A 105,248-nucleotide genomic window follows, 5' to 3' on the forward strand; every position below is an offset into this window, starting at 1 on the left:
GGGTGTTTTTTATTCTAAAAGGCGAGTTTTCACTACTATTCTACCTCCATGTCCCCTGTAATCGCCCCTAATAAGGAGAAAAGATGAGCTCAATTAGAAGCTACAAAGGTATAAAGCCTCAACTTGGTGAGCGTGCTTACGTTGACTCAACCTCAGTGTTAGTCGGAGATATCCGTATTGGGGACGATTCTAGCATTTGGCCATTAGTAGCGGCACGAGGCGATGTGAACCACATTCACATTGGTGATCGAACGAATATTCAAGATGGCAGTGTTTTGCATGTCACCCATAAGAACGCCGAAAACCCAAACGGCTACCCACTTATAATTGGCAATGACGTTACGATTGGCCACAAAGTGATGCTGCACGGTTGTGAGATCCACGATCGTGTTTTGGTTGGTATGGGGGCGATTGTTTTAGATGCTGTCGTTATTGAATCAGAGGTGATGATTGGAGCGGGCAGTTTAGTACCGCCAGGAAAGAGATTAGAAAGCGGCTATCTTTATGTCGGTAGCCCAGTAAAACAAGCTCGCCCTCTATCAGAGACAGAACGAGCTTTTTTGCAAAAGTCTGCCAATAACTATGTTCAAAACAAAAACGACTACTTACATGAAGTAGAAGACTTGAACTAAAGGTCTGTTAGCCGATGATAATGTGGCCTTCTTCATTGAAGGCTTCATCTTCTATTAACTCTTCTGCTATTTCTTCCAGATCAAATCGGTAGTCAATAAAAGCAGAGATCACGGCCTGCTCCGTATCTAACTCTGAGCCAGATAACTTTTCTAACTTTTGTTTCGTCACAAAGCATTCTATTAGCGCACCAGATTGTTGCGCCGCAAAGTTTACTGATTGTGATACTTCATCCCATGATTGCATGTCTGGGAATAAGATGGATTGATTCATCGCTTATTGACCTTCAAGGTTCTTTCTTAATTCACGCAAAATCTGTTTGGCTCCAGGACGAAGACCGCGCCATAACATAAAACTCTCAGCAGCTTGGCCAACTAACATACCTAAACCATCATAAGCATGTGCCGCACCGTGTTGCTTAGCCCATTGGTTAAATGATGTATCACCTTTGCCATACATCATGTCGTAGCTTGTACTATTGGCGGCGAACACCGATGAAGAGATCGCAGGTAACTCACCACTCAATGATGCAGACGTAGAGTTGATTATGATATCGAACTCTTCAGCAATGGTATTCATCTCTTTTGCTGTAACAGGGCCATACGCAGAAAACAATTCTGCCAATGCTTCGGCTTTGGAAAACGTACGATTAGTTATCGTTAGAGATGTTGGTTTTTGATCGAGCAATGGTTTAATCACTCCTCGAGCGGCACCACCAGCTCCTATGATCAGGATGCGTGCGCCTTCTAAAACGACTTGGTGTTGCAACAAGTCCTGCACTAAGCCTGCACCATCAGTGTTATCACCTATGATTTCACCATCATCAAGCTTCTTAAGTGTATTCACTGCTCCAGCAAGCTGAGCACGCTCGGTCAAACGGCTGGCAAATTGATAGGCGTCTTCTTTAAAAGGCAAGGTCACGTTACAGCCTTTGCCGCCGTCAGCAAAAAATGCTTTCGCCGCCTCGATAAATCCACCCACAGGCGCACACTCTGCGGTGTATGTAAGGGACTGATTCGTTTGACGAGCAAAGAGTGTATGGATAAATGGCGACTTGCTGTGCCCGATAGGGTTACCAAACACGGCGTAACGATCGATTTGCGGGGTCATGTCCTTACCTTTATTCCTTACTTAGATATAGAGAAAACAGGGCCATCTGATTACAGATGACCCTATCACTATCTATCTATATAGAAAAGGAGATTCCGTGCTTACCATTCGCGTGGTTTCAGGTATCGCTCGTAAAGTTCGGCTTCAGGCGTTCCTGCTTCTGGTTTGTAGCGGTACTCCCAGCGAGCTAACGGCGGCATCGACATCAGAATCGACTCGGTACGCCCACCACTTTGTAAACCGAATAAAGTGCCACGGTCGTACACTAAGTTGAACTCAACATAACGACCACGACGGTAAAGTTGGAATTCACGTTCGCGCTCGCCATATTCGATGTCTTTACGACGAGACACGATCGGCAAATAAGCTTGGCAATAGCCTTCACCCACCGCTTTGATGTAATTAAAACACTTATCAAACTCCCAGTGATTCAAATCATCAAAGAACAAACCACCAACACCACGAGTTTCATTTCGATGTGGCAAGAAGAAGTACTTATCACACCACGCTTTGTGTTCAGCATATACTTCTTCACCAAATAGGGCACAGATTGCCTTAGCTGTATCGTGCCATGACTGACAATCTTCTTCGAAAGGATAGAAAGGAGTCAGGTCGAAACCACCACCAAACCACCAAATTGGTTCTTCGCCCTCTTTCTCGGCGATAAAGAAACGCACATTCGCATGAGAAGTTGGGACGTAAGGGTTTTTGGGATGGATAACCAAAGAAACCCCCATCGCTTCAAAACGGCGACCCGCTAGCTCCGGACGATGTGCCGTCGCAGATGCTGGCATTTCTTTCCCTTCTACATGCGAGAAGTTCACCCCACCTTGCTCGAAAACAAGGCCATCACGCATAACACGTGAGCGCCCACCGCCTCCAAGACGTTCGCCCGGTTCACGATGCCATGCATCCTCGACAAAGACGGCCTCTCCATCTTCTTGTTCTAACTGCTGACAAATGGAGTCCTGAAGTGACATCAGGAACTGCTTTACGGCGTGCTTATCGATTGCTGACATACGTTATTACCTATTACGTGATACCGGTTGATGACTGGCAAGCAGGGTTAGCCCTGTCTTAATATTTGTGAAGTTTTGGCGTCACGAATCTCGCTGGGTTTATCACGGCCGCTGGTTTCACCACGAAGAATGGCCACCAGCTTGTCACCCAATTGCTGCTCTACCTCTTCCGTGGTCATACACGGTGGCAAGCCGGAAAGATTCGCGCTGGTAGAGGTTAACGGCTTTCCGAATGCATTACACATCTTTTGAACCAAAGGATGATCAGTCACACGAACTGCAATTGAATCAAACTGTCCTGAAACCCAGTTGGAGACTTTATCGCTCGCTGGCATGATCCAAGTGTATGGGCCAGGCCAAGTTGCATGAACGGTCGCTAATTGTTCTGGAGTCAGTTGAGATTCATCAATATACGGCAAGAGCTGCTCATAACTTGCGGCGATCAGAATCAGCCCTTTTTCCACCGGACGCTGCTTGAGATCCAGTAGTTTTTGAATTGCTTCTGGGTTATCTGGATCGCATCCGACACCAAAAACCCCTTCTGTTGGGTAGGCAATCACTTCGCCTTGTTGTAGTGCGTTGAGCACTTGTTCAAAGTTATCCACCGATTACTTCCTGATTGTCTGACTGTATTATTTTCACTAAGTGTACAAATATTCATTCTCAGACACTAAAGCAATTTTTTTATAAAATGTATCAATAGCGTCAACAACAAGACGCAAACGTTTGCTTGAGATAAAAATCCCCGTATAATGCGCACAAATTTATCAGCTCACCTAATTTTGCAGCTTGAAGGAGTTTGAGATGAAAGTCGGTATCATCATGGGTTCTAAATCCGATTGGCCAACCATGAAACTAGCAGCAGACATGCTGGATCAATTTGGCGTGTCTTACGAAACAAAGGTGGTGTCAGCTCACCGTACTCCTCAACTATTAGCCGATTACGCTAGCAGCGCGAAAGAACGCGGCATCAAAGTGATCATCGCAGGTGCCGGTGGTGCAGCTCACCTACCGGGAATGGCGGCAGCCTTCACCAGTTTGCCTGTACTTGGCGTTCCGGTTCAATCTCGCGCTCTAAAAGGCATGGACTCTTTGCTATCTATTGTACAAATGCCAAAAGGCATTGCAGTCGGCACGTTAGCGATTGGCGAAGCGGGCGCTGCAAACGCGGGCATCTTAGCGGCACAAATCCTAGGCACTCATGACGAAAGCATCATGGCGAAGGTAGAAGCGTTCCGCAATGAACAGACGGAAACCGTACTGGCTAACCCAAATCCAGCTGAGGATTAATCAGATGCATGTACTGGTTCTCGGATCAGGTCAGTTGGCTCGCATGATGTCTCTGGCTGGTGCACCACTAAACATCCAAATCTCGGCTTACGATGTCGGCAGCGGTAACGTTGTCCATCCTCTTACCCAACAGGTGCTTGGTCATGGTTTGGAAAATGCCATTGAACAAGTGGATGCGATCACCGCAGAATTCGAACATATTCCTCACGATGTACTCGACATCTGTGAATTAAGTGGCAAGTTCCTCCCTAGTACCGCAGCCATCAAAGCAGGCGGTGACCGCCGTGTTGAAAAAGCGCTACTCGATAATGCTGGCGTGCGTAATGCAAAGTACTACGTGATTGAGACACGTGAAGATTTTGAACGCGCAATTGAACATGTTGGCATGCCTATGGTGCTGAAAAGTGCATTGGGTGGTTACGATGGTAAAGGCCAATGGCGCTTGAAAGAAGCGGCTCAGATCGAGACGATCTGGGCAGAAATGGCGGAGTGCATTGCAGCAACACCAACTCAAGCGATTGTGGCTGAGGAGTTTGTGCCATTTAATCGTGAAGTCTCTTTAGTTGGTGCGCGTGGCAAAGACGGCAGTGTTGAAGTTTACCCTCTAGCAGAAAACGTTCATACCAATGGCGTATTGAGCTTATCCACCGCGATTGATGCGCCAGAGCTGCAAGCCCAAGCCAAGCAGATGTTCACGGCCGTCGCAGATAGCCTGGATTACGTTGGCGCATTGGCACTCGAGTTCTTTGATGTCGAGGGCACACTGTTAGTCAATGAGATTGCCCCACGCGTGCACAACTCCGGTCACTGGACACAGCAAGGTGCGGAAACTTGTCAGTTTGAAAACCATCTGCGCGCCGTGTGCGGCTTGCCGTTAGGCTGCACCAAACTGATTCGCGAAACCTCAATGGTGAATATTCTTGGTGAAGATACGTTGCCAGAAGCGCTGCTCGCCATGGATGGTTGTCACATCCATTGGTACGGCAAAGAGAAGCGCGAAGGGCGCAAAATGGGTCACATCAACGTATGCGGTGACTACCCAGGAGAATTGCACCGTAGGTTGTGCGCTCTCGCGGAGGTCTTAGATCCAATGACATTCCCAGCCGTGCACGAGTTTGCGAAACAAGCACAACGCTAAAATCTAGCCCAAAAACCACAAAGGGTCGCACGATGCGACCCTTTTTAATTCCTTTGATGTATTTACCCTTGTTGAGTGTGCTGGCACTTACGGTTGGCACATTGCAATTTCACACCACTGGCGAGTTTCTTCTCCACCAACAACGTAAAACCACATTCTTCGCACCTCCCCTTTGCAGGAGGGAGATTCACGGCAAATTTACATTTAGGGTAGTTATCACATGCGTAGAAAGTTTTACCAAAACGCGTCTTACGTTCGACTAAATGACCTTTACCGCATTCAGGACACGCATAGTGCTCTTGCGACTGCTTTTCTGGCTCAGGTTGATTAATCGACTCAATATGATGGCACGCCGGATAGTTACTGCAACCAACAAACATCCCATAACGCCCTTGGCGTAATACCAACTCGTTACCACAATCTGGACAAGGAACGCCAAGCTCTTTGACGATGTGTCCATCATTGTTGTGCAGGGCTTTGATGTAATCACAGCTTGGGTAGTGGCTACAGCCAAGAAAGGGGCCGTGTTTGCCATGTTTGAGGGTCAACTCGCTGCCACATTTAGGACACGGCTCGTGTTCCAATGCGTGTTCATGGGCAGAGAAAAGGGTATTGTCGATTTTACTACTCATACTTACCGTTTCGTGAAAAACACACCAAAAGACAAGCTCGCGTTCTTGCTAGCTAAACTCGAACTTGCCTAGATTGGGTTAGTGAAGAATCCCTTGTTCCTTGGTGTACAACAGCTCTTCCATTAGCGTATAAGCGTTTTCATTACCAGGCACATTAAACAGCACCATCAAAATGATCCATTTGAGGTCTTCAAGCTCAAACTCGCTCGTTTCTAGACCCATCACTCGGTCAATCACCATTTCACGAGTTTCTGTCGTCAACACATTGATTTGCTCAAGGAACAATAAAAAGCCTCGGCACTCCAAATCCAAACGCTGCATCTCTTTCGCAGTATAGATACGAGTCGATGATGACGCGATACAAGCCGAAATCGCAGAAGATGTATCACTTTGCTGCAGCGCTGCGAGCTCTTCTAACCAGACAAGGGCTTTGTAGATATCTTTTTGTTGGAAGCCTGCGCGAAGCAATTCTTCTTCCAACTCGTCTTGTTCGACCTGTAACTCTGCATCGCTATGGATGTAGGTTTCGAATAGATACATCAGTATATCCATCATCATAGCTAGCCCCTCCCCTTTCGAATATAGCCACCTGAAACCGCAACAACATGCCCAGAGAGCTCAAGCTCTAAGAGCTGCATCATGACTTCTTGGACAGGTATATTGGTCCTGTTTGCAAGAATATCAACCGGTGTAGCTTCACTTCCTACGTTAGCTAACAGCTGAGGAAATGGCAATTCTTCTTCATCATTTAGCGTAGAAAATAAATCGATACTTTGATTAACAGACCAATCGAGTAAAGACTGTATTTCATCGAGGATATCTTGGGTTTTCTCTACGAGGCAGGCACCGTTGCGAATCAATTGGTTACCACCACTAGCATTGCGAGCATTAATTGAGGCCGGCAGCGCAAACACTTCTCGCCCTTGCTCAAGGGCATAACGCGCGGTAATAAGCGAGCCACTTTTCTCGGCCGCTTCCACCACTAACACACCTAACGATAAGCCGCTAATGATACGATTTCGACGCGGAAAGTTTTCTGCGCGAGGCTTGGCATTGGGGCGAAACTCAGAAACCAGTGCGCCATTTTCTGTTACTCGCTGCGCTAAACCACGATGACGAGCAGGATAAACATGTTCTAAACCAGACCCGAGCACAGCTATCGTCTTACCACCCGCTTGTAGCGCACCGTCATGAGCATGGCCATCAATCCCAAGCGCTAAACCGCTAGTGACAATCAATTCTTGCTGAGCCAACTCTGCCGCAAATTGACGTGCATGGTGTAAACCATCAAAACTGGCGTTACGGCTGCCCACCATGGCAATTTGTGGTTGCGATAAAAAGGTAGGATTCCCCTCGACAAACAACAACGGAGGCGGAGCGACAACTTGCTTGAGTAAAGGGGGATATAAAGGATCGGCCAGCGTCAGAATGTGATGATTTGTAGAAGTGGCTAGCCACGTTAAACAAGCATCGACCTCTTTATCGACCGAAGCCCAAGCTTGCAGCTGTTTGTTCGTCAAACCCAATTGATAGAGCTGATCAGAAGAGGAACTGATGATATTGCGAGGCGTATCTTTGGCGAGCAGCTTATTCATTTTGACCCCACCGATGCCTGGCAAGCAACTCAGCTTAAGCCAGGCAGCAAGGTCACTGTCGTTATTGCGTGGTTTCATTGGTGGTCGACTCTTGCGTCAGAGGCGAAACCACAGAGACCTCTTTATTGATGGGTTTAGTGCTGGTTGTGATCAACGCTAAGCTAAAGTACTCATAAGGACGAATGACCAGCAACTCGCCAACTTTACTTTGAGGTAAGGTTATTTTCTTATCGAGGACACCAAACTCTTTCTTGAATTCATCGCCATCTTTGTAAACCGGATGCGCGTCTTCTTTTAAATCAAACACACTGCCTTGTTTCACACTGTCAGACGTACCTTTATCAATCACCACAACTTGGTTGGTTGAGCTAAAGCGAATACCTTCGATATTGCCTAGCAACTTTGCAGAACTGCCTTGTGGCGACGGCATAGGGTAGAACGTTGTTGTGAAGTCAGTGTTCTCAACCGATTGATTTGGCAACGCGATATCGTTGCGCAGGATTTCTTGCAATTGAGACGTGATCTTCAAACCAGAATAATCGCTCGAAGCCTCAACGAGTTCGCCTTTTGCAATCAAACGCAGCGCAGTGATCTCTTTAGACACATCGTCACGCGAAAAGGTTTCTACCGGTCGGTAAATAGCCCAGCCTGTAGCGGTCTGCTTGCCATCGATGTACAGCACATCTTCTGCCGTCAGATATTTACTGCCTTTGCTGCTGCCCATCACTTTTGCAGCATTGTTCAACGCATCTTGATCCAGCAACCGATCCGATTTGAGATACGGCATCACCAAACCTTCCGCTACCGTTGGTACGGCTTTCTTTTCTGTGATGCGTGCTTTCGGGCTCAGCTTCTTAACCGGTTTTAGGCTCAACACGGGCTGACCGTTAATCCACACCAAAGACAGCTTATCTCCGGGATAAATTAAATGAGGGTTATCGATGTCTGGATTGACTTGCCACAAACGAGGCCACAACCACGGGCTATCTAAGTACATGGCCGAAATATCCCATAGCGTATCGCCCTTCACGACTACATACGTTTGTGGCGCATCATCTTTAACAGTCAGTGGTTTAGCATCCACATTTGCTACAGCGTTGAAAGAGAAAAGTAACGGCAACGTAACACTGGCAACGTTGCGGAAAATTCGATTCATGACCCTCGTCCTTGGTCTGTTAAGCAGGAACCAGAATGGAAATTGGTGCAAGGATGCTGTCATTTAGGCTATAAAATGTCTAGAATTGAGCCAACAAGGTTTGTGCTGTTTCGGCACAGTTCAATATTTCGAGTGAATATGTCTGTATTACAAGTATTAACATTCCCAGATGATCGCCTGCGCACGGTCGCGAAGCCTGTTGACGCGGTGACTCCTGAGATTCAAAAAATCGTCGATGACATGATTGAAACCATGTACGACGAAGAAGGTATTGGCCTTGCTGCAACGCAGGTTGATATCCACAAACGTATCGTAGTGATTGATATTTCAGAAACTCGCGATGAGCCGATGGTGCTAATCAACCCTGAGATTCTGGAAAAGCGTGGCGAAGATGGCATCGAAGAAGGCTGTCTGTCGGTACCTGGTGCACGCGCACTTGTGCCTCGCGCTGCAGAAGTTACCGTTAAAGCACTGGATCGTGATGGCAAAGAGTTCACCTTTGAAGCCGACGACCTGCTAGCGATTTGTGTTCAACACGAGCTTGATCACCTACAAGGAAAGCTATTCGTGGATTACCTATCGCCACTGAAACGCAAACGCATTCAGGACAAGCTAGCAAAAATCAAACGCTTTAACGAGAAGCAGCAAAACGCTTAATCTCGAACCATACCAATTAGAAGGAAGTCTACCTTGAGTCAGTCTTTACGTATTGTCTTTGCAGGTACTCCGGATTTCGCCGCCCGTCACTTGGCGGCGTTGTTGTCTTCGGAGCATGAAGTAATCGCGGTTTACACAAACCCAGATCGTCCAGCGGGTCGTGGCAAGAAATTGGCTGCGCCACCGGTAAAACAACTGGCGCTGGAACACAACATCCCGGTTTACCAACCTGAAAGCTTTAAGTCCGACGAAGCGAAACAAGAACTTGCCGATCTGAACGCCGATCTCATGGTTGTCGTGGCGTACGGTATGCTCCTGCCACAAGCGGTTCTTGATACCCCTAAACTGGGCTGTATCAACGTACATGGTTCTATCCTACCTCGTTGGCGTGGTGCGGCTCCAATCCAACGCTCTATTTGGGCGGGCGATGCAGAAACTGGCGTGACCATCATGCAGATGGACATCGGTCTCGACACTGGTGATATGCTGAAGATTGCAACTCTGCCAATCGAAGCGACAGATACCAGCGCTTCAATGTACGAAAAATTGGCTGAGCTTGGTCCAGAATCCCTGATTGACTGCCTAGCAGACATTGCTGCGGGTAAAGCAGTGCCAGTGAAGCAAGACGATGAGCTAGCGAACTATGCGAAAAAACTCAGCAAAGAAGAAGCACGCATCAACTGGAACGACGATGCGGCGCACATTGAGCGCTGCGTTCGTGCATTTAACCCATGGCCAATGAGCCACTTTGAGGCGGCAGAAAATAGCATCAAAGTATGGCAAAGCCGTGTGGCAGAGCAAACCAGTGACAAGCCAGCCGGCACCATAGTGCAAGCAGATAAAACTGGTATTTATGTTGCGACAGGCAACGGCGTACTGGTGCTAGAGCAACTGCAAGTTCCTGGCAAAAAAGCCATGTCAGTTCAGGATATTCTGAACTCACGTGCTGCTTGGTTTGAAGTCGGCACTCTGCTGGTTTAAGCCATACTAGGGGTTATTATCCCCAATAATACGAACTTTTAGAGGGCAGAGATGCCCTCCTTTACTTTAAGGTACTCATCATGAATGTTCGCGCTGCGGCTGCTAACGTCCTGTATCTTGTCGTCGACAAGGGCCACTCACTTTCAAGCGCTCTTCCAGCGGCTCAACAAACGGTACGACCTCGTGACCACGCTCTGCTACAAGAGATCTGTTACGGTGCGCTACGTTACCTACCTCGCCTAGAAATGATCGCAAACCAGTTGATGGATAAGCCGCTCAAAGGCAAACAACGTGTATTCCATCACCTAATTCTGGTTGGCATTTACCAACTGAGCTTCATGCGTATTCCTGCGCACGCAGCAGTCGGTGAAACGGTTGAAGGCACTAAAGAGCTGAAAGGTCCTCGTCTGCGTGGTTTGATTAACGCTGTATTGCGTAACTACCAACGCAACCAAGAAGAACTCGACCAAATGGCTGTCAGCAACAACGCTGGCAAGTACGGTCACCCAAGCTGGTTACTAAAACTGCTGCAAGAGGCCTACCCACAGCAATGGGAAAGCATTGTTGAAGCGAATAACCAAAAAGCACCAATGTGGCTGCGTGTGAACCATCAACACCACACTCGTGATGAATACCTTGCGCTACTCAAAAATGAAAACATTGATAGCACGCCACACACAGAAGCAAAGGACGCCATAAAATTGGCCGCACCATGTGACGTGATGAAGCTACCTGGTTTTGATAAAGGTTGGGTTTCGGTCCAAGATGCGGCAGCTCAGCTTTCGATCAACTACCTAAAACCACAAGACGGCGAACTGATTTTGGATTGCTGTGCTGCGCCAGGTGGCAAGACTGCGCACATTCTAGAGCGCACGTCGGGCAGTGAAGTGGTCGCGATTGACTGCGACGACACACGGCTGAAACGTGTGCATGAAAACCTGAAGCGTCTCAACCTTCAGGCAAAAGTGGTTTGCGGTGATGCGCGTAATCCACAAGAATGGTGGCAAGGCGAGCAATTTGATCGCATTTTGCTAGATGCCCCATGTTCTGCGACTGGCGTGATTCGTCGTCACCCAGACATCAAATGGCTACGTCGTGCAGACGACATCGCCGCATTAGCAGAGCTACAAAGTGAAATTTTTGATGCCATGTGGACGCAACTGAAACCCGGCGGCACAATGGTTTACGCGACTTGTTCAATCACACCGCAAGAAAACGTGGAGCAAGTAAAAGCGTTTTTAGCACGTACCGCGGATGCGCAACTGCTGGATTCTGATCCCGACCAGCCTGGTCGTCAAATTCTACCAGGCGAAGAAGATATGGATGGTTTCTACTACGCAGTGCTAACAAAAACACGCGCGTAACAGCATGCTAAATAGGGCGATTGGAGTGATTTCAATCGCCTTTTTCAGATAACGAGAAAAGAGTATGAAGATCATTATTCTTGGTGCAGGTCAGGTTGGCGGCACACTGGCAGAAAACCTAGTGGGTGAAAACAACGACATCACCATCGTCGACAACAATGCCGACCGACTGCGTGAATTGCAGGACAAATACGACCTGCGTGTGGTCAATGGCCATGCGAGCCACCCAGACGTGCTGCACGAAGCTGGCGCGCAAGACGCCGATATGCTCGTCGCAGTAACCAACACTGATGAAACCAATATGGCTGCCTGTCAGGTCGCGTTCACTCTATTCAACACCCCAAACCGCGTTGCACGTATTCGCTCTCCAGAATACTTGGCAGAAAAAGAAGCCCTGTTTAAATCTGGCGCCATTCCTGTCGATCACCTTATCGCCCCAGAAGAACTCGTTACGAGCTACATCGAACGTCTGATCCAATACCCAGGCGCGCTGCAAGTGGTGAGCTTTGCTGAACAGAAAGTCAGCCTAGTGGCGGTAAAAGCCTACTACGGTGGCCCGTTGGTGGGTAACGCGCTGTCTGCTTTGCGTGAGCACATGCCGCACATCGATACCCGTGTGGCAGCGATTTTCCGTCAAGGCCGTCCGATTCGCCCGCAAGGCACCACCATTATTGAAGCCGATGATGAAGTGTTCTTCGTCGCCGCAAGCAACCACATTCGCTCTGTAATGAGTGAACTACAGCGCCTAGAAAAACCTTACCGCCGCATCATGATTGTTGGCGGGGGTAACATCGGCGCAAGCTTGGCAAAACGCCTAGAGCAAACTTACAGCGTGAAGCTGATTGAGCGCGACTATCAGCGTGCAGAAAAGCTGTCTGAGCAATTAGAGAACACCATCGTGTTCTGTGGCGATGCCGCAGACCAAGAGCTACTGACTGAAGAAAACATCGACCAAGTTGACGTATTCATCGCTCTCACCAACGAAGATGAAACCAACATCATGTCCGCTATGCTGGCAAAACGCATGGGCGCGAAGAAGGTGATGGTACTGATCCAACGCGGCGCGTACGTTGACTTAGTCCAAGGCGGCGTGATTGATGTGGCCATCTCACCACAGCAAGCAACCATTTCCGCCTTGCTGACGCACGTTCGCCGTGCAGACATCGTAAACGTATCGTCTCTGCGTCGCGGTGCGGCGGAAGCTATCGAGGCCGTAGCGCACGGTGACGAAACCACATCCAAAGTGGTTGGCCGAGCGATTGGTGACATTAAACTGCCACCGGGAACCACCATTGGTGCTGTCGTTCGTGGCGAAGAAGTTCTTATCGCACACGATCGTACCGTCATCGAGCAAGATGACCACGTCGTGATGTTCTTGGTCGACAAAAAGTACGTACCAGACGTCGAAGCGCTGTTCCAGCCGAGCCCATTCTTCCTCTAGGATTTTCCTATGGTCAACTTACGTCCCGTACTGTTTGTTATCGGGCTGGTTTTATCCAAACTGGCCCTTTTTATGTACGTGCCGACTTTGGTCGCTTTCTTCACAGGTACGGGCGGTTTCCTCGATTTCGCCCAAGCCGTTGTGATCACGCACCTTGCCGCCTTCATCTGTTTGACGATTGGCCGAACCGCCAAGTTCAAACTCAGTGTGCGCGACATGTTCCTCATCACTAGTTTGGTCTGGACCATCGCCAGCGCGTTCGCCGCGTTGCCATTTGTGTTCATTAACCACATCAGCTTCACCGATGCCTACTTCGAAACCATGTCGGGGATCACCACCACGGGCTCCACAGTGCTCAGTGGCTTGGACAACATGGCGCCGAGCATTTTGTTATGGCGCTCCATCTTGCAATGGCTGGGTGGCATTGGCTTTATCGTAATGGCGGTGGCAATCCTACCCATGTTGAACGTCGGTGGTATGAAGCTGTTCCAAACGGAATCGTCCGACTGGTCAGATAAAAGCAGCCCAAGAGCCAAAACCGTAGCGAAGAACATCGTGTTGGTGTATCTGATCTTAACGGGCATGTGCATTGGTGGTTATGTTCTGACGGGCATGAACCTGTTTGAAGCGATCAACCACGCCTTTACCACCCTATCTACCGGCGGTTACTCGACCTCCGATAGCTCGATGAACAACTTCTCCAACGGTGCGCACTGGGTCGCGACCACTTTCATGTTCTTAGGCGGTCTGCCATTTCTATTGTTTGTTGCCGCGCTACGTAAACGCAGCATCGATATTCTGGTCAAAGATGCACAGGTACGAGGCTTTGCATACTTGTTCTTGTTCTCAAGCTTAGTGGTTGCCGCTTGGCTAGTGATTCGCGATGGTTACACCATTTTGGATGCCCTGCGAGTGTCGATGTTCAACATCGTTTCTGTGGTGACAACCACCGGGTTCGGCTTGGAAGATTTCACCGCTTGGGGCGCTCTGCCAACCACGCTCTTTGCCTTCTTAATGATGGCAGGGGCATGTTCTGGCTCAACCGCGGGCGGGATTAAAATCTTCCGTTTCCAAATTGCTATGACGCTGTTAAACAAACAGATCATGAAACTGATTCATCCATCCGGCGTTTTCGTGCAACGTTACAACCAACGTCCTGTGAACGACGACATCGTGCGCTCTGTGGTGGCGTTTGGGTTGATGTTCTTTATCACCATCATCTTTATCGCTGGCTGTTTAAGTGCCCTTGGTCTTGATCCCGTGACCAGCATTTCTGGCTCAATCACCGCCGTTGCCAACGTGGGTCCTGGCATGGGTAGCGTGATCGGCCCAACCGGTAACTTCGCGCCACTACCAGATGCCGCTAAATGGCTTCTAAGCTTTGGTATGTTGATGGGCCGCTTGGAGATTCTGACTATTCTTGTACTGTTCTTCCCTGCGTTTTGGCGCCGTTAAGCAGACACAAATAAAAGGTATGACAATGAAAACATGGATCACTCTGGCGACCCTACTCGCCACCTCATCCGCCTACGCCGCTGAAGTCGTCACTTTAGCCGACGGTCGAGAAGTGAAGTTGAACGATGACTTTACTTGGGAATACGTGATGACAAGTTCTGCGCCAAAAGAGGCCGTAGCCCAAACCACAACCAGCGCGGTTGAAACTGTCGCAGCTCCTGCGATTGCGACAATTCCGGTCGTAACAAAAACCGTCGGTACCACCGTGGTTGTGAACGCGAAAAAACCAACCTTGCAGTTGTCAGACTCAGGGGTTGACGTACTGATTGGCTCTGCGAGCTACGAAGGTGGAGAACTGGTACTGCCAACGTCTATCACCAACCAAAGCTCTCAATCTGTCATTCAGGTGGAGGTTGAGGTACAAGTGTTTGATATGTCTGGCAAGCAACTGGCGAAAGAAAAGGTCACGGTTTGGCAATCCATCAAACGAATGGCGGATACCTACCTGAGACCACAGCAAGCAGAACAAGGTAAGAGCATTAAACTGGCCGTGCCGCAATCTCAGCAATACCAGTTTTCTGCCAAAGTGTTAGAAGTGAAAACTCGCTAATACGGGTCTGATATTCTTTGTCGAGCGTATCTTGCCACGCTGACGCGTGAGGCTTAGGTCGCTAAGTTTAGATAGGCTCGACAAAGTAATAAATCGCGAAGAAGTGACACACACAACCCGCTAAAACGAAGCCATGCCAAATCGCATGGTTAAAGGGGATACGCTTCGCAACGTAGAAAATCACCCCTAGCGAGTACACCAAACCGCCCACCGCAAGCAGCGTAAGTCCACCGATATCCAGATTGATCGCCAACTGATAAATCACAATCAACGACAACCATCCCATCACCAAATAAGTCATCAGCGACAACTTCTTAAAGCGATAAACAAACGCGACCTTCATGATGATGCCGAGCAAAGCAATGCTCCAGATAACGATCATCAAGCCAAACGCAAGTGGCGTGCGTAAACTCACCAACAAAAATGGCGTGTAACTGCCAGCAATAAGCAGATAAATAGCGCAATGGTCGAAGGTTTTCAGCCAGCGTTTCGCTTTAGGGTGAGGGATCGCGTGGTACAGCGTTGAGGCTAGAAACAGCACAATAATACTGGAGCCGTAGATCGCCATGCTTGTCACGGTCAATGTGTCAGCTTGGTGGTTTGTCGCTTTGATTAACAACAGGATTAACCCGACAATGCCGAAAATCATCCCAATACCGTGCGTGATGGTGTTGGCGAGCTCTTCACTTTGACTGTATTGAGGTTTCTGCGGTGAGGACATCAATGCGCCTATACTAGAGTTTTGAATATTCGCTCTAGTATGGCACATTAAGCGTACACGTGTAAGCTAAAATTAAGACTCGTGAATCGCGGTCGTTTGGTCGAGGTAATTAAGGACAAGCTCACCCACTTCTTCCAGGTTTGTTGTCACCGGAATACACAGTTCGCGCTTGAGTTTGCCACTGCCGAGCAAGCTGGCAAGCATACCGCGAGAGCCACTGCGAGTGCGGTCAATCTCAAACCAAAGCTTGAGGTTTTGCTCATCGCGATGCGCGACAAACTCTAACTCGCGCCATACGCCATGATACGGGCCATCAGTGGGCACCATTTCAAACTCTTGTACAAATGGCAGTTCGAAACCTTTTACCTCTTCGCATTCGACTTGGCGAATACGCAAGCCTTGGGCTTCAAACGCTGACAATATGGCATCCATAAGTGGGTCGGGTCTAACGGTGAGAATGTCTTTGTCGGTAGGGTCAAGCGCCATCGCCACATCTAAGCCAGTTTCTAGCCAGACTTTTGCATCGCCGATGGTCACTGGTGTGTTCCAAGGCACGTCGAGTTTGACGTCGAAGGTGCGCTCTTCACCAGGATGAATCGTAAAGGCGTACGGGAGATTCCATTTCGCCAAGACATGCGTTTGCGGTACTCGACGCATGCTGTGCCCTTCTCGCGCACCACGGTCGTCCGGAGCCTCTGCGATGTAGCGGCAACAAAGCTTCATATCGATGTTATCGATCGCTTGTTCTGTCGCGCCACCATAAACGTGAATAGAAACATCCACACTTTGACCGGGATAAAGCACATCCTGATTTAGAATCGAATCTACCTTAGCGCTGCCGATCCCAAAGCTCGCAAGTGTCTTCTTCAAAAATGACATATGCACCTCCTTTGTCGAGATCTCATACTACTACTGCTGATCATGGGATCAAAACAAATTTTTGCGTCGATCCGAGCGACAAAATAACAAAATCGAGAGAATTCAATTGCTCAACTATCGACCAATTATAACAAGGGTGCTAACCTATACATGATATGCATGCATATCGGTATTCCTGACTCATTTATTGGACTGGCGAAAGCCAAAAGAGCCACCCTTCAAGCAGTTGAAGCTCAACTCATAATGAGTCAGGCCATTACATCGGCAATGGATATGCCTGGCAGTTAGGTAATCGAATGCGCCCAACTACAGTCAGGTTCGCACACACCAATACAAGTGCAATGCGCCGCCGCAGTGGCTTCACTACTGCATCTAAGGCAAAACAAGTTGCGCCAGCTATGACACTGGTTGAGAAGACAGCAATAGTGTCGAGTGTTACAACCAAAGTTATCAAAGCAGCTTAACCAAAAGCGCGGCGCCAGCTGCGCTTTTTCTTTTCCTTCCTTTTCTATTTGTCTTCGCGATGCAATTTGATACCTTAAGCGCAAATACTTATAAATATTGTGGAGAAAGAAATGAAGTGTCATCGCATAGAAGAGCTACTTGAGCTATTAGAGCCAGAGTGGCAAAAAGACCAAGAAATGAACCTGCTGCAATTCATCGTCAAACTGGCGCAAGAGGCGGGCTACGACGGCAAGTTGGAAGATCTCTCCGACGACGTACTGATCTACCATCTTAAAATGCGCAACAGCAGCAAAGACGAAATGATCCCGGGCCTGAAGAAAGACCAAGAAGATGACTTCAAAACCGCCATCTTACGTGCTCGCGGCATCATCAAATAAACACGCCTCACGACTTTCGAAGCGACTCCTCAGAGTCGCTTTTTTTATAACTAAATCAAATAGATTTTTAATACAGTTATAACTGTTCAGCCGTTTATTAGGTTAACTGTACTGACTTTTGTTGTTAAACGTAGACTGCGTTAAAGAAAAGGAATTGTTATTGCTTGTATAATCGCCGTTTATCAGTATTAACTAAAATAATTAATAGCAATGTCACAGAGCGACATCACCAGAAATGCCGCCGTACATTATAAAAAAGCCTAAGAAGGATGAGTGCATGAGTCAGGATAAGATCGATATCAAAGATGTGACTCCCAAAACTTTCAACCCGAAAACCCATAAAGGAAACGGGGATCGTTTTAACCCAAGCAATCGCATCTACGTTCGAGAAAGTAAAGGGACTTACCAAAAACTGCGTCGCTACGGTGGTTGGTTCTTACTGCTACTGTTTGCTTTGGTACCGTGGATCCCATACGGCGAGCGACAAGCGATCTTGCTTGATATCGGCAACCAGCAGTTCAACTTTTTCGGCACCACGCTTTATCCGCAAGATCTGACACTACTCGCTCTGCTCTTTGTGATCGCCGCGTTTGGCCTGTTCTTCATTACCACCTTTTTAGGCCGAGTCTGGTGTGGCTATCTCTGCCCGCAAACCGTGTGGACCTTCATGTACATCTGGTTTGAAGAAAAACTCGAAGGCAGCGCGAATAAACGTCGCAAACAAGACGCCAATAAACTCACCGCCAACTTAGCCATGCGTAAAACACTCAAGCACACCGCTTGGTTTGCTATCGCGCTCGCCACAGGCTTCACCTTTGTTGGTTACTTTGTACCGATGAAACAGCTGGTGATTGATTTCTTCACCTTCAACGCTAACTTCTGGCCAGTATTCTGGGTGATGTTCTTTGCCATCTGTACTTACGGCAACGCAGGTTGGATGCGCTCAATCATGTGTATTCACATGTGTCCTTACGCGCGTTTTCAATCAGCGATGTTCGACAAAGACACGTTCATCGTCGGTTACGATACCAAACGTGGTGAAAAGCGCGGTCCGCGTTCACGTAAAGCCGATCCAAAACAACTGGGCTTAGGTGACTGTATTGATTGTGACCTGTGTGTGCAGGTGTGTCCAACTGGCATCGATATCCGTGACGGCTTGCAGTATGAATGTATCAACTGTGGCGCTTGTATTGATGCGTGTGACAACACCATGGACCGCATGGGCTACGAAAAAGGCTTAATCAGCTACACCACTGAACACCGTCTATCGGGCAAACACACCAAAGTGATGCGACCTAAGCTACTGGGCTACGGCGCGGTACTCTTGGTGATGATTGGTCTGTTCTTCGCTCAAATCGCCGCCGTCGATCCTGCAGGCATGAGCGTGATTCGCGACCGTAACCAACTGTTCCGCGTGAACAGCGCTGGCGAAGTAGAAAACACCTACACCCTAAAAGTGATCAACAAAACTCAACAAGTCCAAGAATATAATCTGGATGTAAAAGGATTGAACGATGTGAGTTGGTACGGCAAACAAACAATTCAAGTTGAGCCAGGGGAAGTGTTGAACTTGCCAATGAGCCTTGGTGCCGATCCTGACAAGCTAAACTCTGCGATCACCACAATTCAGTTTATACTCACCGATAAGAGCAACGAATTCACTATCGAAGTTGAAAGTCGGTTTATCAAAAAGCTGTAACAACGTCGACAATTAATGGAAAAAGGCTCAGTAATGAGCCTTTTTATTTATATGTCCCAAAGTATGTTTAACTTTGACGCCCTCACCCCTGATTTCATGTGGTACGCGTTAGAAAGCATTGGCATTCGTGCTGAATCGGGCTTTCTGCCTCTCAACAGCTACGAAAACCGTGTGTATCAATTTACCGATGAAGAGCGTCGTCGCTACGTCGTGAAGTTCTATCGTCCAGAACGTTGGAACAACGAGCAGATTCAAGAAGAGCACGATTTCACGCTTGAGCTGATTGATAGCGAAATCCCCGTCGCCCCACCCGTACGCATCAATGGCAACACCCTACACCACTATCAAGGCTATGGGTTCGCTCTCTTCGAAAGCGTAGGCGGTCGTCAGTTTGAAGTCGATAACTTAGAGCAGCTTGAAGGAGTTGGTCGCTTTTTAGGACGCATCCATAAAGTCGGCAGCCGACAAGCTTTTCAACATCGCCCTACCATTGGTTTGCAAGAGTATCTCTACCAACCACGTGAGATTTTGCAAAACGCCAATATGATCCCGATGCATTTAGAAAACAGCTTTTTCAATGACTTGGATATGCTCATCAAAGCCATCGAAAACCACTGGCAAGACAGCTTCACAACGATTCGTCTGCATGGCGATTGCCATCCGGGTAACATCTTGTGGCGCGACGGCCCAATGTTTGTCGATCTAGATGACTCGCGCAACGGCCCTGCCGTACAAGATTTGTGGATGCTACTTAACGGCGAACGCCAAGATAAGCTGATGCAACTGGACATCATTTTAGAGGCGTATCAAGAGTTTTGCGATTTTAACGCCGCGGAATTGAAACTAATCGAGCCGCTTCGCGGTCTACGAATGGTGCACTATATGGCATGGCTAGCAAAACGTTGGCATGACCCGGCATTTCCACTCGCTTTTCCATGGTTTAATGAGCCAAAATACTGGGAAGGTCAGGTCCTTGCATTTAAAGAGCAGATTGCCAGCTTAGAAGAAGCACCACTGTCTTTAATGCCTCAATGGTAAGTCAGGCCGAACAATTCAAAATGGAGATATTTAGATGAAAAAACTGTTCGCACTGTTTTCTATGCTGATGCTAAGCCTGTCGGCACATGCAGCGCAATTCAAAGAAGGTGAACATTACAAAGTATTGGATCTTGAGGTATCAAAGAAGCCTTTAGTGACTGAGTTCTTCTCATTCTACTGCCCACACTGTAATACCTTTGAACCAGTTATCCAGCAGCTTAAAAAGCAGCTACCTGAAGGCACCAAACTGCAAAAGAACCACGTGTCTTTCATGGGTGGCAACATGGGTCCTTCAATGAGCAAAGCATTCGCCACGATGGTCGCAATGAAGGTTGAAGATCAAATGGTGCCAGTGATGTTTAACCGCATCCACAACATGCGCAAACCACCTCGTGACGACGCTGAACTTCGCCAAATCTTCCTAGATGAAGGCATAGACGCGAAGAAATTTGATGCGGCTTACAACGGCTTCGCGGTTGATTCCATGGTTCGTCGTATGGACAAGCAGTTCGAAAATAGCGGTTTGACAGGCGTTCCTGCGGTTATCGTGAATAACAAATACCTAGTTCAAGCACAAAGCATTAAATCAATGGATGAGTACTTTGCACTGGTGAACTACTTGCTAACGCTAAAATAAGCGCAACGCACAGAAAACAGGGGAGCACATGGCTCCCCTTTTTATTTGTGAATCTCTTGTAGCAGTTGGTCTTTCTCTTGCCACACATCCCCTAACCATTGCTGGAATTGGCGCTTGTACGGCTTGTCGTTGAAGTAATCCCCTAACACCTGCTCATCAACTGGCAACACTTTCACATGGACCACGATCTTAGTCATGCGCCCCATCAGCATGTCTTTAAAAGGTTTGTCCGTATTCTCTGGATACGCGAGGGTCACATCAATGATGTTCTCAAACTGCTCGCCCATTGCCGCCAATGTGTAAGCAATACCGCCTGACTTGGGTTGCAACAGGTATTGGTAGCCCGCTTTGCTTTTACGCTGCTTCTCTTCAGTAAAGCGTGTACCTTCCACGTAGTTCACAACCGTGGTTGGAGTATGCTTGAACTTGGCACACGAACGACGTGTGGTTGCCAAATCTTGGCCACGTTTGTGAGGGTTACGAATTAAATACTCACGAGAGTAACGACGCATGAAAGGCATGTCTAACGCCCAACATGCCATACCAATAAACGGCACATACAGCAGTTGTTGTTTGAGGAAAAACTTCGGCATTGGAATGCGATCTTTAAATACGCAGCACAGCACAACAATATCCGTCCAACTGAGGTGATTGCTGATCAGCAAATACCAACCATCTTTTTTCAGATTCTCGATGCCTTGAACGTCCCACTCCACACGGTTAGACAAGGCAAGAATCCCCGCATTGACGGTCGCCCAAATCCACATCACTTTGTTGGCAGCTTCCGTCCCTTTAGCTTTTAACTGCGTGGTCGGAAGTAGGATCTTAAAAATAGCGATGACACAAATTACGAGTGAACAAATCGCAGAATTGAGGATCACAAAAGAAGCGTTAAAAAAAAATAACAAATATGCCAACATGATAACCAAACAACAGTGATAAGGTGTGAGTAATAAAACAGCGTGTAATTATACTGCTCCGTTGCCACATTGGAACATTTGTGAGAATGGTCAGATTTGTTTTATGTAAAACCAGACTCATATCAAAATCACAATATTCATTCGACAACAAGGAGATAACGAATGAAACCAAGGCTAACCCTTTTGCCTTTGGCCTTTGTCGTCAGTGCTGCTCAGGCTCAACTCGCTGAAACTGCAGGGTTCAGCGGCGAAATATCAATCAATGCTGGTGTGATTTCATCGGAATCGAACTTTAATACCGACAACAGCAAAACCATCGACTCGTTAGAGCAAAGCGCTGAAAGCGACACAACCGTCATCGCAGCGCCACTCGGAAGTGTCGCCTACACGTTTGGTCACCAGCTCAACCACCAAGTGTATGCTGGTACAACGCGTTCCGATGTGGCAGTCGGTACACTGGCTTTTCAATTAGGCTATCAGTACGAACTGCCGTCAGGCACAGTATTGGATGTCTCTTACCTTCCGACCGTCCTCAAAGGCGAAACGTGGCGTAATCCTTATCAAGTGAGTACGGCTCGTAAAACAACGGATGAAGGTGGTAACGCCTATCGATTTCAAATCAAAGGTTTGGTCGATAGAAACTTCACCCTCGATTTAGCTTATGCCGATAAAGATGTCGAACAAGATGAAGTCACCGATCGTACACTCGCGCGTGATGCCAATATTTATTACGTAAAAGGCGAATATCGTATTTCACTAGACCAAACATCGCTACTGCAACCTGCGTTCACCTTCATCAACCAAGATGCAGATGGAAAAGCAGAATCGTATGGCTCTTATGCCTTTGACGTAAGTTGGTTTAAGTTCATCAACCGTCATCGTTTAGCCTTAACAGCAGGCTATGCACTCAAAGATTATCAATCGGCTAGCCAAACTTTTGCGAAAACGCGCAGTGATGACACCTTGAGCTTGTTTGCCGCTTACGAATACCAAAACGTGTTTGATTGGCAAAACTGGTCGTTCATTTCCTTCGCGGGTTATAGCCAAACCGATTCAAACATCACCTTTTATGACGAAAATGAATACCTTTTGTCGTTAGGCTTTAACTACAGCTTCTAACATGGTTCTCGCGGCGAACATGTGAATACTCGCCGCGAACTCCTCTCAAATGACCACTACACGGCTTGAGCCGTGATTTGTTTCAGCAATCGGTCCATCGCGCGATACCCGAGCGCTTCCGCTAAATGAGAACGTTCAATCTGCTCAGCACCTTCTAAATCCGCTATCGTGCGGGCCACTTTAATGATGCGATGATAGGCACGAATCGATAAGCCCAGCCGATGTAGTGCAGTTTCGAGAAATTCCGCATCGCTTTTTTGCAACGGGCAAAATGCCTCAATCTCACGGCTGCCGAGCAGTGCGTTGACTTTGCCATTTCGATTGAGCATGCTCTCGCGAGCAAGACTGACGCGCTCTTTGACGAGTTCCGTGGGTTCACCTCGATCACCACCTTCCGCCAACGTGCCTTTCGGTAAGGATGGAATTTCTAACGACATATCAAAACGGTCGAGAAGCGGTCCCGATAAACGACCCAAATAACGCAAAATGGCCTGAGGATTGGTACGCGCTTGATTCCCTTCATAATAGCCCGTAGGGCTCGGATTCAACGCGCCCACCAGCTGAAAACGAGCAGGAAAACGCGTTTTTCCTTGTGCGCGCGAAATGATGATCTCACCCGACTCTAGTGGTTCTCGTAACGAGTCCAACACTTTACGGTCAAACTCCGGCATTTCATCAAGGAACAATAACCCATTGTGAGCCAAAGAAATCTCACCTGGTCTTGGCACCGAGCCACCACCAACTAATGCCGCCATCGAACTGGAATGGTGCGGCGTACGAAACGGACGCGACTTCCAGTTGTGCTCATTAATCTCACTTTGCGTCAGTGACGCGACTGAAGCCGTTTCCATCGCTTCTTCGTCGCTCATCTCCGGCAGTAAGTCGCATAAACGCGATGCCAGCATGGTTTTTCCTGTACCAGGAGGACCAAGGAAAAGTAGGTTGTGGTTTCCAGCCGCCGCAATTTCTAGAGCACGCTTGCCTTGTTGCTGGCCAATGATGTCTTGTAGATCTCGACCATGTTTTTCAACCGTTTTTCGCTTCGGAGTTTGATAAAGATTGAGACGATGCTGACCACATAACTCCGCACACACCTCAAGTAAGGATTGCGCTGACTTATGTTGCTCTTTGCCCACCAACGCCGCTTGATCACCATTGACATGAGGCACCACCAAATGACGTCCTACCTTGCTTGCAGCCAACGCGGCTGGAAGCACGCCTTTGACAGGTCTTAATCCTCCAGACAGGGCTAATTCGCCAACAAATTCGTAGTTTTTGAGCCTATCTGTCGCGATTTGCTCTGAAGCCGCCAAAATACCCAATGCAATAGGCAAATCAAAACGGCCGCCTTCTTTAGGTAAATCCGCTGGGGCCAAATTGACCGTAATGCGCTTGGCTGGAAACTGGAAATTTGAATTGATGATCGCACTGCGTACACGATCTTTGGATTCCTTTACCGTAGTCTCCGGCAACCCAACGAGAGTAAAGCCGGGCATGCCATTACTGATATGCACTTCCACACTAACTGACGGCGCTTGCACCCCGACACTTGCCCGACTATGAATGATTGCCAGCCCCATAAACTCCCCAATCTATTGAACACTATATAAACAAATGTTTTATCTATGTGGTTATGTTATATACCGCGTCCAAATTGAGAGTTAATGTGAAAAAAGAATGACTTTTTGCTTGTCATGCAGCGGATTTGTGTGATACCACTAATGACGCAAACATTTTCGTAGAACATTACACAATACTATTTAACGAAAAAAGAACGACAGACAGATGAACCTATTCGCTCACATCAACACACTGCTAGCCCTGATTATCGTGGTCATTATTGGCACCGCGCGGGGGCTTGTGGGCGAAAGGTAACCACAAATTACAAAAAACCCCCGCGCTGAAAAGTCCGGGGGTTTTTTTACAACTACAAGTTGTCATCTGTCTAACCCTCGGACAGTTTAACGGGAAGAATGGGAGCGCACATGAAGTGCAACACACATGGCAATCGCTACGAGCCACAACGTAGCAAGGGAGGTTTACGATGACTGGTGCACAACTTGTCGTAGCCGCTTTAAGACAGCAAGGTATCAAGACGGTGTTTGGTTATCCCGGTGGAGCCATCATGCCAATCTATGATGCCTTGTATGACGGGGGTGTCGAGCACATCTTATGCCGTCATGAACAAGGGGCCGCCATGGCCGCCATCGGTATGGCTCGATCCACTCAAGATGTTGCCGTGTGCATGGCAACTTCCGGCCCTGGGGCCACCAACCTTGTTACCGGCCTAGCCGACGCTTTCCTTGATTCCGTTCCTTTGGTAGCCATCACAGGTCAGGTTGCCAGCTCTCATATCGGTACCGATGCGTTCCAAGAAATGGATGTGATTGGTATGTCTCTCGCCTGTACTAAGCATAGTTATCTCGTTACTGACATTGAAGATCTTGCCCCTACGCTAGCCGAAGCGTTTGAAGTGGCCAAAACGGGTCGTCCGGGCCCGGTCATTGTCGATATTGCGAAAGATGTTCAGCTTGCTCAAGCCCCAACAGAATTACTGCCACCTTACGTTGCACCTGAAATTGAAGACGTCAGCGTTGAAGACATCAAACGCGCGCAAGACGTACTGGCGGCGTCCACTCGCCCGGTATTGTATGTCGGCGGCGGTGTGCAGCTAGCGAAAGCAACAGATGCAGTGAGAGAGTTCTTACGTCTGAACCCGATGCCAGCGGTAAGCACTCTGAAAGGCTTAGGTACGATTGAACGCCATGACCCTCACTACTTAGGCATGTTAGGTATGCACGGCACCAAAGCGGCCAACCTTGTGGTTCAAGAAGCGGATCTGTTGATTGTCGTAGGCGCGCGTTTTGATGACCGTGTGACGGGCAAACTCGATACCTTTGCGCCGCACGCCAAAGTCATCCATATCGACATCGATGCGGCAGAAATCCATAAGCTTCGCCACGCAAACGCACCACTGCGAGGCGACATCAATACCATTCTTCCTCAATTGGAGCTGACTCAAGATATCTCATCGTGGGTTCACCACAGTGAAAGTCTGCGTAGCGGCTTTAAGTGGCGTTACGACCACCCTGGCGATCTTATCTACGCGCCGCTGCTGCTTAAGCAGTTATCTGACATGATGCCAGACAGCGCCATCGTCTCGACTGACGTAGGCCAGCACCAAATGTGGGCAGCTCAGCATATTCAGCCACGCGATCCGCAAAACTTCATTACTTCCGCAGGCTTAGGCACCATGGGTTTTGGTTTGCCAGCAGCAATGGGCGCATCAGTCGCGCGTCCGGATGATCAGTCTATCCTTATTACAGGTGACGGTTCATTCATGATGAACGTACAGGAGCTAGGCACGCTAAAACGTCGCCAAATTCCAGTGAAGATTGTTCTCCTAAACAACCAACGTCTTGGCATGGTTCGCCAATGGCAATCACTGTTTTTCGACGGTCGCCACAGTGAAACCATTCTTGATGACAACCCAGATTTCGTGATGTTGGCAAAAGCCTTCGACATTCCGGGCAAAACCATCACCAAGAAAGAAGAAGTCGAACCAGCACTTAAAGAGATGCTAGCGAGCGAAACTTCTTACATGCTTCACGTTTTAATTGATGAAGAAGAAAACGTGTGGCCACTTGTACCACCTGGTGCATCAAACAGTGATATGTTGGAAAACACGTAGGAGACATCACATGGACAGATATTTACTCGACATCAAAGCCGACGACAAACCGGTACTGTTAGAGCGCGTTCTACGTGTGATTCGTCACCGAGGCTTTGTGATCAAACAGGTGGCCGCTACTCAAAACCACGAAAGTAAAGTAGCCAGCGTAGAGATCATCGTCGACAGCGATCGACCAATCTCGTTTTTGATCAATCAAATTGAGAAGTTGTGGGACGTTCGTAAAGTTGAGGTGCTGAAAATCCGCAACGATGAACTGCCAAATCACAACTTACAACAACACGTAAGTGCATAAGGAAGGCAACAAATGGCAACGAAAACTGCAGATTTCATTTGGTTTAATGGTGAGATGGTTCCATGGGCAGAGGCGAACGTGCACGTTCTCACTCACGCCATGCATTACGGAACCTCGGTATTTGAAGGGGTACGCTGCTACAACACACCAAAAGGCCCAATTGTCTTCCGTCACCGTGAGCATGCACAGCGTTTAAAAGATTCCGCCAAAATTTACCGCTTCCCTATTCCATACTCTGTTGAAGAAATCATGGAAGCAACGCGTGAAACTCTGCGTCAAAACAAACTCGACAGCGCTTACATTCGTCCATTGGGATTTGTGGGCAATGTCGGTTTAGGTGTGTGTCCTCCAGTAGGCACCGAAATGGAGCTGATCATCGCGGCGTTCCCATGGGGCTCGTACCTTGGTGAAGAAGCACTAGAAAAAGGCGTGGATGCGATGATTTCAAGCTGGAATCGCGCGGCACCTAACACCATCCCTACCGCTGCAAAAGCGGGTGGTAACTACCTTTCTTCACTACTCGTTGGTGGTGAAGCACGTCGTCATGGTTACGACGAAGGTATCGCACTGAGTGTTGACGGTTACTTGTCAGAAGGCGCGGGCGAGAACATCTTTGTCATCAAAAATCGCGTGATCACCACACCACCAGCAACCAGCGCTATCCTACCGGGCATCACTCGTGACTCGATCATGACCATTGCTCGCGATAAAGGTTACGAAGTCCGTGAAGCTAACATTGCCCGCGAAGCGCTATACCTTGCGGATGAAGTATTCATGACCGGTACCGCAGCAGAAGTTGTGCCTGTGGCAACCATCGACAAAATTGAAGTGGGCAGCGGTAAACGCGGTCCGATTACCAAAGAATTGCAAGAAGCCTACTTTGGCCTATTTAACGGCACCACGGAAGATAAGTGGGGCTGGTTAGACTATGTGTACCCAGAGCAGCAGTAAGAAGGATTTAAGAAATGCCAAAATATAGATCAGCAACCACCACACATGGTCGTAACATGGCGGGAGCTCGTGCGCTCTGGCGTGCAACCGGTGTAAAAGACGAAGATTTCGGTAAGCCAATCATCGCCGTGGTGAACTCATTCACTCAGTTCGTACCAGGCCACGTACACCTTAAAGATTTGGGCCAACTTGTTGCTCAAGAGATTGAAGCGGCAGGCGGCATCGCAAAAGAATTCAATACCATCGCCGTCGATGATGGCATCGCAATGGGTCACGGCGGCATGCTTTATTCGCTGCCATCACGTGAATTGATTGCCGACTCAGTAGAATACATGGTTAATGCGCACTGTGCAGATGCGATGGTGTGTATCTCTAACTGTGACAAAATCACTCCAGGGATGCTGATGGCGTCAATGCGTCTCAACATTCCAGTTATCTTCGTATCTGGCGGCCCAATGGAAGCGGGCAAAACCAAGCTTTCAGATCAGATCATCAAGCTAGACCTTGTCGATGCCATGATCCAAGGTGCCGATCCAAAAGTGTCTGACGAACAAAGCGAACAGATCGAACGCAGTGCATGCCCAACGTGTGGATCGTGTTCAGGCATGTTCACCGCAAACTCAATGAACTGTCTGACAGAAGCTCTGGGTCTGTCTCAGCCAGGCAACGGCTCGCTGTTGGCAACGCATGCCGATCGTAAAGAGCTGTTTATCAGTGCAGGTAAACGCATCGTTGAACTCACCAAACGCTACTACGAGCAAGATGACGAAACGGCTCTACCACGCAATATCGCGACCAAAGCCGCATTTGAAAACGCGATGGCACTCGACATCGCAATGGGTGGCTCGACCAATACGGTGTTACACCTTTTAGCTGCGGCGCAAGAAGGTGAAGTCGATTTTGATATGACGGACATCGATCGCATGTCTCGCCAAGTACCACACCTTTGTAAAGTGGCTCCTTCAACGCAGAAATACCACATGGAAGATGTACACCGTGCGGGTGGCGTTGTCGGTATCCTTGGTGAACTGAACCGTGCAGGTCTGCTGCACAATCAGTCTAAGACCGTACTAGGTCTGACTTGGGAAGAGCAGCTAGCCAAATACGACATCATGCTGACCGATTCAGAAGAAGTGAAATCATTCTACCGTGCAGGCCCTGCGGGTATCCGCACCACACAAGCATTCTCGCAAGATTGTCGCTGGGATACCCTCGATGATGACCGCGCGGAAGGCTGTATCCGCACCAAAGAAAACGCGTTTAGCCAAGATGGCGGCCTTGCCGTTCTGAAAGGCAACATCGCGCTGGATGGCTGTATTGTGAAGACTGCTGGTGTGGACGAAAGCATCCTGAAATTTACTGGCCCTGCAGTAGTGTTTGAAAGCCAGGAAGATGCGGTAGACGGCATCCTTGGTGGCAAAGTGAAAGCGGGCGATGTAGTTGTGATTCGCTACGAAGGTCCAAAAGGTGGCCCGGGCATGCAAGAAATGCTCTACCCAACCACTTATCTAAAATCGATGGGCTTAGGTAAAGAGTGTGCGTTATTAACTGACGGCCGCTTCTCTGGTGGTACCTCTGGTCTGTCTATCGGCCATGCTTCTCCAGAAGCCGCCAATGGCGGTGCGATCGGCTTGGTTCAAGATGGCGATTTGATTGCGATTGATATTCCAAATCGCAGCATCTCTCTTGAGATCTCTGAACAGGAACTTGCAGAGCGCCGCGTAAAACAAGACGAACTTGGTTGGAAACCAGCAAATCGTCAACGTGAAGTTTCTTTCGCCCTAAAAGCGTACGCCAGCATGGCAACCAGTGCTGACAAAGGTGCAGTACGAGATAAATCGAAGCTAGAGGGCTAGCCATGATGGAATCTCAACCCGAAAAAAAAGTGAATCAATCTGGCGCTGACTATCTGCGCCAAATCCTTCGCGCACCTGTTTATGAAGTCGCAACAGTAACGCCGCTGCAAGAAATGCCTCGTTTATCTGCACGTATCGGGAATAACGTGCAGATCAAGCGTGAAGACCGCCAACCCGTACACTCGTTCAAACTGCGCGGTGCCTACAACATGGTGGCAAGCCTAACTGAAGCACAGAAAGCCGCAGGCGTGATTGCAGCATCAGCTGGTAACCACGCTCAAGGCATGGCACTGTCTGGCACCAAGCTAGGTATCAAAACCACGATTGTTATGCCAAAGACAACGCCAGACATCAAAGTCGATGCGGTACGCAGTTTCGGTGGCAATGTGGTGCTGCACGGCAGCAACTTTGATGAAGCAAAAGCCGAAGCCGAACGCTTGTCAGAACAACACGGTTATACGTTCGTGCCTCCTTTCGACCACCCATTGGTGATCGCAGGCCAAGGCACCATCGGCATGGAAATGCTGCAGCAAAATGGTCATCTCGACTACATCTTCGTGCCGGTTGGAGGCGGTGGCTTGGCGGCTGGTGTAGCGGTTCTGGTCAAGCAACTGATGCCAGAAATCAAAGTCATCGCCGTCGAACCTGAAGACTCGTCTTGTCTGAAAGCGGCGCTTGATGCTGGTGAGCCAGTGGTACTCGACCAAGTCAGCATGTTTGCTGATGGTGTCGCGGTAAAACGCATCGGTGAAGAAACGTTCCGCTTGTGTCAGAAATACATTGATGGTCATGTGGCGGTTTCAAGCGATGAAATCTGCGCTGCCGTAAAAGACATTTTTGAGGATACTCGCGCGATTGCTGAACCATCCGGGGCGCTTGCGCTTGCTGGCTTGAAGAAGTTTGTTGAGCAAAACCAACTGGAAAACAAGAACCTTGCCACGGTGCTGTCTGGCGCGAATACCAACTTTCATGGTCTACGCTATGTTTCGGAGCGCTGTGAATTAGGTGAGAAACGTGAAGGTCTATTGGCCGTGACAATTCCAGAACGCCAAGGCGCTTTCTTTGAATTCTGTAATCTGATTGGCGGCCGCGCTGTCACCGAGTTTAACTACCGTTATAACGATGATGAACTGGCGAATATCTTTGTTGGTGTACGCCTGCAAGGCGGTCAGGAAGAGCTGGATAACATCATTCGCGATCTACGCGAAGGTGGCTACCCAGTCGTGGATTTGTCCGACGATGAAATGGCCAAACTGCACATTCGTTACATGATCGGTGGCAAGCCCTCGAAACAACTGAAAGAGCGTCTCTATAGCTTTGAATTTCCTGAGTATCCAGGCGCACTATTGAAGTTCTTAAGCACACTTGGCACCCATTGGAACATCAGCCTATTCAACTACCGCAACCACGGCGCTGACTACGGACGCGTTCTGTGTGGTTTCGAGTTAGATGAAAGCGATTTAGCCCAATTTTCAGCGCATTTACGAGAACTTGGCTACCAATGTAAGGATGAAACCGATAATCCATCCTACAAGTTTTTCTTGTCTTAATTCGCCTTATCAACACCTCGCTACGGCGAGGTGTTTTGTTTCCAATTCACGGTTTAATTCGTCAAGTAGTGAGCTAATACTGAGATCGGACGTTTCTTTTGACTAACACTGCAACCAATCTTGATGCAACTGATTCGGTGATCCCAAATAATCCACCATCCATTGGATCAACTTATGATCGTCATCTTTACGCCATACCAAACAGCATCGGCTCAATGGCTTGTCATCTTGCAGCAGTTTCTCCACCAGCACACCTTCATGAATAAGTGGCATCGCAATATGACGCGGCATATACCCGACTCCAACGCCATTTTTTAAACATTCAATCGCACTGTACCAATTCGGCAATAATAAACGACGCTGCTTAGCATAGTGACCTGTGTGTCGTTTTGGCAGTACGTTCGATGTGTCATCCAGACAAATCGCGGGGAACTGGCTAACAAACTCTTCGGTGAGAACCTGCTGACGTACGCAAGGATGAGCAGGCGACATGACAAACGCCCAATCCAACACACCCATGTCTTTCACTTCGAAATCCCCGCCGACTGGAACTGCTGAAGTGGCTCCGACTACGATGTCTGCACGACCTTGAGCGATCGCCTCCCAAGAGCCGTTAAAGACTTCCATGTTGATCTGCAGTTCCGCAAATTCAAACTCACGATAGAAATCTTCCACTAACGGTTTTAGCTTTTCGAGCTTTACTACGTTATCCAGCGTCAGTTTCAACGTTGTTTTCCAGCCGTGCGCAGCGCGACGAGTTTGTGCTTTCACCTCTTCCATCTGACGCAGTAACGAGCGAGCTTCAGCCATGAATAGCTCACCCGCTGGTGTTAATTCAACTTTCCTTGGTAAGCGGCGAAATAGAACGACGTCCAAATCCTGCTCTACCTGTCGCACGCCATAGCTGATCGCCGAAGGAACTTTGTGAAGCACTTCAGCAGCGGCCGTGAAACTGCCTAACCGAGCAACCGTATCGAGCATTTCCAATGATGCTTTGGAGAACATGATTTCTGACCTTTCAAAAAATTTGATTGATAACCAACAATTTTAGCGTTTTATTTTCTCAAAATCGAAAAATAGAATAATAAGGTAAATAAATCAGGGTTGGCGCCAACTGATATTGATTAAAAAATGATTAAATAATTTGATTGGTTGAATCATGAAAATATCAAAACTACAGCTCGTTTATCTTGCAGCTTTATCCATGCTTGGCTTTGTTGCCACTGACATGTACTTACCTGCGTTCAAAGCGATGGAAATCGACTTTGCTACAGGTCCCGAACAAATCGCACTTTCTCTGACCGTATTTCTTGTAGGTATGGCTTTTGGTCAGTTGATGTGGGGATTGGCATCGGATAAATTTGGTCACCGCAATACGCTGGCCGCAGGTCTGGTACTCTTTACCATTGCCTCATTCGGCTTAGCATTCTGCGATGAAGTTTGGCAGCTACTGACACTGCGCTTTGTGCAAGCAATCGGCGTGTGTGCTCCTGCGGTTATCTGGCAAGCGATGGTAATCAAGCGTTACTCCAGCAGTAGCCAGCAAATTTTTGCCACCATCATGCCGTTGGTGGCACTATCACCAGCACTTGCACCTCAACTGGGTGTGGTTTTAGCGGATAGCTTTGGTTGGCACAGTATTTTTATCGCATTAACGCTTGTTGGCGTGGTGCTGGTTGCTGCCACCATGGCACAAAAGAACGAACAAGCCGAAATCAAACAAACCAGCATGTCTGCGGATATTAAAGCGTTACTAGGTTCAAAAACTTACCTAGGTAACGTGTTTATGTTCGCAACCGCTTCGGCAGCGTTCTTTGCTTACCTTACTGGTATGCCAGAAATCATGGCGCAACTAGGCTATGAAGCCAAAGACATCGGTTTGAGCTTCATCCCTCAAACCATTGCGTTTATGGCTGGTGGCTATTTAGGTAAAGTCGGCGTACGTAAGTTTGGTGATGAGAAAGTATTACGCCAGTTAATCGGCCTGTTCAGCGTTGCTGCATTGCTGATTTTCGTCGCTTCACAGTGGGAGCTCACGTCAATCTGGCCAATTCTTGCGCCATTCTGTTTGATTGCCGTTGCAAATGGTGCGCTTTACCCAATCGTCGTAAACCGTGCCCTAGCTAGTGCACACCAAAGCCCAGCGACAGCAGCAGGTCTACAGAACAGTCTGCAAATCTGTGTGAGCAGCTTATCGAGCGCATTAGTTGCCGCGATGGCAAGCCAAGCTCAAGTGGTTACGGGCGTGGCAATCGTCATTTGTATGGGTGGCTTGTGGATGGGTTACATTCTGTCGAATCGTGAACTCTCTAAGCATTTCACTACACCTGACAACGCTCGCGTCGTCAGCGAAGATGAACTTTAAGTCTGTACTTCAGTCCATCCGATCATAATAAGAGCCGCGTAAAGCGGCTCTTTTCATTTATAAACTTTTCAGTCCCCACTTCTGAGCAGTCTGCTTAAAGAAGCCTTGTGTTTTTTTTAACTCCACCCAGTGATTGATGTAGTTAATCCAGACTTGGTCGTCTTGTGGTAACAACATGGCGATTGGAGTCGGTCTGCGAGGTGCTTTCACAGGCACAATCGCCAACTGTTTGAACTTGTCCACCAGCGTCGCCGCTTCCACATTGGAAGTCACAGACACATCCGCTCTGCGAGCCAACAGCTCTTGGAAGTCTCGCGCGGGGGCTTCAATCACAATATGCTGCGCCGATGGGAAGAACTCTTTCACCATTTTTTCTTGTACCGTACCTAACGTCGCAGCCACTTTCACATCGGTTTTATTAAAATCCGCCCAATCAGAGAATTTGGCGAGGTCTTTTTTCTGTACCACTGGCACAAACGCCAAGTAGAAATAGGGTTGGCTATAACCGGCTACTTTCGCACGCGACATGTTTAAAGACGCACTGCCAGTGATGTCGTACTTGTTGGCCGTAATGCCATTAACCAGCGTTTTCCAATCGGTGGCAACGTACTCCACTTTGACACCCAAATCTTTAGCAAGCTCGGTTGTGACATCAATATCAAAACCACGATAACTGTTCGTGGCTGGATCTTTCATTGTCATTGGATTCCAGTCCCCAGTCGTCCCTACTCTCAACACGCCTTTATCCAGAATTTCTTGAAGACGGCTCTGAGCATGAACAACTTGAGTGACCATAAGCAGACATATTCCTAGCGCAAACAAAATCTTTTTCATTTTTATTCCCTTAAAAATAATGACCTTATACGGTTTAATTATTAACCTTTATTACAACCCCATTGATAACATAGCAGTAACAATGGAAGTTTTTTAGTTAATTCAGGGAGTAAATGTGACCTTTCGAACTCTATGGCTGATTTCGCTGATGTTGTTAACGGGTTGCTCAGATTACCAATGGGGCTGGTATGTACTCGACCCGTCAACGGAACAAGGGATAACCAACCTAAAGTTTTTAGTCGCGGGGTTTAATGACACCATTCAAGTGTCACTCTTGAGTATGTGTTTTGCCATGACACTTGGTCTGCTGATTGCGTTGCCTGCACTTTCTCGCTCACCAACGCTCAAATGGATGAATCGCATCTACGTTGAGGTGATCCGCTCAATCCCAGTATTGGTGTTGCTCTTATGGGTTTACTACGGCATGCCAACGCTGCTCGATGTCTCTCTCAATCATTTTTGGGCGGGGGTAATTGCACTGACTATCGCTGAAAGTGCGTTTATGGCAGAAGTATTTCGCGGTGGGATTCAAGCGATCAACCGAGGTCAGCATGAAGCGGCAGAATCACTTGGTTTGAATTATTGGCAGAAGATGCGCTTGGTGATTCTTCCGCAAGCATTTCGACAAATTTTACCGCCGTTAGGGAATCAGTTTGTCTACATCCTCAAAATGAGTTCTCTGGTGAGCGTAATCGGTTTAAGTGACTTAACGAGACGTGCCAACGAGTTGGTGGTGAATGAGTACTTACCGTTAGAAATTTATACCTTCTTGGTTCTGGAGTACTTGTTGCTCATTCTATTCGTTTCTCAAGCAGTACGTTGGTTAGAAAAGCGTATCGCGATTCCCAGTTACTGATACTTGCACTAAAAACGACAAAGCCGCTCTCACTGGAGCGGCTTTGAGAATTTAGCTTTTAAGCTCAGGTAACGCTTACTTTTGCTTAACTGGACGTTGCCAACCAGTGATCTTACGCTCTTTAACGCGAGTGATCACTAACTCACCCTCTTCCACGTCTTTAGTCAATGTGGTACCAGCACCGATAGTGGCACCATCAGCAATAGTGACAGGTGCGACCAGCTGGCTATCAGAGCCAACAAACACGTCGTTACCAATGATGGTCTTGAACTTATTTGCGCCATCGTAGTTACACGTAATCGTGCCCGCACCGATATTAGTGCGTTGGCCGATTTCCGCATCACCAAGGTAAGTCAGGTGGTTTGCTTTAGAGCCTTCACCAATGCGCGCGTTTTTCACTTCCACGAAGTTACCGACGTGCGCGTCGTTACGTAGCTCAGCACCAGGACGCAGACGAGTGAATGGACCGACGGTGCATTCTTCACCAACGGTTGCGCCTTCAATCACACTGTAAGGACGAACGATAGTGTTATCGTCGATTTCACAGTCTTTCAGCACACAACCAGTGCCGATAATGACGTTATCACCCAGCGATACGTTACCTTCGATGATCACATTGGCATCGATTTCACAATCCATACCGCACTGAAGCTCACCGCGTAAGTCAAAACGCGCAGGGTCACGTAGCATCACACCTTGTTCAAGTAGTTTTTGTGCTTGCATAGATTGGAACGCACGCTCTAGACGAGCAAGTTGAGCGCGATCATTAACACCTTCTACTTCAATGGCATTCACTGGGTGAACCGCTTCAACGGCACGCCCTTCGTCGTGCGCAGCAGCAATAACGTCTGTTAGGTAATACTCACCTTGAGCATTGTTGTTGTTTAAGCCTGACAACCAACGCTTCAGATCTCCACCAGTCGCAACCATTACGCCAGTGTTGATCTCTTTAATTTGCTTTTGTTCTTCGCTTGCGTCTTTTTGCTCAACGATAGCAACCACTGGACCATTTTTACGAATGATACGTCCGTAACCGGTCGGGTTATCGAGCATTACAGTAAGTAACGCGATGCCACCTGTTGGTTGTGCATCAAGCAGGTTTTCAATGGTTTCAGGAGAAATCAGTGGAACATCACCATAAAGAACTAGGATCTTTTCATCGTCTTCGAAACGTGGAGAAGCCTGATCCACCGCGTGGCCAGTACCAAGCTGATCCGCTTGAAGTACCCAGTTGACAGTCTCATCGGCAAGTGTGGTTTGCATTTGATCACCACCGTGACCAAAGACTAGGTGAATGTTTTGTGCGCCAAGGCCAGTACAAGTATCGATAACATGTTTAACCATTGGCTTCCCTGCCAAAGTGTGTAGCACTTTAGGCATATTTGAGTGCATACGGGTACCTTTACCCGCTGCAAGAATCACAGCACTGAATTTCATTGATAACCTATTGACGTTTTCTATTAATTGGCCGTTATTTTAAACAGCTCTTTTTGAATAGTTAATGGAATTAAGTAAATTTCCAACTAAAAATAATCAAAAAGGCGACCACTTTGGCCGCCTTTTGTCATGCAACGTTGCTAATTGAGCTTAGCGACGCTTTTTGGTCAGCTCGATAACTCGAAGCTGAGCAATGGCTTTAGCCAGTTCGCTGGCCGCTTGTGCGAAGTCCATGTCACCATGCTGATTCTGGATTTTCTCCTCAGCGCGGCGCTTGGCTTCTTCTGCCTTCGCTGCGTCTAGATCTTCACCACGAATCGCTGTATCAGCCAGTACTGTAGCAGTACCAGGCTGAACTTCGACCATACCACCAGAGACATAAATGAACTCTTCGTGGCCGTGCTGTTTCACAATACGCACCATACCAGGCTTAATAGCGGACAGCAGCGGAGTGTGGCCGTGGAAAATACCCAGCTCACCTTCGCTACCGGTCACCTGAAACGTTTCTACGCGACCAGAGAAAATACGTTTCTCAGCGCTCACTACGTCTAGGTGAAAGGTTATTGGTGCCATATCGCCTCCTAGTTAGCCTTATAGCTTCTTCGCATTCTCGATAGCATCGTCAATCGTACCGCAGTACATGAACGCTTGCTCTGGAATGTCATCGTACTCACCAGCTAGTAGACCTTTGAAGCCACGTAGAGTCTCTTTAAGAGGTACGTAAACACCAGGGTCGCCTGTAAATACTTCTGCTACGTGGTAAGGCTGAGTTAGGAAACGCTCAATCTTACGTGCACGAGATACAACTTGCTTATCTGATTCAGATAGCTCGTCCATACCTAGAATCGCAATGATGTCTTTCAGCTCTTTGTAGCGCTGAAGTGTCTGCTGAACGCCACGAGCGATGTCGTAGTGATCTTGACCAACAACTAGTGGGTCTAGCTGACGAGACGTTGAATCTAGTGGGTCGATCGCTGGGTATAGGCCCATTGCTGCGATGTTACGGTTAAGTACAACCGTTGCATCCAAGTGCGCGAACGTTGTTGCTGGAGACGGGTCAGTCAAGTCATCCGCAGGTACGTATACCGCCTGTACAGACGTGATAGAACCTTGCTTAGTTGACGTGATACGCTCCTGTAGTACACCCATCTCTTCTGCAAGAGTTGGCTGGTAACCTACCGCTGAAGGCATACGACCTAGAAGTGCTGATACCTCAGTACCTGCAAGTGTGTAACGGTAGATGTTATCAACGAACAGTAGTACGTCACGACCTTCGTCGCGGAAACGCTCTGCCATTGTTAGACCAGTCAGAGCAACACGTAGACGGTTGCCCGGTGGCTCGTTCATCTGTCCGTAAACCATCGCTACTTTAGATTCTTCAGGATTCTCAACGTTTACAACGCCCGCTTCCTGCATCTCGAAGTAGAAATCGTTACCTTCACGAGTACGTTCACCAACACCAGCAAATACTGATAGACCTGAGTGTTGAAGTGCGATGTTGTTGATAAGTTCCATCATGTTAACGGTCTTACCTACACCTGCACCACCGAATAGACCGATTTTACCACCCTTAGCGAATGGACAAACCAAGTCGATTACTTTAACACCAGTTTCTAGAAGTGCTGTTTCGTTTGATTGCTCTTCGTAGCTTGGTGCTTCACGGTGGATAGAGTAAACCTCTTCTGCACCGATCTCACCACGCTCATCAATCGCGTCACCTAGGACGTTCATGATACGACCTAGAGTTTTAGTACCTACTGGTACTGAAATTGGAGCGCCAGTGTTAACCACTTCAACTCCACGACGTAAACCATCAGAGCTACCCATTACGATACAACGAACTACGCCACCGCCTAGCTGTTGTTGAACTTCAAGAACTAGACGTTCTTTTGAGTCCGTTACGTTTAGAGCGTCATATACACTAGGTACTTCGCTCTGTGGGAACTCTACGTCGACTACCGCACCGATGATCTGTACGATCTTACCTGTAGCCATCGTTAATCCTCTAAACTATTTCGTTTTACCTAAGCTTAAACCGCAGATGCACCACCAACGATTTCCGACAGTTCTTGTGTGATCGCAGCCTGACGGGCTTTGTTGTACACAAGTTCCAGATCTTCAATCAAGTTGGTTGCGTTATCCGTTGCAGCCTTCATCGCAATCATTCGAGCCGCTTGCTCACAAGCAAGGTTCTCAACCACACCTTGGTATACCTGAGACTCTACGTAGCGCACTAATAGCGTATCTAGTAGAGGCTTTGGCTCAGGCTCATAGATGTAGTCCCATGAGTGCTCACGCTGCATCTCTTTGCTGTCCGATTTAGGCAAAGGTAGCAATTGATCGATCGTTGGTTGCTGAACCATAGTGTTCACAAACTTGTTGAACACTACGTATAGACGGTCCAGTTCACCTTCATCGTATTTCTTAAGCATTACGCCAACAGAACCGATTAGGTCTTCTAGGCTAGGGCTGTCGCCAAGGCCAGAAACCTGTGCCGCAACTTTTGCGCCACCATGTTTAAAGAAAGCTGTTGCTTTCGAGCCAATCACTGCCAGCTCAATTTCAGCGCCTTTCTCTTTCCATGTTTGGATGTCTGTAACGGCTTTTTTGAACACGTTGATGTTCAAACCACCACACAGACCACGGTCTGTCGAAACGATGATGTAACCAACACGTTTCGCTTCACGCTCTTCTAGGTACGGATGACGGTACTCTAGATTTGCGTTTGCCACGTGACCGATCACTTTACGCATTGTTTCAGCGTATGGACGAGAAGCTTCCATTGCATCTTGAGAGCGACGCATTTTTGAAGCTGCTACCATTTCCATCGCTTTCGTAATTTTCTGCGTGCTTTTAACACTACCGATTTTATTACGTATCTCTTTTGCGCCGGCCATCGTTACTCTCCGTTAGTTGGTGGCAGAAACTGCCACCGACCTAATTACCAAGTTTGGGTTGCTTTGAAGTCGTCAGTCAGTTTCTTCAACTGAGCTTCGATTTCATCGTTGTAAGCACCAGACTTGTCGATCTCAGCTGCTAGTTCAGCGTATTGACCGCGAGCGTACGATAGTAGAGCCGCCTCGAAATCTAGAACTTTGTTCAGTTCTACATCATCAAGGTAACCGCGCTCTGCCGCGAAGATAACTAGTGCTTGGTCAAATACAGACATTGGAGCGTACTGCTTCTGCTTCATTAGTTCTGTAACTTTTTGACCATGGTCTAGCTGTTTCTTCGTTGCTTCATCAAGGTCAGAAGAGAACTGAGCAAATGCTGCTAGTTCGCGGTATGCAGCTAGTGCTGTACGAATACCACCTGATAGTTTCTTGATGATTTTTGTCTGAGCTGAACCACCTACACGAGATACTGAGATACCTGGGTCAACCGCTGGACGTACACCTGCGTTGAATAGCTCAGTTTGTAGGAAGATCTGACCATCGGTAATCGAGATTACGTTAGTCGGTACGAATGCTGAAACGTCACCTGCTTGAGTTTCGATGATAGGAAGAGCAGTCAAAGAACCAGTCTTACCTTTCACTTCACCGTTAGTGAAACGCTCTACGTACTCTTCGTTTACACGAGCTGCACGCTCTAGTAGACGTGAGTGTAAGTAGAACACGTCACCTGGGAATGCCTCACGGCCTGGTGGACGTTTTAGTAGTAGAGAGATCTGACGGTAAGCTACCGCTTGTTTAGATAGATCATCGTAAACAATCAGTGCGTCTTCGCCGCGATCGCGGAAGTATTCACCCATCGCACAACCTGCATATGGCGCTAGGTATTGTAGCGCTGCAGATTCAGAAGCAGATGCAACAACAACGATAGTGTTTGCTAGCGCGCCGTGCTCTTCTAGTTTGCGAACTACGTTAGCGATAGTCGATGCTTTCTGACCGATTGCTACGTAGATTGAGAAAATACCAGAGTTTTTCTGGTTGATGATCGCATCGATCGCCATCGCTGTTTTACCAGTCTGACGGTCACCGATTACAAGCTCACGCTGACCACGACCGATTGGGATCATTGAGTCAACTGATTTGTAGCCAGTTTGTACAGGTTGGTCTACCGATTTACGGTCGATTACACCTGGTGCGATCACTTCTACAGGTGAAGTCAATTTCGCTTCGATTGGACCTTTACCATCGATAGGCTCACCCAGCGTGTTTACTACGCGGCCTAGTAGTTCTGGACCAACTGGCACTTCAAGAATGCGGCCAGTACCTGTAACTTTCATGCCTTCCTTAAGGTCAGCATATGGGCCCATTACTACCGCACCAACCGAGTCACGCTCAAGGTTAAGTGCCAGTGCATAACGGCCACCCGGTAATTCAATCATTTCACCTTGCATCACGTCCGCTAGGCCGTGGATGCGGATGATACCATCGCTTACCGATACGATAGTACCCTCGTTGCGAGCTTCACTAACAACATCGAAAGATTCGATACGCTGTTTGATCAGATCGCTAATTTCCGTGGAATTAAGTTGCATGCTCCAATCCCCATTAAGACTGCAATGCATCGCTCAGGCGGTTCAAACGACCACGCGCTGAGTCATCGATGACTAGGTCTCCGGCTCGAATAATAACCCCACCAAGTAGGGTCTCATCTACACTGCAATTCAGCTTCACTTTGCGTTCAAGACGCGCTTCAAGTTTGCTGCCAATATTTGCAAGTTGTTCATCAGAAAGTTCTGATGCTGAAATGACTTCAACATCGATTTCTTTCTCATGCTCTTTCTTCAGAATGAAGAATTGCTCACAAACATCAGGAAGGGCCGCTAAACGACCATTCTCAGCCATAACCTTAAGAAGGTTTTGACCGTGCGCATCAACTTGTTCACCACAAACTGCAACAAAGATTTCTGCCATTTTTTCAGCAGAGAATGAACTGGTTAGAAGCTCATTCATTTGTTCGTTTTTGGCAACTTCAGCAGCAAAAGACAGCATTTGACCCCATTGGTCTAGCTGGCCCTTATCTACCGCAAAGTCGAAGGCTGCTTTAGCATAGGGGCGTGCGATTGTAGTCAAATCAGACATATGCGCCCCCAGACTTAAAGTTTTGCAGTAATGTTGTCGAGAATATCTTTTTGCGCATCTTTATCGATTGTACGCTCAAGGATTTTCTCAGCACCAGCTACAGCCAGAGTAGCAACTTGTTTGCGCAGCTCATCGCGTGCACGATTACGTTCAGCTTCAAGTTCTGCTTCCGCTTGCGCTAGGATTTTCTGGCGTTCTGCCTGAGCTTCCTCGCGAGCTTCATCAATAATTTGAGACTTACGCTTGTTCGCTTGTTCGATGATCTCAGTTGCTGTGCGCTTCGCTTCTTTCAACTGATCAGAAGCGTTGGCTTGTGCTAGATCCAAGTCTTTAGCAGCACGTTCAGCTGCTTGAAGACCATCAGCGATTTTTTTCTGACGTTCTTCAATCGCTTGCATCAATGGTGGCCATACATACTTCATGCAGAACCACACAAATAGTGCGAACGAGATTGCTTGACCTAGCAGAGTTGCGTTTATGTTCACAACAGCTACCCCTCTATTTGGACTTAGTGTTAATCAGTGACAAGCTAAAACTTGTCCCGAGTTAAAGGTGATTAACCTAGTTGACCAACGAATGGGTTTGCAAATGTGAATAGTAGCGCGATTACGATACCGATCATTGGAACCGCATCAAGTAGACCTGCGATGATGAACATCTTAACTTGTAGCATAGGAGCCATTTCTGGTTGACGTGCTGCACCTTCTAGGAATTTACCACCTAGTAGTGCGAAACCAATCGCTGTACCAAGAGAAGCAAGACCGACGATAATACCTACGGCGATTGCAGAAAAGCTCAGTAAAGTTTCCATTACTATCTCCAATTTATAGTTGTTGGCTTAGTGCCCAAATAAAAAGCTTAAAAAATTAATGATCAGAGTCTTCGTGTGCCATTGACAGGTAAACAATTGTCAACATCATAAATACGAAGGCTTGAATCGTAATAACCAAGATATGGAAGATTGCCCACGGTAGTGAACCCATCCATTGTAAGTACCATGGTAGCATTGCCGCACAAAGAATGAATACAACCTCACCCGCAAACATGTTACCGAATAGACGCATACCAAGTGAAAGAGGTTTCGCAAGTAGCGATACCACTTCGATCAGTAGGTTAAACGGAATCATCAGTGGGTGATTGAATGGATGTAGTGCAAGTTCTTTTGCGAATCCACCTAGACCTTTCACTTTGATGCTGTAGTAGATCATCAATGCGAAAACGCCTAGAGCCATAGCCATGGTGATATTCACATCAGCAGAAGGTACGACCTTAAGGTAAGGAATACCTAGCCAATGCTCTGCTGGGTATGGTAAGAAGTCGATCGGGACTAAGTCCATCACGTTCATCAAAAATACCCAACAAAAGATAGTCAGTGCTAAAGGCGCGATCAGTGGGTTGCGTCCATGGAACGTGTCTTTGACGTTATCGGCGACAAATTCAACGATCATTTCTACAGCACACTGAAGCTTACCCGGTACACCCGCTGTTGTTCTCTTTGCTACTTTGTAAAAAATTCCGAGGAAGATTAAACCAGTAAACCAAGAAAAAAACAGGCTATCGATATGTACGTTCCAGAAACTTGTCTCCGACCCTACTAAGCCTAACTTATACAGCGATAGGTTAGAAAGGTGGTGGGCAATGTATCCGGACGATGTTAGCGCTTCACCTGGCGCAGCCATAACTCATCCTATTTTTTGTTGTTAATGAATAGCACTGGTGCACAGATATTAATACCTAGTACCAGCAAATAGGTTAGTTTGAGGGGAACGAGTTCCACCTGCATATACATGTAGGCAACGTAGAACAGTGCAACCGTGATGAGAATTTTCAATACTTCGCCCGTGTAGAAGGACACAGCGATGCGCTTGGCAGCGCGAGCCCCACTAAACATAAAAGCACATAGCGCGAATACTGCATTGGCGACAACAAAGATGCCACCACCAATCAACGCTGAAATTCCCCATTCAGGATTTACGGCTACCGCCATTCCTGCTGCCACAAAAATAACCGCGCCAGACTGGATCATTAACAATTGCCTTGCGAGCTCTCGTCCTGGTCTAGCTAACGCAGCTACCATGTATTCGTACCTCTAGTAATATCCACTTCGCACTAATTCTCTATGTGCAGGGAAATTGGCGAAAATTATACGTTCAGTCGGAGTTAATGCAATTATATTGCATCAAAAACTTACAGTTTTGTTTACAAAACGACAACTTTCGCACAAAATTCGATTAATTAGATTAATTGACCTAAATCAATTATCTCATCTAGGCCTCTAGCTTGGCAATTAGTTGGTCTAATTTGTGAGGCTCATCAATACTTATCGTCAACTTCGCTTTTCCGTTTGCAGAACGGCTTAAGGAAACCTTCGCATCAAGTAGTTGACTCAATTTATGCGACATTTGCTCGGCTTCGGTATCTTCTTGTTGAGCTTTTTGCTCATTTTGTGGGGCTAAGCACTTTTTTACTAACTGTTCGGTTTGTCGAACCGTCATTTGCTTTTTTGCCACCATTTGAGCCACTTCGACTTGCTGTTCACCTTCCAGTGCCAGCAGCGCACGAGCATGACCCATTTCAAGTTGTTTCTCCGCCACCAAGCGTTTGACGTCGGCATCCAATTGGTTGAGACGCAACAAGTTACTCACGGTAGTTCTTGACTTACCAATCACATCCGCCACTTGCTGATGCGTTAGCGAGAACTCATCTTGCAGGCGCTCCAATGCTTGCGCCTCTTCAATCACATTCAAGTCTTCACGCTGAATGTTTTCGATCAAAGCCATAGCAATAGCTGCGCGGTCTTCAACTTTCTTAACCAAGCAAGGCACGCGTTTCAGGCCTGCTTGTTTCGCGGCACGCCAGCGGCGTTCGCCAGCGATGATCTCAAACTGTCCGCCAACAACCTGACGAACCACGATCGGCTGGATAATGCCTTGCGATTGAATAGAAGCAGCTAATTCTTCAAGCGCTTCAGGTGCCATATCTTTACGCGGTTGGTAGATACCCGGCTGCAATTGGCCAATGGCTAATTCAGTGAGTTCACCGTCTGCTGACAAGGCTTGGCTTTGCGATGCAATTTGCTGTTTTTCACGAGCAAACGAACTGGTCGACAACAACGCATCCAGTCCTTTTCCTAGACCACGCTTAGACATGGATTGAATTCCTTAGGTTAGAGTTAAACTGGGATTTCTTCGCGGCGGAGCATTTCGCCCGCTAGAGCAAGATACGCTTTGGCGCCGGCTGAGTACTTGTCGTAGTACATCGCTGGTTTACCGTGACTTGGGGCTTCTGCCAAACGCACATTACGCGGGATGACAGTACGGTAGACTTTATTGCCAAAGTGCTTTTTAAGTTGGTCGGATACTTCATTAGACAGGCGGTTGCGTGGGTCGTACATCGTACGCAGTAAACCTTCAATCTTGAGGTTTTCGTTTACCACAGCCGCTAACTTGCTGATCGTATCCATAAGAGCAGTTAAACCTTCTAACGCAAAGTATTCACATTGCATCGGCACCAGCACAGAGTCGGCTGCAGCCATAGCATTGATTGTAAGAAGGTTTAGAGAAGGAGGACAATCAATAAAGATGAAATCATAGTTATCGCGAACTGTCGACAGTGCGTTTTTTAAACGAACTTCTCGCGCGAACACTTCCATCAATTTGATCTCAGCTGCCGTTACGTCTCCGTTGGCAGCAATTAGATCGTACTTCCCTGTCGTTTGAGTACAGACCACTTGATCAAATGGGGTTTCCTCCACCAAAAGATCGTATGCGGTGGCGTCAACCATGTATTTGTCAACACCACTGGCCATCGTAGCATTGCCTTGAGGGTCGAGATCGATCACCAAAACCTTGCGCTTTGTTGCCGCCATCGAAGCCGCTAAGTTAATGCACGTTGTTGTTTTGCCGACCCCACCTTTCTGGTTGGCGATTGCTACAATTTTACCCACGACTACCTCGCTAATTTTCCTTGCGCGATAAGATTACTAGATGACGATCGCCTTCCAACTCAGGAACAGCTAAAGATATGATCTCGGTCACACTACACCATTCAGGAAGCAGATCCATTTCATCTTTAGGGTGCTGTCCTTTCAACGCAAGAAAGACGCCGTCTTGTTCTTTCGGCAAATGGTGGCACCATTCCACCATGTCCGTCATTGAAGCAAAAGCTCGACTCAAAACGCCATCAAATTTTTCTTCCGGTTGGAATTCTTCGACGCGACTTTGAATTGGTGTCACGTTTTTCAAACCTAACGTGTGGACAACTTGCTTGATAAAACGGATGCGCTTACCGAGGCTATCGAGCAGAAAGAACGTTTTCTCCGGATGCATGATCGCCAAAGGAATACCTGGCAATCCTGGGCCAGTGCCCACATCGATAAAACGTTCACCTTGCAGATGCGTGCCGACCACGATGCTATCCAGGATATGTTTCACTAACATCTCTAAAGGATCGCGAACCGAAGTTAGGTTGTACGCTTTGTTCCACTTATCGAGCAGCTCGACATAACCGACTAACTGCTCTCGTTGTTTTTCTGAAACGTCTAAATCGGTCTGTGCAATCAGTGAATCAAGCTTGGTTCGTAGTGCACTCATTACTCTTCCTCGCCTTTTTTCAGCAAGCCGTGCTTCTTCAGATGCACAAGAAGAATTGAAATCGCTGCAGGCGTAATGCCGGAAATACGCGAAGCAATGCCAATACTTTCCGGTTTGGCTTCGCTCAGTTTCGCAACCACTTCGTTCGACAAACCTTTTACGTCTTTGTAATCCAAATCCGCAGGCAGTTTTGTGTGTTCGTGGCGAAGCGATTTTTCGATCTCTTCTTGCTGACGCTTGATGTAACCGTCGTATTTCACCTGAATTTCTACTTGTTCTGCCGCTTGTTGATCTTCAAGAGCAGGAGCAAAGGCATCAAGTTGAGTCAATTGTGAGTATGAGATCTCTGGACGACGCAGAAGATCCTCACCACTTGCTTCACGCGCCATTGGCGTTTTCAGCAGTTTGTTCAGTTCATCAATGCCCGTCGAGTTTGGGTTTACCCAAGTAGACTTCAGACGCTGACGCTCGGTTTCCATGTTCTCGATTTTTTCGTTGAAACGCGCCCAACGAACATCATCAATCAAGCCAAGTTCACGAGCTTTTTCTGTCAAACGAAGGTCGGCGTTGTCTTCTCGAAGCAATAGGCGGTATTCCGCGCGAGAAGTGAACATGCGGTACGGTTCTTTGGTACCCATGGTCGACAAATCATCAATCAGAACGCCCATGTATGCTTGGTCACGGCGCGGGCTCCAGCCTTCTTTGCCTTGGCTGTACAAGCTTGCGTTCAAGCCCGCCATTAAGCCTTGTGCCGCAGCTTCTTCGTAGCCTGTTGTACCGTTGATTTGGCCAGCAAAGAATAGACCACTGATGAATTTAGTCTCGTAAGTTTGCTTCAAATCACGTGGATCGAAGAAATCGTACTCAATCGCGTAACCAGGACGAACAATGTGTGCGTTCTCGAAGCCTTTCATTGAACGAACGATTTGAACTTGAACATCAAACGGCAAGCTGGTGGAAATACCATTCGGGTATAACTCGTGCGTGGTAAGACCTTCAGGTTCAATGAAAATTTGGTGGCTGTTCTTATCCGCAAAGCGCATCACTTTGTCTTCGATAGACGGACAGTAACGTGGGCCAATTCCTTCGATCACACCTGCGTACATTGGGCTACGATCTAGGTTATTGCGGATCACTTCATGAGTTTGTTCATTGGTATGCGTAATGAAACAAGGAATTTGACGCGGATGGTGTTCGCGCTTACCCATGAATGAGAAAACTGGTGTTGGGTTGTCACCGTGTTGCGCTTCTAGCACTGAGAAATCAACCGTGCGAGCATCAATACGTGGTGGTGTTCCCGTTTTTAGACGATCCACTCGGAATGGCAACTCACGTAAGCGATCCGCCAATGCGATCGATGGTGGATCCCCAGCGCGACCGCCTGAAGAACTTTCCATACCAATGTGGATCTTACCACCAAGGAAAGTACCTACGGTCAGCACAACCGCTTTGGCATGGAATTTAAGACCCATTTGAGTCACAACGCCAACAACGCGATCTTGTTCAACAATCAGATCATCAACCGATTGCTGGAACAGAGTTAGGTTTGGCGCGTTTTCTAATGCGTTGCGTACGTACGCTTTGTACAGAGCGCGATCGGCTTGAGCTCGAGTAGCTCGTACTGCAGGACCTTTCGAAGCATTTAGTGTACGAAATTGAATACCTGCATGGTCGATAGCTTCTGCCATCAAACCGCCCATAGCATCCACTTCTTTTACTAAGTGGCCTTTACCGATACCACCAATCGCCGGATTACAAGACATCTGGCCTAATGTATCGATGTTATGGGTAAGGAGAAGAGTTTTTTGTCCTGTGCGTGCAGATGCGAGCGCGGCTTCCGTTCCTGCGTGTCCGCCACCGACAACAATGACGTCAAAGTTTTCGTGATAAAGCATGAACTGACCTCAGGTATTCAAAGGATTTAATGGACAGATAAAGGAGCAGTATTTTACCTGCTTTATGCCAGAGAGAAAATCGTTTTCTCGTTTTTACGTTTTAGGCTTCAAGATAAATATATATAAGATCTATATATATGATCTTTTATTGGATCTATTATTAGGATCGACTACTTCTGTGGATAAGTGAAAAATGATCAACAAGATCATGGATCTTCTTTGGATCATATCTTGTGATCATGGTTGGATCTGATCGAGGATTACCTGGGATCAAAAATGGGGTTTATACACAGGGGCTAAAATGGATCAAAGTTGTTATTTGGATAACTAAAGGAAAACCACTGGATCTTACCTGACTTATCCACAGACGGTTTGGACATTTTTTGTTCAGTTGAAAAGATTTTTTCTACGGAAGGTTATTCACAGAGGGAAATCAGAGCCGCATCGCGACTCTGTAGGAGATGAGTATGGGGTTAAAAGCGCTCGATATTCTCTTTTAACCATGCTTCTGCAGCATCTTCTGGGACGTCATGAGCCAGTACATCAATCAACAAGCAATCTGCAATCGGCGTTGCGCCAATATCTTCTAACAAGTCGTAAGCGTGCTTACCGGCAGCGCAGAACGTATCGTAGCTCGAATCACCAATCGCAATGACTGCAAACTTTACGTCGGCCATCTTAGGTGGTGTATTTTGCAATGCTGCGATGAAAGGTTGAATATTGTCTGGATATTCCCCCGCACCGTGGGTGGAGGTGATCACAAGCCAAGTCCCTTGGTTATCGATCTCGTCTAATGATGGTTGGTTGTGAATCGTGGTTTCAAATCCTTGTTCAACGAGCAGATCGCTCAGGTGATCACCGACGTATTCCGCACCACCAAGAGTGCTACCTGTAATAATGTGGATCATACTTCTTCCTTTTGAATGCAATGGACACGATGTGAGTCGCGAATGGATGTGTCCATATAAAAAGAAACGCGGCACTAAAACAAGGTTTTGTGCCGCGTATTGGATTATTTACCAATACAGAAAGTGAAGTTTCCCATAATAGCTGGCCTCGCGCGACGTCTTGGGGACCGATTGGGGACCGATTGGGGACCAAATTGCAATTAATGGTCAAATACTTACTTCCCAAGATGACTTCCATCATAGATCAGGATGGGAAAAGTGGGAATGGTGGGAAACAGGATCAGCTTTCACCTTCTTTCTCCTCAGCAACGATAAACAAGAGTGGTTTTCCACTCTCTAGCAGGTAAGGTGCGGTGATCGTCTGTTTACCAAAGTGAATGTTGCCTTTTGCTATATAGATGAAGATCCAATCGGGCAACTTACTATTAATAGCAGCATAAAGTGCATCAGAAGGGATGTCACTATTCTTGCCTGGCGAAACTCTAAACCTCTGGTAGTAGACATGATGGTTGGATTCACGGGAAGTACAGCGACGCGGAGGTGCAGACAGCCTATTCTCCTCGAAGAGTTATACCTGTTTCAGGAAATTAACAATTTCTCACCTAACACAACTTCGGCTCGTTCATCAAAAGGTAATTTTATTTACTCAAGTGATTGAATAATCTTCCACATATTGAACAAAGTCTAATTAATTGTGCATAACACAGGGTAAAATCTCGACTTTACTGGCTTTACTCTTTGGATGGTTGGTCGAACGTAAGCTTAAAAAAGCTATGTGGTGTAATACACATGTTAGCTTCAAGCTTATTAGGTTTTTCCATTCGTAGTCGTGTGACTCAAATCTGAATTAACTAATCACTCCGGTGAAAATGAACACTACACAATTACATTCTGCGTTTGCTAGAGAAAATCAAGCACATCACAAAACGTGGCTCTCGCAGTTTCAGAAAAGTCGAACTGGGATACGCCTTGGTTCACCGCTTTATCGATACCACCTTTCACTCAATGAGTACCTTGCCCTTAGAGATGTGCTTGCGAAGAGTTATGGGGTAGGTAATAGAACGATATTTTCTTCTGAGTGGTGCGCTTCTTTCGTACTTTATTGCTCTGAGTGGTTTCGCCGAGAATACAACTTGGAGTGGAGTTGGAACAGCATCCACGATACGTTGGGGTTTGAGCTTTCACCACAACAGCGCTCAGATGTCGTTCAAAGAGGGTTGAAGCATTGGGGGCGTTCTGTTTCCCGCTACGAGAACTCTCAAGGGAACAACTATCTCGGATCCGTTTTCAGAGAAGGTGGATTACCAACCAAGCTACTCTCTGACGATCACAACGGCTATCAAGATGCTTTTTCAAAGATATTCGGTCGATACAGTGAGGCCAAGGAGCTAGGGCAGTATTCTGTTCGGCAGCTTATCCAATCCCGTATCCAACGTTTACCAGAGGCACTGCAAGGTGATGACTCTGTCGAACTATTCGCTGATATGCTCGATAAGCTCGATAGCCTAGTTTACCAGTTTGGGTTAGATCGGCAGTCAGTACCCGCAAACTATCTCGATATACATTGTCCGAACTGGCGTACTCAGTTCCCGCTGCCACTGGAAGATGACATAGGTACGCGCTTTCTGAACAACTTATTGGTGATTGCATCTAACGAAGTTAAAAAGAAAGCGAAGAAGGAAGTCAAACTTAGCTGCACGCACTATTTTTCATGGGACAACCAATCAATTCGCACCGAAGTCACTTTGCCACATAAGCAACTGTTCATGTTTACTCGAGAACAGTTAAGTGTTAGCAGAATTGATTTGGTGTTGTTTGAAGGTCAAAAGCTGCTTGCCAACCTTGGCACTGGTTATGCGCAGTTTGACGGGGAGCAGTGTCATGTTGTGATCCGAAAAACGCGTGCTGAAGTGAAAAGGGTTGACGCCAAACAAAGGCTTTCTCTTGTGGCCATGCAATCGGGTGAAAAGCTTGCTCAGGTATCAATAGGCGACAGCGAGCTGGATTGGGGCGAAGTGCCAGTTATCTTGAGTGAGGAAGATGGTGAATGGCGAGTGTTAGGGCAAGCCTCACTCTCAACCCGCAAAAAACATGTTTACATATTGATCCCGGAAGAAGCGAAGACGGAAACGCTATCGGGTGAGCTTACTGACACTCCATACCGTTTTTGTCGCTTAAAAGTTTGCCAAGTAACAGGAACATGTTTAATCACTCTACCCGGTGATGATACGTATCGTATCGCGACGGGGTGCGATGATCCGAAACATGTTGGCGTTATGCTTGAAAGCGATGTAATGACGTGGCAAACCAAGCCGACTATGATTTTTCGTGGTTTAAGAGCCATCAACCATGCGGCTACCAGAGTAACTGGTGAAAGCTTGGATGTTTGTCTTGATGGAAAATCGGTCTCGCACTTAACTCGAGATAATTTTCTTGGTAAACAGCGTTTAACCATCAAAAAGCACAGTGGTGAAGTGCTATTGCGAAAACAAGTTGGTGTGCTGCCCGCAGATTTTGATATTGGCTTTAAAAGTGGTGATACACCCAATACTGGCGTGATTATCATCACTACTGCCGCACCCAAGGTCTGTGCAATTAAAACTCCTGGGGTGATTCTTGAGAACATAGAGAAATCTGAAAAACAGGTTGCTTTGCACCTTCTAGCTAAAGGGACGCCGCCTTCTTCTGTCCAAGTTGACATCACGTTGAATATGCTGGGTGAGGCGATAACCTTTATCCTGCCTTTTCCTTCAAAAGGTGCTGTCGCCTTTAATGCACATGGTAAACCTTTAGCACAAAGATTAACAGTGGATGACTTACTTGGCAGTCGACTACATCTGTTCTCTATGTCAGGTCAGGTGGCTCGCTATCAAATAGAAGCATCAAGCAATATTAAGGGGATAAAGCAAACCTCCGCTCCTTATTACCGCTGGCAATATGTGGTGAGCGATAAGCCTGTAGAAGTGAGCCTTTACGCGCTGAAAACCAGTCTACTGGAGTTGTTGTCGCTGAATAATCACTTGGATAGCATCGTTGATCTCGTCATTTCGGGCCCAGGAAAGACACTTCGTTTTTCCATCAGCCATTACTCATCAGTCATGGATTATGATCGGGAGAGAAATGTGGTTTATGCGCGTTCAAACCGACTCGCTGACACGCAGGCTCTTCGCCCTGCGTTGATGCACCTTACAGCACCAGAGCAAGCGCCAATCTATCTTGAAAGTCTTACTACTGAAGGTGTTTCAACAGGGGAGTTTGCCTTGCCTAATTACGTGACAGAAGGTGGTCCTTGGCTTGTAGTTCCTGCTTCGGACTCTGATGTTTTATTTCGGGCTAAATTTATCCCATGCATGGGTGAGCAAACAAATGACTGTGACGTAAAAACGTTACAAAAGGCATCTCGTATTTTTCACCCTTCATCTAATCCCAATGTGATTGCAGATGTGTTTCATCAAATGAAAACAGATTGGGGACACAGCGGTTGGCAGTACCTGCGCGATACATATAAGAACTACGGGCATCTTCCACTTTCAACGTTTGAAGTGTTCAAGTATTTGGTGAGAGATACCAAAGCATTGGCTGTGGCACTGTTTCAGTTTGAATTGAACCCAGAGCTGATTTCGCGACTGGAAAGTGAGTTGCCAGTGTTTTGGCAGTTTGTACCCCTGGTGGATTGGCGGCATGCGATTCAGCTTCAAATCTCGATGCTGGAAGGTATGTGTTTACCAGCCGAAATCGTTGATGAGTTGATGGCTAAACAAATAACGAAGTTGGTTGACGCCATTCCTGCTTTGTCAGACGAAGTGGCTATTTTCTTAGAAACAGGCAAATTACCCCAACTTTGTCCGAGCGCTTTGATGGAGATTCTTGTTCATAACGAGTGGTATCAAGATCTTTTGCGCCAGAACGCAGAAAATAACAGTTGGCCAACCGAGTTTGGCGCTGATTTGAAACGTTGGTGCACACAGTCTGGCTTAATGCCGTTTGAAATTAAAACCAATGCCTGGTTCCATGATGGAGTTGTTTACCTGCCGGTTTTCGCTGCTGCTGTGGTAACAGAGCTTGTGCCTACCGAAGTATCTTCAACCTTCCGTGATTACGACTTGTTCCATTTAAGAAAACTACGTGACTTCGATTGTGCGTGGTTTGAACCCGTATTCCGCTGTTTTGTCTCCTATTTTTTGCTAAACCAAACAGGTAATTAGAATGACCCGTTATTTTTCTTCTCTCGTTGAGCAAGCTATTAGTCGTACTAAAGAATCGACATTGAGTATCTTGGGCGTAACTAATCCTAATCTTCGCAATCACCTTAGCGAAATCATGTCTTCTGATTGTGGCCAAGAGAGTGCATTTTTGGCACCACCGGTATTCGAGCATACCTTCGGCTGGGAGTTTGCAGACCCGAAGATGAGCGATCTGGCGGGGAATCTTCTGTCTGAAGCGGTTGTTGCTGCCCTGGATAGCAAAAAGAACGGGCGCTATCGATTTGGTGTAGATTTTCAACCTTTCCGCCATCAGCTCCGCAGTTGGGAGCATCTCTTAAATGAGCACAAATCGCTAGTCGTGACATCAGGCACGGGTTCAGGCAAAACTGAGTGTTTCATGGTGCCGATCATTAATGATTTACACCGCGAATACGAAGATAAAGGAGAGCCCTTGGTCGGTGTGAGGGCGCTATTTCTGTACCCCCTCAATGCACTCATTAACTCCCAAAAAGAGCGTTTGGATGCATGGACCAAACATTTTGATGATGGCATTCGGTATTGCCTTTACAACGGCAATACCGAGAACTCTAAGAACAAGATGCGTGGAAAGCAAAAAGATCGTCCGAATGAAGTGCTTTCACGTGAATTAATGCGGGAAGCACCAGCGCCAATTTTGGTGACGAACGGCACCATGCTTGAATATATGATGGTTCGCCAAATTGACGCTCCGATCATTCAACGCTCGCGCGAAGAAAAGTCTTTGCGCTGGATTGTACTGGATGAAGCGCACACTTATGTTGGCTCCCAAGCTGCAGAACTGGCGTTGCAGTTACGTCGTGTACTTCAAGCTTTTGATGTAGAAGCAAAGGATGTACGTTTTGTTGCTACATCAGCGACCATTGCCGACGAGGATGCGGAAAAACAGCTAAAGAACTACCTAGCTCATTTGGCGGGTGTGGAACCGAACCAGATTGAAGTTGTTGGCGGTAAGCGGAGCGTCCCTGACCTTCCTGAGTGCCCGAGCAACAACTATTCAATTGAAGAACTGCTTTCTATTGAGCCTGATGGTGAACCGATTGCAGGTAAAACCAAACAAATGCCCGATGTGTCAAAGCGTCGTTTTGAAGCTCTCTGTGGAAACACAACGGCTCTTGCCCTTCGAAGTACATTAGTGGAAGCAAAAAAACCGCTGGATCTAAATGACATCAATACCCAGTTATCCATTCGTCTGAATCGTCCTCTTTTTACGCAACAACAACTCCTTGAATGGCTTGATATTGCATCGGGTACAAAAGCAAGTAGCAGCGGCGAAGCATTTTTAAAGTTACGCGCGCATTTCTTCCAGCGGATGACCCAGGGGCTTTGGGCTTGTATTGATGCTAATTGTGGGTGTAAGAGCGAAACACCGCTTGGAGACAATTGGCCATTTGGCTTTGTTTACGCGACACAACGTCAGAAGTGCGAGTGCGGAGCACCAGTACTTGAGTTGACCTTCTGCCAAGACTGTAATCAACCCCACTTGCTTGGCAAAGTCTCCCGTAAAAATCAACTTCGCCAATGGAACGCCAGTGCGGGGGATGAGTTTTCACTTCTCAATGAAACCGCCAGTGACGATGATGACTATGAGATCCAAGACTGTGAGACAACAAACCGCCCAAATGTGTTTGCTCGACCATTAGCTGATAAAAATGGTTACTGCAGCGTACATGTAGGGAAGTCTGGCGTTTATGGTGCGCTGGAAGGCGAACGCATCGGTTTATCGGAATACTTTGGGGGCGAGGACAAAGATGGCCCTATGGGGGAGCATCGCTGTGTCGAATGCGGTTTTGAAGGTTATCGGGGTTCAATGCCTTTTCGCAGAGCAATGTTAGGCTCGCCATTTTATGTCGCTAACACTGTTCCTACCTTGCTTGAGTATTGCCCGGACATCGACGTCGATAAAGACACTAAACTTGGCCCTCAGTCACGACCTGGCCGAGGCCGACGTCTGATTACCTTCACCGACAGTCGCCAAGGCACTGCGCGCATGGCAGTGCGCATGCAGCAAGAAGCAGAGCGCTCAAAGCTGAGAGGGCTGGTGTTCGACATTTTAAGAGATGCTCAGCTATCTCAACCTGCTCCAGAACAAGTGAACTCAGACGTTTCTCCAGAAGCATTGTTAATTAAAGCTCAAGAACTTCGTGCTATGGGGCTCTCGAGTCATGCAGACGATCTAGAAGAAAAGGCAAAAGCGCTATCGGAAGGCAGCCAAACGCTATCAGTCGTTGAAGTATCTTGGTCTGAAATGGTATCCAAATTATCTCAGAAGAGTGACGTGACCGGAAGCATGCTGGAATACAGCAAGTACCTGTCACCGGAGACGTTTAAACAAACAGACGGGGCGTTGAAACTTGCTGAAATGCTATTGTTCCGAGAGTTTTCCCGTCGCCCGAAACGACAGAACAGTTCTGAAACACAAGGCCTAATAAAAGTTGGGTACACGGGTCTCAAGACAATAAAACGCATTCCTGAAAAATGGGAGCAGCATGGGTTAACACTCCAAGACTGGCTTGATTTCCTCAAAGTTGCCTTGGATTTTTATATCCGCGAAAACACCTACATGCTGTTGGAGGAAGATTGGAGAAAGTGGATTGGTAATCGCTTTTCCGCAAAACGTTTGAGAAATCCTGACTCGGAAGAGCAAGATGAGAACAGTGTGAAGAAATGGCCACTTGCAAGCCGAAACAGTATGAACCGATTGGTCAAGCTGCTTGCTTTAGGAAGTGGTGTGGATAAAGACTCGGTGATTGGCATTGACCTTATTGATAGCTGGCTACGCGCGGCATGGGGTGACCTAACATCGAAAAACGTGGGTGTTCTAAAAAATGATGGGAACAAATTCTTCCTAAACAGAGAACAACTTACCTTCTCATTCACCGATAAAGTGTACGTTTGCTCGCGTACTCATAAGCTTCTCGATACGACCTTCAAGGGATTTACGCCATATTTACCGATAAAGCTGGGTAACGATGATTACACCTGCGTGGCAGTAGACTACCCACAGATTTGGGAATTTGGAGACGACCAAGCTGATTTCGGTAAGGGTCTACTGCTTACACGTAAGCAGGTCTCAGAGGATCCAAAGGTACAGGCTTTAAGGGAGCAAAACTTATGGACGGATATCAACGACAGAGTCGTTGAAGGTGGTTTTTACTACCGTACCGCTGAACACTCTGCACAGCAGTCTGCTGAGCGTTTAGAGAAATATGAGGAGATGTTCAAGTCGGGCAAAATCAACGTGCTCAACTGTTCTACAACCATGGAAATGGGCGTTGATATCGGTGGTATTTCTGCAGTAGTGATGAATAACGTACCGCCTCACCCAGCTAACTATTTACAGCGAGCTGGACGTGCGGGCCGGAGCAAAGAGTCACGCGCTATTTCCTACACGTTGTGTAAGGGAAACCCTCATGATCAGCAAGCGTTCAATAACCCTAAGTGGCCTTTTGAAACGTCGATCCCAGCACCGTATGTCGCGTTTAATTCTTCACGCTTGGTTCAGCGTCATGTCAATTCCATGCTGCTTTCTGTGTTCCTGCGAGAACAGGTCGGAAATACAAAAACAGAGCGAACGTCGCTTAATTTGGAGTGGTTCTATCTTGCGTCAGGAGAGTCAATATCCGTCAGCGATAGATTCATAACATGGCTAAAGACAGGTGCGATCGCGTTAGACAAGGAACTCCAAACCCTAGTAGCTGGAACAGTGCTGGCCTCCAGTTCAGCTACCAGCTTATTGGAACAAGCGTCGCTTATGATGAAAACGCTTTCCAAACGCTGGCTGGAAGACTACAAGCGACTTGAATCTGAGCAAGCGAGAGCTGAAGAGGGAAGTCCTTTTGCTTTCCGTCTCAAACAAGAACTGAACCGTTTATGTAAAGAGTATTTACTTCGAGAATTGGCGGCGAAATCATTCTTACCAGGTTATGGCTTCCCAACTGATGTGGTCACGTTCAATAACACTAATATTGAAGACTTCAAGCGAGACAAGCTCGAAGGGAAGAAGAAAGAAGATGACAGGGAAGATAATGTCTCTCGAGCGCGGGGTTTACCAAGCCGAAACCTTGCGGTTGCCATTCGAGAGTATGCCCCCGGTGCAGAAGTTGTTCTGGATGGCCGAGTATTCCGTTCAGGTGGTGTTGCCCTTAACTGGCACAATATTTCTAAATCGGATGCAGTGGAGGCTCAAAAGTTTGATTTGGCCTGGCGCTGCAATCATTGCGGGCAGACCGGTTATCTAGATGGTGTCGCGATTGAACAAGATGATATCTATTGTGATAACGAAAAATGTGGCGAGAAGATAGACACGAAGAATCAGCGCAAGGTGCTTCAGCCAACAGGGTTCGTTACAGACTTCTATCACAGTCCTTCAAATGATATCTCGCAGCAGGCTTTTATCCCCGTTGAGGCACCATGGATCTCTGTTTCTGGAACACAAAAGAACTTACCTAACCCTGATATGGGTTATATGGTTGCTAGCCCTGATGGGAGAGTCTTCAATCACACAGCAGGTGCATCTGGCAAAGGGTATGCACTGTGTATGTCATGCGGTCGCGCTGAGTCAATGACTTCTAGCGGCGAGTTTCCTAAACACTTCTCACCGTCCGTACCTCATGTTCCGTTGCAGGCAGGTAAGCTTGATGGTGAGGACCCTCGAGCCTCGTGTGGCGGTAGCACGACAATATTGAAAGATGTTCATTTGGGGAGTCACATAAAGACAGACGTTTTTGAGCTTGTTCTCAAGCATCCGCTTCGAAATGAGTTTATTGCAGACAATGAAGATGGGAGAACAGTTGCTACCACGCTTGCTGTGTCTCTTCGTGCTGCTCTTGCTGAGCTTCTTGGTGTTGCGGTTAATGAAATGGGTTATGCGGTTCGACCGATAATTCTACCCAATGGTGAAGCAGGTTTGGCCTTACAGCTCTTCGATATAATCAGTGGTGGTGCGGGTTTCGCTTCATCAGCACCAAAGCATATAGAGGCTTTACTGGCAAAGACCGTATCAAAGTTGAAGTGTCCAAAGTGCCAATCAGTTTGTGGTGACTGCCTACTAGAGACCGATTCAAGGCATGATGTTGAAAAACTCGACAGACTCGCTGCTTTAGACTGGCTTGAAGGGTTGGATCTATCGAACACGGGTCCAGAAGTGATTGATGGAGGGTCGTATAGTCCTTTCTCAGTTGCAGAGAATGTTGACCATTATGTTCAGAGGGGCTGTTCGAAGGTTGTTTTCTTACTCTCAGATAGCGTAAATGACTGGGATCTCTGCCATCCAGTTTTCAAGAAACAGCTAGCTAGCTTTGTTTTAAATGAAGATCGTGTTGTTAAGTTTATCTTACCTAAAAATATTGTTCTGGATGAAGAAACAAAATCCGAACTGAATGCATATCGTGCAATGGGCGTTGAAGTAGAAGAAGCAGTTCTTAGTCCAGAAAACCTCATTGCACAGATTGTTGACGATTCAGGCGTTGTCTCTTTTGCCGCTCGGGACGCAGATGCACTTCGCGTACCTGGTCGATATTGGATGATGTCATCGGGCGCTTCAACTATTAGCAAAACACTAGCTTTAGTTGATTCTGTGCCCGTTGCTTTGGAGTTGGCAGAGTTCAATCAGCCTACTCAATATGGCGAAGCGGAAATCGTTAGCGAACTAAATGGTAAGTTAGACTCCTTTGGTGTTAGTTTCTGGCAGCATCTTTTATTAAATAACCCAGATCTGAAAACACTGATGCAGAATGATAATATTGAAGCGATTCAATATTCAGATAGATATCTTCAATCACCTGCTGCTCTGCTGTTCTTACGTCAGGTATTCTCTTCACTGACTAGCGTTATGAAGACAAGCCCAACTTTGACCATTGAAACGCTTTTCAGTGAGAAAGAACAAAATGCAAGATTTCTTCACCAGGATTGGTATCACAAGGATGATCAAAGACTTGTTATGACAAGGGTCATTGAGCAAGCAACAAGCATTGCACCTGAAGTTGTCCTATTCGAAAACCGTAGCGATATTGCTCATCGCCGAATGCTGACCCTTACTCTTAAATCCGGTAAGCGGGTAGTCATAAGGCTTGATCAGGGGTTTGGCTACTGGCGTTTGAAAATGACCGGCTGGCAAAACAAGCCGCTTCAATATAGTTTCAATGCTCATTGGACTGAGCAAGTTGAAATTATAGAGGAGTATGTCAAACACTTGGAAGTGTATAACAGTGAGAAATGGTCAACTGATATTAGTTTTCGCGTGGTTTAACGTGTAACCGTCTATTCATAACCAAGTCTACCAGCGCAGCATTTGCTACGCTGGTATCTTTATCAATTGTTCAGGTATCCCTTAATGATATACTGCTGTGAGACTCAAATGCATAACTTTCCTGTCCATCGTTGACGAAAGACGGTGACATCGTTCTTCTCGGTTCGAAAACTTCAGCGGTGATGTAGCATAGGTCCTGGTTTGTCATACCAGCTTGGTATTTTGGGCATTGGTAGTCTGCACTATGGAAGCAGAACTCTATCTTTTGTTCTGAATTGCCATTAGTGCGCTCATAGTGAATAGATTGTTCTTGAAGCACGGTTTCGATGGCTGCGTTGAAGTGGTAGATCAACTTTTGCTGTGCGTCTCGAGCGGATGTCGATTCTTGTATAGGCATCCAAGCAATAATGCTGTTTCGCGAAGCGGTATCAGGCTGTTCCAGTAATGACGTTAGCAAACTAAGGTCCAGTCCTTCACTTAACTCAAGTCCCACACCTACTGAAGACGTGAGCAACAATGTATTTCCTGCGGCAGCTTTCGCGAGCTTAAATGCTTCAAAGTCTCTCATTGGAATGACTTTGTCTTCTGTTTGGTAGAGCCCACCTGCATGAGCAATGTTATGAGCACGGCTTTGGCTGTTGTCATATTGGATAGGACTTGATGTAGAGGCACATCCAGTGAGCAAAATTAGTAACGATAGCTGAGTGAACCTAGCCTTCGGTTTCATGAGAGATTTCCTTTTCAAAACAATTTGATTTTGCAGTTATTTATCGGTTGATCACCAAGTTGACTCATTGTGGATAAGCAGGAGATATCTTTTGATCATTAAACTCATCAGTTATTGATCGGGGGCTTTTGCTATGGATCGTGGATCATTTTGTATTTACGATCCTTTCCTGTAGGGGCGAGAGTGATCATCACCTACCCATATCAATCAATCTTCCAGCCATAAGCTTCACCTGTCATGTCAAAGTGCCTGTTCTTCATCAACAAACCAGTGCTTGGGTTGATGCGTCGAGGCGCTCGCTTAACGCAAGACGAGTCATTGAGCGGAATGTTCTGTTGGTGCAAATGCCAGACATGAATGAAGAAATAGGTGAGGGCGGCGGCAGTGGCGAATAGCCAGTTTATATAGAAGAGTACAAACCAAAATAGCAACGCGATGTACTTATTTTTGTGGATAACATCCAGTGGCTTATGTAGCCAAATAACGCTAGGGAAGGCCATCAACACCACTCCCCAGCTTTGATATGCAGTCACTAACGCACCAAGACAAAAAACGCAAAAGAGTGCGAACTTTTTTAGTGTTTTCATCTTAGTCTCCATTTTGTACTTAGTTTTCCTAAGTATACAGGTATAATTAAAACTTAGAAAATCTAAGCATCGTAGGTTGATGATGATTCTCACTTGTCTAAAACAAATCCATTTCCACAGCGCCTTAAACAGGCAAGAAATCGCGTTGGTATCAGCCAGAGGGAGCTTGGTATCCGTTTGGGTATGGACCCAAGTTCAGCGAGTGGCCGTATGAATCATTATGAAAAAGGGCGTCATATGCCCGATATCGGTACGCTACAAAAGCTTGCTCAGGAGCTTGGTGTACCTGTTGCGTTTTTCTTTTCAGATTCCGACAGCTCAGCAGAACTGGCATGTTTGATTGAAAAGCTCAGTGAAACTAAAAAGCAGGCGCTTATTGAGCAGATCAGGCAGGAGCTCGATAACATCGACCAGTAATAAAGCTATCGCTCTCGTCCTGAATACCAAAATACCCCACCGACTGCGGCTATTGTCAGTAATAAACCACCCAGCCAAATCCAAAGTTCCATATTTACCTCCTGCAAGTATCTTCTATCTCTATTTAGCTTAGCTTTCCTAAGCATGAATTTCATTGAAAGCATGCGTTACCTGAGAAAAAACCGTCACAACCAACTTGTGTTCTGCTAAGGATGCAATTTGAAAGTAAATATTGCCTGTAGGGTTGGCCCAAATTTCATGTTGCTCGCTTCCGTAACGGAGTAGCTTTTGAAAGCGTGTTCTTGATGACAAAGTCAGTCTTTCTAGATTTGGGTGGGAGAGTTGCTTCTGTAAGCTGTGCCATGGATTGCGAATATCACCTTGCTTGTGCCTTTGTTGGTAGCGTTGCATTGCATGGTTACTGATGGCGATGGTGCCAAGTTTTGCAACCTTAAATGTCGGATAGGGTGAAGCATAAGGCGTAATAATGTCTTTTGTTTCTGGATGAGTGATATCAACAATCTCGTCAGAATAAAGTTTGATACTGGATAGACGGTTGGACAGAAACAGTGCGGCTGCTTTGAGATCTTCATTCTTGGCCGCTAAAATGGTTTCTTTGGTTAGGCTGAGTGCGAGACCTTTACCGCTGTTTGGTAAGCGCCCGAATACCTGTTTGTCGAGAATTAAGAACCTTGCCGCGGTTAACTCCGCGATAGCGCACCGGAACGCACTTTGAGCAATTTGAACCGTAACGATACCGTGGTTGTTCAACCCTGTGAACCACGCGATATTGACGCTTGCAGCATTGATTTTTTCAACCTGAACTTTCAATCTCATCACAGCATTTTCTCCTCACTTTACTACCAGCGTATCATCGATTTTGAAAATGCAAACTGTGGGTAGAAGCTTCATTTCACGGCATGAAGCTTCCTGATTGGATAGAGCTAAATGTGCAGTTTTTTTATCGCTCGCATCGTTTTTCTCACCTGACTAGACAGTTCTCTTATAGGCTTCACGCGCTGTTCCAATCGGTTGATCTGGTCTAGCAAATGAAGATAGAGAGGGATTTCCCAATCCATTGCATGTGAAAAACGACGTAACACCCCATTTGAAACTTCTTGGGTTTCAAGCTCAGGATACCAGCCTCCACGAGCGATCACGCGGTGCCATTTTATTTTAGGTAAGCGTTGTTCACTCGTAACAATGAACTCATAGCGAAATGGGTATTCGACGTTGTACTCTTTTGACAAGGCTTTCTTTAGTTTATCCATTTGTTTCTTCAGTTCTTTTGCTGCTGCCATCAAGTGCTTTGACTCTGTCGCAACGAAATCAGATAAACCATCGATTCTTTCTGGCAAAGGAACTGGCTCAGGCAGCTTCAACTTGAGATTACTTAACTCAATTTCCTTGCTTAGTTGTGCGATGCCGACGTTGGGCGTGGTTTTCTTAGTCATTACGCTTCTCCATTTTGGGATTTTTGAAAGTGTTCACGAAGCTTGTGAAGTCGTTTTGTACAGATTTGCGCTTTTTGTTTGATGGTGAGGATTTCATGCCGCACTTCGCGGATCAGTGCGAAGGCATCTTCTGTGTACTCAATAAGCTCGGATTCCCATTCCGAGTTTGCTTTTAGAAAGCGGCTAGGTGGGTAACGAAAGCCTTTGCCTTTGGCTAAATGCTTTGAGCGAACACGCTGTTCTTTGTTGTTTCGCTGTGCCATTTGGTTAGCACTGAGGTACCAGTTGTAGTACCAAGCCGCTTCAAAGCGATGATTGCGAACCCGAACACGGCAGCCGTAGCGGCCAGGTGAGGTGTTCTTATGGGCTCGATGGATTCGCCAAAACTGGTTAGCGTAGCAACTGGCTAAAAACTCAAGCAGATAGGGCTCCTGCATTGCAAAGTTCTCTATATCATTAAGGGCTTTTAGCGATTGTGATAGCGCGAGTTCAAAGCACTCTTGTTCACTTTCGGGGTGTCGCTGCTGGGAGCGTTGATGCCATTGATAGGCGGCGGAATGTTCATTTAATACAGTCATATTGGTTCCTTGTTTGTTTTGCTCAAGGTAGCGCAAACGTACTGTTACTTACGCATCTGTAATTGCCCTTTTGGGGTGCGTAAATTTCTTCGTGTCCCACTGCTGATTGGCAAGCATGGCAGCGATTCCTCTCCTGGGACCTATCCTTGTGCTTTCCAGATATCTATCCTTGTGGGACGTTGATACGGATTATTTTCGTTGCTTTATTGTTTTGGCGGGGATGTAGGGAGTTGTACTCCAATCATTGTGGGACCTGAGCGTCGATTATTTTTTTGATGGGATTGTGTTGGTAAATTTTTAGATTATTGTGGGATTTGGCCTGTTTGTAGTGCATGAGGGCTGATGTACTTTCACATGTGAAAGCCCATGGAGCAGCACGCGGTGGGTTGTGAGCAAGAGCGCTTTTGGGTTGCTTTTCGGTTGGTGGGTTTGATAATCGCGCGGGCAATTGAATCCTAAAGCCACCGAAATAATGCCTTGTGATGAACTATCCGGAATTTCCGGATAGTTCACTTTGTACAGGGAGGAAAACGATCGAACGTTTTATGCTAGAAAATAGTTGCCGCTCGTTTACCAACTTGGATCAGGCAGTTGTTCGGAATAACCGAACAACTCAATTTTCGTCCGCTTGGCCTTGAGCAATTATGTTCTCGTAGCTGCTGATCATGGCTTACTGCTGTTTGTTTTCCTCGGCTCGTTGAACGGCCTCATAAATTTCCAGCTTCAACGATATGGAGTACTCATCTTCATACAGAATAGAGCTAATGATTTTGTGAAGTAGCTTTTTATCAATAACGTTATCGGCGACCCAAACGGCGATGTTCTCCATTTCGAGAACGAAATGCTGCACGATGTAGTCAAATCCGTTGAGCTCTAAAAAATAGGCTCCGAGCGCCAGTGAAGAGCGTTTATTTCCATCTATAAATGCATGGTTTTTATTAATTGAGAATACTAAGTGAGTCAGTTTATCCTCAACTTCAGGATAATAATCATCATTCTGTATATGGTTCAATGGGCTTTCTAACAAACCAATATTCTCAGAACCATGACTTCCTCCAGTTGTTTCAATTATCCAATCGTGGGTTTTAACTGCGTACTCCACATCGAAATAAAAGTACCGTGGCTGAGCGTCGTTGATCATATCAGCGGTCCTTCAATCGTTTGAATACGGCCAATGTTTCAGGGTCGCTGAGCTGCTCTTCAAGAGACTTGCTTTTCTCGCCAAGGAAGCGTTCGAAGTCTGCCTCCGGTACGGATTTAATGTAAGCCTCCAGCTTTTCATGCAAAGCATCTCTAAAGCACAAATCTCGGCTGGCCATTTTGGTCCTAGCATCGGTTATCAGCGGTCTAAAGAGAGGATGCTGCTCAAAGCTGGCGAACAGCAGCTCTGCTTCTTTTTGCGTCAATGGGCGACCTAGGTTGATGCTCTGGCGCTCTAGCTCGTGAGCGATACCAGATTCAAAGCTGGCAATTAGTGTAAGCACTTCGGAGTACATGGTTTCACGGATCTTATCCTTTTCGGCCAGCTTGAGTATTTTCTTATACTCCGCTGCATTCTCATGGAAAATGCTTTGATAGATTAGGTTAGTAAAGCGGCCATACTTCCACTTATTGCCGTCTACGTACTTGTCCAAGGCGTCGGTAAACTGTTTGCGGTAGTTTTCCTCTTGGAACGCCGCCATCAAGTAATCTTGATCGCGCTGGTTGATGAACTTGGTATGGCCCCCTGCGCGTTCTGCGAGTACATCAATGACAATATCAAGTACACGAGAGCGCAGTTCTTTGGCGCGCTCACTGTCAGTGAGTAGCATGCCCAAGTTCAAAATGGCGCGAAAAGTAAAGATGCCTAACACCGTAGTTTTGGTACCCTCACTGATGAGGGTACCAACAGCTATCTCTTTGAACTTCTTTAGCTTAGTGCCTCTTAGTAGAGTATAACCATTCGCTTTTAGTTCATCCCCATGCGAAGACAAGTAACGCTCTACGGTGGCATCGCTGATATCGAACAGCTCTATCACCTGTTGTTTGGTAAATACTGTTTCACCGTCAAACTGCACGCCGCCTAATGCCAGATGCTGCTCTGCTTTTTGCAAGGCATAACGGTTATTAAGAATGTTTTGTCTGTCATGCAAAGACTCAGTGAGATCTTTAGCCATGTTGATTCTCCTGTTGTGCGGCATCTTGATTCGCTGCTTGCGAGGTGTTATCGGTCATATGTGCTACCTCTCTATCGTATTAAGCAGTATTGTTTTATGACTAACTGAGATCATGCTGGTTGTCCCTCTGTACTCTCACCAACACTTTTCATCAATGAAGTAAATTGGTCGCTATCTTGCTTGAGTCGTTCAATGATTTGTTTAGCGGTAGTTTGCATTTCTGGAACTTCAACAGGGGATGCGCCCCTCTCAAAGACTCCTGACAGGTGAGAATACTCATTGTTAATCCTGTCAGTTAAAACCGCCGGAATACTATCTTCACCAAAAAATGAACTTAGGGTCTCCGGCGTCATGCCTTGATCGGGATATCTGTAATAGAGATAAATCTCGAAAAACTTCCTCGCATTGTTGGCAAAATTATAAAAGGTTACGTAGTTGGTATCATCGATAGTATCAAGAGAGGCACATTTATGGATCTGATGAAACAGGTAGTTAAACTCAGTAACATATTCTTTTAAGTACGACGGCATTACCTGTAAGGTGGATTTTTTATCCTGTCTAACCACAACAAAGTAAGCTTTCTGACATTTCACCTTGTCGCCTTCAGCAGTAAGGTAATTGTCTTTAAGCCTCTTCAAATACTTTAAGAAATCAAGGTTGTGTGTTGAAACAAATAGCTGTGCAAATTTCCCCTTCTCGACCACTTCCGCATTCAACAAGCTATAAATAAAGAAAATATGGTTGCCATCGAGCGAGGAGATAGGATCATCAATCCAAATAATGGGTTTAGAGTCTTTGGTTGCGACATCATCCAACTTGGCCAAAAAATAGCAGAATGCCAGCAAGCTGCACTCACCTTCGCTTAGGTGATAAGCTTTCTTACCGTCACGGATCACTTCAAACCGAATACGTTTTGCCTCTTGCGTTGGTCCTTCATCCTTTTTAGCCTCCAACGTCAAAAACTGATGCCCGAAAAAATTATTCAGATATTCATTTACCTTTTTAGCCCCTTTTTCTTCATCATTCAGTTCACGTTTCTTAGCCGTAACTTGTGCTTGTTTTTTGGTAATATTTGCATTGATAGCCTCCTGCGCTTGCTGAGCCTCGTCTCTTTTTTGCTGTAAGGTTTCAATTGAATTGAGCTGTGTTTGGTAATCAATCGTAAGCAAATACTCAGCGACCTCTTTCAATCGCAAGTCGGCTTTAGCCTTGGTTTGTTCGTCGGCTAATGAGCTACTAAATAGCTCTGATTGAGCGCAAAGGTCACTATATTCCTGCCAGATTTGCGTGAGTTTCGCGGTGTCATCATCGACGTTCTCATAATCTTTAGCGTTTAAAATATCACCTTTTCGCGCCTTCAGTTGCTTGGCTAGATTACCTAAAGCAAGCTGATAGTCTTTGGTTGCAGCTTTTAATCTGCAATCCAATACGGTCAGTTGTGAGTAAAACTTGGAGTAAAAAACAGATTGATCAATGGTGAGTGCGGCATGAACTGTCTGGTTTTCGGTTTCAATCTTAGCAAGTAACGCATCAATCGACTTTTCCAATAGCTCAGATTCTTCATCAAAGTGCTTATCAAGCTCTGCCCATCGCTCTGACGAAATTTCATTGTCGCAAAATGCGCATTTTTCATACTTGTTTCGATGGTGGGTTCGACCTTCATTGACCCAGCGGTTAAGCACTGCATCCTTTACTAACGCCTGAATTTTGTCAGACTCACTGATGGGCTTGGTTACCAGCGTTTCAACTTGTTGTGCCAAGCTCAAAAAACTTAGCTTAGGCGGCGAAAAAGCCGGTATAGCAGGCAAAACTTTTTCATCAATCAGCTTTTCGTGCTCGCTCACTTGCTCTGATGTTAACTGCTGAAAATCAGGGCTACTTACAGTTTTAATATCAGCCTTTAATTTGGTAATGGTGTAGTTTTGATCACCAAAACGCTCAGGCTTGTATTTAATGCCGATGTCTTTATTGGTCGCTTTATCACCCAATTGTTTTTCTAGACTATCATTCGATAGTTTATGAGCGGTAAAAGCATTTCTGTACGCAACTGCGGCCTGATTTTTTTCGGCAAACAAACCGGTTTCTTGTCCTTCAATACTAGAACCGAGCTCTACCTCTAGAGCTTCAATCTCTTTTTCGATCTTATTATTGTCATCACCTAAAATAGCAAATGGCTCAATGCTGTCGTCAGGATTAGTGATAAAGCGTAGATTCTCTTTAATAAAATCTTCGTTAAATACGCGAATATTCTTATTACGGCTAGATAAGGTTTCGAGTGTTACATCTGAGTTGTCAGCAAATTTTAGCTGGAACGATGGCGATCCATATTTGTCAGATAAATAGCCAGTCTCTAGGGCACGCGCAATACGTGATAGTGTGGTTTTACCCGAGTAGTTGCGACCATAGATGATGTTGATATCAACAAAGTTCTGAACAGCACCACCTTTGTTTTTAACTTCACTATCCCAACTGAAGTCTTTGAAGACACCAAGCTTCTTAATGTGTTGTATTTTCTTAAGCATTATCGTTCTCCTTATTGTGCTAGGTGGCCCGTCTTTAATTAGGTGCTTGGTTGTTCTTTTGATGAGTTATTACGCTTCACTGCTAAAGATGGCTTGCCACCGACAAAACGCATTGCGGTGCCTGTCTGTCCACTGGGTGCAAATCACGTAGGTTTTTTCATCTCGCTGGGCCACTTTCGTGGTGGAGTAGCGGTTGCGCTCTTTGGCATCTTTGGCTGCACTACGAATGTCTTCTGGCCGTGGTGATTTAGCCAGTTTAAGCACCGGGAATGACAACCCAAAGGTGTTGCGACAATAGGTTAGCTGTGTGAGGTTTTCTATTTCACTCTGTGGCAGAGCGTGTGCAACCAAGTCTTGGATAGCTTCGGTTATCTCGGCATTGCTGATTTTGTTTTGTGCTTGGCTGTGTGAGGCCTCCTGCGCTTCTGCTTCATTTTCGAGGGCAACAGAAAACGGAAAGCCTTTGGCCTGAACGGACTTTGCTAGAAATACGTTGATGGCCTGCTCAATCGGTAAACCTAATTCAGCAAAGATACTCGTTGCTTTTTCAAGAAGTTGAGGGTCTATCTTGGTTGCTTTCATATGACTCACAAAACCTACAAATTGTAATTTTTGTATCTTAGCGGGTTTGGTGTGTAGTGGCGAGTGCTTGAGTCAAAAAAGCGAGAAGAAATGGGTGTAGTGATTGCTTTGGATGAGGGAGGTGTACCGTTTTCGTCAAATCGGTACAGTTTGGCAGCATTCTATTTAATAAAAAATATTTTATAACAGTGCCTTACATTGGTTTTTCGGTTGAGCTGTACCGTTTTAGGTGTACCGAATAAAAGCGGTACACTTAGTTGTTTTGTCCGTTCAAAGCTTCATGTTTTGCTACTTTCACATGTGAAAGAGAGTCTCTAGTAACTATGCACTATGCGTTAACCATGATGAATAGCTTAACGCATAGCGCTTTGTGGCTTGGTGAATAACAGTGAAGCAATGCCTACTCACGTTACCGCCTCATTATCTGCTTCTGTAACCCTAAACTACGAATTCGACAGGCATATTTTCACGCCAAACTGCCCAAAATGGGCCTGAGCACCGCGCGCCTTTGCGTTGCTCACCTTGCAAACTATTTCTTGATTATCCATTAGCTATCAGGAGTAGTTATGACCGAACAAAAACAATCAAATCAGCTATTAAGCTATCAAGAAGTTTGTCAGTTAACTCAGTTGTCTCAGGCAACCATTCGCCGTTATGTGAAAAATGGTTCTTTTCCTTCTCCAGTGAATTTATCGCCTGGTGCTCGAAGTGTGAGATTTCGTGTTGAAGACGTGCAGAAGTGGCTGCTGAGCCTATGATAGGGAGGTCATATGAAGTTTCGTCATCACCATGATCAACTACAGTATTTCTGCCGTGAGCGAGGCTGGCGTTCGTTAAGCTCTTCGGTCAAAGTTCTTGCTAGAACGCGTTCACCAGATCGGAAGTCAGGGTTCAGTGCTTGCATTGAAATCATCAATATGGACAGGCAGATGATCAGAATGATAGTGCCTGCCAGAAAGATTATGGGAGGGACCAACTATCAGTTAAGAGATGAATTGTTCGATACCGGTTTTTGGCTGGAGCCTGAGCAAACTGCATGGAGTATGGTCCAGCGCTATTTGCGGGAAGAGCTCAAAGCAGCAGAAACGGCCTTTTGTGTCACAAGAACAGGTTGGCATGACAAGGTGTTCGTCACTCCGGATAAAAGTTTCGGACGGTCAGATGAGTCCTACTACTTTTCTGGTGGTATGGCTGATTCACTCTGTTTGGCAGAAGGCAGCTTAGCGGAATGGCAAAGTGAAGTCGGTTCTTTGTTGGTCGGCAATCCTCTGCTCATATTTTCTGTTGGTGTTGCGTTGGCCGCGCCGCTTCTCAAGCCTGTTGGAATGGAAAGTGCGGCATTCCATATTATGGGGCCATCTTCGTCGGGTAAGTCTGTCACATCGTTTGTCGCTGCGTCTGTTTATGCTAATAAGTCTTATATCAAGTCTTGGAAAACAACCGCTAACGGTATTGAGGCGGTTGCATCAGAACATCACGACATGTTGCTTGTGTTAGATGAGCTAGGGTTGTGCTCTGCGGAAGAAGCCAGTTCTGCGGCTTATCAAATCGTAAACGGATGTGGGAAGCTGCGAGCCACGGAAACAGGCGGCCTGGCGAATATTGCCAATTGGCGGACGTTGACCTTGAGTAATGGAGAGATTGGCCTGACAGAGCTGATGGAGTCCTCTGGTTATCAAGTGAAAGCAGGTCAGCTGATTCGAGTCATCGAAATTCCTGCCGAAGAGCGCTTTGGCTGTTTTGCGGATCTACACCGCTTTTCCTCACCATCTCAGTTTGCTGAGCACTTAGAAAAGCAGACTCAAAAGTACTTTGGCACTTTGTTCACGGCTTGGATGACGCTTATTTCAGATAAGCCCGATCTGGAAGTCGTTTTACAGCGTGAAATCGAAACGCTGAGGCAGCATTGGTCTAAAAGCAATTATTCCGGCCAGGTTCATCGGGTCTTGAAGCGCTTTGTCCTGGTTGGTGTTGCGTTGTCTGTTGCGTCACGAAACCAGTTAGTGCCATGGCCTGAAGAAGAATCACTGTATTCTGTTTATAGCGTTTTTAGTCGTTGGTTAGCTCATCGAGGGCATCAGCACAATCAAGAAACGTATGAGGTTCTAAGTGCTTTGAAACAAGCCATTAGGCATTGGGAAAATAAGCTTCCTGAATTCTGCACAAGCAAACAGTCAAAGTTTGGTTACTGGCGGCAGGATGGTAATGACGTCCAGTGGCTTATCCACAAACAAGAGTTTGTTAAGCAGCTACGACTGCGGCGTCAATACAAGAGTCAATTGAGCCCTTTGATTCATAAAGGGTGGTTTGAAACCAATGAAGATCGTAGGGGAACACTTCGGATTATCGAAAAGAAGAACGGTACTGAGTTTGATCATCGTTTTTTCGCCTTCTGGCCGGAAAAGATCCTCTCTGAGTTGAAGGAGATGGGTATTGATGAATAGTGCATTTCCCGGTTTTCCCACTCTTCCCAGATACATTCCAATGGGTGAGGAGGTGATACGATGACAACCAACGAGCAAGTTCTTCTTCAATCCATTCTCGCCAAAATAGATCGTGTTGAGCGCGCTGTTCTGGAGCAGCGTTTGCAGCAACAAAAGGTGGAGCTCCTTGGAAAGGACATTCTAACGGTTGATGAATGTGCAGCCTTGCTGGGTTTATCAACCAACCAGCTTTATAAGCTGACCAGCTCTGCGGAAATACCATTTTTCAAAATTGGCAAACACCTTCGATTTGAGCGTCAAGCCATAATGAAATGGGTTGAGGAGCAGCGTGTTTCATCTCATTATGAGATCGAAAAAAGGGCAGCAAATTATGTCGCCACCGTTTCTCGTAAGTAATACTTTTATAGCAGCGGCCTTAGGCCGCTGAATCCTTTCCAGAAGAAGCAAAAATATCGGGGAATGTGAGCATGGCTTCCATCCTACGTTGTTCTATGATGTCAGCGTAGATCTCGGTTGTCTTGAGTTCGCTGTGGCCGAGCAGTTTCGATACTGCGTATATATCGATTCCTCGGCTAAGCTGAATTACAGCAAAAGTATGACGACCAGCATGGAACGTAACGTGCTTACTTATTCCAGCAGCCAGAGCCCATCTAAGCAGCTCTACATTTATATAAGAAGAGTATTTTAACCCCTTGAATACGCGCTCGTGAGAGGCTTTGGGGCTACCCAAAAGTGATTCTGCTGACTTTGGTATATCTAAATACTGAAGGCTCTTAGCATCGCCCTGAGAGAGTTTGGCTTGGTCGAAGATAATTCGTTTGTGATTATTGAATGTCTCTACTTCTGACCAAGTAAGTCGATGGATATCGCACCAACGCATCCCCGTTGCACATGAGAACAAAAACGCACGTTTAAGGACTGGGTAGCGACATTCTGTGTGAGCTAACGCGTTGACCTCATCCAGTGTTAAATAAACCCGCTTAGTCGTTTTCGCTTTGATACTGGTCACTTGTGAGAGCGGGTTATCGCGAATAATACCTTCTCGATGTGCTTCGTTGATCGCCGCTCGAACTTTATTGAAGTAGGAGCTTTGTGTGTTGCGAGATAACGGTGTATCACTTTTGGTTTTCGCTTCATTGGTTAGGTAATACTTAAACCCGTCTAACCAGTCTTTATCCAGCTCATCAAAACTAAGATCATGTTTCCCGCAGTAGAACAGCAGGTGCTTACGAGCTGAAAGCCAGATTGAATGGTTGGAGGTTGAGGTGGTTTGTTCTTTGATGTCAATTTGCCGTTGAAAGTAATCAATGAAGCTAGCTGAGCGCTTGGTTCGATCCTCAAAACCATGCTTCTGAGATTGCCACTCAACCAGTCGTTTACTCTTAATGGTTTCGGCGAGAAGCATATGCTCTTTGTTGTGTTGGCGCTGGGTGGGTGTTTTAGGTTTGTCGTGAACGTACAGGTCTAAAGTTTCGTAGCTGCGTTTACGTTTATTTTGGCGTCCACCTAGTGTGTTTGTGGCATAACCATGATCATAAACCAAACGTAGTGAGCGTGTGCCATCAGCTCTAAGTGTTCGTTTTTGAATGGAAATTTTCATTTTAGACTCCATTTGGGCCCCAATCAGTGCGAGTAGCATGTCATGGAGCCCAAATGGGGACTAGATTTGGCAATTAACGGCAACGGATGGAAACAAACGGCAAATGACGATCTAATAAAATCAGTGTGTTATCTACCGTTGCTTGCTGTTGTTTTCCGTTATTTGCCCACTTTACTTCCCGATACAGAATGAAGAGAAGATGCGCCCGAGTAGGTCGTCAGAGCTGAACTCCCCGGTTATCTCATTCAGATGCTGCTGAGTGATGCGCAGCTCTTCGGCAAGGATTTCACCTGCCATATAGCCTTCAAGCTGCTCTTGGCCGATTTGCAGATGCTGGGCTGCACGTTCTAGTGCGTCCAAGTGACGACGGCGCGCCATAAAGCCACCCTCAGTATTACCTGAGAAACCCATGCACTCTTTTAGGTGGTTACGCAGCGCATCGACACCCGCCCCGGTTTTTGCTGAAAGGCGAATCAGAGTAGGATCGTTCACATGACAGATCCCCATATCTTCACCTGTTTGATCTGCTTTGTTGCGGATCACCGTCATGCCAATGCTTTCTGGCAGGCGATCGACAAAATCGGGCCAAATTTCTTTTGGATCGGTGGCATCGGTCGTTGTGCCATCCACCATAAACAATACGCGGTCGGCTTGTGCGATTTCATCCCAAGCGCGTTCGATACCGATTTTTTCGACTTCATCAGAAGCGTCACGCAAGCCAGCAGTATCGATGATGTGCAAAGGCATACCGTCGATATGGATGTGCTCACGCAGCACGTCACGCGTGGTACCTGCTATGTCTGTTACGATTGCGGACTCTTTGCCCGACAGCGCGTTCAGTAGGCTTGATTTACCCGCATTTGGACGACCAGCAATCACGACTTTCATGCCTTCGCGCATGATCGCGCCTTGGTTCGCTTCTTTGCGTACCGCATCGAGGTTATCGATGATAGCTTGCAGATCTCCTGCAACTTTACCATCGGCAAGAAAATCGATTTCTTCTTCAGGGAAGTCGATGGCCGCTTCCACATAGATGCGAAGATGAATCAGTGATTCCACCAGCGTTTGAATGCGCTGCGAGAACTGGCCTTGTAGCGATTGTAGCGCCGATTTCGCCGCTTCTTCAGAGCTAGCATCAATCAGGTCGGCAATCGCTTCTGCCTGAGTCAAATCCATCTTGTCGTTCAAGAACGCACGTTCCGAGAACTCACCAGGACGGGCTGCTCGTACGCCAGCTATGCCCAGAATACGTTTAATCAGCATATCCATGACCACAGGGCCACCGTGACCTTGCAGTTCTAATACGTCTTCGCCCGTGAACGAGTGCGGGTTAGGGAAGTACAGTGCAATGCCTTGGTCGAGCACCGTGCCATCTTCGGCTTGAAACGGCAGGTATTCAGCGTAACGCGGTTTTAGAGTTTTCCCTGTGACTTCCAATGCCACTTGGTTGGCCTTAGGGCCTGAAACACGAATAATGCCGACACCACCACGACCGGGTGCAGTAGCTTGAGCGACAATCGTATCTGTAGTCATAATCTTGCCTTTTGAGCTGGGCTCGGTGGAGCCATCACTATTAATTAGCTGAATTGTAATCAGCCAAAAACAAAAAGGCGACCTTTTGGCCGCCTTTCTTATTCTTTTGTTAAAGGTTACTTAGTGTGTAAGCCTTTTTTCTCCAGCGCTTTGTAAATCAAGGTTTGCTGGATCAGAGTAACGATGTTCGACACCAACCAGTACAGAACTAGGCCTGATGGGAAGAACAAGAAGAAGAAGGTAAACATAACCGGCATGAAGGTCATGATCTTCTGCTGCATTGGATCCGTTACGGTTGTTGGGCTCATCTTCTGGATTAGGAACATTGAAGCACCCATCAGTAATGGCAGGATGTAGTAAGGGTCCTGCGCTGAAAGGTCATGAATCCAACCGAAGAATGGAGAGTGACGAAGCTCAACCGATTCCATTAGTGCCCAGTATAGAGCGATGAAGATAGGCATCTGTAGAACAAGAGGAAGACAGCCACCCAGTGGGTTTACTTTCTCTTTCTTGTACAGTTCCATCATCTCTTGGCTCATGCGTTGACGGTCGTCGCCAATACGCTCACGCATAGCTTGCAGCTTAGGCTGTAGCATGCGCATTTTCGCCATAGACGTGTATTGCGCTTTCGTTAGTGGGTACATTGCACCACGAACGATGAAGGTCAAACAGATGATTGCCACACCCCAGTTACCCACGAAGCTTTGGATGAAAGCAAGCAGTGAGTGAAGTGGTTTAGCGATGAACCATAGCCAGCCGTAGTCCACTACTAGGTCTAGGTTTGGTGCCACTGCTGCCATTTCTTGTTGTAGCTTAGGACCAACCCAAAGTGTTGCTTCAAACTTCGCTTGGTCACCCGTCGCGATCGTTTTGTTCGGCATACGTACGCCGATATCGCCTAGGTTGCCAATTACGCGAGTGTAAAGGTTAGTACCTGGTTCGTTACGAGGGATCCAAGCAGCTGCGAAGTAGTGTTGGATCATTGCTGCCCAACCTTGGCCATCTGCTAGGTTGATAGACAGGTTACGATCCTGCATATCTTCAAAGCTGTATTTTTTGTAACGAGTATCTTCAGTTGAGTAAGCACCGCCACGGTAGGTTGGCATTGTGATGCTACCACCAGCGTCCATTAGGTTTTGACGTAGGTGTGCGTACATACCGAAGGTTGCGTTGTTACCAGAGTTGTTCGCTACATCGTATTCAACGTTCAGCGCGTAGCTGCCGCGTTTTAATACGTAAGTTTTTGTGTATTCGATACCGTTTGCAGTAAATGTCATCGGAACGCGTAGTTCGTCTTGACCGTCAGCTAGAGTGAAGCTGTCTGCGCTCACATTGTAGTGAGGACGGTTAGAGCTGCTTAGATCGATACCTTGAGGACCAACAAGACCGCTTTGTGCGATGAATTGATGACCTTGTGTGTCTTTTAGCAGAACGAATGGGTCTGATGAATCAAGTTCAGCAGAGTATTGGTTTAGGTCGGCATGTACCACATCGCCACCAACGGTGTCGATCGACAGAGTTAAAACATCAGTCGTTACTGTGATAGTTTTTGCAGAAGCTTGCTGTTGACCAGGAACTGGGTCCAGCTCATCAGCAAAAGATGGTGCAGGTAGAGTGCTGCTTGATTGAGCCTGTTCAACCGCTTGAGGTGCTGGATTCTTTGCGACTTGCCATTGTTGAAATAGCAAGAAAGAAACCAGTGCCAGAGCGATGAGCAGGATATTACGTTGAGAATCCATCGTTAGTTATCTCTGTCTTGTTTTTGGACTGGTGGAACGGGGTCATACCCCCCTTCATTCAAAGGGTGGCATTTTAATAGACGTTTGCCTGATAACCAACATCCTTTTACAAAACCGTGAGCTCTCAAAGCTTCTAGCGCGTAAGTGGAACAAGTTGGTGTGAACCGGCAACGAGGACCAATCAGAGGGCTGATAAACCAGCGATAAAGATAAACGAGCCCAATGGCTATCCACGTGAAGGGCGAGACAGGCGTTGCCATAGCTTATCAAACAACTTAAAAATTTCCTCATTGCTTAAATCTTGCGCGCTTTTCTTCGCGATCACAACAAAATCTTTGTTTGGAAGCTGATGTTGAGAGTTACGAAAGCTTTCACGAGCCAAACGCTTAAAGCGGTTACGACCGACAGCAGTTTTGATTTGCTTTTTCGGAACAGCTAAACCTAATCGTGGATGAGAAAGTTTGTTATTGCGAGCAATGATGGTGAAATGAGGCGAGCCAGCTCGGTGAGCTTGCTGGAAGACGTTTTGATAATGCTCGGGAGTTAACAAGCGTAACTCCCGATTAAACGCGTACGTGTTCAAAATAAACTAGCGATTATTTTGATAGGCGCGCACGGCCTTTTGCACGACGTGCGTTGATAACTTTACGACCGTTCTTAGTTGCCATGCGAGCACGGAAGCCGTGAGTACGCTTGCGCTTTAGAACTGTAGGTTGAAAAGTGCGTTTCATGATAATTACCTTTACTGATCAGTAGTTTTAGGTTCTTGTTAAACCCGGCGTGGGCATCTGTTTTCTTTATAAAGAAGCTCTTTATATAGAGAAGAACAACCGACGCCTCTCAACAAAGAGGCGGAATTGTAATCACACTCACATAATGTGTCAATGACTCAATGAGTACGAAATTCCGGCCGGGCGATTATACGTAGTGTGAGTAAAATCTCAAGGATCAATCGATCCTGTTGCTTGATCGTTACTCTATTCCTACTTGGTTAAGGAATTTTTTCAAACGAGGATCTTGTGGATTATCGAAAATATCCTGTGGAGAACCTTGTTCGACGATGTTGCCTTCCGCCATAAAGATCACCCGATCGGCGACTTCTTTAGCAAATTGCATCTCGTGTGTTACCACCAGCATGGTTTGATGCTGATTGGCTAACTTCTTCATTAATGAGAGAACTTCACCGACCCATTCTGGATCCAGTGCTGAAGTTGGCTCATCAAAAAGTAACAGTTCAGGCTGTAACGCCATAGCGCGGCCGATGCCGACACGCTGCTGCTGGCCACCAGATAGAGCTGCCGGGTAGCTGTCGCCTTTCTCGCCAAGGCCAATATCATCCAGAATCTGCTGTGCACGAGTCAGAGCTTCCTGTTTCTTCCAGCCACGCACGGTAATCAAACCTTCGGCAATATTCTGGCGAGCCGTCATGTGCGCAAAAAGGGCATAGTTTTGGAAAACAAACCCAGTACGGCGACGCAGCGCCAAGACTTCGGCTTTCGTGTGCTTTTGTGTATCGACAGAGATGTCGTCGATAGTGATACGGCCTTCGTCGGCCTGCTCAAGGAAGTTAACGGTGCGCAACAGGGTCGACTTACCCGTACCGCTAGAGCCGATAATCACGATGATCTCACCCTGTTTGATATCGAGATCAATGCCTTTCAGGACTTCAGTATCGCCAAAGCGCTTGTGGATATTTTCTAATTTGATCATCGTACGTACGCCTTATTCAGTTTCGCTTCAGCCCAAATTTGTACTCGAGTCAGAATCACTACCACGCCCCAGTAAATCAGAGCGACGGCTAGGAAGGCTTCAAAGAAACGAAAGCTTGACGAGGCTTCCATCTGCGCTTTAGCCATGATTTCTGCCACGCCAAGCGTGAAGGCGAGGGAAGTCGACTTAATCATATCAATGAAGTAGTTCATCAATGAGGGCAGTGCTACTCGTGTTGCTTGTGGCAGAATCACGCGACGCATCGCTTGTGGCGTTGTCATGCCGACCGATAGGCTCGCTTCCATTTGGCTGCGATCAATACCGATGATTGCAGCACGAATACTCTCGGCCATATAAGCGGCAAAGTGCAACGTTAAACCAATCACTGCGGCAGAAAATGCATCGATGCCTACCATCACAGGGAAGATTTGTGGCAAGCCGTAATAAAGCAGGAAAAGTTGTACTAACAGTGGGGTACCACGGAAGAAGCTGATGTACAGTTGACTCAATTGGTCGAGAACTGGCAGCTTAAATACGCGAATGTTCGCCAAAATGACGGCTAAAATCAGTGAAAAGACCAAGCCCCATGTGGCCATTTCCATGGTTGTGCCAAGATATTTGAGCAATATCGGCAGCAGTTCCAACATGTAATTAAAATCAAATCCCATTACGGCTTACCTAAAGGCTAGAGAAAAGAAAAGGTGGAAAACAATGTTCCACCTTCACATGAGTTTATTTTAGGTCGAGAGTTGCGATTGTTCGCATTCTCGAAAGCAAAGTAGCATTACTTCGTGATGTCAGCACCAAACCACTTCACTGAAATCTTTTCTACTGTACCATCTGCACGCATCTCTGCTAGTGCTTTATTCACTTCCGCTTGTAGCTTCTGACCTTTTTCATTGTTGACGAAAGGCCATGCGTTTTGAATGGTTTCAAACGGTTCACCAGCCAGTTCCAGTGGCAGACCAGTTTTCTTGATCAGTTCTAGCGCAGACAAACGGTCCATCACGAAAGCGTCTGCACGGCCAAGCGCAACATCATGCTCGATACCAGTGTCGTAAGTTTTGATGTTGATTTTGCCATCTTTGTCGTATTGGCGTAGTAGCTGCTCAAAGTTAGAACCTAGGTTAACCGCAACGGTTTTGCCTGCTAGATCGTCTACACCTTTGATGCTGTCGTTGCCTTTACGTACCGTGATTTGCGCGCCGTCGATCACATAAGGGTCTGCAAACAGGTATTTCGCTTTGCGCTCATCTGTCATGGTGATTTGGTTTGAGATTGTATCGATGCGGCCAGTTTCTAAAAGACCAAACAAACCTGAGAAGTTCGACGTCACGTATTCGATCTTGTAGTCGTTACGCTTACCGATCTCATCCCACATATCCACCTCAAAGCCTTGTAGCTTGTCTTGCTTCACGAAAGTGAATGGGAAGTAACGGCCAGACATGCCCACCTTGACTTCAGTTGCGGCAGTGTCGACTGCCGCTTGAACTGTCGCGGCAGATAGTGCGATGGCTGCAACGGCAACCTTAACCCAGTTTTTCATAATACATCTCCATATTTTTATAGTTGGAAATACTACTGTTAGTTAGCTCAATTAAATAAATAACCAAGAGCAATAACCTAGACCAGAGAGTAATAAGTTCTCATTTGGTTTAGATAATAGACAATTTGGCAAGGAGGCGATGGAAAAACGATCGAATCAAAGCGAAAGGATCGAAAAAAGAGGCGCTGGAAAGAAAATAATACACAGAGTTATCACCAATCTGTCGATCTCGCTAAATTTGCCCAAATGTGGATCAATGTGTGGGCAAATTTGGGGCAAGGTGTGTTGATCTCACCAAGTTTGGCGAAATAATTGTGAATAACTTAGATCTTATTCACTTGATCGTCGATCAATTGCTGGCGATCTTGGTTATCAACAGGTAAAATTGCCAGTCTTTTCCGATAATTCAATTACTCAGTGGGGGCACCGTGTCATCTTCGCTTTGGCTGCAATGTTTGCAGCAGCTTCAAGAAGAGCTACCAGCTACAGAATTCAGTATGTGGGTTCGTCCGTTACAAGCGGAGCTCAATGACAATACTCTCACTCTATTCGCGCCAAACCGCTTTGTGTTGGATTGGGTGCGTGATAAGTATCTGAACAGCATTACTCGTTTACTGCAGGAATACTGTGGTAACGACATCCCGAATTTACGCTTTGAAGTGGGCAGTCGCCCAGTTTCTGCGCCTAAGCCAGCACCGACACGTACGCCGGCGGATGTGGCGGCGGAATCTTCAGCGCCTGCGCAGTTGCAAGCACGTAAACCTGTGCACAAAACATGGGATGACGACCCTCAAGCGATTGCAGCGATCAATCACCGCTCAAACATGAACCCAAAACATAAGTTCGACAACTTCGTAGAAGGTAAATCGAACCAACTGGGTTTGGCTGCGGCGCGTCAGGTATCGGATAACCCAGGAGCTGCCTACAACCCACTGTTCCTTTACGGTGGTACTGGTCTAGGTAAAACTCACTTGCTTCACGCTGTGGGTAACGCGATTGTGGATAACAACCCGAACGCGAAAGTGGTGTACATGCACTCTGAGCGTTTCGTGCAAGACATGGTAAAAGCACTGCAAAACAATGCGATTGAAGAGTTCAAGCGCTACTACCGCAGTGTGGATGCACTCCTTATCGATGACATCCAATTCTTTGCCAACAAAGAGCGCTCACAAGAAGAATTCTTCCATACCTTCAACGCATTGTTGGAAGGTAACCAACAGATCATCCTAACTTCTGACCGTTATCCAAAAGAGATCAGCGGGGTAGAGGATCGTCTGAAATCGCGCTTTGGTTGGGGTCTAACGGTTGCGATCGAGCCGCCTGAGCTAGAGACGCGTGTGGCGATCTTGATGAAGAAAGCTGAAGACCATCAAATTCATTTGGCTGACGAAGTTGCGTTCTTTATTGCAAAACGTCTGCGTTCCAACGTTCGTGAATTGGAAGGCGCGTTGAACCGAGTAATTGCCAACGCGAACTTTACTGGCCGCCCAATCACCATCGACTTCGTTCGCGAAGCGCTGCGCGATCTACTGGCGCTGCAAGAGAAGTTGGTGACAATTGACAACATTCAAAAGACGGTTGCTGAGTACTACAAAATCAAAGTGGCGGATCTGCTGTCTAAACGTCGTTCTCGCTCCGTTGCACGTCCTCGTCAATTGGCGATGGCACTGGCTAAAGAGCTAACTAACCACAGCTTGCCAGAAATCGGTGATGCGTTTGGTGGCCGAGACCATACGACCGTTTTGCATGCATGTCGCAAGATTGAGCAGCTGCGTGAAGAGAGCCACGATATTAAGGAAGATTACTCGAACTTGATTCGCACCCTGTCTTCTTAATCGGTTAGAATAACGGTATTCTAAGCAAATCAATTTTTGAGCTGACAGCGTAAAGAGCCAAGCATGAAATTTACTATTGAACGTAGTCATTTAATCAAACCGCTACAACAGGTTTCGGGCGCTTTGGGTGGCCGACCAACCCTGCCTATTTTGGGCAACCTACTGATTAAAGTAGAAGAGAACGTGCTATCAATGACCGCGACTGACTTAGAAGTGGAATTGGTGAGCAAAGTGACTCTAGAAGGGGATTTCGAAGCGGGTAGCATTACCGTTCCTTCGCGTAAGTTTCTCGATATTTGCCGTGGCTTGCCAGACGATGCGATCATCACTTTTGTGTTAGAAGGCGATCGCGTGCAAGTTCGTTCTGGTCGCAGCCGTTTCTCACTGGCAACGCTACCAGCGAATGACTTCCCGAACATTGAAGATTGGCAAAGTGAAGTTGAAGTATCACTGAGCCAAGCGGATCTGCGTACGCTTATCGACAAAACTCAGTTCTCGATGGCAAACCAAGACGTACGTTACTACCTCAACGGTATGTTGTTTGAAATCGATGGCACAACACTGCGTAGTGTGGCGACCGACGGTCACCGTATGGCAGTATCGCAAACTCAACTAGGTGCTGACTTCGCCCAAAAGCAAATCATCGTGCCACGCAAAGGTGTGCAGGAATTGGTTAAGCTGATGGATGCGCCAGAGCAACCTGTCGTTTTGCAAATTGGCAGCTCAAACGTGCGTGCAGAAGTGAACAACTTTATCTTCACATCTAAACTGGTTGATGGCCGTTTCCCTGACTATCGCCGCGTATTACCGCAACATACCAACAAAACACTGATCGCAAGTTGTGATGAATTGCGCCAAGCGTTCTCGCGTGCTGCGATTCTTTCTAACGAAAAGTTCCGTGGTGTGCGTGTTAACTTAGCGGGCAGCGAAATGCGCATTACGGCAAACAACCCAGAGCAGGAAGAAGCCGAAGAGATGCTGGATGTGACCTTTGAAGGTGACCCAATCGAAATCGGCTTCAACGTTAGCTACGTGTTGGATGTGCTGAACACGCTACGTTGCGAGAAGGTACAAGTGTCGATGTCGGATGCCAATGCCAGTGCATTGATTGAAAATGCCGACGATGACAGTGCCATGTACGTGGTGATGCCAATTCGTCTATAAGCCAACTGAATGCCTCTTTCTCGTCTCATCATTCAGCAGTTTCGCAACATTAAAGCCTGTGATATTCAGTTATCAGCAGGCTTTAACTTTCTTATTGGACCGAACGGTAGCGGCAAAACCAGTGTCCTAGAAGCGATTTATTTACTCGGGCATGGTCGCTCATTCAAAAGCTCTCTCACTGGTCGTGTGATTCAAAATGAGTGTGATGAACTGTTTGTTCATGGTCGTTTTTTGAACTCGGATCAATTTGAGCTACCTATCGGCATTAATAAGCGGCGCGATGGCTCGACAGAGGTTAAAATAGGCGGTCAATCTGGGCAAAAATTGGCGCAATTGGCGCAAGTGTTACCGCTGCAGTTGATACATCCAGAAGGGTTTGATTTACTGACGGATGGTCCAAAACATCGCCGTGCATTCATCGATTGGGGCGTGTTTCATACCGAGCCAGCATTTTATGATGCATGGGGTCGTTTTAAGCGTCTCAACAAACAGAGAAACGCGTTGTTGAAGACCGCGAGTAGCTATCGTGAGCTCAGTTATTGGGATCAAGAGATGGCGCGTTTGGCGGAAAACATCAGCCAGTGGCGGTCACTTTACATTGAACAGATGAAAACCGTCGCAGAAACGATCTGTCAGACATTTTTGCCAGAATTTGAGATCCAATTGAAGTATTATCGTGGTTGGGATAAAGACACTCCATACCAAGAAATACTAGAAAAGAATTTCGAGCGTGATCAGTCTTTGGGGTACACCTTTAGTGGCCCAAACAAAGCTGATTTGCGCATTAAAGTGAATGGAACGCCCGTTGAGGATGTTCTGTCACGCGGTCAGTTAAAGCTGATGGTGTGTGCATTGCGTGTGGCGCAAGGGCAACATCTTACAGCGATGACCGGTAAACAATGCATTTACCTAATTGACGACTTTGCGTCGGAATTAGATAGCCAACGTCGCAAGCGTCTTGCTGATTGCTTGAAAGAGACTGGCGCACAAGTATTTGTAAGCTCTATCACTGAAAACCAAATCGCCGACATGCTCGACGATAATGGTAAATTGTTTCATGTGGAACATGGCAGGATAGAGTCAAACTAGAAGAGAGAAACTCATGTCTGAAAATTACGATTCATCGAGTATTAAGGTACTGAAGGGTCTGGATGCGGTACGTAAGCGTCCAGGAATGTACATCGGCGATACGGACGACGGCACCGGCCTTCACCACATGGTTTTCGAGGTGGTGGATAACTCAATTGATGAAGCGTTGGCAGGTCACTGTAAAGACATCGTTGTGACAATTCATGAGGATAACTCGGTTTCCGTTAGCGATGATGGTCGTGGCATTCCAACAGAAATCCACTCAGAGGAAAATGTCTCTGCAGCAGAAGTAATCATGACGGTACTTCACGCTGGTGGTAAGTTCGACGATAATTCATACAAAGTATCGGGCGGTCTTCACGGCGTAGGTGTTTCGGTAGTAAACGCACTGTCTGAAAAAGTGGTACTAACCATCCATCGTGGCGGCCATATCCATACGCAAACTTACCGTCATGGTGAGCCTGAAGCGCCTCTAGCGGTTGTGGGTGATACGGATAAAACCGGTACACAAATTCGTTTCTGGCCAAGTGCAGAAACTTTCTCTAACACTGAATTCCATTACGACATCCTAGCAAAACGTCTGCGTGAGCTATCGTTCTTGAACTCAGGCGTTTCTATCAAGCTTATTGATGAGCGCGAAGCGGACAAGCAAGACCACTTCATGTATGAAGGTGGTATTCAAGCGTTCGTTCAGCACTTAAACACCAACAAAACACCAATCATCGAGAAAATCTTCCACTTCGACTTAGAACGTGAAGACGGCATTTCGGTAGAAGTGGCAATGCAGTGGAACGATGGTTTCCAAGAGAACATCTTCTGTTTCACCAACAACATTCCACAGCGCGATGGTGGTACTCACCTTGCTGGTTTCCGTGCGGCACTAACACGTACGCTAAACAGCTTTATGGATAAAGAAGGCTTCTCGAAGAAAGCGAAAACAGCAACGTCAGGCGACGATGCGCGTGAAGGTTTGACAGCCGTTGTTTCAGTAAAAGTGCCTGATCCAAAATTCTCGAGCCAAACCAAAGACAAACTGGTTTCTTCTGAAGTGAAATCAGCGGTTGAATCGGCGATGGGTGAGAAGCTATCTGAGTTCTTGGTCGAAAACCCAAGCGAAGCGAAGATGGTTTGTTCGAAAATCATCGATGCAGCACGTGCACGTGAAGCCGCACGTAAAGCGCGTGAAATGACTCGTCGTAAAGGCGCGCTAGACCTAGCAGGCCTACCAGGCAAACTTGCAGACTGTCAGGAAAAAGATCCGGCACTCTCTGAACTATACATTGTGGAGGGTGACTCTGCGGGTGGTTCAGCTAAGCAGGGTCGTAACCGTAAGAATCAGGCAATCTTACCGCTGAAAGGTAAGATCCTGAACGTAGAAAAAGCACGTTTCGACAAGATGTTGTCTTCGCAAGAAGTTGCAACGCTTATTACAGCACTTGGCTGTGGTATCGGTCGTGACGAGTACAACCCGGACAAACTGCGTTACCACAACATCATCATCATGACCGATGCTGACGTCGATGGTTCGCACATCCGTACGCTACTGTTGACTTTCTTCTACCGTCAAATGCCAGAGCTTATCGAGCGTGGTTACGTGTACATCGCTCAGCCACCACTATACAAAGTGAAGAAGGGCAAACAAGAGCAGTACATCAAAGATGAAGAAGCGATGAACCAATACCAAGTATCATTGGCATTGGACAACGCATCACTGCACGTAAACGCAGAAGCTCCAGCTCTAGCTGGCGAAGCGCTAGAAAAACTGGTTCAACAATACAATGCAGGTATCAAGCTTGCTGATCGTATGAGCCGTCGTTACCCTCGCGCCTTAGTGCATGAGCTTATCTACACATCTCGTCTAACGGCTGAGCAGTGTCATGATGCAGCAGCAGTAGAAGCTTGGACAAAACAACTTGTTGAGCAACTAAACGCGAAAGAAGTGGGTGCAAGCCAATACAGCTACGAAGTGGAGCTGCACGCAGAGCTTGGTTTGAGCCTGCCGAAGATCATCGTTCGTACACACGGTGTGACTCACGAGCACTCGCTAAGTGTTGATTTCCTAAACTCAAAAGAATACGGCAAGCTGGCGGACCTTTCTGAAGTCCTAGACGGTCTTCTAGAAGAGGGCGCGTACATCAAACGTGGTGAACGTACTCTGCCAGTATCAAGCTTTGCTGAAGCACTTGAGTGGTTGGTTAAAGAATCGATGCGTGGTCTAAGCCGTCAGCGCTACAAAGGTCTAGGTGAGATGAACCCAGATCAGCTTTGGGAAACCACAATGGACCCAGAGACGCGTCGCATGATGCAAGTAACGATTGAAGATGCGGTAGGCGCAGACCAATTGTTTACAACGCTAATGGGTGACCAAGTTGAACCTCGTCGTCACTTCATCGAAGAGAACGCACTGAAGGTTGCAAACCTAGACGTGTAACGACAAGCGTTTTTGGATAGAAAAAAGCAGCGAGCCATCGCTGCTTTTTTGTTTCTTGGTGGTATGAAAATCACCACTTTATGCCAAGACTTTGGCTTTTCTGCTACTAACTGCCAGAGGCTTGAGTAGCGGCACCATTTTGTTTCCCTTTTCTGTTTTTCTTGCCATTTTGTTCGCTTGAGTGCTTTTGCTTTCTTTTTTCGGCTCGCTATAGTGCTGTAGAGCTTTCCAATCATACGAGGTTAGAAAATATGGTGACGATTTTCCTGAACTAAGCCGGAGGTGACGCACTTCCGGTTCAATGCACTGCAATTATCTGTAAGACAAGGCATTAAGAAGGAAAATATCATGTTTGAACGCTGGTTCACTGCGTACTGCTTAGCGCTGCGAACTTGGTGGTTAACCAGTCGCTTTTTAACCTATCAATCACCACTAAGATTACTGTCGCTGTTTGAAGCCTACGAACAGCAAACCCAGTGTCGCAACTTAGCCCGAATTGCGATTGGCGACACCGTTCGCTTAGTGGATCTTGACCGCTCCTATCAATATCGTATGACGTTAGTTGATTCACGTAAGAGCCAACCTCTTGCGGGGATGCTAGCTGTTGACTCGTACTTAGGTTCCCGATTGTTGGGACGTTCTCAGGATGAGGTCTTAGAACTCGAGATATTCAACCAGCGCCGCTGCTTTGTGATTACCGAAATCATTCATCAATCACAGCCACCAACACCGCACCTGGTGTGTAGCTGTATGCTATGTCAGTAAAATAGAGGTGAAGTCATGAGTAAAAAAGACAAGAAGCAACCCCAGTTAAGCTTGAAAGAAAAACGTAAGTTGAAGCAAGAGAAAGCGGCCGAGCAAGGGATGGTGAAAGCGCGTAAATCATCTCGGAAATAAAAATTGTGGCTTATAAGCCCGCCGTAAGAGGTGGGCTTTGTATTGTTGTCGCGTAGGAAAAGCGAGCTTAATTTGAGGTCTTTGATAGGCGCGTTGAAATTTTTTTCATTTTGTCCCTTGAAAGCGATTTTTGATGACCTTATATCTAGTTGTGAAGAGGATGACTGGCTTGCTAGAGACTAGAAGACCAGCCCTCTGGAATCGCTAAAACGAGATCGCTCAAAAGAGGATATGGTGTTTTAGCACACAACTTAAACCTTTAGATTCAATATCATGTCTCCGAGCCAAACCAAGGCCTGTGGAATGATAAGAATCTCTTAGTTCGGCGTCGGTTTTTGCATAAACACGCCAGTAGGATGAAGTTCATCCGAACTAAGACTATTGCTTAATTAAGAGGATAGATTTATGCGTAACGTAGATTTCTCACCACTATACCGTAATGCAATTGGCTTTGATCGTCTGCTAAACCTGATGGAAGCGAATACAGCGAAAAATACTTCTGGCGGTTACCCTCCGTACAACATCGAGCAAAAAGATGAGCACAACTACCGTATTACTATGGCAGTTGCTGGTTTCTCTGAAGACCAACTCGATCTAACTCAAAATGAAAACATGTTGATCGTGAAGGGCGAGCGTAAAGCAGAAGAAGGCAAAAACTACGTGTACCAAGGCATTGCAGAGCGCGATTTTGAACGTAAGTTCCAACTAGCGGACTATGTAAAAGTGACTGGCGCTTCAATGGAAAACGGCCTATTACACATTGACTTGGTTCGTGAAATTCCAGAAGCAATGCAACCACGCAAAATTGCTATCGGTGGCAACAACCTGCTAGAAAGCAACTAATCAGCAAGTTATTTGCCCTATAGAGTGAGAAAGAGCGCCAGTTGGCGCTCTTTTTAATTTGTGTCTTTGATGCGGGAGTTTGCTTTACTGACCTTGTTGGTAAGCCTTTTCGACTTCTTCCGCGATAATCGCGATACCTTTCTGCATCATCTCATCGTCTTGAACGTAGTTCATGCGCAAGCACTGATGAGCATGGTCCCACTCGTCTTTCTGACCAATAAAGAAGTACTCACCCGGAACAATCAATACACCACGCGCTTTCAAGCGTTGGTACAACTCTATTGTCGTAATTGGCAGCTCATCAAACCATAACCACAAGAAGATCGCCCCTTCAGGTTTGTGGATACGGAATCTCTCATCGGTAATCGCCTGTTGTAGCAGTTCTACCGCGCGTTGTGATTTCTGCTTGTAGAACGGCTTAATCACCTCTGAACTCAGTTTGAGTAGATCGCCTTTAGCGATGATGTGGTTTGCCAATGCTGGGCCAACACTGCCTGGCGCTAAGCTGATGATGCCATTCATATTGGTGAGTGCTTGGGTGATTTCTTCACTCGCAATCACAATCCCACATCGCACACCCGGCAAGCCAAGTTTAGATAAGCTCATGCACAGGATGGTGTTTTCATTCCAGAACGGTTCGACATCTTCAAAAATGATGTTCGGGAACGGCAAGCCGTACGCATTGTCGATGATCAGTGGGATGTTGTTCTCGCGCGCCAATTTGTCCAGTTTACGCACTTCTTCGTCAGTCAGTACGTTACCTGTTGGGTTGGTTGGGCGAGATGCACAAATTGCTGCGACGGAGTCATCGACGGTGAGCTTTTCAAAATCAACGTGATATTTGAATAGGCCGTTGTCGAGTAGCTCGATTTCTGGATGGTACGAAACAAAAATGTCTTCATCGATACCTGCATCACCGTAGCCAATGTATTCCGGTGCGATAGGCAACAGGACTTTTTTGTGCGAACCATCTGGCTGCTGACCAGCAAACAAATTAAATAGGTAGAAGAATCCGCTTTGGCTGCCATTCGTCAGGCTAATATTCTTCTCACTGATGTCCCAGCCGTATGTTTCACGAAACAGCTGTGCGAGCGCTTTGACGAACACGTCTTTACCCTGAGGGCCATCATAATTAGTGAGCGCGGCGACGAGTTCGCCACTGGCGAGCATTTCTTCACTGGCTTGGTGAAAGTAATCGAGCATGGCAGGAATGGCGGCCGGGTTACCCCCACCGAGCATGATGGCACCTGGCGTGCGTAGGCCATCATTCAAATCGTCCATTAACTGCGTAATACCTGAATACTGATTAAATTTTTCACCAAACTTTGAGAACTGCATGCTTACATATACCTAATTCATTGTGATTGCTTTATGTGTCTTGATTGCTGACGAAACATCAGCTTATAGAGTAATACTTGACCTTACCCTAATGTTATTACGACGCAAAGTGTGAATTTACTCGAAGAAGAAAAAAGTCTGTCATCAGACCAGATGGAGAGGATTTGGAATTAAAAAAGGGAAGCGAAATGCTTCCCTTGCTGGTGGAGTGAGTCGGTTATTCGCCAGTGTAAACAATCAGTACTTTGTCGTCTTGGTATTGGCGTTCGAAAGCGTAGTAGCCTTCTTGATTACGAGTGATGTGCTTACCTTGAGCAACCGCTGGGTGGCGTTGACGGAATTCGCCCAATTTCTGCCAATGTTGTAGTAAGTCTTCACGCTCGCCATGAATCTTGTCCCATGGCATGTCGGAACGTGTACCTTGGGTCGGATCGGATCCTGTCACGCCAAAGTCACGGGCAATCTCATCGCCGTAGTAGATTTGTACTGCACCCGGTGCCAGCATTAACGCATTGGCGGCGCGAGCTTGGTCACCAAAGCTGCGGCTGCGTGCTGACCAAAACAGTTGAGTATCGTGCGAAGACAGGTAACTCAACACGTTGAACTCAGGATCTGAGTTAATACGCTCTGCATAGCGGCGGTAATCATTATCAAGTTGAGCGAAACACTTTAGCGCTTTTGGTGCCACGTCAGATTGGAACTCGAAGTTGATGATCGAATCGAAGCCGTTATCGAAATACGGGCTCTTCACCACGCTGTGTGCCCACACTTCGCCGGTCATCCAAAATGGCAGATCGTCTAGTGCTTTGTCGGGGTGGTTTTGTTTCCATTCGGCGAGGGCTTGAGTGGTACTTGCTTTGAGCTCTGCCCACGCTTCCATCTCAACGTGTTTGGCGGTATCGACGCGGAAGCCATCAATGCCGTAATCACGTACCCAATCCGATAGCCATGTGATCAGATGTTCTCGTGGGGTTTTCAATTCATCTTGCGCATTGGTGTCTTTATTGCGGAAGAAGTTTGGTAGTCCGGTTTTCTGCGTCGATTCGGTTTTTAGATCCGGTAGGTAGTTCAAAGACATGGTGATGTCGTTGTATCCCGGCGCATCGTAATCGCCAATGTCGGTGCGAATCCAATCTTTGCCCCACCATTTTTCCCACGCTTCACTATCACCGTATTTGATGTAGTCGTTGAAGCTGTGCCAGCTTTGTCCAGATTTTGGCTGCCAGTCGGTCCATTTTTCACCAAGTACTTGTTTGGCTTCTTGGTCATCAAGGTAAAGTTGACCAAAGCCGAATTCCTGCATGTCGGCTAATGTGGCGTAGCCAGTATGGTTCATGACCACGTCCCAAATCACGCGGATGCCTTTCTTGTGCGCGGTATCGATGAAGGTTCTCAGCTCATCTTTGGTACCCATGTTGGCATCAAGCTTGGTCCAATCTTGGTGGTAGTAGCCGTGATAGCCGTAGTGTTTAAAGTCGCCTTTATCGCCGCCGCCAACCCAGCCGTGGATTTGTTCTAGTGGTGAGGTTATCCAGATGGCATTCACACCGAGGGATTCGATGTAATCGAGTTTTTCCGTCAGACCCGCTAAGTCACCACCGTGGAAGGTACCAATCTCGTATTTGCCGTCTTTGCTGCGACCGTAGCTGTTGTCATTGTCTGGGTTACCATTGTAGAAGCGGTCGGTCATGACAAAATACACCGTCGCGTTGTCCCAGCTGAACGGTTTATCGGCTTGCTGTTCAACCTCTTCTAACAGCAATAGACCTTGGCTCATCGGGCCTGGTTGCATGGTGACGCTGCCATTGGCGACGGTGGCTTCTTGCCCGGTTAAGGCGTCACGAACAACAGTGCCATCAGTAAAGGTTTGGGCTACGTTGATGGTTTTAGCTGTGTCGGTTGCAACAGGGCAAGAATAGGTGATGTCCTGACTCTGTTTTGGTTTGATTTTAACGGTTAGCTCATTGGTGTCTGGATTGAGCGTGAAGAGGTAGGTATTGGCTTTGAAAATGCGCAGCTGCATAGATGTGTCGGTTGCGCAGTTATCCATTTTTAATGGTGTATTGAATTTGATGCGGTTTTCTTCCGCTAGCGCAAAGCTGTTGCCACAGGTTTGTTTGCTGTCGGCAATGGTAAAGGTGTAGTTGCCTTTTTCTAGTTTTTGCTCTGCGACGAGTAAACCGTCTGAGTTTGGTTCGAAGACGGCAGTATCGTCTCCAACGCTTAATACGATGGCATTTTCTGGAATTTGGCTGCAGGCGCTCAGTAGGCCGATAGAGAGTGCGAGAATTGTTTTTTTCATTGTGTCCTTCCCCCCGAGTAAACAACCCAGTTATAGCAAAACTGTGCCTCTACAATCCGAGCTCTGCACCAACAAGTTCAACGCGTCTCACCCTACAAATTTTTGCCTTGTTCACAAAATGAATAATAAGAACCGGTAATCTCCGTTTGAAGGCAACAAAAAAGGGAAGCTGACGCTTCCCTTTTACTTATCTCTTAATCACTTCGAAGAGTAATGAATTACTTTTGAAGCAAAGAAATGTCTGCGATCTGTAGGAACAGGTTACGCAGGTTGTTTAGCAGTGTCAGACGGTTCTTCTTAAGTGCTTCGTCGTCTGCCATGACCATTACGTTATCGAAGAACGCATCAACTGGTTCACGTAGGTCAGCTAGCTTGCTCAGTGCTTCTTGGTAGTTACCGGTTGCAAATGCTGGCTCTAGCGCTTCTGTCATTACTTCAACGCTTTCAGCCAGTGCTTTCTCTGCGTCTTCTTGTAGCAATGCTAGGTCAATCTCTTCTGCAAGTTCGCCGTCGAACTTCGCTAGGATGTTACCTACACGCTTGTTCGCGGCTGCTAGAGACTCTGCCGCTTCCAGCTCACGGAAGTGAGATACCGCTTTTACGCGTTGGTCGAAGTCTGCTGGTTTGGTTGGACGACGAGCCAATACTGCTTGGATGATGTCGACACTGAAACCTTCGTCTTGGTACCAAGCACGGAAACGGCCAAGCATGAAATCAATCACGTCTTGCTCAACATTCTCGTTAGTGAGTTTGTTACCAAACTGAACTTTCGCTTCACGGATCAGGTCGACAAGGTCTAGGTTGTAACCATTCTCAACGATGATACGCAGTACACCCAGTGATGCGCGACGCAGTGCGAATGGGTCGCTGCCTTTCGGTGCCTGGCCAATACCGAAGATACCCACGATAGTGTCTAGCTTATCTGCCATTGCGACTGCTGAAGAAATCGCTGTGCTTGGTAGTTGGTCACCAGCAAAACGAGGCATGTACTGCTCGTAAAGTGCGAGGGCAACTTGCTCATCTTCGCCGTCGTGCGTTGCGTAGTGCATACCCATGACACCTTGAGTATCGGTAAATTCGAATACCATCGAGGTCATTAGGTCACATTTCGCCAATAGGCCAGCGCGCGTCGCTTTTTCTACATCAGCATCAATCTGTTTTGCAATGTAGCCAGCTAGTGCAGTGATGCGATCGGTTTTATCTTTGATCGTGCCCAGTTGTTTTTGGAAGATTGCTTGTTCTAGTTCAGGTAGACGGTCGATAAGCGGACGCTTACGGTCTGTGTTGAAGAAGAACTCTGCGTCAGCAAGACGAGGACGAACCACTTTCTCGTTACCTTCGATTACGTAACGAGGCTCTTTTGATTCGATGTTCGATACGAAGATGAAGTTCGGTAGTAGCTTTTTGTTTTCGTCGCCGTTCTCATGTGAATAGACGGGGAAGTACTTTTGGTCACCTTTCATGGTGTAAACCAACGCTTCAGAAGGTACTTTTAGGAACTCTTCTTCGAACTTCGCGGTTAGTACCACTGGCCATTCAACCAGAGACGTAACTTCTTCTACTAGGTCATCTTCTAGGTCAGCGATACCGCCAACCGCTGCAGCTGCTTTTTGTGCGTCAGCTAGGATGATGGCTTTACGCGCTTCGTAATCTGCCATGACTTTACCGCGCTCTTCTAGGATTGCAGGGTATTGCTCAGCAGAATCGATAGTGAACTCTTTTTCACCCATGAAGCGGTGGCCACGGATAGTGCGGCTTGACGCTACGCCTAGGATCTCGCCTTCGATTAGGTCGCTGCCCATTAGCATGGTTAGCGTCTTAACTGGACGGATAAATTGAGTGGTTTTGTTACCCCAACGCATTGGTTTTGCGATAGGTAGGTTTGCTAGTGCTTTTGCTGCTAGCTCAACCACGATCTCAGAAGCAGGCTGACCTTTCACTTCTTGCTTGAACAGTAGCCATTCGCCTTTGTCAGTTACCATGCGCTCTGCTTGGTCAACCGAGATACCACAACCGCGCGCCCAGCCTTGAGCCGCTTTGGTTGGGTTACCTTCAGCGTCGAATGCTGCAGAAACCGCAGGACCACGTTTTTCAACGACTTTGTCTGATTGGCTTTCTGCCAATGCCGCTACTTTCAGTGCAAGACGACGAGGTGCCGCGAACCATTTTACGCCTTCGTGAGCAAGCTCAGCGTTTTTTAGTTCTGCTTCGAAGTTTGCTGCGAATGCTTCAGCTAGGGTGCGAAGTTGCGTTGGTGGTAGCTCTTCTGTACCTAGTTCGATTAGAAATTCTTTTGCCATGTTACTCTACCCCTTACGCTTGTTCTTTCTTACACATTGGGAAGCCAAGAGCTTCACGCGATGCGTAGTATGCTTCTGCTACTGCTTTAGTCAGATTGCGGATGCGCAGGATGTAACGTTGACGCTCTGTAACAGAGATGGCTTTACGTGCGTCTAACAAGTTGAACGCGTGTGCCGCTTTCAAGATGCGCTCGTAAGCTGGTAGAGGTAGCGGTTTCTCTAGCTCTAGTAGTTCTTTCGATTCTTTTTCACACTGGTCGAAGAAGCTGAATAGGAAATCAACGTCTGCGTGTTCGAAGTTGTAAGTTGATTGCTCAACTTCGTTTTGGTGGAAAATGTCACCGTAAGTTACCTTGCTGCCGTCTGGCGCGATGTTCCAAGTTAGGTCGTAAACCGAGTCTACTTCTTGGATGTACATTGCTAGACGTTCGATACCGTAAGTGATCTCACCCGTTACCGGTTTACACTCAAGGCCGCCAACTTGTTGGAAGTAAGTAAACTGAGTCACTTCCATGCCGTTTAGCCAAACTTCCCAGCCTAGACCCCATGCGCCTAGTGTTGGGTTTTCCCAGTTGTCTTCTACGAAACGGATGTCGTGCACAAGTGGGTCAATACCAAGAACTTCAAGGGAGCCAAGGTACAACTCTTGAATATTGTCAGGCGATGGTTTTAGCGCTACTTGGAATTGGTAGTAGTGCTGAAGACGGTTAGGGTTTTCACCGTAACGGCCATCAGTAGGACGACGTGAAGGTTGTACGTAAGCTGTCGACATTGGCTCTGGGCCAAGCGCTCGTAGACAGGTCATTGGGTGAGAGGTACCCGCACCCACTTCCATATCTAGCGGTTGAACAATGGTACAACCATTTTGAGCCCAATAATCCTGCAGCGCGAGGATCATTCCCTGGAAGGTTTTGATATCGTATTTTTGCATAAGTCAGGTTCGCGCGATTCTCTAGTTACTCATTAATTCGTCTCGTATGCCGAGTTTTTCAACTCAAACAAGGGCGATAAAGAGTAATTACGGTTGAATAAAATAACAATCAAGTATAACCAGATATTGAGCATGGGAGTAGAGCTAATCTTGATTAATTCGTGGGCAATTTTCTCCTTTAATGAATTTTTACCGCGTTATCTGCTGTATTTTTCCTAAAAGGGAGTTTTCACCTGCTTTGACTCTTGTGATGCGCAACAAAGGTGGCTAGAATTGCGCCTGTCTTTGGGGAGTAGCTTACCTGATGAAGTCTCTGTTTCATCCGGTTCGTTCGTCAACATAATTGGTGCAAAATCACCATGGCGTTCGAGACTTGAAGCCTTTCAAGTTTAGCAAGACCTTAGACAAATCATCACGAACCGGGGTGGGGCGTGAGGTTTGTCTATGGTTAAAATAATTATCCCGCCCCAATGAGCATGTCGTGAGCGTTTTAGCTATTTCAATTACTACTGTAGCGTTAGCAGAAATTGGCGATAAGACCCAATTGCTATCCCTATTACTTGCCAGTCGTTACCGCAAACCCATTCCAATTATTGCAGCCATCTTTTTAGCCACCATTGCCAACCACGCTTTAGCTGCATGGTTAGGTGTGGTAGTGGCCGACTATCTATCTCCTGATGTTTTAAAATGGGTGCTGGTGGTCAGTTTTGTTGCCATGGCAGCTTGGGTTCTGATCCCAGACAAACTGGATGACGACGAAGAGATCTCGAATCGTGGACCATTCATTGCCAGCTTTATTGCCTTCTTTGTTGCTGAAATCGGTGATAAAACTCAGATTGCGACTTCCATTCTAGGCGCGCAATACGCGGATGCGCTGAGTTGGGTCATACTTGGCACTACCATTGGTATGCTGTTGGCCAACGTGCCAGTGGTGTTGATTGGTAAGCTTTCAGCAGACAAGATGCCATTGGGTTTGATCCGTAAAGTAACCGCTATTTTGTTCGTGTTGTTGGCTATTGGTGCGGCCTTATTTTAATGGTTTGAAGCGGATAACGTAGCCTGAAAAGGAAAAATGTTATCTGCGAACAATCGTTAAAATGGTGCGAATTATCAATAACTAGCGAATTAGTGGCGCAGCTCAAACTCTGACTTAAAATCGCTCCGTAGCGTGACGGATGACATATTAGTGTCATACTTGTCATGGTAGTTTAATGGTGTGAATGATAGCGAGAGGGCAAGTTTATGCTTACACGTTACATGGGGATGACCCCAAAGAGTCAGAGTTATTTATTCACCTTTGGTTTGGCGCTGTGCTTGTTAGCGATGGTACTGACTGATATGTGGTTGCCGATTGTGGCAGGGACGTTCATTCTTACTGGCTTGACGGTTGAAGCGTGGATTCGGGTGGCGCACATTATTCCAATGCATGAAGAAATACGTGCGATGCAGAAACAACTTAACAAACTCCAATCTGAAGTTCGCACACTAGAATATGACGAATAAACAAACGGCAGCCCACTGGGCTGCCGTTTTTGATCTCACTGAGATTATTCCAAACCTTTCTTAATCAGGTATTGATAAGGCAGCTGCTCTGTTTGTGCTGCAATCAACTGGTGATCCATAAAGCGGCAGAAACTCGGAATATCTCGAGTTGTCGATGGGTCGTCCGCTTTTACTAGCAAAACCTCACCATCTTGCATGTTGCGAATTGTCTTCCTGACCATCATCACTGGCTCTGGGCAGCGCAGTCCTTCCGCCTCTAACGTCTTTGTTGCCAGTTCAGGATTAAAGCTCATAGTGTGATTCTCGTAACTAACTTAGCGGTGAATTTTACGTTCGTTGAAAAAATATTCAATAACCACTTGGCAAACGGATTTTTTTGTTTTACCTTAAATTAACAATTTGGTAACAACTGGCGAGGGGAGGCGATGTTAACAGCGTTAGACAGACTCACGATTTACTCAGTGCTGTGTTTTATCTCGTTCTGTGCATTGGTACTTAGAACGCCAGCTGAAACCTCATTGATGCCCTTAGCAGGCATGAGTGCAACCATTATTGGGATTTGGATTGAGATGCACAAATGGTCAGGTGCATCAGAGCAAGAGAATTAGCGCCTCTTGCCTCAATCAAACATGATCAATACCGCTCACCTATTTTTATCAACACTTCATTCCGACACTATCCCCATTTTTCTTGGGCTTCCCCGCTGAAAGGCGGGATTTTTTTTGCCTGAAGAGTACAATTTGATAAAACCCTCGCATTGTAAGTGGCAAATCGTGGAACTAGAAGACATCTATCGCCGAGATCTGAATTTATTAGTCGCGTTGCGTGTACTGATTGAAGAAAGCAGCGTCAGTAAGGCGGCAACTCGCCTTAATTTAAGCCAATCGGCGATGAGTCGTGTGTTAGGGCGATTACGCGATCTGCTTGGCGATCCGCTGTTTACGCGCCAAGGTCAGCACTTGATCCCAACCCAAAAAGCGCTAGAAATTGATCGCTCTTTAGGTGAACCGTTGGAATCGCTGCGCCAATTGTTGTCGCCCGTCGAGTTCGATCCTCAGCAGTGCGATCAGACGTTCACTATCGCGACCACGGACTACGCTATGCAAACCATTCTGCCGTTTGCTTTACCGCGCATTTATCAAGAAGCGCCGAATGTGTCGTTTAACTTTTTGCCTTTGCAGCATGACCGTTTATCCGATCAGTTGACTTATGAAGGGGCAGATCTCGCCATTTGTCGCCCAACAGGCCCCGTAGAGCCGCTGCGTAGCGAGATTCTTGGTCGCGTTGGCGTGTTGTGTTTACTGTCCAAACAGCATCCTTTGGCGAATCAAGAGATGAGTTTGGACGACTATTTGAGCCACCCTCACGCGATGATTGCCATCAGTGACGGAGTGAAAGCGTTGATTGAGCAAGCTCTGATCGACAAGCCGCAACGCAAAATGGTGCTGCGTGCGTACCATTTAGAAGCTGCGCTGGCGATTGTGGATACACTACCTATCATCATTACCGTTCCGGCAGATTTGGCGTATCTGGTTGCTGAGCGTTATGACCTAGTCGTAAAACCGTTGCCATTCCAATTTACGCCTTTTGATTATTCGATGATTTGGCATGCGCGCTGTGAGCATTCTCCTGCTCAAGAATGGCTGCGCTCCGTTGTGCGTGAAGAGTGCAGCAGGCTGATTGCAAAGCGAATCGAAGACATGGGATTGAACTGATAACAAAAGAGCCAGCAACGCTGGCTCTATTTACGTGAAGTGCTGATTTGTAGCTTGATAACGTAGCTTTATAGCTACAGCTTGATGACTACGCGACCCGTTACTTGGCCGTTGGTAATATCTTCGGCGTATTTTGGCGCTTCAGCGAGCTCTACTTCAGTACACGCTTGCTCGAAGTAGCTGTCTGGTAGTAGCTCAACCAGTTTTTCCCACGCTGCGATACGTTTTTCGGTTGGACACATCACGGAATCCACACCTTGCAGACGCACATTACGTAGGATGAACGGCATTACTGTGGTTGGCAGGTCAAAACCGCCAGCAAGACCACACGCCGCGACGGCGCTGTTGTAATCCATTTGCGCCAATACTTTCGCTAGCACTTTGCTGCCAACGGTGTCGACTGCGCCAGCCCAAATTTGTTTTTCTAGTGGGCGTGCAGGCTCTTCAAATTCAACACGGTCGATGATGCGACTTGCGCCCAGTTTTTCTAAAAGCGGACCGTTTTGTTCAACACGACCAGTAACGGCTGCCACTTTGTAGCCCAGTTGAGCCAGAAGCGTCACCGCCACCGAACCTACGCCGCCACTGGCGCCAGTGACAAGGATTTCGCCAGCTTCTGGTTTGATGTCAGCATCCAGCAGAGCTTGAACACACAGCATTGCGGTAAAGCCAGCTGTACCGACCATCATGGCTTTTTTGCTGTCTAAGCCTTTTGGTAGTGGAACCAACCAATCCGCCTTTAGACGTGCACGTTGCGCCATACCGCCCCAGTGGTTTTCGCCGACACCCCAGCCAGTAAGGACTACTTTATCGCCTGCTTGGTAGCGTGCATCATCAGAGCTTACGACCGTACCTGCTAGATCAATGCCTGGTACCATTGGGAAGTTGCGGATGATTTTACCTTTCCCTGTGATCGCAAGGCCATCCTTGTAGTTTAACGATGAGTAATCAACGTCAATCAATACGTCGCCTTCCGGCAGTTGTGTTTCATCGATTTGTTCGATGTTTGCGATAGTACGTTTGTCTTCTTGGTTTAGAACTAGAGCATTAAACATAAGGTTCTCCGAGTGTGCGATAGCGCGGCTGGAATGCCACGAGCAGCAAGCCATTAACTGCCTGTAAGTGTATGCCTTCTTTATTTATGAATAAAATGAAACTTCATCATCTAATTTATGTGTTTTGTGCATAAATTATAGGGTGCCTAATAAAAGAAAAGGCGACATAAGATGCCGCCTTAAGTGTAATACCAAATTTTGCTGGTATTGGTTGATTACCTAACTGGTGATGTTAAGGGCTACGGGCGCTCAAAGACTGTCGCGATACCCTGACCAAGACCGATACACATGGTCGCAAGGCCGTATTTGGCGTCCTTGGCTTCCATTAGGTTGATAAGCGTTGTCGAGATACGTGCGCCAGAACAACCCAATGGGTGACCTAGAGCAATCGCGCCGCCATTCAGGTTCACTTTTTCGTCCATCACCTCAAGCAGACCTAGGTCTTTCGCACATGGCAGAGATTGCGCTGCAAACGCTTCGTTTAGCTCGACAACGTCCATATCTTCAATTGCAAGACCTGCACGTTTCAGCGCTTTTTGCGTTGCAGGTACAGGGCCGTAACCCATGATGGATGGATCGCAACCTGCGATCGCCATGCCTTTGATTCGTGCGCGAATCTTCAAACCAAGTTCATTGGCTTTCTCTTCGCTCATGATCAGCATTGCGGATGCACCATCAGATAGAGCGGAAGACGTGCCGGCTGTTACCGTACCGTTCGCTGGGTCGAATACCGGGCGCAGTTGAGACAGACCTTCAACGGTGGTCTCTGGACGAATCACTTCATCGTAATCTAACTGGAACAATGTACCGTCTGCTGCGTGGCCTTCGGTTGGTAGGATTTCGTTTTTAAAGCGACCTTCCAATGTTGCTGCGTGAGCACGAGCGTGAGAGCGCGCCGCAAACTCATCTTGTTGCTCACGGCTGATACCATGAAGCTTACCAAGCATTTCAGCGGTTAAACCCATCATACCAGCGGCTTTGGCGACATTTTTCGACATGCCAGGGTGGAAGTCTACACCGTGGTTCATTGGTACGTGACCCATGTGCTCGACACCGCCGATCAGGCAAATTTCCGCGTCACCTGTCATGATTGCACGAGTACCATCATGCAGGGCTTGCATAGATGAGCCACACAGACGATTCACGGTTACTGCGCCAATCTCAATTGGTAGGCCAGCAAGCAGCGCTGCATTACGCGCGATGTTAAAGCCTTGCTCAAGCGTTTGTTGCACACAGCCCCAGTAGATGTCTTCAATCTCACTTGGGTTCACTTGTGGGTTGCGTGCCAGAATGCCTTTCATTAGGTGCGCAGAAAGGTCTTCTGCACGAGTATGACGGAAAGCACCACCTTTAGAGCGACCCATTGGGGTACGTAGACAATCGACTACGACAACGTTTCTGGTTTGATTAGTCATTTTGGGAATCCCTCCTTAGATAGAACCTTGCTGTTGCGCGCCATAGAAGCTTTCGCCTTTCGCCGCCATATCAATCAACATTTGCGGAACATGGTACATCGCGCCTAGATCAGCGTGCTGTTTTGCCATTTCAACAAATTCAGCAATACCTACGCTGTCTAGGTAGCGGAATACACCGCCGCGGAATGGAGGGAAACCAAGGCCGTAAACCAGCGCCATATCTGCTTCTTGAGGAGTTGCAATAATGCCTTCTTGCAGACACAGCACCACTTCGTTGATCATCGGAATCATCATACGTTGGATGATGGTCTGCTCATCGAACTCTTGTTTATCCGCGCAGACGTCTGCCAGTACTGGCAAGATATCTTCAGTGAAGGTTTTCTTAGGCTTACCTTTTTTATCAATGGTGTAGCTGTAGAAACCGTTGCCATTCTTCTGACCGTATTTGTTGGCTTCGAATAGAGCATCAATCGCGTCACGACCTTGTTTGCCCATTCGCTCAGGGAAACCTTCTGCCATCACCGCTTGTGCGTGGTGCGCAGTATCGATGCCGACTACATCAAGCAAGTACGCCGGGCCCATCGGCCAGCCAAATTTGCGTTCCATGACTTTGTCGACTTTAGTGAAGTCTGCACCGTCACGAAGCAACATGCTGAAACCGCCAAAGTACGGGAATAATACGCGGTTGACGAAGAATCCCGGACAGTCGTTCACGACGATTGGGGATTTACCCATTTTTGCTGCGTAAGCCACTACGCGGTTGATGGTTTCATCAGAAGTTTTCTCACCACGGATGATTTCAACCAAAGGCATGCGATGCACAGGGTTAAAGAAGTGCATACCACAGAAGTTTTCTGGGCGTTTAAGTGATTGTGCCAATAGGTTGATTGGAATCGTCGATGTGTTTGATGTAATGACGGTGTCTTCACCAACGTGCGATTCGACTTCGCTCAGTACCGCTGCTTTTACTTTTGGATTTTCGACAACGGCTTCAACAATCACATCTGAATTTTCGATGCCTGCGTAATGTAGGCTTGGGGTAATTGATGCCAAAATGCCCGCCATCTTGAAGCCGTCGATACGACCTTGAGCAAGGCGTTTGTTTAGCAGTTTAGACGCTTCGGTCATGCCTAAATCGAGAGATGGTTGGGCGATGTCTTTCATCAATACTGGCACGCCTTTCAGCGCAGATTGGTAAGCGATGCCACCACCCATGATGCCTGCACCTAATACCGCTGCTCGCTCAGTGTCTTTGCTTGCTGATTTCGCCGCTTTTTTCGCGATGCCTTTGATGTATTGGTCGTTGAGGAACAGACCAACCAGAGCTTTGGCTTCTTCTGATTTCGCGAGTTTAACGAAGTATTTGCGTTCAATGTCGAGTGCTTCGTTACGTGCAAAGCGTGCGCCTTCTTCAATCGTAATAACTGCAGTCATTGGCGCAGGGTAGTGTGGACCGGCTACTTGTGCCACTAGGCCTTTTGCCATTGTGAAGCTCATCATCGACTCTAGCTTGCTGAGTGTCAGTGGCGAGGTTTTTTGTTTACGACGTGCTTGCCAATCGATCTTTTCGTTGATAGCTGAAGTCAGTGTTTGCAATGCGGATTCATACAACGCATCAGTTTCAACCACGGCATCCAATAAACCAATCTTCAATGCTTCATCTGCACGACATGCTTTGCCTTGCGTGATGATTTCCATCGCGCTATCTGCACCGATAACACGCGGCAAACGCACACAACCACCAAAGCCTGGCATGATGCCCAGTTTAGTTTCTGGCAGACCAATGCTGGTGGTCTTGTCACCGATACGCATGTCGGTAGCCAGTACGCATTCGCAGCCGCCGCCAAGTGTGTGACCTTTAAGTACTGAGATTGTCGGAACGGGTAAGTCTTCTAGTTTATTGAAGATGCTATTGGCAAATTGTAGCCATTGATCGAGCTCGGCGTTTGTTTTAGCGAAGAGGCCCAAGAATTCAGTGATGTCTGCGCCAACGATGAACGCGTCTTTATCTGAAGTGAGCATTAAGCCTTTTAGACCTTGATGTGAAGTCAACGCATCAAGAGCCTTATCGAGAGACTCTAGCGTTGCTAGGTCGAGCTTGTTTACGGATTTAGGGGAGCAGAAGCTCAGCTCTGCTATGCCATCTTGTATTTCCTTTACCTGTAGGGTGTCGGCTTGGTAAATCATTGTCTATCTCCATGACATACAATCGTGGATTGTCTGTATACCTATTGTTAGTGCTGAATTCGTCGGCAAATAAGTATCGAGGAAGTCGTTTATTCTTATTCTGGTTTGACCAGTAAAGTTAGTTTGGATCGCGGATTGTTTAATTTCAATACATTTTTTAAACAAGTGTTTAACATTGTGCGCTGTGGCAGATCTTATGCGACTCTGAATTCACTCTCGTGATAGACTTCGAGCAAAGTAAACATTGACCTAATGCTATGAATGACCAGCCTTATCTGATTCCCTCAGCGCCAGCTCTGTTTGAAGAAGAAATCAAAAAAAGTGTCTTTATTACCTACCTCGCACACACGCCAAGCGTTGATGCGGCGAAGGCGTTTGTTGATCAAATTAAAGCCAAACACTCGGATGCAAGACACAATTGCTGGGGATTCGTAGCGGGCAGACCTGAAGATTCAATGAAATGGGGCTTTAGCGATGACGGCGAGCCGTCCGGGACTGCTGGCAAGCCAATTTTGGCGCAGCTATCGGGTTCTGGCGTGGGAGAAATCACTGCGGTAGTGACGCGATATTCAGGGGGCATCAAGCTTGGTACTGGCGGTTTAGTCAAAGCTTACGGCGGCGGGGTGCAGCAAGCTCTCAAGCTGCTTCAAACTATTGAGAAAAAAATAACCACAAAACTCAGACTAACGTTAGACTATGGGTTTATGCCTATCGCCCAGTCGATCATGCCTCAATTTGGTGCGGTAGAAGTCGCTGCTGAATATAGCGATCAGGTAACATTAGTGGTGGAAATTGAGCTTCGTGAAGTGAGCGCGTTTACCCAAGCTATCATCAATAAAAGTGGGGCAAAGGCAATTGTAACCCCACTCGACGGACAATAATGAAAACCAGGAAGCAACAGGGACAGCTTCGCTAGTCAATCAATCCATGCAATTTCGTTCAATTATTCGAATCGTCGGGCTTTTGCTCGCGCTTTTTAGTGTCACCATGTTGGCACCTGCACTGGTTGCGCTTCTTTATCGAGACGGCGCTGGTGTACCTTTTGTCACGACTTTTTTTGTGCTGCTTTTTTGTGGAGCGATGTGTTGGTTTCCTAACCGTCGGCATAAACATGAGCTCAAATCACGTGATGGCTTTCTTATCGTTGTTCTTTTCTGGACGGTTTTGGGCAGCGCGGGTTCGCTTCCATTTTTAATCGCAGATAATCCCAACATTTCTGTGACTGACGCTTTTTTTGAATCCTTCTCTGCTTTAACTACGACAGGGGCGACCGTTATTGTCGGACTTGACGAGTTACCTAAAGCGATTTTGTTCTACCGCCAATTTCTACAATGGTTTGGTGGGATGGGGATCATCGTACTTGCGGTCGCTATTTTGCCAGTGTTGGGCATCGGTGGGATGCAGTTGTACCGCGCAGAAATTCCGGGTCCAGTGAAAGATACCAAAATGACCCCGCGCATAGCCGAGACAGCAAAAGCGCTGTGGTACATCTATTTAAGCCTGACAATCGCTTGTGCGGTTGCTTTTTGGCTCGCGGGCATGACGCCGTTTGATGCCATCAGCCACAGCTTCTCTACTATTGCGATTGGTGGCTTCTCAACTCACGATGCCAGCATGGGCTACTTCGACAGTTATGCGATTAACCTGATTACCGTGGTGTTCTTGCTGATCTCTGCTTGTAACTTCACTCTGCACTTTGCGGCATTTGCCTCTGGTGGGGTTCATCCTAAGTATTACTGGAAAGACCCAGAGTTCCGCGCGTTCATCTTTATTCAGGTGTTACTGTTTTTGGTTTGCTTCTTACTACTATTGAAGCACCACTCTTACACATCACCTTATGATGCGTTTGACCAAGCATTGTTCCAAACTGTCTCCATCTCGACAACCGCAGGTTTCACCACAACCGGTTTTGCAGATTGGCCATTGTTCTTGCCAGTGCTGTTGCTGTTCTCCTCTTTTATAGGAGGATGCGCAGGTTCGACCGGTGGTGGTATGAAAGTGATCCGCATTCTGCTTCTTACCTTACAAGGTGCGCGTGAACTTAAACGTTTGGTTCACCCTCGTGCGGTTTACACCATCAAAGTCGGAGGTAGTGCATTACCGCAACGTGTGGTCGATGCTGTATGGGGATTCTTCTCAGCATACGCATTAGTGTTTGTGGTATGTATGTTGGGTTTGATTGCAACAGGCATGGATGAGTTAAGTGCATTCTCTGCCGTAGCAGCGACACTCAACAACCTTGGCCCTGGATTGGGCGAAGTCGCACTTCACTTTGGTGATGTAAACGACAAAGCGAAATGGGTGTTGATCGTCTCCATGCTATTTGGTCGTCTGGAAATATTTACCTTACTTATTCTACTCACGCCGACGTTTTGGCGTAGTTAAGGGGAAATCGTGGCAAAAGCATTATTTCTATACTCTTCTCGTGAAGGGCAAACCAAAAAAATCTTCCACTATATAGAAGAGCAATTAACAGACTTTGAATGTGAGCTGGTGGATTTACATAATGTAGAGACGATGGATTTCAGCCAATATGAAAAAGTGCTCATTGGTGCCTCTATTCGTTATGGTCACCTAAATAAGAAGCTATACCAATTTATTGAACGCAACCTCACTCAGCTAGAACAGAATAAAGTGGCTTTCTTCTGTGTGAACTTAACTGCCCGCAAAGAAGACCAAGGGAAAGATACCCCAGAAGGAAGTGCCTACATTCGTAAGTTCCTAATCAAATCTCCTTGGAAGCCAACATTAATTGGAGTCTTCGCTGGTGCCCTTTATTATCCGCGCTACGGTTGGTTCGACAAAATGATGATCAAGTTCATTATGTCGATGACTGGTGGTGAAACGGACACGACTAAAGAAGTGGAGTACACCAACTGGGAAAAAGTGGCTCTTTTCGCGGATAAATTCAAAGAACTGTAGAAATAACGTGCTCTTTTAAGTGGTTTTGCTGCAATTTCATCC

96 protein-coding genes are annotated in these 105,248 nt (G+C 46.9%); 41 read left to right on the plus strand and 55 right to left on the minus strand.

What is annotated here, in order from left to right; genetic code table 11:
• Positions 1–83 precede the first annotated feature (83 nt).
• Positions 84–632 carry a gamma carbonic anhydrase family protein gene (locus ACF8EG_RS12310; RefSeq protein WP_069505271.1) on the plus strand — a complete coding sequence of 183 codons (549 nt, stop codon included), beginning with the start codon at positions 84–86 and terminating at the stop codon, positions 630–632.
• Positions 633–639: 7 nt separating this feature from the next.
• On the opposite strand, the gene ACF8EG_RS12315 is transcribed toward ACF8EG_RS12310, so the two are convergent.
• The 4 genes from ACF8EG_RS12315 to ACF8EG_RS12330 form a co-directional block, all read right to left on the minus strand.
• On the minus strand, positions 640–903 hold the full coding sequence (locus ACF8EG_RS12315; RefSeq protein ID WP_005461429.1) for a DUF1488 domain-containing protein: 264 nt from the start codon (positions 901–903) through the stop codon (positions 640–642).
• A gap of 3 nt (positions 904–906) precedes the next feature.
• Positions 907–1,740, minus strand: a complete 834-nt coding sequence (aroE, locus tag ACF8EG_RS12320) for a shikimate dehydrogenase (protein ID WP_069505273.1) — start codon at positions 1,738–1,740, stop codon at positions 907–909.
• Between the two features lie 101 nt (positions 1,741–1,841).
• Entirely contained in the window at positions 1,842–2,759 is a 918-nt protein-coding gene (gene hemF, locus ACF8EG_RS12325) for an oxygen-dependent coproporphyrinogen oxidase (protein ID WP_069505275.1), read from the minus strand.
• Between the two features lie 47 nt (positions 2,760–2,806).
• The gene (locus ACF8EG_RS12330) at positions 2,807–3,364 is read right to left on the minus strand and encodes an L-threonylcarbamoyladenylate synthase (RefSeq protein WP_015297509.1); all 558 of its coding nucleotides are present in this window, start codon (positions 3,362–3,364) and stop codon (positions 2,807–2,809) included.
• Positions 3,365–3,563: 199 nt separating this feature from the next.
• Between ACF8EG_RS12330 and purE the strand changes: the two genes are divergently transcribed.
• Both purE and ACF8EG_RS12340 read left to right on the plus strand, forming a co-directional pair.
• Positions 3,564–4,049 (plus strand): 5-(carboxyamino)imidazole ribonucleotide mutase, encoded by a 486-nt coding sequence (purE, locus tag ACF8EG_RS12335; RefSeq protein ID WP_005394016.1) that lies wholly within the window; start codon positions 3,564–3,566, stop codon positions 4,047–4,049.
• Between the two features lie 4 nt (positions 4,050–4,053).
• The gene (locus tag ACF8EG_RS12340) at positions 4,054–5,187 is read left to right on the plus strand and encodes a 5-(carboxyamino)imidazole ribonucleotide synthase (protein ID WP_069505277.1); all 1,134 of its coding nucleotides are present in this window, start codon (positions 4,054–4,056) and stop codon (positions 5,185–5,187) included.
• A 62-nt stretch (positions 5,188–5,249) separates the two neighbouring features.
• Here ACF8EG_RS12340 and ACF8EG_RS12345 read toward each other — a convergent pair whose 3' ends face one another.
• From ACF8EG_RS12345 to ACF8EG_RS12360, 4 genes are all read right to left on the minus strand, one after another.
• Positions 5,250–5,819: a type I DNA topoisomerase gene (locus tag ACF8EG_RS12345; protein ID WP_029864579.1), complete on the minus strand. Its 570-nt coding sequence runs from the start codon at positions 5,817–5,819 to the stop codon at positions 5,250–5,252.
• Between the two features lie 78 nt (positions 5,820–5,897).
• Positions 5,898–6,377, minus strand: a complete 480-nt coding sequence (locus tag ACF8EG_RS12350; RefSeq protein WP_005461440.1) for a DUF494 family protein — start codon at positions 6,375–6,377, stop codon at positions 5,898–5,900.
• A 2-nt stretch (positions 6,378–6,379) separates the two neighbouring features.
• Positions 6,380–7,492 (minus strand): DNA-processing protein DprA, encoded by a 1,113-nt coding sequence (gene dprA / locus ACF8EG_RS12355; protein ID WP_069505279.1) that lies wholly within the window; start codon positions 7,490–7,492, stop codon positions 6,380–6,382.
• Positions 7,476–8,570, minus strand: a complete 1,095-nt coding sequence (locus tag ACF8EG_RS12360; protein WP_025632360.1) for a LysM peptidoglycan-binding domain-containing protein — start codon at positions 8,568–8,570, stop codon at positions 7,476–7,478. Before ACF8EG_RS12360 ends, dprA begins: the two co-directional genes overlap by 17 nt.
• A 138-nt stretch (positions 8,571–8,708) precedes the next feature.
• Here ACF8EG_RS12360 and def point away from each other — a divergent pair, with 138 nt between their 5' ends.
• The 6 genes from def (at position 8,709) to ACF8EG_RS12390 (ending at position 15,078) form a co-directional block, all read left to right on the plus strand.
• Complete coding sequence (def, locus tag ACF8EG_RS12365; RefSeq protein WP_005461416.1) at positions 8,709–9,227, plus strand: peptide deformylase; 519 nt, start codon at positions 8,709–8,711, stop codon at positions 9,225–9,227.
• Positions 9,228–9,260: 33 nt separating this feature from the next.
• Positions 9,261–10,208, plus strand: coding sequence for a methionyl-tRNA formyltransferase (gene fmt / locus ACF8EG_RS12370; protein ID WP_069505281.1), 948 nt, complete (start codon positions 9,261–9,263; stop codon positions 10,206–10,208).
• 80 nt (positions 10,209–10,288) lie between these two features.
• Positions 10,289–11,572 carry a 16S rRNA (cytosine(967)-C(5))-methyltransferase RsmB gene (gene rsmB, locus ACF8EG_RS12375; RefSeq protein WP_069505283.1) on the plus strand — a complete coding sequence of 428 codons (1,284 nt, stop codon included), beginning with the start codon at positions 10,289–10,291 and terminating at the stop codon, positions 11,570–11,572.
• Between the two features lie 64 nt (positions 11,573–11,636).
• Positions 11,637–13,013 (plus strand): Trk system potassium transporter TrkA, encoded by a 1,377-nt coding sequence (trkA, locus tag ACF8EG_RS12380; RefSeq protein WP_005461427.1) that lies wholly within the window; start codon positions 11,637–11,639, stop codon positions 13,011–13,013.
• Between the two features lie 9 nt (positions 13,014–13,022).
• The gene (locus ACF8EG_RS12385; RefSeq protein ID WP_005481183.1) at positions 13,023–14,468 is read left to right on the plus strand and encodes a TrkH family potassium uptake protein; all 1,446 of its coding nucleotides are present in this window, start codon (positions 13,023–13,025) and stop codon (positions 14,466–14,468) included.
• Between the two features lie 25 nt (positions 14,469–14,493).
• Positions 14,494–15,078 (plus strand): DUF3157 family protein, encoded by a 585-nt coding sequence (locus ACF8EG_RS12390; protein WP_023584682.1) that lies wholly within the window; start codon positions 14,494–14,496, stop codon positions 15,076–15,078.
• A 67-nt stretch (positions 15,079–15,145) separates the two neighbouring features.
• On the opposite strand, the gene ACF8EG_RS12395 is transcribed toward ACF8EG_RS12390, so the two are convergent.
• Together ACF8EG_RS12395 and ACF8EG_RS12400 are read right to left on the minus strand one after the other, a co-directional pair.
• Positions 15,146–15,799: a hemolysin III family protein gene (locus ACF8EG_RS12395; RefSeq protein WP_005461458.1), complete on the minus strand. Its 654-nt coding sequence runs from the start codon at positions 15,797–15,799 to the stop codon at positions 15,146–15,148.
• 72 nt (positions 15,800–15,871) lie between these two features.
• Complete coding sequence (locus tag ACF8EG_RS12400; protein WP_005497426.1) at positions 15,872–16,678, minus strand: sporulation protein; 807 nt, start codon at positions 16,676–16,678, stop codon at positions 15,872–15,874.
• Between the two features lie 296 nt (positions 16,679–16,974).
• On the opposite strand from ACF8EG_RS12400, the gene ACF8EG_RS12405 reads away from it, so the two are divergent.
• The 5 genes from ACF8EG_RS12405 to ACF8EG_RS12425 all read left to right on the plus strand — a co-directional run bounded on the left by ACF8EG_RS12405 (position 16,975) and on the right by ACF8EG_RS12425 (position 20,894).
• Positions 16,975–17,142, plus strand: a complete 168-nt coding sequence (locus ACF8EG_RS12405; RefSeq protein WP_011106137.1) for a hypothetical protein — start codon at positions 16,975–16,977, stop codon at positions 17,140–17,142.
• 111 nt (positions 17,143–17,253) lie between these two features.
• Positions 17,254–17,520, plus strand: a complete 267-nt coding sequence (locus ACF8EG_RS12410) for a YihD family protein (protein WP_005461387.1) — start codon at positions 17,254–17,256, stop codon at positions 17,518–17,520.
• A gap of 277 nt (positions 17,521–17,797) precedes the next feature.
• Positions 17,798–19,219, plus strand: coding sequence for a cytochrome c oxidase accessory protein CcoG (gene ccoG / locus ACF8EG_RS12415; RefSeq protein WP_206926109.1), 1,422 nt, complete (start codon positions 17,798–17,800; stop codon positions 19,217–19,219).
• A 51-nt stretch (positions 19,220–19,270) separates the two neighbouring features.
• On the plus strand, positions 19,271–20,257 hold the full coding sequence (locus ACF8EG_RS12420) for a serine/threonine protein kinase (RefSeq protein ID WP_069505287.1): 987 nt from the start codon (positions 19,271–19,273) through the stop codon (positions 20,255–20,257).
• Positions 20,258–20,291: 34 nt separating this feature from the next.
• Positions 20,292–20,894 (plus strand): thiol:disulfide interchange protein DsbA/DsbL, encoded by a 603-nt coding sequence (locus ACF8EG_RS12425; protein ID WP_005454748.1) that lies wholly within the window; start codon positions 20,292–20,294, stop codon positions 20,892–20,894.
• 41 nt (positions 20,895–20,935) lie between these two features.
• Here ACF8EG_RS12425 and ACF8EG_RS12430 read toward each other — a convergent pair whose 3' ends face one another.
• Entirely contained in the window at positions 20,936–21,814 is an 879-nt protein-coding gene (locus ACF8EG_RS12430) for an acyltransferase (RefSeq protein WP_021483960.1), read from the minus strand.
• Between the two features lie 162 nt (positions 21,815–21,976).
• Between ACF8EG_RS12430 and ACF8EG_RS12435 the strand changes: the two genes are divergently transcribed.
• Positions 21,977–22,933 (plus strand): DUF2860 domain-containing protein, encoded by a 957-nt coding sequence (locus ACF8EG_RS12435; protein ID WP_069505289.1) that lies wholly within the window; start codon positions 21,977–21,979, stop codon positions 22,931–22,933.
• Positions 22,934–22,989: 56 nt separating this feature from the next.
• Here ACF8EG_RS12435 and ACF8EG_RS12440 read toward each other — a convergent pair whose 3' ends face one another.
• On the minus strand, positions 22,990–24,513 hold the full coding sequence (locus tag ACF8EG_RS12440) for a YifB family Mg chelatase-like AAA ATPase (RefSeq protein ID WP_206926110.1): 1,524 nt from the start codon (positions 24,511–24,513) through the stop codon (positions 22,990–22,992).
• 464 nt (positions 24,514–24,977) lie between these two features.
• Here ACF8EG_RS12440 and ilvG point away from each other — a divergent pair, with 464 nt between their 5' ends.
• From ilvG to ilvA, 5 genes are read left to right on the plus strand one after another with little or no spacing between them, the layout of a single operon-like run.
• The gene (gene ilvG, locus ACF8EG_RS12445; protein WP_021483956.1) at positions 24,978–26,624 is read left to right on the plus strand and encodes an acetolactate synthase 2 catalytic subunit; all 1,647 of its coding nucleotides are present in this window, start codon (positions 24,978–24,980) and stop codon (positions 26,622–26,624) included.
• A 10-nt stretch (positions 26,625–26,634) separates the two neighbouring features.
• Complete coding sequence (gene ilvM, locus ACF8EG_RS12450) at positions 26,635–26,919, plus strand: acetolactate synthase 2 small subunit (RefSeq protein ID WP_005378958.1); 285 nt, start codon at positions 26,635–26,637, stop codon at positions 26,917–26,919.
• Between the two features lie 12 nt (positions 26,920–26,931).
• Entirely contained in the window at positions 26,932–27,870 is a 939-nt protein-coding gene (gene ilvE, locus ACF8EG_RS12455) for a branched-chain-amino-acid transaminase (protein ID WP_021483937.1), read from the plus strand.
• 14 nt (positions 27,871–27,884) lie between these two features.
• Positions 27,885–29,726 carry a dihydroxy-acid dehydratase gene (ilvD, locus tag ACF8EG_RS12460; protein WP_025505609.1) on the plus strand — a complete coding sequence of 614 codons (1,842 nt, stop codon included), beginning with the start codon at positions 27,885–27,887 and terminating at the stop codon, positions 29,724–29,726.
• Between the two features lie 2 nt (positions 29,727–29,728).
• Positions 29,729–31,276: a threonine ammonia-lyase, biosynthetic gene (gene ilvA, locus ACF8EG_RS12465; RefSeq protein ID WP_021447910.1), complete on the plus strand. Its 1,548-nt coding sequence runs from the start codon at positions 29,729–29,731 to the stop codon at positions 31,274–31,276.
• Positions 31,277–31,378: 102 nt separating this feature from the next.
• On the opposite strand, the gene punR is transcribed toward ilvA, so the two are convergent.
• A complete protein-coding gene (gene punR, locus ACF8EG_RS12470; RefSeq protein WP_005465352.1) occupies positions 31,379–32,281 on the minus strand; it encodes a DNA-binding transcriptional activator PunR in 903 nt (300 codons plus the stop codon).
• A 154-nt stretch (positions 32,282–32,435) separates the two neighbouring features.
• On the opposite strand from punR, the gene punC reads away from it, so the two are divergent.
• Entirely contained in the window at positions 32,436–33,641 is a 1,206-nt protein-coding gene (punC, locus tag ACF8EG_RS12475; RefSeq protein WP_023584688.1) for a purine nucleoside transporter PunC, read from the plus strand.
• 57 nt (positions 33,642–33,698) lie between these two features.
• On the opposite strand, the gene ACF8EG_RS12480 is transcribed toward punC, so the two are convergent.
• On the minus strand, positions 33,699–34,475 hold the full coding sequence (locus ACF8EG_RS12480; RefSeq protein WP_069499917.1) for a transporter substrate-binding domain-containing protein: 777 nt from the start codon (positions 34,473–34,475) through the stop codon (positions 33,699–33,701).
• A 148-nt stretch (positions 34,476–34,623) separates the two neighbouring features.
• Here ACF8EG_RS12480 and ACF8EG_RS12485 point away from each other — a divergent pair, with 148 nt between their 5' ends.
• A complete protein-coding gene (locus ACF8EG_RS12485) occupies positions 34,624–35,331 on the plus strand; it encodes an amino acid ABC transporter permease (protein WP_217907849.1) in 708 nt (235 codons plus the stop codon).
• Positions 35,332–35,406: 75 nt separating this feature from the next.
• Here ACF8EG_RS12485 and glmU read toward each other — a convergent pair whose 3' ends face one another.
• The 15 genes from glmU to mioC all read right to left on the minus strand — a co-directional run bounded on the left by glmU (position 35,407) and on the right by mioC (position 49,193).
• Positions 35,407–36,768, minus strand: coding sequence for a bifunctional UDP-N-acetylglucosamine diphosphorylase/glucosamine-1-phosphate N-acetyltransferase GlmU (gene glmU, locus ACF8EG_RS12490; protein ID WP_005497454.1), 1,362 nt, complete (start codon positions 36,766–36,768; stop codon positions 35,407–35,409).
• Between the two features lie 150 nt (positions 36,769–36,918).
• The gene (locus tag ACF8EG_RS12495; protein ID WP_005456027.1) at positions 36,919–37,341 is read right to left on the minus strand and encodes a F0F1 ATP synthase subunit epsilon; all 423 of its coding nucleotides are present in this window, start codon (positions 37,339–37,341) and stop codon (positions 36,919–36,921) included.
• Between the two features lie 18 nt (positions 37,342–37,359).
• Complete coding sequence (gene atpD / locus ACF8EG_RS12500) at positions 37,360–38,763, minus strand: F0F1 ATP synthase subunit beta (protein WP_005481178.1); 1,404 nt, start codon at positions 38,761–38,763, stop codon at positions 37,360–37,362.
• 35 nt (positions 38,764–38,798) lie between these two features.
• Positions 38,799–39,665, minus strand: coding sequence for a F0F1 ATP synthase subunit gamma (atpG, locus tag ACF8EG_RS12505; RefSeq protein WP_005457304.1), 867 nt, complete (start codon positions 39,663–39,665; stop codon positions 38,799–38,801).
• Positions 39,666–39,709: 44 nt separating this feature from the next.
• The gene (atpA, locus tag ACF8EG_RS12510) at positions 39,710–41,251 is read right to left on the minus strand and encodes a F0F1 ATP synthase subunit alpha (protein WP_020839874.1); all 1,542 of its coding nucleotides are present in this window, start codon (positions 41,249–41,251) and stop codon (positions 39,710–39,712) included.
• 13 nt (positions 41,252–41,264) lie between these two features.
• Positions 41,265–41,798, minus strand: coding sequence for a F0F1 ATP synthase subunit delta (gene atpH / locus ACF8EG_RS12515; RefSeq protein ID WP_005481164.1), 534 nt, complete (start codon positions 41,796–41,798; stop codon positions 41,265–41,267).
• Between the two features lie 14 nt (positions 41,799–41,812).
• On the minus strand, positions 41,813–42,283 hold the full coding sequence (gene atpF, locus ACF8EG_RS12520) for a F0F1 ATP synthase subunit B (protein ID WP_005458451.1): 471 nt from the start codon (positions 42,281–42,283) through the stop codon (positions 41,813–41,815).
• Between the two features lie 71 nt (positions 42,284–42,354).
• The gene (gene atpE, locus ACF8EG_RS12525; RefSeq protein WP_002540812.1) at positions 42,355–42,609 is read right to left on the minus strand and encodes a F0F1 ATP synthase subunit C; all 255 of its coding nucleotides are present in this window, start codon (positions 42,607–42,609) and stop codon (positions 42,355–42,357) included.
• A gap of 55 nt (positions 42,610–42,664) precedes the next feature.
• Positions 42,665–43,477 (minus strand): F0F1 ATP synthase subunit A, encoded by an 813-nt coding sequence (atpB, locus tag ACF8EG_RS12530; protein ID WP_005458499.1) that lies wholly within the window; start codon positions 43,475–43,477, stop codon positions 42,665–42,667.
• 8 nt (positions 43,478–43,485) lie between these two features.
• Positions 43,486–43,875 carry a F0F1 ATP synthase subunit I gene (locus ACF8EG_RS12535; RefSeq protein WP_020839873.1) on the minus strand — a complete coding sequence of 130 codons (390 nt, stop codon included), beginning with the start codon at positions 43,873–43,875 and terminating at the stop codon, positions 43,486–43,488.
• A 190-nt stretch (positions 43,876–44,065) separates the two neighbouring features.
• On the minus strand, positions 44,066–44,947 hold the full coding sequence (locus ACF8EG_RS12540; protein ID WP_005458443.1) for a ParB/RepB/Spo0J family partition protein: 882 nt from the start codon (positions 44,945–44,947) through the stop codon (positions 44,066–44,068).
• Positions 44,948–44,970: 23 nt separating this feature from the next.
• On the minus strand, positions 44,971–45,744 hold the full coding sequence (locus ACF8EG_RS12545; RefSeq protein WP_005458453.1) for a ParA family protein: 774 nt from the start codon (positions 45,742–45,744) through the stop codon (positions 44,971–44,973).
• A gap of 10 nt (positions 45,745–45,754) precedes the next feature.
• Positions 45,755–46,390: a 16S rRNA (guanine(527)-N(7))-methyltransferase RsmG gene (rsmG, locus tag ACF8EG_RS12550; protein ID WP_005458456.1), complete on the minus strand. Its 636-nt coding sequence runs from the start codon at positions 46,388–46,390 to the stop codon at positions 45,755–45,757.
• Entirely contained in the window at positions 46,390–48,285 is a 1,896-nt protein-coding gene (gene mnmG / locus ACF8EG_RS12555) for a tRNA uridine-5-carboxymethylaminomethyl(34) synthesis enzyme MnmG (RefSeq protein ID WP_020839872.1), read from the minus strand. The genes rsmG and mnmG overlap by 1 nt, the downstream gene beginning before the upstream one ends.
• A 473-nt stretch (positions 48,286–48,758) precedes the next feature.
• Positions 48,759–49,193, minus strand: a complete 435-nt coding sequence (gene mioC, locus ACF8EG_RS12560) for an FMN-binding protein MioC (RefSeq protein WP_020839871.1) — start codon at positions 49,191–49,193, stop codon at positions 48,759–48,761.
• 869 nt (positions 49,194–50,062) lie between these two features.
• Between mioC and ACF8EG_RS12565 the strand changes: the two genes are divergently transcribed.
• Both ACF8EG_RS12565 and ACF8EG_RS12570 read left to right on the plus strand, forming a co-directional pair.
• Positions 50,063–53,398: an STY4851/ECs_5259 family protein gene (locus tag ACF8EG_RS12565; protein WP_169608569.1), complete on the plus strand. Its 3,336-nt coding sequence runs from the start codon at positions 50,063–50,065 to the stop codon at positions 53,396–53,398.
• Between the two features lies 1 nt (position 53,399).
• Positions 53,400–59,684, plus strand: coding sequence for a DEAD/DEAH box helicase (locus ACF8EG_RS12570; protein ID WP_169608571.1), 6,285 nt, complete (start codon positions 53,400–53,402; stop codon positions 59,682–59,684).
• A gap of 70 nt (positions 59,685–59,754) precedes the next feature.
• Here ACF8EG_RS12570 and ACF8EG_RS12575 read toward each other — a convergent pair whose 3' ends face one another.
• Complete coding sequence (locus ACF8EG_RS12575) at positions 59,755–60,411, minus strand: hypothetical protein (RefSeq protein ID WP_242629323.1); 657 nt, start codon at positions 60,409–60,411, stop codon at positions 59,755–59,757.
• Between the two features lie 203 nt (positions 60,412–60,614).
• Positions 60,615–60,998 (minus strand): hypothetical protein, encoded by a 384-nt coding sequence (locus tag ACF8EG_RS12580; protein WP_053308108.1) that lies wholly within the window; start codon positions 60,996–60,998, stop codon positions 60,615–60,617.
• A gap of 93 nt (positions 60,999–61,091) precedes the next feature.
• On the opposite strand from ACF8EG_RS12580, the gene ACF8EG_RS12585 reads away from it, so the two are divergent.
• Positions 61,092–61,415 carry a helix-turn-helix domain-containing protein gene (locus ACF8EG_RS12585; protein WP_078558403.1) on the plus strand — a complete coding sequence of 108 codons (324 nt, stop codon included), beginning with the start codon at positions 61,092–61,094 and terminating at the stop codon, positions 61,413–61,415.
• Between the two features lie 138 nt (positions 61,416–61,553).
• Here ACF8EG_RS12585 and ACF8EG_RS12590 read toward each other — a convergent pair whose 3' ends face one another.
• From ACF8EG_RS12590 to ACF8EG_RS12620, 7 genes are all read right to left on the minus strand, one after another.
• Entirely contained in the window at positions 61,554–62,252 is a 699-nt protein-coding gene (locus tag ACF8EG_RS12590; protein WP_169608597.1) for a hypothetical protein, read from the minus strand.
• A gap of 107 nt (positions 62,253–62,359) precedes the next feature.
• Complete coding sequence (locus tag ACF8EG_RS12595; protein WP_148559054.1) at positions 62,360–62,869, minus strand: hypothetical protein; 510 nt, start codon at positions 62,867–62,869, stop codon at positions 62,360–62,362.
• Complete coding sequence (mobI, locus tag ACF8EG_RS12600) at positions 62,869–63,447, minus strand: conjugative transfer protein MobI(A/C) (protein WP_242540913.1); 579 nt, start codon at positions 63,445–63,447, stop codon at positions 62,869–62,871. Before mobI ends, ACF8EG_RS12595 begins: the two co-directional genes overlap by 1 nt.
• Before the next feature lie 670 nt (positions 63,448–64,117).
• Positions 64,118–64,588 (minus strand): type II toxin-antitoxin system death-on-curing family toxin, encoded by a 471-nt coding sequence (locus ACF8EG_RS12605; protein WP_169608573.1) that lies wholly within the window; start codon positions 64,586–64,588, stop codon positions 64,118–64,120.
• Between the two features lies 1 nt (position 64,589).
• The gene (locus ACF8EG_RS12610; RefSeq protein WP_169608575.1) at positions 64,590–65,603 is read right to left on the minus strand and encodes a DNA-binding protein; all 1,014 of its coding nucleotides are present in this window, start codon (positions 65,601–65,603) and stop codon (positions 64,590–64,592) included.
• A gap of 110 nt (positions 65,604–65,713) precedes the next feature.
• Positions 65,714–68,125 (minus strand): AAA family ATPase, encoded by a 2,412-nt coding sequence (locus ACF8EG_RS12615; protein WP_169608577.1) that lies wholly within the window; start codon positions 68,123–68,125, stop codon positions 65,714–65,716.
• 69 nt (positions 68,126–68,194) lie between these two features.
• Complete coding sequence (locus tag ACF8EG_RS12620; protein ID WP_169608579.1) at positions 68,195–68,707, minus strand: type II toxin-antitoxin system RelB/DinJ family antitoxin; 513 nt, start codon at positions 68,705–68,707, stop codon at positions 68,195–68,197.
• A 566-nt stretch (positions 68,708–69,273) separates the two neighbouring features.
• Here ACF8EG_RS12620 and ACF8EG_RS12625 point away from each other — a divergent pair.
• From ACF8EG_RS12625 to ACF8EG_RS12635, 3 genes are read left to right on the plus strand one after another with little or no spacing between them, the layout of a single operon-like run.
• Positions 69,274–69,465, plus strand: a complete 192-nt coding sequence (locus ACF8EG_RS12625; RefSeq protein ID WP_025630236.1) for an AlpA family transcriptional regulator — start codon at positions 69,274–69,276, stop codon at positions 69,463–69,465.
• 12 nt (positions 69,466–69,477) lie between these two features.
• Complete coding sequence (locus tag ACF8EG_RS12630) at positions 69,478–71,151, plus strand: DUF927 domain-containing protein (RefSeq protein WP_169608581.1); 1,674 nt, start codon at positions 69,478–69,480, stop codon at positions 71,149–71,151.
• A gap of 60 nt (positions 71,152–71,211) precedes the next feature.
• Positions 71,212–71,547: a helix-turn-helix domain-containing protein gene (locus ACF8EG_RS12635; RefSeq protein WP_029863502.1), complete on the plus strand. Its 336-nt coding sequence runs from the start codon at positions 71,212–71,214 to the stop codon at positions 71,545–71,547.
• Positions 71,548–71,566: 19 nt separating this feature from the next.
• Here the strand turns inward: ACF8EG_RS12635 and ACF8EG_RS12640 are convergent, their stop codons facing one another.
• The 9 genes from ACF8EG_RS12640 to ACF8EG_RS12680 all read right to left on the minus strand — a co-directional run bounded on the left by ACF8EG_RS12640 (position 71,567) and on the right by ACF8EG_RS12680 (position 79,279).
• Complete coding sequence (locus ACF8EG_RS12640; protein ID WP_029863501.1) at positions 71,567–72,751, minus strand: site-specific integrase; 1,185 nt, start codon at positions 72,749–72,751, stop codon at positions 71,567–71,569.
• A gap of 171 nt (positions 72,752–72,922) precedes the next feature.
• Positions 72,923–74,284, minus strand: coding sequence for a tRNA uridine-5-carboxymethylaminomethyl(34) synthesis GTPase MnmE (gene mnmE, locus ACF8EG_RS12645; protein ID WP_005458483.1), 1,362 nt, complete (start codon positions 74,282–74,284; stop codon positions 72,923–72,925).
• A gap of 116 nt (positions 74,285–74,400) precedes the next feature.
• Positions 74,401–76,023: a membrane protein insertase YidC gene (gene yidC, locus ACF8EG_RS12650; protein WP_005497514.1), complete on the minus strand. Its 1,623-nt coding sequence runs from the start codon at positions 76,021–76,023 to the stop codon at positions 74,401–74,403.
• Between the two features lie 2 nt (positions 76,024–76,025).
• The gene (yidD, locus tag ACF8EG_RS12655) at positions 76,026–76,283 is read right to left on the minus strand and encodes a membrane protein insertion efficiency factor YidD (RefSeq protein ID WP_005378822.1); all 258 of its coding nucleotides are present in this window, start codon (positions 76,281–76,283) and stop codon (positions 76,026–76,028) included.
• Positions 76,250–76,573 carry a ribonuclease P protein component gene (rnpA, locus tag ACF8EG_RS12660; protein ID WP_015296021.1) on the minus strand — a complete coding sequence of 108 codons (324 nt, stop codon included), beginning with the start codon at positions 76,571–76,573 and terminating at the stop codon, positions 76,250–76,252. Before rnpA ends, yidD begins: the two co-directional genes overlap by 34 nt.
• A gap of 46 nt (positions 76,574–76,619) precedes the next feature.
• Positions 76,620–76,754 (minus strand): 50S ribosomal protein L34, encoded by a 135-nt coding sequence (rpmH, locus tag ACF8EG_RS12665; protein ID WP_005378825.1) that lies wholly within the window; start codon positions 76,752–76,754, stop codon positions 76,620–76,622.
• A gap of 241 nt (positions 76,755–76,995) precedes the next feature.
• Positions 76,996–77,733: an amino acid ABC transporter ATP-binding protein gene (locus ACF8EG_RS12670; RefSeq protein ID WP_005481188.1), complete on the minus strand. Its 738-nt coding sequence runs from the start codon at positions 77,731–77,733 to the stop codon at positions 76,996–76,998.
• Complete coding sequence (locus ACF8EG_RS12675; protein ID WP_005497519.1) at positions 77,730–78,401, minus strand: amino acid ABC transporter permease; 672 nt, start codon at positions 78,399–78,401, stop codon at positions 77,730–77,732. Before ACF8EG_RS12675 ends, ACF8EG_RS12670 begins: the two co-directional genes overlap by 4 nt.
• 116 nt (positions 78,402–78,517) lie before the next feature.
• Complete coding sequence (locus ACF8EG_RS12680; RefSeq protein WP_020904417.1) at positions 78,518–79,279, minus strand: amino acid ABC transporter substrate-binding protein; 762 nt, start codon at positions 79,277–79,279, stop codon at positions 78,518–78,520.
• Between the two features lie 428 nt (positions 79,280–79,707).
• Between ACF8EG_RS12680 and dnaA the strand changes: the two genes are divergently transcribed.
• From dnaA to ACF8EG_RS12710, 6 genes are all read left to right on the plus strand, one after another.
• Positions 79,708–81,114: a chromosomal replication initiator protein DnaA gene (dnaA, locus tag ACF8EG_RS12685; protein WP_005488867.1), complete on the plus strand. Its 1,407-nt coding sequence runs from the start codon at positions 79,708–79,710 to the stop codon at positions 81,112–81,114.
• A 63-nt stretch (positions 81,115–81,177) separates the two neighbouring features.
• A complete protein-coding gene (dnaN, locus tag ACF8EG_RS12690; protein ID WP_005486165.1) occupies positions 81,178–82,278 on the plus strand; it encodes a DNA polymerase III subunit beta in 1,101 nt (366 codons plus the stop codon).
• Between the two features lie 9 nt (positions 82,279–82,287).
• Positions 82,288–83,367 (plus strand): DNA replication/repair protein RecF, encoded by a 1,080-nt coding sequence (recF, locus tag ACF8EG_RS12695; protein ID WP_069505293.1) that lies wholly within the window; start codon positions 82,288–82,290, stop codon positions 83,365–83,367.
• A gap of 13 nt (positions 83,368–83,380) precedes the next feature.
• A complete protein-coding gene (gene gyrB, locus ACF8EG_RS12700; RefSeq protein WP_029865051.1) occupies positions 83,381–85,798 on the plus strand; it encodes a DNA topoisomerase (ATP-hydrolyzing) subunit B in 2,418 nt (805 codons plus the stop codon).
• 348 nt (positions 85,799–86,146) lie between these two features.
• Positions 86,147–86,563, plus strand: coding sequence for a GreA/GreB family elongation factor (locus ACF8EG_RS12705; protein WP_005486183.1), 417 nt, complete (start codon positions 86,147–86,149; stop codon positions 86,561–86,563).
• Positions 86,564–87,100: 537 nt separating this feature from the next.
• The gene (locus ACF8EG_RS12710; protein ID WP_005458680.1) at positions 87,101–87,538 is read left to right on the plus strand and encodes an Hsp20 family protein; all 438 of its coding nucleotides are present in this window, start codon (positions 87,101–87,103) and stop codon (positions 87,536–87,538) included.
• 84 nt (positions 87,539–87,622) lie between these two features.
• Here ACF8EG_RS12710 and ACF8EG_RS12715 read toward each other — a convergent pair whose 3' ends face one another.
• From ACF8EG_RS12715 to glyQ, 4 genes are all read right to left on the minus strand, one after another.
• Positions 87,623–88,876 carry a valine--pyruvate transaminase gene (locus ACF8EG_RS12715; protein WP_069505297.1) on the minus strand — a complete coding sequence of 418 codons (1,254 nt, stop codon included), beginning with the start codon at positions 88,874–88,876 and terminating at the stop codon, positions 87,623–87,625.
• A 217-nt stretch (positions 88,877–89,093) separates the two neighbouring features.
• Entirely contained in the window at positions 89,094–91,178 is a 2,085-nt protein-coding gene (locus ACF8EG_RS12720) for an alpha-amylase (RefSeq protein WP_206926117.1), read from the minus strand.
• Positions 91,179–91,396: 218 nt separating this feature from the next.
• Positions 91,397–93,478 carry a glycine--tRNA ligase subunit beta gene (glyS, locus tag ACF8EG_RS12725; protein ID WP_069505301.1) on the minus strand — a complete coding sequence of 694 codons (2,082 nt, stop codon included), beginning with the start codon at positions 93,476–93,478 and terminating at the stop codon, positions 91,397–91,399.
• A gap of 13 nt (positions 93,479–93,491) precedes the next feature.
• Positions 93,492–94,409 (minus strand): glycine--tRNA ligase subunit alpha, encoded by a 918-nt coding sequence (gene glyQ / locus ACF8EG_RS12730; RefSeq protein WP_005458688.1) that lies wholly within the window; start codon positions 94,407–94,409, stop codon positions 93,492–93,494.
• Positions 94,410–94,890: 481 nt separating this feature from the next.
• Between glyQ and ACF8EG_RS12735 the strand changes: the two genes are divergently transcribed.
• Positions 94,891–95,445: a TMEM165/GDT1 family protein gene (locus ACF8EG_RS12735; RefSeq protein WP_029831367.1), complete on the plus strand. Its 555-nt coding sequence runs from the start codon at positions 94,891–94,893 to the stop codon at positions 95,443–95,445.
• 206 nt (positions 95,446–95,651) lie between these two features.
• Positions 95,652–95,912: a hypothetical protein gene (locus tag ACF8EG_RS12740; RefSeq protein ID WP_005497541.1), complete on the plus strand. Its 261-nt coding sequence runs from the start codon at positions 95,652–95,654 to the stop codon at positions 95,910–95,912.
• Between the two features lie 44 nt (positions 95,913–95,956).
• Here ACF8EG_RS12740 and tusA read toward each other — a convergent pair whose 3' ends face one another.
• On the minus strand, positions 95,957–96,205 hold the full coding sequence (tusA, locus tag ACF8EG_RS12745) for a sulfurtransferase TusA (protein WP_005426051.1): 249 nt from the start codon (positions 96,203–96,205) through the stop codon (positions 95,957–95,959).
• Between the two features lie 132 nt (positions 96,206–96,337).
• Between tusA and ACF8EG_RS12750 the strand changes: the two genes are divergently transcribed.
• Positions 96,338–96,520 carry a hypothetical protein gene (locus ACF8EG_RS12750; RefSeq protein WP_005458692.1) on the plus strand — a complete coding sequence of 61 codons (183 nt, stop codon included), beginning with the start codon at positions 96,338–96,340 and terminating at the stop codon, positions 96,518–96,520.
• A gap of 165 nt (positions 96,521–96,685) precedes the next feature.
• Positions 96,686–97,627, plus strand: a complete 942-nt coding sequence (locus ACF8EG_RS12755; protein WP_005458693.1) for a LysR family transcriptional regulator — start codon at positions 96,686–96,688, stop codon at positions 97,625–97,627.
• A gap of 74 nt (positions 97,628–97,701) precedes the next feature.
• Here the strand turns inward: ACF8EG_RS12755 and ACF8EG_RS12760 are convergent, their stop codons facing one another.
• From ACF8EG_RS12760 to fadB, 3 genes are all read right to left on the minus strand, one after another.
• Positions 97,702–98,682 (minus strand): MDR family oxidoreductase, encoded by a 981-nt coding sequence (locus ACF8EG_RS12760; RefSeq protein ID WP_015296031.1) that lies wholly within the window; start codon positions 98,680–98,682, stop codon positions 97,702–97,704.
• 239 nt (positions 98,683–98,921) lie between these two features.
• Positions 98,922–100,097 carry an acetyl-CoA C-acyltransferase FadA gene (gene fadA / locus ACF8EG_RS12765; protein WP_005458696.1) on the minus strand — a complete coding sequence of 392 codons (1,176 nt, stop codon included), beginning with the start codon at positions 100,095–100,097 and terminating at the stop codon, positions 98,922–98,924.
• A gap of 15 nt (positions 100,098–100,112) precedes the next feature.
• Entirely contained in the window at positions 100,113–102,284 is a 2,172-nt protein-coding gene (fadB, locus tag ACF8EG_RS12770) for a fatty acid oxidation complex subunit alpha FadB (protein ID WP_069505303.1), read from the minus strand.
• A gap of 257 nt (positions 102,285–102,541) precedes the next feature.
• Between fadB and ACF8EG_RS12775 the strand changes: the two genes are divergently transcribed.
• From ACF8EG_RS12775 to hemG, 3 genes are read left to right on the plus strand one after another with little or no spacing between them, the layout of a single operon-like run.
• Complete coding sequence (locus ACF8EG_RS12775; RefSeq protein ID WP_069505305.1) at positions 102,542–103,165, plus strand: YigZ family protein; 624 nt, start codon at positions 102,542–102,544, stop codon at positions 103,163–103,165.
• 46 nt (positions 103,166–103,211) lie between these two features.
• Positions 103,212–104,669: a TrkH family potassium uptake protein gene (locus ACF8EG_RS12780; RefSeq protein WP_005465049.1), complete on the plus strand. Its 1,458-nt coding sequence runs from the start codon at positions 103,212–103,214 to the stop codon at positions 104,667–104,669.
• Between the two features lie 9 nt (positions 104,670–104,678).
• On the plus strand, positions 104,679–105,206 hold the full coding sequence (gene hemG / locus ACF8EG_RS12785; protein ID WP_005465051.1) for a menaquinone-dependent protoporphyrinogen IX dehydrogenase: 528 nt from the start codon (positions 104,679–104,681) through the stop codon (positions 105,204–105,206).
• Positions 105,207–105,248 lie beyond the last annotated feature (42 nt).

This window comes from Vibrio sp. YQ_11 (assembly GCF_043103065.1).
Classification (GTDB): domain Bacteria; phylum Pseudomonadota; class Gammaproteobacteria; order Enterobacterales; family Vibrionaceae; genus Vibrio; species Vibrio parahaemolyticus.

Coding starts and splice junctions, on each gene's coding strand:
- ACF8EG_RS12390 (WP_023584682.1), top strand. CDS start 14,494: ATGAAAACATGGATCACTCTGGCGACCCTACTCGCCACCTCATCCGCC.
- ACF8EG_RS12570 (WP_169608571.1), top strand. CDS start 53,400: ATGACCCGTTATTTTTCTTCTCTCGTTGAGCAAGCTATTAGTCGTACT.
- glyS (WP_069505301.1), bottom strand. CDS start 93,478: ATGGCAAAAGAATTTCTAATCGAACTAGGTACAGAAGAGCTACCACCA.
- yidD (WP_005378822.1), bottom strand. CDS start 76,283: ATGGCAACGCCTGTCTCGCCCTTCACGTGGATAGCCATTGGGCTCGTT.
- ACF8EG_RS12640 (WP_029863501.1), bottom strand. CDS start 72,751: ATGAAAATTTCCATTCAAAAACGAACACTTAGAGCTGATGGCACACGC.
- ACF8EG_RS12590 (WP_169608597.1), bottom strand. CDS start 62,252: ATGAGATTGAAAGTTCAGGTTGAAAAAATCAATGCTGCAAGCGTCAAT.
- ACF8EG_RS12615 (WP_169608577.1), bottom strand. CDS start 68,125: ATGCTTAAGAAAATACAACACATTAAGAAGCTTGGTGTCTTCAAAGAC.
- ACF8EG_RS12680 (WP_020904417.1), bottom strand. CDS start 79,279: ATGAAAAACTGGGTTAAGGTTGCCGTTGCAGCCATCGCACTATCTGCC.
- atpG (WP_005457304.1), bottom strand. CDS start 39,665: ATGGCCGGCGCAAAAGAGATACGTAATAAAATCGGTAGTGTTAAAAGC.
- ACF8EG_RS12715 (WP_069505297.1), bottom strand. CDS start 88,876: ATGCAGTTCTCAAAGTTTGGTGAAAAATTTAATCAGTATTCAGGTATT.
- ACF8EG_RS12540 (WP_005458443.1), bottom strand. CDS start 44,947: ATGTCTAAGCGTGGTCTAGGAAAAGGACTGGATGCGTTGTTGTCGACC.
- glyQ (WP_005458688.1), bottom strand. CDS start 94,409: ATGCAAAAATACGATATCAAAACCTTCCAGGGAATGATCCTCGCGCTG.
- ACF8EG_RS12410 (WP_005461387.1), top strand. CDS start 17,254: ATGAAGTGTCATCGCATAGAAGAGCTACTTGAGCTATTAGAGCCAGAG.
- ACF8EG_RS12425 (WP_005454748.1), top strand. CDS start 20,292: ATGAAAAAACTGTTCGCACTGTTTTCTATGCTGATGCTAAGCCTGTCG.
- ilvG (WP_021483956.1), top strand. CDS start 24,978: ATGACTGGTGCACAACTTGTCGTAGCCGCTTTAAGACAGCAAGGTATC.
- ACF8EG_RS12710 (WP_005458680.1), top strand. CDS start 87,101: ATGCGTAACGTAGATTTCTCACCACTATACCGTAATGCAATTGGCTTT.
- ACF8EG_RS12350 (WP_005461440.1), bottom strand. CDS start 6,377: ATGATGATGGATATACTGATGTATCTATTCGAAACCTACATCCATAGC.
- purE (WP_005394016.1), top strand. CDS start 3,564: ATGAAAGTCGGTATCATCATGGGTTCTAAATCCGATTGGCCAACCATG.
- ACF8EG_RS12670 (WP_005481188.1), bottom strand. CDS start 77,733: ATGATCAAATTAGAAAATATCCACAAGCGCTTTGGCGATACTGAAGTC.
- ilvD (WP_025505609.1), top strand. CDS start 27,885: ATGCCAAAATATAGATCAGCAACCACCACACATGGTCGTAACATGGCG.
- hemF (WP_069505275.1), bottom strand. CDS start 2,759: ATGTCAGCAATCGATAAGCACGCCGTAAAGCAGTTCCTGATGTCACTT.
- ACF8EG_RS12775 (WP_069505305.1), top strand. CDS start 102,542: ATGAATGACCAGCCTTATCTGATTCCCTCAGCGCCAGCTCTGTTTGAA.
- recF (WP_069505293.1), top strand. CDS start 82,288: ATGCCTCTTTCTCGTCTCATCATTCAGCAGTTTCGCAACATTAAAGCC.
- trkA (WP_005461427.1), top strand. CDS start 11,637: ATGAAGATCATTATTCTTGGTGCAGGTCAGGTTGGCGGCACACTGGCA.
- mobI (WP_242540913.1), bottom strand. CDS start 63,447: ATGACTGTATTAAATGAACATTCCGCCGCCTATCAATGGCATCAACGC.
- ACF8EG_RS12625 (WP_025630236.1), top strand. CDS start 69,274: ATGACCGAACAAAAACAATCAAATCAGCTATTAAGCTATCAAGAAGTT.
- ACF8EG_RS12315 (WP_005461429.1), bottom strand. CDS start 903: ATGAATCAATCCATCTTATTCCCAGACATGCAATCATGGGATGAAGTA.
- ACF8EG_RS12485 (WP_217907849.1), top strand. CDS start 34,624: ATGTTGTTAACGGGTTGCTCAGATTACCAATGGGGCTGGTATGTACTC.
- atpH (WP_005481164.1), bottom strand. CDS start 41,798: ATGTCTGATTTGACTACAATCGCACGCCCCTATGCTAAAGCAGCCTTC.
- ACF8EG_RS12345 (WP_029864579.1), bottom strand. CDS start 5,819: ATGAGTAGTAAAATCGACAATACCCTTTTCTCTGCCCATGAACACGCA.
- ACF8EG_RS12535 (WP_020839873.1), bottom strand. CDS start 43,875: ATGGTAGCTGCGTTAGCTAGACCAGGACGAGAGCTCGCAAGGCAATTG.
- atpA (WP_020839874.1), bottom strand. CDS start 41,251: ATGCAACTTAATTCCACGGAAATTAGCGATCTGATCAAACAGCGTATC.
- punR (WP_005465352.1), bottom strand. CDS start 32,281: ATGTTCTCCAAAGCATCATTGGAAATGCTCGATACGGTTGCTCGGTTA.
- ACF8EG_RS12395 (WP_005461458.1), bottom strand. CDS start 15,799: ATGTCCTCACCGCAGAAACCTCAATACAGTCAAAGTGAAGAGCTCGCC.
- ACF8EG_RS12405 (WP_011106137.1), top strand. CDS start 16,975: ATGCGCCCAACTACAGTCAGGTTCGCACACACCAATACAAGTGCAATG.
- ACF8EG_RS12740 (WP_005497541.1), top strand. CDS start 95,652: ATGCTTACACGTTACATGGGGATGACCCCAAAGAGTCAGAGTTATTTA.
- ilvM (WP_005378958.1), top strand. CDS start 26,635: ATGGACAGATATTTACTCGACATCAAAGCCGACGACAAACCGGTACTG.
- ilvE (WP_021483937.1), top strand. CDS start 26,932: ATGGCAACGAAAACTGCAGATTTCATTTGGTTTAATGGTGAGATGGTT.
- mnmG (WP_020839872.1), bottom strand. CDS start 48,285: ATGCTTTATCACGAAAACTTTGACGTCATTGTTGTCGGTGGCGGACAC.
- mioC (WP_020839871.1), bottom strand. CDS start 49,193: ATGATCCACATTATTACAGGTAGCACTCTTGGTGGTGCGGAATACGTC.
- ACF8EG_RS12495 (WP_005456027.1), bottom strand. CDS start 37,341: ATGGCACCAATAACCTTTCACCTAGACGTAGTGAGCGCTGAGAAACGT.
- rpmH (WP_005378825.1), bottom strand. CDS start 76,754: ATGAAACGCACTTTTCAACCTACAGTTCTAAAGCGCAAGCGTACTCAC.
- rsmG (WP_005458456.1), bottom strand. CDS start 46,390: ATGAGTGCACTACGAACCAAGCTTGATTCACTGATTGCACAGACCGAT.
- ccoG (WP_206926109.1), top strand. CDS start 17,798: ATGAGTCAGGATAAGATCGATATCAAAGATGTGACTCCCAAAACTTTC.
- ACF8EG_RS12675 (WP_005497519.1), bottom strand. CDS start 78,401: ATGGGATTTGATTTTAATTACATGTTGGAACTGCTGCCGATATTGCTC.
- ACF8EG_RS12575 (WP_242629323.1), bottom strand. CDS start 60,411: ATGAAACCGAAGGCTAGGTTCACTCAGCTATCGTTACTAATTTTGCTC.
- ACF8EG_RS12430 (WP_021483960.1), bottom strand. CDS start 21,814: ATGTTGGCATATTTGTTATTTTTTTTTAACGCTTCTTTTGTGATCCTC.
- ACF8EG_RS12400 (WP_005497426.1), bottom strand. CDS start 16,678: ATGTCATTTTTGAAGAAGACACTTGCGAGCTTTGGGATCGGCAGCGCT.
- rsmB (WP_069505283.1), top strand. CDS start 10,289: ATGAATGTTCGCGCTGCGGCTGCTAACGTCCTGTATCTTGTCGTCGAC.
- glmU (WP_005497454.1), bottom strand. CDS start 36,768: ATGAAATTCAGTGCTGTGATTCTTGCAGCGGGTAAAGGTACCCGTATG.
- ACF8EG_RS12705 (WP_005486183.1), top strand. CDS start 86,147: ATGTTTGAACGCTGGTTCACTGCGTACTGCTTAGCGCTGCGAACTTGG.
- atpB (WP_005458499.1), bottom strand. CDS start 43,477: ATGGCTGCGCCAGGTGAAGCGCTAACATCGTCCGGATACATTGCCCAC.
- ACF8EG_RS12750 (WP_005458692.1), top strand. CDS start 96,338: ATGTTAACAGCGTTAGACAGACTCACGATTTACTCAGTGCTGTGTTTT.
- ACF8EG_RS12605 (WP_169608573.1), bottom strand. CDS start 64,588: ATGATCAACGACGCTCAGCCACGGTACTTTTATTTCGATGTGGAGTAC.
- ACF8EG_RS12630 (WP_169608581.1), top strand. CDS start 69,478: ATGAAGTTTCGTCATCACCATGATCAACTACAGTATTTCTGCCGTGAG.
- ACF8EG_RS12440 (WP_206926110.1), bottom strand. CDS start 24,513: ATGGGGCTGGCAATCATTCATAGTCGGGCAAGTGTCGGGGTGCAAGCG.
- ACF8EG_RS12595 (WP_148559054.1), bottom strand. CDS start 62,869: ATGACTAAGAAAACCACGCCCAACGTCGGCATCGCACAACTAAGCAAG.
- dprA (WP_069505279.1), bottom strand. CDS start 7,492: ATGAAACCACGCAATAACGACAGTGACCTTGCTGCCTGGCTTAAGCTG.
- ACF8EG_RS12635 (WP_029863502.1), top strand. CDS start 71,212: ATGACAACCAACGAGCAAGTTCTTCTTCAATCCATTCTCGCCAAAATA.
- ACF8EG_RS12385 (WP_005481183.1), top strand. CDS start 13,023: ATGGTCAACTTACGTCCCGTACTGTTTGTTATCGGGCTGGTTTTATCC.
- dnaN (WP_005486165.1), top strand. CDS start 81,178: ATGAAATTTACTATTGAACGTAGTCATTTAATCAAACCGCTACAACAG.
- atpD (WP_005481178.1), bottom strand. CDS start 38,763: ATGGCTACAGGTAAGATCGTACAGATCATCGGTGCGGTAGTCGACGTA.
- ACF8EG_RS12760 (WP_015296031.1), bottom strand. CDS start 98,682: ATGTTTAATGCTCTAGTTCTAAACCAAGAAGACAAACGTACTATCGCA.
- mnmE (WP_005458483.1), bottom strand. CDS start 74,284: ATGACTACAGATACGATTGTCGCTCAAGCTACTGCACCCGGTCGTGGT.
- ACF8EG_RS12340 (WP_069505277.1), top strand. CDS start 4,054: ATGCATGTACTGGTTCTCGGATCAGGTCAGTTGGCTCGCATGATGTCT.
- fadA (WP_005458696.1), bottom strand. CDS start 100,097: ATGACTAATCAAACCAGAAACGTTGTCGTAGTCGATTGTCTACGTACC.
- ACF8EG_RS12610 (WP_169608575.1), bottom strand. CDS start 65,603: ATGGCTAAAGATCTCACTGAGTCTTTGCATGACAGACAAAACATTCTT.
- ACF8EG_RS12565 (WP_169608569.1), top strand. CDS start 50,063: ATGAACACTACACAATTACATTCTGCGTTTGCTAGAGAAAATCAAGCA.
- tusA (WP_005426051.1), bottom strand. CDS start 96,205: ATGAGCTTTAATCCTGAACTGGCAACAAAGACGTTAGAGGCGGAAGGA.
- ACF8EG_RS12580 (WP_053308108.1), bottom strand. CDS start 60,998: ATGAAAACACTAAAAAAGTTCGCACTCTTTTGCGTTTTTTGTCTTGGT.
- ACF8EG_RS12310 (WP_069505271.1), top strand. CDS start 84: ATGAGCTCAATTAGAAGCTACAAAGGTATAAAGCCTCAACTTGGTGAG.
- ACF8EG_RS12435 (WP_069505289.1), top strand. CDS start 21,977: ATGAAACCAAGGCTAACCCTTTTGCCTTTGGCCTTTGTCGTCAGTGCT.
- atpE (WP_002540812.1), bottom strand. CDS start 42,609: ATGGAAACTTTACTGAGCTTTTCTGCAATCGCCGTAGGTATTATCGTC.
- ACF8EG_RS12780 (WP_005465049.1), top strand. CDS start 103,212: ATGCAATTTCGTTCAATTATTCGAATCGTCGGGCTTTTGCTCGCGCTT.
- ACF8EG_RS12620 (WP_169608579.1), bottom strand. CDS start 68,707: ATGAAAGCAACCAAGATAGACCCTCAACTTCTTGAAAAAGCAACGAGT.
- aroE (WP_069505273.1), bottom strand. CDS start 1,740: ATGACCCCGCAAATCGATCGTTACGCCGTGTTTGGTAACCCTATCGGG.
- punC (WP_023584688.1), top strand. CDS start 32,436: ATGAAAATATCAAAACTACAGCTCGTTTATCTTGCAGCTTTATCCATG.
- ACF8EG_RS12720 (WP_206926117.1), bottom strand. CDS start 91,178: ATGAAAAAAACAATTCTCGCACTCTCTATCGGCCTACTGAGCGCCTGC.
- yidC (WP_005497514.1), bottom strand. CDS start 76,023: ATGGATTCTCAACGTAATATCCTGCTCATCGCTCTGGCACTGGTTTCT.
- ACF8EG_RS12480 (WP_069499917.1), bottom strand. CDS start 34,475: ATGAAAAAGATTTTGTTTGCGCTAGGAATATGTCTGCTTATGGTCACT.
- def (WP_005461416.1), top strand. CDS start 8,709: ATGTCTGTATTACAAGTATTAACATTCCCAGATGATCGCCTGCGCACG.
- ACF8EG_RS12420 (WP_069505287.1), top strand. CDS start 19,271: ATGTCCCAAAGTATGTTTAACTTTGACGCCCTCACCCCTGATTTCATG.
- gyrB (WP_029865051.1), top strand. CDS start 83,381: ATGTCTGAAAATTACGATTCATCGAGTATTAAGGTACTGAAGGGTCTG.
- ilvA (WP_021447910.1), top strand. CDS start 29,729: ATGATGGAATCTCAACCCGAAAAAAAAGTGAATCAATCTGGCGCTGAC.
- ACF8EG_RS12360 (WP_025632360.1), bottom strand. CDS start 8,570: ATGAATCGAATTTTCCGCAACGTTGCCAGTGTTACGTTGCCGTTACTT.
- fadB (WP_069505303.1), bottom strand. CDS start 102,284: ATGATTTACCAAGCCGACACCCTACAGGTAAAGGAAATACAAGATGGC.